Raw genomic sequence first — 115,343 nt, 5'->3', positions numbered from 1 at the left:
CTCTTCTATTGCTCACCAGTGGCGTAGTCAGCGCTCGCGACATTTCCCTCGACGAAGCTGCTACATTGCGCGCCGCAGGCATTATTCAAAGTTCAGAGCGGCTCGATGCCATCGCCTTGGCGATACACCCCGGTGCAACCATCAACGATACCGAGCTTGATGAAAGGTACGGCAAACATATTTACCAGGTTGAGCTTACGGATCCTCGCGATATTGAATGGGACGTGGATATCGATGCGGCAACTGGTAAGGTTCTCAAGAACCATCAGGACCGATAATGAAGTTACGTAAGCGTCGTGGCACTCTTCTATGCCTTGTGTTGGTATGCGTTACTGTGCAGGCGAGAGACCTTGATCAGGATGAAGCGCTGAGCTTGCGCCAGTCAGGCACTATTCTTCCCCTTGAGCAATTGATGGAGATGGCATTGGCTCGACATCCGGGTGCCAGGCTACTCGAGGCAGAACTTGAGGAGAAGCATGGTGTGTACGTTTATGAGTTTGAGATTTTGACCCCGGAGGGTGTCGTTCGAGAGTTGAAGTATGACGCTCGGGACAGTCGATTATTGAAGGATGAGGAAGACTGATGCGCCTGCTATTGGTAGAGGACCATGTCCCGCTGGCGGATGAATTACTTGCCGGTCTTGGCAGGCAGGGCTATGCAGTCGACTGGCTTGCAGACGGGCGTGATGCGGTACACCAAGGCGTTACCGAGCCTTATGACTTGATAATTCTCGATTTGGGCTTGCCGGGCCTTCCTGGATTGCAAGTATTGGAGCAATGGCGCGCCGGGGGCTTGGCAACGCCGGTCCTTGTACTGACCGCGCGAGGTTCGTGGTCCGAGCGCATCGAAGGACTCAAGGCCGGCGCTGATGACTACCTGACCAAGCCTTTTCACCCTGAGGAATTGCAACTGCGCATTCAGGCGCTACTGCGCCGCTCCAAGGGGCTCGCTAACCAGCCACGTCTTGAGTCTGCAGGTTTGCATCTGGATGAGGGGCGTCAATGCGTCACTCAGAATGGTGTTGATATTCAGCTCACCTCCGCAGAATTCAGGCTGTTGCGATATTTCATGCTGCATCCTGAACAAATTCTTTCAAAGAGCCATTTGGCTGAGCACCTATACGACGGAGAAAATGAGCGGGATTCCAACGTCATTGAAGTGCACGTAAATCACCTCAGGCGCAAGCTGGGTAAAACTGTTGTCGAAACCCGGCGCGGTCAGGGTTATCGCTTTGGCGGGGAGCCCGCTGCTTGAGATCTATACAGCGGCGTCTGAGCCTGGGGCTCATCAGCGTCATGGTTCTGGTATGCGTGGTCCTGGCCCAAACCAGCCTGTGGCTGTTTGAGCTGGGTTTACAGCGTTATCTGGAAGCAGGGCTGCGCAACGAAAGTGAAAGCCTGCTGATCGCGCTGGTTCGCGGGCAGAATGGTTTGCAACTGGATGAGCATCGTTTGTCGCCGGCCTACCAGCGGCCTTACTCCGGGCACTACTTCCGCATTGATTTTCCTGAAGGGCATTGGCGCTCCAGATCACTGTGGGATCTGGAAATTCCCGATCCCGGTTCGGGCGGATTACACGCCAGCTATGAGCTGGGCCAGACAGGACAGTCCTTGCTACTGCTAAAGGCGGATTACCGAAAGTTTGGTCAGGACATCTCGATAACGGTTGCGCAGGACTACACCCCCGTCAGAGCAAGTTTTCTTCGCGTTCAACAAATTGGTCTCGGCCTGGGACTCGCGGCTCTTTTACTTATCCTGGCTCTGCAGAGAGTGACGGTGCGTCGTGCGCTGCGACCATTGGACCGTGCCCGGGAACAGCTGGTCCAGCTCCAGCAAGGGAAGCGTTCCCAGCTCGATGAACAAGTGCCGGTAGAGCTGGAGCCTCTTGTTTCGCAGATCAACCATCTGCTGGAGCATACCGAGGACAGCCTGAGGCGCTCGCGTAACGCGCTAGGCAACCTCGGGCACGCGCTGAAAACGCCACTGGCGGTTCTCTTCAGTGCTATCGCCGGCCCCCAGTTTGATGCTCATCCCGCGTTGCGAAATATTCTTCGCGAGCAACTGGAACAGATACAGCAACGTCTGACGCGTGAACTCAATCGCGCGCGGCTGTCGGGTGACGCGTTGCCCGGTGCGCATTTCGACTGCGATGCCGAGTTGACTGGATTGTTTGCCACGTTGCGGATGATCCACGGTGGGCATCTAAATCTTGAGATGCAGGTCCAGCCGGGTTTGTCTCTCCCTTGGGATCGTGAAGATATTCTGGAGCTGCTGGGTAACTTGCTGGATAACGCATGCAAATGGGCAGACAGCGAAGTACTGCTGATTATGAATCGGCAAGAGACCCGGTTCTGTATTGTCGTAGAAGACGATGGGCCCGGTATTCCCGAAGCCAGACGCGAAGAAGTGTTCGGTCGTGGTGCGCGTCTTGATGAGCAAATTACCGGCCACGGATTGGGCCTCGGCATTGTGCGAGATATTGTCCAGGCGTGGGAAGGCAACCTGCAGTTGGAGGCCAGCTACTCAGGTGGGCTTAGAGTATGTATCGACCTGCCTGACCGATCAGTAGGTGAGCAGACTATCAACTAAGCCGCTTTTGTTTACGCATTTCTTATTCGTGCCCGGCTTTAATTGCAAGCGCTCGGGACGCTCGCAACATCCCTTACTCAACTTTTCAGCCAAATTGCCGTTATAGAGCCAAGATCGGAATTCAAAAACAACAATTCGATACCCTGGGGTTCTATGCGCATTAGCCTGAAAGCCAAAGTACTCTCACTGGCGATTCTGCCGGTGCTGATATTCGCGCTTATCATTAGCGTGACCACCGTAATCATGCTGCGCGAGCAGGCCAAACGAGAGGTCAGCGAGACGCGCGAGCGTCTCTTGCAGGAAGCCAAGACCACGCTTAAAGATCAGGTGTCTATTGCCCTGACGACCATCAAGCCGATATACGACGCCGCGGCTCCCGGCGATGATGCGCCTCGCGCCCAAGTCATCAAGCTGCTCTCCAGCATCAGCTTTGGCAAAGACGGCTATTTCTTCGGCTACGATTCCCAGGTTATTCGTCTGTTTCGCTCCACCAATCCCGACGGCGTAGGCAAAAGCTTCAAGGATGCCAAAGACCCGAACGGAGTGATGGTCAATACCGAACTGGTTGCTGTTGCCAAGGCGGGTACTCACTTCCTGCTTTACTCCTCGACGCTGCCGGGCAAGACCGAGTTGGTTCCTAAACTGGGCTACACCGAATACCTGCCCAAATGGGACCTGGCGTTTGGTACAGCGGTGAATATTGACGGTATTGACGCGCAGGTCGCTGCGCTCCAGCAAAGTGTCGAGGCCCGCCTGGAAGAGATGCTGCTCAGCATCATTGGTGTCGCGCTTCTGGTGTTGATATTAATCAGTATCATTGGCGTAGTGCTGGCCGGTACGTTGCTTCGTCCGTTACGTCTGATGAAAGACAACCTTGATGATATTGCCGCCGGTGAAGGTGATTTGACCCGTCGCCTGGCTGTGACCAGTCAGGATGAGTTGGGCGATCTGGCCATATCGTTCAACCGTTTTGTCGACAAGATCCATAGCCTGGTCACCCAGATATCGGGTATGACCGGGCAACTGACCGGCCTGGTCGGCGAAGTCTCAAGTCAGGCGCAACGCTCCGAGCAAGCTATGGAGCGTCAGCGTCACGAGACGGATCAGGTGGCTACCGCCATCAACGAGATGTCCGCCGCTGCTCAGGAAGTGGCGAAGAGTGCTCAAGGTGCTTCGGTCGCTGCACAGAAGACGGACGAAGAGGGCCAGTCGGCCAAGCGCGTCGTTGACGGCAGTATCAAGCAGATCCACGCGCTGGTGGATGACATCCGTAACAGTGGGGCGTCTCTGGATAGCCTGCAGCAGGACGTGTCCTCGATTGTCAGCGTGCTGGGTGTGATTCGCTCCATTGCTGAACAAACCAACCTGTTGGCGCTCAACGCGGCTATCGAAGCTGCGCGTGCAGGAGAGGCCGGTCGTGGGTTTGCGGTAGTGGCCGATGAGGTGCGTGCACTGGCCAGTCGGACCCAACAGAGTACCCAGGAAATTCAGGGCATGATCGACCGCCTGCAAAAAGGTACCCAGACTGCAGTGGATGCCATGCGTCGCTCCAGCGAGGCGGGCGATGGTACTTCTGAACAGGCCAATCAGGCGGGTTCTTCACTGGATGCCATTGGCGAGCTGATCACGACCATCAATACCATGAACGCGCAGATCGCCAGCGCCGCAGAAGAACAAACGGCTGTTGCTGAGGAGATCAACCGCAGCGTGCATCAGATTGCTTCTGCTGTAGATACGGTCGCCGACGAAACCCGCCAGAGCGCACAGACCACCCGGAGCTTGAATGATCTCGGCCAGCGCCTCGGTGCATTGGTTGGGCAGTTCCGGGTTTAACTCATGTGAGGGATTGACCTGTAGGAGCTGCCGAAGGCTGCGAAGCATTTATCCTGATACACCGCGATCGCAGCCTTCGGCAGCTCCTACAGATCAAATGTCTGCCGTCATAAAGCGCAGTGTCATCGACACTGTGCAGTTTCCTGCAACCCTACGGCCAGACGCATTTTCTGCTGTACTTCCCTTTCCAGAGCCTTCATTTGCCTGACAAGCAGAATGATGGCACTCGTCCGTCGATTGGCTGACTAAGGATCAGGTCAAGCGAGTTGCTTGCCTACTGACATGGAAAGGACATGAACGAAACTACGCTGCAATACAAAACCCTGATACTGCTGTTGGTGTTGGTGACCATCGCGTTCATATGGATCCTGCTGCCGTTCTACGGCGCGGTGTTCTGGGCGGTGATTCTCGGCATCATCTTTGCGCCGGTACAGCGTCGCTTGCTGCTGAAATTTGGCTGGCAGCGAAATCTGACGTCGCTTTGCACCTTGATGATCTGTCTGGTGATCGCGATTCTACCGGTCATTGTCATCAGCGCCTTGCTGGTTCAGGAAGGTGCCACGCTCTACAAGAACGTCGAAAGCGGGCAGCTCGATATCGCCAGCTATCTGGCCGAGTTCAAAGGCTTGTTGCCGCATTACGTCCAGGGCTGGCTGGATCGACTGGGCATGGGCGATCTCGATGGTCTGCGCGACAAGATCGCCAAAGGCGCGATGCAGGGCAGTCAGTACCTGGCAACGCAGGCATTCAGCTTTGGTCAGGGCACCTTCGACTTCGTCGTGGGCTTTTTCATCATGTTGTACCTGCTGTTTTTCTTCCTGCGTGACGGCCAGGAACTGGTGCGCAAGATGCGTATCGCAGTGCCTCTGGCTGAACCCCAGAAGCGTCGCCTGCAACTGAAGTTCACTCGTGTCGTGCGTGCCACCGTCAAAGGCAACGTTGTCGTCGCGATCACCCAGGGTGCTCTCGGTGGCTTCATCTTCTGGTGTCTCGACATTCCCAGCGCTCTGCTATGGGCGGTCATCATGGCGTTTCTGTCGCTGCTGCCAGCGGTAGGGGCGGGGATTGTCTGGGCACCAGTCGCGGTTTACTTCCTGTTGAGCGGGATGATCTGGCAGGGCGTAGTGCTAGCGCTGTTCGGCGTGTTCGTGATTGGGCTGGTCGACAACGTGCTGCGACCTATTCTGGTCGGCAAAGATACCAAAATGCCTGACTACCTGATTTTGATCTCGACCCTGGGCGGCATGTCGGTATTCGGCCTGAACGGTTTCGTGATCGGGCCGATGGTTGCTGCGCTGTTCATGTCCACCTGGGGCTTGTTCGTCAGTGCCAAGAAGACGGTACGTTTGCCGGGTTGAGATTCTCCAGGCGAAAAAAAAACCTGCTCAATCGAGCAGGTTTTTTTATGCGTCTCGTCGTGCCTGATCCTTGAGAGATCAGCCCATCAGACCTGCATGCTGGACCAGATCCAGCAGAGGCTGCGGATAGACACCCAGTACGAAAGTCAGAATGGCGATGGCCAACAGCATCACGCCACCAGTACGTTGCGCCCAGTTGAAGGCCGCATCGTGGCGTGGCAGCTTGGAGTCCACCAGGTACAGGGTCACCATCACGCGCAGGTAATAGAACACACCGATAGCGCTACCGATGATCAACGCACCAATCAACCACCACAGCTTCGACTCGACACCGGTCGCGATGATGTAGAACTTGCCGATGAAGCCAGCGGTGAGCGGGATGCCCGCCAAAGACAGCATCATCAGGGTCATCACAGCTGTCAGGTATGGACGACGCCAGAACAGACCGCGGTACTCGAACATCGCATCGGTGTCACGGCCGCTGTACGGCGAAGACATCATGGTAATCACACCGAAGCTGCCCAGGCTGGTCAGTACATAGGTGACCAGATACACGCCGATAGCTTCAACGGCCATGCCTTTGCTCGCCACCAGGGCGATCATCAGGTAGCCGAAGTGCGCGATGGACGAGTAACCCAGCAGACGCTTCAAGTTGTTCTGCATCAGTGCCAGCAGGTTGCCAACGAGGATCGACGCGACGGCGATGACCGCCAGTACGTCATGCAGTACACCGCTGCTGGCAGCCGGGGATATCTGGAACAGCCGCACCAGCACCGCGAACACCGCAACCTTGCTGGCGGTGGCCAGAAAAGCCGCTACCGGGGCAGGGGCGCCCTCGTAGACATCTGGAGTCCACAGGTGGAAAGGCACCAGCGACAGTTTGAACGCCAGACCTACCAGCATCATGCCCAGACCCAGGCTGGCAATCGGGCTCGGCAGACCGCTTGCAGCCAGTGCCTTGCCAATGCCATCGAAGCTGAGCGAGCCTGCTTCAGCATACAGCAGCGCCATACCGAACAGCAGGAACGCCGAACCGGCTGCCGACAGCACCATGTACTTGATACCGGCTTCCAGCGAGCGTTTGTTGAAGAACGCATAGGCAACCAGACCGTAGACCGGCACCGACAGCAGTTCCAGACCGATGAACAGGCCTGCCAGGTGCTGAGCGCTGACCAGTACCAGACCGCCAGCTGCCGCCAGCAGGATCAACAGGTAAAGTTCTTCACGATTGCCGGGGTAGCCCGCTTTGCCATCGCCGAGATAGGCGTGAGCCATGGTTACACACGCCAGAGTCGACGCCAGGATCAGCGCCATGTAAAGGCAAGCGAAGCTGTCGATCTGCAACAGTGGCGTCACTACCAGAGGAGCGACTTTCAATGCCGGGTAGATCGACAGCAGGGCGAGGTTAAGCCCCGCCACGCTGAGCAGGAATGTTTGCGAGTGATTGCGGCGCCATGCGATCGCCAACATCACCACAACGATGGTGAGGCTGGTAATCAGCAGTGGGGCAAGCGCAATAAAGTGTTGAATCGTCAGGTCCATAGCGCTCTTACCGGGCCGAAGCGAGTTGAGTGAAGGCAGTGCCGAGCCATTGCTGCACGCCGTGCATGGTCGCTGCGGACGTATCGAGGAATGGTTGCGGGTAAACCCCGACCAGTACCAACAACACGGCCAGGCCGAGCACCATGATCATTTCTCGTCCATCCATGCCCTTGAGCGGCTCGTCGGATTTGGACGGGCCGAAGTAGGCGCGGTGGATCATGATCAGCGAGTAGACCGAGCCAAACACCAGACCGGACGTAGCGATTGCAGTGATCCAAGGCGCGCTGACAAAGCTGCCCAGCAGGATCAGGAACTCACCTACAAAGTTACCGGTACCCGGCAGACCCAGCGAGGCCGCCGCGAAGAACAGGCTGATCGCTGGCAGGTAGGCGATACGCGACCACAAACCACCCATTTCACGCATGTCACGCGTATGCAGACGCTCGTACAACTGACCGCTGAGAATAAACAGCGCAGCAGCAGAAAGGCCGTGAGCAATCATTTGAATCACGACGCCTTGCAGCGCTTGCTGGCTGCCGGAGTAGATCCCGATCAGCACGAAGCCCATGTGCGAGACGCTGGAGAAGGCGATCAGACGTTTAATGTCGGTCTGCGCGAACGCCAGGAAGGCACCGTAGAAAATACCGATCAGGCCCAGAATCATCGCAATAGGCGCGAACTCGGCAGAGGCGTTCGGGAACAGCGGCAGAGCAAAACGCAGCAGACCGTAAGCAGCGGTTTTCAGCAGAATACCGGCAAGGTCAACCGAGCCCGCTGTTGGCGCCTGGGCGTGAGCATCCGGCAGCCACGAGTGGAATGGCACCACTGGCAGCTTCACCGCAAAGGCAATGAAGAAGCCCAGCATCAGGATGTATTCGGTGCCCGGTGCCAGTTGTGTCTTCAACAGTGTGGCGTAATCGAATGTGATCACTCCGGTCTGATTGAAGTTGACCAGTACCAGACCGAGGATCGCCACCAACATGATCAGACCGCTGGCCTGAGTGAAGATGAAGAACTTGGTCGCGGCATAGATTCGTGTCTTCTTGCCGTCCGCCGAGCTGTGACCCCAGAGCGCGATGAGGAAATACATCGGCACCAGCATCATTTCCCAGAAGAAGAAGAACATGAACAGGTCGATGGCCAGGAACACGCCAATCACGCCACCGAGGATCCACATCAGGTTGAGGTGGAAGAAACCAACGTTACGCTGGATCTCTTTCCACGAACACAACACCGACAGCACACCGAGCAGGCCGGTCAGCAGGATCATCAGCAACGACAGACCATCGAGGGCCAGGTGGACGCTGATGCCGAAGCGGGCGATCCACATGTGCTTGAATTCGATAGCCCAGGTTGGGTCGACGCCGGGCGCTGGTGCGTAACTGTAGTTGCCAGTACTCCACAACCAGAGGCCCAGGGCCAGTTCGAGGGACATGGTCAGCAGCGCGATCCAGCGCGGCAGGGTAGGGCCGAAGCGCTCACCTTGCCAGCACAGCAGGCCACCGATAAAGGGGATCAGGATTAGCCAAGGCAGAATCATGACGGGCTCAATTCCTTTCGCAAATTCGCAAGGTTCATGTCAGACCGCAACCACAACGACGGCGCCGAGTACCAGCACGGCACCTACAGCGATCGAAGCGGCATACCAGCGCAGTTGACCGGTTTCGGTACGGGTCATGCTGCCATGACCTGCCTTGACCAGACGTGGGATCAAACCAATGGTGTGGTCCAGCGGGTCGCTACGCAGCAACTGGCAGATAGCCAGATACGGCTTGACGAACAGCTTGTCGTACACCCAATCGAAGCCCCACGCCGCGAACCACCAGGCCGACAGGAAACGACCCGGTGCACTGTTGGCGATGGAGGTGACGAAGCGGCGCTTGCCGAGGAACAACAAGGCAGCCAGCAGGATACCGGCCAGAGCGATAGCACCCGAGGCGATTTCCAGACTGTGCTTGGCATCGCCACCGGCGTGGCCGACGCTTTGCGGAAGCACACCCGCCAGCGGAGGAGTGATCAGCGCGCCGATGAAGGTCGACAGCACGATCAGCACACTCAATGGCAGCCAGTGGGCGATACCGTGACCTGCGTGGGCTTCAGTCTTGGCTTCACCGTGGAAGGTGATGAAGATCAGGCGGAAGGTGTACAGCGAAGTCATGAACGCGCCGACCAGACCTGCGTACAGCAGACCTTGGTTGCCGCTGGCGAACGCTTCCCAGAGGATTTCGTCCTTGGAGTAGAAGCCCGCCGTCAGCAATGGCAAGGCCGCAAGTGCTGCGCCGCCGACAATGAAGCTGGCATAGGCCAGAGGCAGTTTCTTCCACAGGCCGCCCATCTTGAAGATGTTCTGCTCGTGGTGGCAGGCAACAATCACCGCACCGGATGCAAGGAACAGCAGCGCTTTGAAGAAGGCGTGAGTCATCAAGTGGAAAATCGCGCCTTCCCAGGCACCGACGCCCAGTGCGAGGAACATGTAGCCAATCTGGCTCATGGTCGAGTAGGCGAGGATACGTTTGATGTCGGTTTGCACCAGCGCTGCGAAACCTGCCAGAACCAGTGTCACGCCGCCGACGATACCTACCAGATGCAGAATGTCCGGGGCCAGAGCAAACAGGCCGTGAGTACGGGCAATCAGGTAAACACCTGCGGTTACCATGGTTGCGGCGTGGATCAGTGCCGAAACCGGCGTCGGACCCGCCATCGCATCGGCCAGCCAGGTTTGCAGCGGCAGTTGCGCGGATTTACCGACAGCACCACCGAGCAGCAGCAGCGTAGCCAGCACAATCCAGAAGTCACCGACCTTGAAGTGCTCAGGGGCACGCACCAGCAATTCCTGAACATTCAGCGTACCCAGTTGCTGGAACAGGATGAACAGGCCGATGGCCATGAACACGTCGCCGATACGGGTCACGATAAAGGCTTTGAGTGCGGCGTTACCGTTGTTGCGGTTGCTGTAGTAGAAACCGATCAACAGATAGCTGCACAGGCCCACACCTTCCCAACCGAAGTACAGGAACAACAGGTTATCGCCGAGTACCAGGAACAGCATGCTGGCGATAAACAGGTTGGTGTACGCGAAGAAGCGCGAGTAACCCGCTTCGCCACGCATGTACCAGGAAGCGAACAGGTGGATCAGGAAGCCGACGCCAACCACCACGCCCAGCATCGTTACGGACAGGCCGTCCAGATACAGTGCAAAGTTAGGCTCGAAACCGTCCACGGCCATCCAGCGCCACAACACCTGGGTGTAATGACCCCCTTCAGGCGGTGCAACGTTGAATTGCCAGATGACCCAGGCGGTGACAATGGCCGACAGGCCGATAGAGCCAACGCCGATCAGTGCCGCGAGATTTTCCGAGATACGTCCACGAGAGAACGACAGCAGCAGAAAACCGATCAGGGGAAATACGAAAGTCAGAAAGAGTAGGTTCATCCGCGCATCTCACTGGCAGCGTCGATATCGAGCGTGTGGAAGCGGCGATACAGCTGCATCAGGATCGCCAGGCCAATACTGGCCTCGGCAGCAGCCAGGGTGATCACCAGAATGAACATGACCTGTCCATCCGGCTGAGCCCAGCGGCTACCGGCAACGACGAACGCCAGAGCCGATGCGTTCATCATGATCTCCAGGCTCATCAACACAAAAAGAATGTTACGGCGCACCATCAGACCTACGAGGCCGAGAACGAACAGGACTCCGGCAACTGCCAGGCCGTGCTCCAGAGGGATAGCATTCATTGGCTTGGCTCCTTCGCTTCGTTGCGGCCCAGATGGAATGCCGTCACTGCTGCTGCCAGCAGAAGCATCGAGGCCAGCTCGACGACCAGCAGGTAAGGCCCGAACAGGCTGATGCCGACTGCCTTGGCGTCGACGGTGGTGTGGCCGATAGCGGCGCCTGTCTGGTTGGCGAACAGCACATACAGCAGTTCAGCCAACAGCAGTGCACCGAGAATCACCGGGCCGACCCAGATACCGGGTTTCAGCCAGGTGCGTTCCTGCTGAACCGAGGCAGGGCCAAGGTTGAGCATCATCACCACGAAAACGAACAGGACCATGATCGCGCCAGCGTAAGCGATAACTTCCAGTACTCCGGCGAATGGAGCGCCAAGGCTAAAGAACGTCATCGCCACAGCGATCAGCGAAATGATCAGGTAGAGCAGGGCGTGCACCGGGTTCGTGTTGGTGATCACCCGCAGGGTGGACACTACAGCGATGCCGGATGCGAAATAGAAAGCGAATTCCATCTTTACTTCCTTAAGGCAGCAAGCTCTTGACGTTGATCGGCTCGGCTTCGTTCTGTGCAGAGCCCTTGGGCTTGCCAGCGACGGCCATACCAGCGACGCGATAGAAGTTGTAGTCAGGGTTCTTGCCGGGGCCGGAGATCAACAGATCTTCTTTCTCGTAAACCAGGTCCTGACGCTTGAACTCGGCCATTTCGAAATCCGGTGTCAGCTGGATCGCGGTGGTCGGGCAGGCTTCTTCGCACAGGCCGCAGAAAATGCAACGCGAGAAGTTGATGCGGAAGAACTCTGGATACCAGCGGCCGTCATCGGTTTCGGCTTTCTGCAGCGAGATGCAGCCGACCGGGCAGGCCACGGCGCACAGGTTGCAGGCTACGCAGCGTTCTTCACCATCAGGGTCGCGGGTCAGCACGATACGACCGCGATAGCGCGGCGGCAGGTACACCGCTTCTTCCGGATATTGCAGGGTGTCGCGTTTGCGGAAGCCGTGACCGAATACCATCACCAGGCTTCGCAACTGGGTACCAGTACCCTTAACGATGTCGCCAATATATTTGAACATGGGTCAAATCCTCACTGAACCGAGCCGGCTGGTGTGTTCAACAGCACAACCGCAGCAGTCACCAGCAAATTGATCAGGGTCAGCGGCAGACAGAATTTCCAGCTGAAATCCATGACCTGGTCATAGCGTGGGCGCGGGATGGATGCACGCAGCAGGATGAACAGCATGATGAAGAATGCAGTCTTGATGGCGAACCAGAAGAACGACAGCGAAGGCAGGATATCGAACGGACCGTGCCAGCCACCGAAGAACAGCGTCACCAGCAGCGCCGAGATCAGAATGATGCCGATGTATTCGCCAACGAAGAACATGCCCCACTTCATGCCTGCATATTCAATGTGGTAACCGTCAGCCAATTCCTGCTCCGCTTCCGGCTGGTCGAACGGGTGACGGTGAGTCACGGCGACGCCAGCAATGAAGAAGGTACAGAAGCCGAAGAACTGCGGAATGATGAACCACAGGTTCTGCGCCTGGTATTCAACGATGTCGCGCATGTTGAACGAGCCAACCTGAACCACGATGCCCATCAACGCCAGGCCCATGAACACTTCGTAGGACACGGTTTGTGCCGACGCACGCAGCGCACCGAGCAGGGCGAACTTGTTGTTGCTCGACCAACCGGCGAACAACACCGCGTACACCGAAAGACCGGCCATGGCGAAGAAGAACAGCAGACCGATGTTCAGATCCGCCACGCCCCAGCTTGGGGTGATCGGGATAATCGAGAACGCGATCAGCAAGGCGCTCATGGCAACTACTGGCGCCAGGGTGAAGATCACCTTGTCGGCAAACGGCGGGGTCCAGTCTTCTTTGAAGAACATTTTCAGCATGTCGGCAGCAATCTGGAACATGCCGAACGGGCCAACGCGGTTCGGACCGTAGCGGTCTTGCCACCAGCCCAGCAGACGACGTTCCACAAAGCTCAGCAGTGCGCCGCAGACCACAACGGCCAGCAGCACAACGATTGCCTTGACGACAGCAATGATCGCGTCGATCACATCAGGGGTGAACCAACTCATTGCGCTGCCTCCTGCAGACCGTCAACGGACTTGCCGAAAATCGCGGGCGGGATACCGGCCAGACCGGCAGGCAACGCCACCAGACCTGCGCCCAGTTCTTCGTTGATGCGCAACGGCAGACGCAAGGTCTGACCCGCGACGTTCAAGGAGAGCAGTGCGCCTTCGTTGACACCCAGGCGATCGGCTTCCGATTTGGCCAGGGCAACATAAGGAGCTGGAATGCGTTCTTGAACCGGACCGGCTTTCGAAGAATTCTCTTCGCTGCCGAACAGGTGATAGAACGGCACTACTTGCCAGGTCCCTTGAGCCGGGGAGAAGGCGCGAGGTGCGCTGGTAAACCAGCTCAGGTTATCGCCCTGGGTTTCGATTAGACGGGTACCTGGATCACCGGCACGCAAGTGACCGCCGACTTCGTCCTGGAACTTGTTCCACGCTTGTGGCGAGTTCCAGCCCGGAGACCAGGCGAAAGGCACTTGTTGGCGTGGTTCAACCGAGCCCGAGTAACCTTCCATGGAGAAGGCGAACGCGGTGTCGTTGTCCTGAGAGGTACGCGGTTCATGCACGCTGATGTTGGCGCGCATTGCCGTACGGCCGCTGTAACGCAGTGGTTCGCGAGCCAGCTTCAAGCCTTTGATACGGAACGCAGCCGATGGCGCGGCGTTGACGATGGCTGCCAGTTGCGGGTTGCTTGCAGCGCAGGCAGCCGTCACGTGGTCGAGCAATGTCCAGTCCACCGGCTTGTTCAGCAGGGTCGCGCGCAGGGCGTGCAGCCAGCGCCAGCCTTCGTGAACCAGGATGCTTGCATCCAGATAAGTCGGGTCGAACACCTGGAAGAAGCGCTGAGCACGGCCTTCCTGACTGACCAGAGTACCGTCGCCTTCAGCAAAGCTCGCAGCAGGCAGCACCAAGTGAGCACGGTCACCGGTCGGGGTTTTCTGATGATCAGCCACGATCACGACTTTCGCCGCGCTCAGGGCTGCATCGACCTTGGCGGCGTCAGTGCGGGTGTATAGATCGTTTTCCAGCACCACAATGGCGTCGGCCTTGCCATCGATCACCGCTTGCAGCGCAGCATCGACAGACTCGCCACCCAGCAGGGCCAGGCCCAGGCTGTTGGCTTCCGGCACGATCAGACTGATGGAGCCTTCTTTTTCGCGCAGCTTCAGGGCTTTCGCAATGTTGGCGGCGGCTTCTATCAGCGCTTTGGAACCCAGCGAAGTACCGGCGATGATCAGTGGACGCTTGGCAGCCAGCAGGGCATCGGCAATACGTTGTGCCAATTCCAGCGCCTCAGTCTCAAGGCCTTCAACGGCTGGCGCACTGGCGTCCAGCGCGTGGGCGACCGCGAAGCCGATACGCGCCAGGTCGTCTGGAGCGGCATGCACGCATTCTTCGGCAACGTCATCGAGCTTGGTCTCGGCCAGGCTGGCGATGAACAGCGGGTTCAGCTCGTGCTGACCGATGTTCTTCACTGCCGCGTCGAGCCATGGCTGGACTTTCATGGCTGCGGCCATGTCTTCGGCCTTGCCTTTCACCGCTTGACGCAGGCCCAAAGCCAGACGTGCAGCGGTCTGGGTCAGGTCTTCACCTAGTACGAAAATGGCGTCGTGATCTTCGATGTCACGCAGGGTCGGGATTGGCAGCGGGCTGTTTTTCAACACTTGGGCTACCAGACGGATGCGCTCCAGCTCGGAGGCTTCGATACCCGAATAGAAGTGCTCAGCGCCGACCAGCTCGCGCAACGCGTAGTTGCTTTCCAGGCTGGCGCGTGGCGAACCGATACCGACGATGTTGCGACCGCGCAGCAGATCCGCAGCATTATCCAGCGCCTGATCCAGGCTCAGTTTGCTGCCATCAGCCAGATGCGGCTGACGTGGACGGTCTTCGCGGTTGGTGTAGCCATAACCGAAGCGGCCACGGTCGCACAGGAAATACTGGTTCACCGAACCGTTGTAGCGGTTCTCGATGCGACGGATTTCACCGTAACGCTCGCCCGGGCTGATGTTGCAACCGCTGGAGCAGCCATGGCAGATGCTCGGCGAGAATTGCATGTCCCACTTACGGTTGTAGCGCTCGGAGTGAGTCTTGTCGGTGAACACACCGGTCGGGCAGACCTCGGTGAGGTTGCCGGAGAACTCGCTTTCCAGAACGCCGTCTTCAACGCGACCGAAGTACACGTTGTCGTGGGCGCCGAAAACACCGAGGTCGGTGCCGCCTGCGTAATCTTTATAGAAACGCACGCAACGGTAGCAGGCGATGCAGCGGTTCATCTCGTGAGCGATGAACGGGCCGAGTTCCTGATTCTGGTGAGTCCGTTTGGTGAAGCGATAACGGCGCTCGTTGTGGCCGGTCATCACCGTCATGTCTTGCAGGTGGCAGTGACCGCCTTCCTCACAGACCGGGCAGTCGTGGGGGTGGTTGGTCATCAACCATTCGACGACACTGGCCCGGAAGGCCTTGGATTCTTCATCTTCGATGGAAATCCAAGTGTTATCGGTGGCTGGAGTCATGCAGGACATGACGATACGACCACGGGTGTCGTTCTCGTCCGTGTACTGCTTGACCGCACATTGGCGACAGGCGCCAACGCTGCCGAGGGCGGGGTGCCAGCAGAAATACGGGATGTCGAGGCCTAGCGACAGACATGCCTGTAACAGGTTGTCTGCCCCATCGACTTCGAGCGCTTTGCCGTCTACGTGGATAGTGGCCATGGTTCAAAGGTCTTCGTTGGCCCGGTGTCAGCGGGCGTGGCTAATGGAATCTTGTTATTCGCGCGACTCTAAACAGCCTTCAGGGCGTCATCACGCGATGGGCCGGAGGCATTCCCCCGGCCTTGCAAACGGTTACGCGCCGACGATGATCGGTCTTGCCAGAGGCGGGACGGCTGCGCTGGTGGGCGCGATACCGGCCTCGAACTCCGGGCGGAAATATTTGATCGCACTGCCCAACGGCTCCACGGCACCCGGTGCGTGAGCACAGAAGGTCTTGCCCGGGCCAAGGAAGCCAACGAGTCCCAGCAGGGTTTCGATATCACCCGCCTGGCCGACGCCTTTTTCCAGGGCGCGCAGAATCTTCACGCTCCAGGGCAAACCGTCACGGCAGGGGGTACAGAAACCGCAGGATTCCTGAGCGAAGAACTCTTCCATGTTGCGCAGCAGCGAGACCATGTTGACCTTGTCGTCAACGGCCATGGCCAGCCCGGTACCCATCCGCGTACCGACCTTAGCGATGCCGCCGGCATACATTTGCGCTTCGAGGTGTTCCGGCAACAGGAAGCCGGTACCGGCGCCGCCTGGCTGCCAGCACTTGAGCTTGTAGCCGTCGCGCATGCCGCCTGCGTAGTCTTCGAACAACTCACGGGCCTGCACGCCGAAGGGCAGTTCCCACAGGCCAGGGTTTTTCACCTTGCCAGAGAAACCCATCAGCTTGGTGCCGTGGTCTTCGCTGCCTTCGCGGGCGATGGATTTGTACCAGTCATTACCATTACCAACGATGGCTGGCACGTTGCACAGGGTTTCGACGTTGTTTACGCACGTCGGCTTGCCCCATACGCCTACAGCGGCAGGGAAGGGCGGTTTAGAACGCGGGTTGGCGCGACGGCCTTCCAGGGAGTTGATCAGTGCGGTTTCTTCACCGCAGATGTAACGCCCTGCGCCGGTGTGTACGAACAGTTCGAAATCAAAGCCGGTACCCAGAATGTTCTTGCCCAGCAGACCGGCTGCCTTGGCTTCGGCCACCGCACGGTTAAGGTGCTTGGCCGCCGTGACATACTCGCCGCGCAGGAAGATGTAACCGCGGTAAGCTTTCAGTGCACGAGCACTGATCAGCATGCCTTCCACCAACAGGTGTGGCAGCTGCTCCATCAGCATCCGGTCTTTCCAGGTATTGGGTTCCATTTCATCCGCGTTGCACAGCAGGTAGCGGATGTTCATGGATTCGTCTTTGGGCATCAGGCCCCACTTCACGCCCGTGGGGAAGCCTGCACCGCCGCGGCCTTTAAGGCCGGAATCTTTCACGGACTGGACGATGTCGTCAGGCGATTGCTGGGTGAGCGCCTTGCGCGCCGCCGCATAACCGTCTTTGGCCTGATACTCGTCAAGCCATACCGGCTCGCCGTCATCGCGCAGACGCCAGGTCAGCGGATGGGTTTCAGCCGTGCGCGCAATGCGGTTGGCAGGGCCGAAGGAAGTGATGGTCATGGGTAACCCTCCAGCATCTTGGCCACAGTGCCGGGTTGCACGTCGCCAAAGGTGTCATCGTCGACCATCACGGCCGGGGCTTTGTCGCAGTTGCCCAGGCAGCAGACCGGCAGCAGGGTGAAACGCCCGTCGGCCGTGGTCTGGCCAGGAGCGATGCCCAGCGAATTCTGGATCTCTTCGACAACCGATTCGTGACCGGCGATGAAGCAGACCATGCTGTTGCAGACGCGAATGATGTGACGGCCTACCGGCTGACGGAAGATCTGGCTATAGAACGTCGCCACACCTTCAACATCGCTGGCAGGAATGCCGATCAGTTCGCCGATGGCGTAGATGGCGCCGTCCGGCACCCAGCCGCGTTCTTTCTGAACGATCTTCAGGGCTTCGATGGACGCCGCGCGCGGGTCCTCGTAGTGATGCAGCTCGTGCTCGATGGCCGAGCGCTCTGTTTCGCTCAGGGCGAAACGGTCTGTCTGGATAAGCGTGCTGTTCATGCTCATGCTTAGCGGTCCACGTCGGCCATAACGAAATCGATACTACCCAGGTACGCGATCAAGTCCGCGACCATGCTGCCTTTGATCACCGAAGGGATCTGTTGCAGGTGCGGGAAGCTTGGGGTGCGGATCCGGGTACGGTAGCTCATGGTGCCGCCGTCGCTCGTCAGGTAATAACTGTTGATGCCCTTGGTCGCTTCAATCATCTGGAAGGATTCGTTGGCCGGCATGACCGGGCCCCACGAAACTTGCAGGAAGTGCGTGATCAAGGTCTCGATGTGCTGCAGCGTGCGCTCTTTCGGAGGCGGCGTGGTTAGTGGGTGATCCGCCTTGTACGGGCCTTCCGGCATGTTGCGCATGCACTGGTCGATGATCTTGATGCTCTGGCGCATCTCTTCGACGCGAACCATGCAGCGGTCGTAGGCATCGCCGTTGGCTGCCAGCGGAACTTCAAATTCGAAGTTCTCGTAACCGGAGTAAGGACGCGCTTTACGCAGGTCGAAATCGCAACCGGTGGAACGCAGACCTGCACCGGTGACACCCCATTCCAGGGCTTCCTTGGTGTTGTAGGCAGCGACACCGATGGTCCGACCTTTCAGGATGCTGTTTTGCAGCGCCGCTTTGGTGTACTCGTCAAGACGCTTCGGCAACCAGTCAACGAAGTCCTTGACCAGTTTTTCCCAACCGCGTGGCAGGTCGTGGGCAACGCCACCGATGCGATACCAGGCCGGGTGCAGACGGAAACCGGTGATGGCTTCGATCACGGTGTAAGCGCGCTGACGGTCGGTGAAGGTGAAGAACACCGGGGTCATGGCGCCGACGTCCTGGATGTAAGTACCCAGGAACAGCAGGTGGCTGGTGATCCGGAAGAACTCGGCCATCATGATGCGGATGGTGTCGACCTTCTCCGGCACCTTGATGCCCGCCAGCTTCTCGACCGAGAGCACGTACGGAAGGTTGTTCATCACGCCACCCAGATAATCAATCCGGTCGGTGTACGGAATGAAGCTGTGCCACGACTGACGTTCGGCCATCTTCTCGGCACCACGGTGGTGGTAGCCAATATCCGGAACGCAATCGACGATCTCTTCACCGTCCAGTTGCAGAATGATGCGGAACGCACCGTGGGCCGAAGGGTGGTTGGGACCCAGGTTGAGGAACATGTAGTCTTCGTTGGTCCCGGAGCGCTTCATGCCCCAGTCTTCCGGATTAAAGCGCGCGGCTTCTTCTTCCAGTTGCTGCTTGGCCAGGGTCAGGCTGAATGGATCGAACTCGGTAGCGCGCGCCGGGAAGTCCTTGCGCAGCGGGTGACCTTCCCAGGTCGGCGGCATCATGATGCGGCTCAGGTGCGGGTGACCGCGGAAGTCGATACCGAACATGTCCCAGACTTCACGCTCGTACCAGTTGGCGTTGGGCCAGATGCTGGTCACGGACGGCAGGCTGAGGTCACTTTCGGACAGCGCTACCTTGATCATGACGTCGCTGTTACGTTCAATCGACAGCAAGTGGTAGAACACGCTGAAGTCAGCACCTGGCAAGCCGTGGCGCTTGGTGCGCAGACGCTCGTCCACACCATGCAGGTCGTACAGCATGACGTAAGGTTTAGGCAGCTGACGCAGGAAGGTCAGCACCTCGATCAGGCGCGCACGCTCGACCCAAAGCACCGGCATGCCAGTGCGGGTCGATTGGGCGGTGAACGCCTCGGCGCCAAAACGGTTGTTCAATTCTACGACGACGTCTTGGTCGTCTGCCTTGTAAGGCGGGATGTACAGAGCACTGCCTGTAGTCATGGTTTTTTATCGCTTTCGGTCAACGTAAAGAATGAAGCCAGCTATTCGTTCTTTAAAGAGAACAGTTCTGGATCAGACTTCGTCGGGGCTGCGCAGATTGGTGACTGCAATTCGCTGTTCGCGGCGCTGTTCCTTTTGCGACGGCATTTCGGCGCGATACACGCCTTGATCGCCGACGACCCAGGAAAGAGGGCGACGCTCCTGGCCGATGGATTCCTGCAACAGCATCAAGCCTTGCAGAAACGCTTCGGGGCGGGGCGGGCAGCCGGGCACATAGACATCCACAGGAAGGAACTTGTCCACGCCCTGAACCACGGAATAAATGTCGTACATACCACCGGAGTTGGCGCACGAACCCATGGAGATAACCCATTTAGGTTCGAGCATTTGCTCGTAGAGACGCTGAATGATCGGCGCCATCTTGATGAAGCAAGTACCGGCAATAACCATGAAATCCGCCTGGCGCGGCGATGCCCGGATAACCTCGGCGCCGAAGCGCGCGATGTCGTGGGGCGCCGTGAAGGCGGTTGTCATTTCCACATAGCAGCACGACAAGCCGAAGTTGTATGGCCACAGGGAGTTTTTACGTCCCCAGTTGACCGCACCACTCAGCACGTCTTCCAGCTTGCCCATGTAGATGTTTTTGTGGACTTGATCTTCTAGCGGGTCGGAAACAGTTTCCCGTTTGCCGATTGGATACTCTTCATTAGGAGCATCCGGGTCGATCCTGGTGAGATTGTATTGCATCGCCAAAGCCTCATTGTTTTAGCTTCGCTTGCCGATTACGGCGACCTTCAGGAGCCCAATCCAGCGCTCCAACCCGCCATAGGTAGACAAGACCTGCCAACAGAATTGCTATGAAAACGAGTGCTTCGACGAATCCGGTCCAGCCGCTTTCACGGACGGACACAGACCAGGCAAAGAGATATAGGGCTTCAATGTCGAAGATCACGAAGAGCATCGCGACCAGATAGAATTTTGCCGAAAGGCGAAGGCGGGCACTGCCGGTAGGCAGCATGCCGGATTCAAACGGTTCGTTTTTGCTGCGGCCCCAGGCTTTGCTGCCCAGAAGGCTGGAAACACCGAGCATGAAGGCGCACAGGCCGACTACACCCAAAAGGAAAATGGCGAAGCCCCAGTTGTGGGCAATCAAACCTGTCGATTCGGACATGCTGGCATTCCTTGACAGAGATCAATGGTCTCTGAGCTTGAAAATAGTATATGCAGCGACGATATGTCGCAGCGAAATCAATTTCGGTGATTTTATGTGCAAAAACAGGGCAAGTAAATTTTCTATATCAAATTAATTTGTGCAATTAATCACTTACGGGCCTGGGGTGAGGGCTTGGAGCAGGCGGGGCGGGGGTTGGCGGGGTTTAAGTTAATTGTGTTTCGTTCTAAAAAGTTACGGAAGAAGGACTGTTTTCTAAATGATAATAAGTATCATTTGTTGTTGAGGGTAGTTAGTTGGGGTGTTTTGCGATTTACCTATAGATTTCCGTTAATACCTAAGTCATAGGCGTTCTGCTGTGACTCCATGAGTGTGGGTCTTGCTGTGACCAGAATGACGCCATCGCGAGCAAGCTCACTCCTACAGTTGTAATGCCAGTAACTGTAGGAGTGAGCTTGCTCGCGATGGCAATTTGTCAGGCGAAACAGGCCGCCCAATGCCGGCGGCCTGATGAGGTCGGCGCGGATCTTAATGAAACTGCTCTTCCTCAGTAGATCCCGTCAGCGCCGTTACCGAAGACACGCCACCTTGAATCACGGTCGTCACGTCGTCGAAGTAGCCGGTGCCCACTTCCTGCTGGTGCGCCACAAAGGTGTACCCCTTGGCGGCATCGGCGAATTCCTGCTCCTGCAGCTTCACATACGCAGTCATGTCGTTGCGGGCGTAGTCGTGCGCCAGGTTGAACATGCTGTGCCACATGTTATGGATACCGGCCAGGGTAATGAACTGATGCTTGTAACCTATGGCCGACAGCTCGCGCTGGAATTTGGCGATGGTCGCGTCGTCCAGATTCTTCTTCCAGTTGAAGGACGGTGAGCAATTGTACGAGAGCAACTGATCCGGGTATTCCTTCTTGATTGCCTCGGCAAAACGGCGAGCTTCGTCCAGATCGGGTTTGGCGGTTTCGCACCAGATCAGGTCGGCATAAGGCGCGTAGGCCAGGCCGCGAGCAATGGCTTGATCAAGCCCGGCACGGACCTTGTAGAAACCTTCGTGCGTGCGGGTGCCGGTTACGAACGGTTTGTCATATGGATCGCAGTCAGATGTCAGCAGGTCAGCAGCGTTGGCGTCGGTACGCGCCAGAATGATCGTCGGTACACCGGCAACGTCTGCCGCCAGGCGAGCGGCCACCAGTTTTTGTACGGCTTCCTGGGTGGGCACCAGGACCTTGCCGCCCATGTGACCGCATTTTTTGACCGATGCCAGTTGATCCTCGAAGTGAACGCCAGCGGCGCCTGCTTCGATCATGCTTTTCATCAGTTCGTAGGCGTTGAGTACACCGCCAAAACCGGCCTCGGCGTCCGCTACGATGGGCGCGAAGTAATCGATGTAGCCTTCGTCGCCCGGGCCTTTCCCGGCTTTCCACTGAATCTGGTCGGCACGGCGGAACGAGTTATTGATGCGCTTGACCACGGTCGGCACAGAGTCCACCGGGTACAGCGACTGGTCGGGGTACATCGACTCGGCCGAGTTATTGTCGGCGGCCACCTGCCAGCCAGACAGATAAATCGCCTGAATACCGGCTTTGACCTGTTGCACTGCCTGTCCGCCGGTGAGGGCGCCCATGCAGTTGACGAAGTCTTTGTCAGGACGGAAGGAAGGCTTGGCACCTTGAGTGACCAGATTCCAGAGCTTTTCCGCGCCATTCCTGGCGAACGTGTGTTCAGGTTGAACCGAGCCACGCAGGCGGACGACATCAGCGGCGGAATACGTACGGGTCACATTTTTCCAGCGCGGATTTTCAGCCCAGTCTTTCTCGAGCGCTGCTATTTGTTGTTCGCGTGTCAGTGCCATGAGCGAAACCCCTTTCACATAGGTTTTGTTGGAATGTCCTGCTCCGCCAAAACGCCCCGGATATCGAAGGCACATGGATGGCTGCTCGCTGATCAGATGTCTGGTTATGAGCCTGATTTGCGCGGTGGCGGTGAAAGGAGGTCGTTCGAGGCGGGAAGAGCGAGTTCAAGGCGTAGCTGTGGCGTGCAGTCGGGCACTCAAGGGCCTGTTGCGTCACTTGGCAGCTTTGCCGATGGACCGTAATACGCTTCCGTCCCTCAGGACAACTTCGTTCCAGTCGCAACCTCGTCAAACTGCCTTGTGGGCGATACAGACACGAATCGGCTCGTAGGATTTGAGCGCGACCCGAAGGCTCTTTTCAGGGCCTCTGATTAGCGGGAGCGAGGCAATCATGCCTCGCCATTTTTGACCCGTCAAACGTTTTGTAGTGCTTTTTTGTTGTCACTACATTTTGGCTCTGTCGCGACCAGTCAGTCAGTTAAAGGCCCTTTGGTACCCGATTCTGCTGGAGCCTTTGTTCAGTCGAGGGTTTGCACCATTACGCGCAATGTCATGTCTTCTCGACCCTGAGTCGAATACTGCTGCGTATTGCCTTGGCGGTCGGCAACTGACTGATCGCTCACGCCCGCCAGGGTGATCCATTCGCCGAGGCGGCCGCTGACCTGGCTGTCGGTACTTTGCACTTTGAAGGTGTCGGACCGTTCCTGGCTCACTCGATCCCGATTGGTGCTGATGTTCAGGTGCACGATGTCGCCGGTAACACTGGCTGTGACGTAAAAGCCTTGGGTCACGTTGCGGTATTCGGTGTTGCTCTGGGCGTAGCCATAGTTATCAGTTCGGGTGGTGGTGACCGGCACGCTCTGGCCGACTTGTATCAACGCTGGCGCGCCTTCACTGGCTTGCACCTGTTGTACGCCACCTTCGCGGCTGGCAGTGCCGTAGTTCATGACCCGGCTCTGGTTTACGCCATTGCTGCTGCGTGACGAGCTATCACTGGTGTCGACGCTGATCAGCAGTCGCTTGGGCGCTGTGTCGAGTTGCGAGAGCAGGGCGCGCAGTTCTTCGATCTTGCGCGGCTCGGCATTGACGATCAGCTGGTTGTTGTAAGCGCTGACCGAGCCGTCCGGTCCGAGGAAGGATTTAGCCACTGGCAGCAGGTCCTCACTGGTCCGGTAATTAAGGGGAACCACTTCGGTAGCGGCCATGGCGCCGACACTACATATCAGCAGCAGCGAGGTGAGCAGGGTGCGCAGGAACATAGATCCAATCTCCTGGAACATCTAAAAGAGCTGAGTTTGCCAGTTTGTCGGCCTGCAGACGCGCAAGTTGAATCGTCGAATGCAAAACGCCCTGCCAGCCTGTACCAGCATAGACACGCTGGAGCAGGCGGGCAGGGCGTTTAATCAGGCGTTTCAGCCTGAGTGGCGAGTCATGTTTACGTGAGGCAAGCCTGCCTCAAGAAACTCTTCACTGACCACGGTAAATCCGAAGCGTTCGTAGAACTCGACGGCTTGTACCTGACCGCTGAGTTTCTGTTGCTTGAGATCACGTCGCTCGGCTTCGTTGATGACGGCACTGAGCAGTGCTTCACCGACTTTCATGCCGCGCCAGTCCTTGAGTACTGACAGCCGACCTATTTCACCATCTGGCAGCAGGCGGGCAGTGCCAATTGCAAAATCACCCTCCAGGGCCAGGAAGTGAATGGCGTCGATATCTTCAGCGTCCCATTCCAGCTCTGGCGGCACCGACTGCTCAGCGACAAACACAGCATCGCGTACGCGGCGGATGTCAGCATTGTCTTTGTGCCAGTCGGCGACACGCACGTTGGTTCTATTCATCGGCAAACCCCAGGCTTCCTTGTTTTACCAGCTCACAGAGCAGGTTGCGTCCTTCTTCATCGGCCAACCACTGGCCGAGGTTGTCACTGTGCAGGGCATCAGCAGCGCAGATCATTTTCAGCAGTTCGCGCAGGCTACCCGGCAGCAGACGGCTCTGACCACTGGCAAACAGTAGCAGGTCGTCGTCGACTTCGGACCATGCCAGACGTGCGCTTGGGTTGCGAATGAGAACTGCGCCCTGTTCCAGGCTGCTCAGCAGGTCTTCTTCCTCCAGTTCCGGGCCTGTCACCAGTTCCGGATAGCGTGGCTCGGTCATGAACTGGCCAAACCAGGTCAGCAGCAGGCGCTCGTCGCCCATGTGTTCGGCCAGCAAGGCTTTCAGACGGTCGAGGGCGTCGTGCTGGATCTGATGCGGATCGTTGGCCGGTTGCGCGTCGGCATCGGTATAACGCTCTTCATCAGGGGTGAACTGGCTGAGGAAGTCGGTGAAGTGGGTCAGCACTTCGGCAGCGCTTGGGGCGCGGAAGCCGACCGAGTATGTCAGGCAGTCATCAACGGCGACGCCGCAGTGGGCCAGGCGCGGCGGCAGGTAGAGCATGTCGCCGGGTTCCAGGGTCCACTCTTCGGTCATCTGGAAGTCAGAGAGGATGCGCAGATCGGCGTGTTGCAGCAGCGGGCTGTCGGAGTCGCACATCTGACCGATCTGCCAGTGGCGCTTGCCGTGGCCTTGCAGCAGGAACACGTCGTAATTGTCGAAATGCGGGCCGACACCGCCACCCGGAGCGGCATAGCTCACCATCACGTCATCAATGCGCCAGCTCGGCAGGAAACGGAAGTTTTCCAGCAGCTCGCCGACTTCCGGGACGAACTGGTCAACGGCCTGAACCAGCAGAGTCCAGTCCGTTTCCGGCAGCTTGCTGAACTCGTCTTCCGCGAACGGACCGCGACGAAGTTCCCATGGGCGCTCGCCATTCTCGATGACCAGTCGCGATTCGACTTCTTCTTCCAGGGCCAGGCCAGCCAGCTCGTCCGGGTCGATCGGGCTCTGAAAGTCCGGCAGGGCCTGACGGATCAGCAGTGGCCTTTTCTGCCAGTAGTCACGCAGGAAGACGCGCGCACTGATGCCGCCCAGAAGTTGAAGAGGAATATCAGGATTCATGTGTAACCTATTGAAAAATTGTCTTTTCGGGACTGCAATAAAAACGCCCGGCACTGCCGGGCGTGTGCAATGGTGTTATGCAGCTCAGATGCGCTTGGCTTGCGCCACTGCATTGCCGATGTAGTTGGCCGGGGTGAGTTTGTTCAACTCGGCCTTGGCTTCGGCAGGCATATCCAGAGTATCGATGAAAGTCTGCAGTGCTTCAGGGCTGATGCCCTTGCCGCGTGTCAGTTCTTTCAGCTTCTCGTATGGGTTTTCGATGTTGTAGCGACGCATGACGGTCTGAATCGGCTCAGCCAGAACTTCCCAGCACGCGTCCAGATCAGCGGCGATTTTCTGCTCGTTGAGCTCCAGCTTGCTGATGCCCTTGAGGGTGGCTTCATAAGCGATAACGCTGTGAGCGAAGCCGACGCCCAGGTTGCGCAGCACGGTTGAGTCAGTCAGGTCCCGCTGCCAGCGTGAGATCGGCAGCTTGCTCGCCAGATGCTGGAACAGTGCGTTGGCGATACCCAGGTTGCCTTCGGAGTTTTCGAAGTCAATCGGGTTGACCTTGTGCGGCATGGTCGACGAACCGATTTCGCCAGCAATAGTGCGCTGTTTGAAATAGCCCAGGGAGATGTAGCCCCAGATATCGCGATCGAAATCGATCAGGATGGTGTTGAAGCGTGCGATGGCGTCGAACAGCTCTGCGATGTAGTCGTGCGGCTCGATCTGCGTGGTGTAAGGGTTGAAGCCCAGACCCAGCTCGTCCTCGATGAAGGCGCGAGCATTGGCTTCCCAGTCGATGGACGGGTAGGCCGAGATGTGTGCGTTGTAGTTGCCGACTGCACCGTTGATCTTGCCCAGCAGTGGCACCGCAGCGATCTGGGCGATCTGACGCTCCAGACGATAAACGACGTTCGCCAGTTCTTTACCCAGAGTGGTCGGGGAGGCTGGTTGGCCGTGGGTGCGCGACAACATCGGAACGTCAGCGAAGCGGATGGCCAGTTCGCGGATAGAGTCAGCGATCTTGCGCATCAATGGCAGCATCACGTTATCGCGGCCTTCGCGCAGCATCAGGGCGTGGGACAGGTTGTTGATGTCCTCGCTGGTGCAGGCGAAGTGGATGAACTCACTGACCTTGTCCAGCTCAGGCAGCTTGGCAGCTTGTTCCTTGAGCAGGTACTCCACGGCTTTGACGTCGTGGTTGGTGGTGCGCTCGATTTCCTTTACGCGCTCGGCGTGAGTGATCGAGAAGTCTTCCGCCAGCGTGTTGAGAATGGCGTTGGCTTCGGCTGAAAACGCTGGAACTTCAGTGATTTCAGGGTGTGCGGCCAGACGCTGGAGCCAGCGTACTTCAACCATGACGCGAAAACGGATCAGGCCGTATTCGCTGAAAATTGGGCGCAAGGCCTCGGTTTTACCGGCGTAGCGGCCGTCAACAGGGGAAACCGCAGTGAGCGAAGAAAGCTGCATGGGGTGCTCTCGGACAGTCAGGCAACGAAAAGGGGCGCATATCATACATGAAAACCAGGTCGAACCGGGGCGGCCTGACCAGCGTATGTCACGCGGTGTTTGTCAGCAGTGTCTGCAGATGCGTGGCGAATCAGCCATGCATCAATGGATACAGTTCTTTCAATAACTTGCGACGGCTTACGACCAGTTGCCAGCGATGGCCGCCATTTTGTCGCCACAGGCGAGCAGAACGAATACCGGCCAACAGCAGGGCGCGGATTTTCGAGGCGTTGCTCGGCTGTTGCAGGTTGCGCATGTCGCCATGCACTTGAATGCGTTGGCGCAGGGTGCTCAGGGTGTCCTGATACAGCGCGCCACAGGCTGCGATGACGTTTTCGTGGGCGATGCCGAAGTGTTCAACCTGTGACTGGATTTGCGGCAGGCGATTGCCCACGGTTTCCAGCATGTCGTCGCGTTTGGCCAGTTGTCGTTCCAGACCGAGCATCGACAGAGCGTAGCGCAGCGGCTCGCGCTGTAGCGTCGATGGATCGCGTTCCAAAGCGCTGGCCAGCGCGCGGTAGCCTTCGCGCAGGTTCAAATCGTCGCCACCGTAAACGTCCAGCGTGTCTTTGGGGTCCTGCACCAGCAGGCTGCCGAGCATACAGCCCAGCACTGCTTCGCTGCTCTGGCCGGTCTTGGCGATACGGTCTACCAGTACGGCGGCCTGAAATACGCCAGCCAGTGCGACCAATTGCTCCTGAATCGGGGTCATCAACGCTTGTCCTTGCTGTGCCAGGCTTCGGCGATTTCGATCACGCCGCCGCCCAGGCAGATTTCGCCATCGTAGAACACCACGGACTGGCCGGGAGTGACGGCGCGTTGCGGTTCGTCGAAGGTGGCGCGATAGCCGTCGGCGGTCTGCTCCAGCGTGCAGAGCTGATCGCTTTGGCGATAGCGCACTTTAGCGGTCAGGCGACGCGGTGTGCTCAGGTCGATGGGGTTGACCCAATAGATCTGTGAAGCCACCAGGGCGCGGGAGAACAGCCAGGGATGGTCGTTGCCCTGACCCACGATCAGCTCGTTGTTCTCAAGGTCCTTGACCAGCACGTACCACGGATCATCGCTGGCGTCTTTCAGTCCGCCAATGCCCAGGCCCTGGCGTTGGCCGATGGTGTGGTACATCAAGCCGCTGTGGCGACCGATGACTTCCCCCTCGGTGGTCTTGATCTCGCCGGGCTGAGCGGGCAGATACTGGCGCAGGAAGTCGGTGAAACGACGCTCGCCAATGAAGCAGATTCCCGTGGAATCTTTTTTCTTGGCGGTCGCCAGACCGTGCTTCTCGGCAATAGCTCTTACTTCGGGCTTTTCCAGTTCGCCGACCGGGAACAGTGTCCGGGCGATCTGATCGCCACCGACGGCGTGCAGGAAGTAGCTCTGGTCCTTGTTCGGGTCCAGGCCCTTGAGCAACTCTGTGCGTCCGTCGATATCCCGGCGGCGCACATAGTGACCGGTGGCAATCAGGTCGGCGCCGAGCATCAGGGCGTAGTCGAGGAACGCCTTGAATTTGATTTCGCGGTTGCAGAGGATGTCCGGGTTCGGCGTGCGACCGGCCTTGTATTCGGCCAGAAAGTGCTCGAACACGTTGTCCCAGTATTCAGCGGCGAAGTTCGCGGTATGCAGTTTGATACCAATCTTGTCGCACACGGCCTGGGCGTCGGCCAGGTCTTCACGAGCGGTGCAGTATTCCGTTCCATCGTCTTCTTCCCAGTTCTTCATGAACAGGCCTTCCACCTGATAGCCCTGCTCCATGAGCAGAACGGCAGAAACCGAAGAGTCTACGCCGCCGGACATGCCGACGATGACGCGCTTCTGTGCAGTATCGGAAAGGGTTGAATCAGGCATAGGAATTCAATGGGTAGCTTCGAAAAGGACGCGATTCTAACAGGCCCGGCCGCGCGAGTCTCACGCCTTGTCGCGTAGCAGGTCGAGACTGAAGTGTTCACCGTTGAGGTAATCGTCCACGCAACGCAGTACCAGCTCGCTGCGCCAGCGGTCCTGTTGGGCCACGAGTTCATCACGAGTGAGCCACAGCGGGCCGATAATCCCGTCGTCCAGTTGATAGTCGGCATGGTGACGCAGGGCTTTGGCGGCGAAGCAGATGCGCTGATAGGTCACACCATTGCTCGGTGCTGTGTAGAGATAAATGCCGATGACACTGGTCAGCTCAACATCCCAGCCGGTTTCTTCGAGGGTTTCACGCACGGCGGCGCGTTGCAGGGATTCATCTGGGTCAAGATGCCCGGCAGGTTGGTTGAGTACCGCTTTGCCGCCCTTGAGTTCTTCTACGAAAAGGAATTTGCCTTGATCTTCGACGATCGTGGCGACGGTGACGTGGGCTTGCCAGTTCATAAGGGAAGTGCTCGGTAGGTTGGGCGCGCAATCCCCTGTAGGAGCTGCCGAAGGCTGCGAATGGCGTGGTGTCAGGCACAATGCTATCGCAGCCTTCGGCAGCTCCTACAGAAAACCGCTTCATGCATGAAGTGCAGGTGCACAAACCCCGGCGCAAGGCCGGGGTTTGTGTGCAGCCAAAACCTTAGTTCAGCGAAGCGATCGCTGCGTTCAGGGTTGCGCTTGGGCGCATGACTTTGCTGGTCAGCTCAGGGTTCGGGTAGTAGTAACCGCCGATTTCCGCTGGCTTGCCTTGTACGGCGTTCAGTTCGGCAACGATTTTGGCTTCGTTGTCGGTCAGGGTTTTCGCCAGTGGGGTGAACTGTGCCTTGAGAGCCGCGTCGTCATTCTGGGCAGCCAGAGCCTGAGCCCAGAACAGTGCCAGATAGAAGTGGCTGCCACGGTTGTCGATGTTGCCGACTTTGCGTGATGGCGACTTGTTGCGGTCCAGGAATTCACCGGTAGCCTGATCCAGAGTCTTGGACAGAACCAGCGCTTTCGGGTTGTTGTAGGTGTTACCCAGGTGCTCCAGAGAAGCGGCCAAGGCCAGGAACTCACCCAGAGAATCCCAACGCAGGAAGTTTTCTTCGACCAGTTGCTGGACGTGCTTCGGAGCCGAGCCACCTGCGCCGGTTTCGAACAGGCCGCCGCCGTTCATCAGGGGCACGATGGACAGCATCTTGGCGCTTGTGCCCAGTTCCATGATCGGGAACAGGTCAGTCAGGTAGTCGCGCAGTACGTTACCGGTGACCGAAATGGTGTCCTTGCCAGCGCGAGTGCGCTCCAGAGTGAAGGCCATGGCTTCAACCGGCGACATAACGCGGATGTCCAGGCCTGCAGTGTCGTGATCGCCCAGGTACTTCTGGACTTTTTTGATCATCTCGGCGTCGTGAGCGCGAGCCGGGTCCAGCCAGAACACCGCTGGGGTATCACTGGCGCGAGCACGGTTGACGGCCAGTTTGACCCAGTCCTGGATCGGCGCGTCTTTGGCCTGGCACATGCGCCAGATATCGCCTTCTTCGACGTTCTGTTCCATCAGCACTTTGCCATCGCTGCCGGTCACGCGGACAACGCCTGGGGTAGTGATCTGGAAAGTCTTGTCGTGGGAGCCGTACTCTTCAGCTTTTTGCGCCATCAGGCCAACGTTCGGCACGCTGCCCATGGTGGTCGGATCGAAAGCGCCGTGTTTCTTGCAGTCTTCGATCACAGCTTGATAGATGGTTGCGTAGCAACGATCAGGGATCACTGCCTTGGTGTCCTGCAGTTCGCCAGCAGCGTTCCACATTTTGCCCGAGTCGCGGATCATGGCCGGCATCGATGCGTCGACGATCACGTCGCTTGGCACGTGCAGGTTGGTGATGCCTTTGTCCGAGTTGACCATCGCCAGCGGGGCGCGGACAGCGTAGACAGCCTGGATGTCAGCCTTGATTTCAGCCTGTTTGTCGGCTGGCAGGGCGCTGATACGGTCGTACAGGTCGCCGATGCCGTTGTTCAGGTTGAAGCCGACTTGCTTGAGCGCATCAGCGTGCTTGGTCAGCGCGTCCTTGTAGTACTCGGCAACGATCTGACCGAACATGATCGGGTCGGAGACTTTCATCATGGTGGCTTTCAAGTGGACTGAAAGCAGCACGCCTTGGGCCTTGGCGTCTTCGATGGCGGATGCGATGAAGCTGCGCAGGGCTTTGGTGCTCATGACCGAGGAATCGATGATCTCGCCTTCTTTGACGGCGGTCTTTTCTTTCAGAACGGTGGCTGTGCCGTCTTGAGCGATCAGTTCGATTTTTACGTTATCGGCAGCGCCGATCAGTGCGGCTTTTTCGCTACCGTAGAAATCGCCATTGCTCATGTGGGCAATGTGGGATTTCGAGTCAGCAGCCCAGGCGCCCATTTTGTGCGGGTGCTTGCGAGCGTAATTCTTGACTGACAATGGTGCGCGACGGTCGGAGTTGCCTTCACGCAGAACCGGGTTCACGGCGCTGCCTTTGGTCTTGTCGTAGCGAGCGCGGACGTCTTTTTCCGCGTCAGTGCTCGGCGACTCAGGGTAGTCAGGAATCTTGAAGCCCAGATCTTGCAGCTCTTTGATGGTCGCCTTGAGTTGCGGGACCGAGGCGCTGATGTTCGGCAGCTTGATGATGTTGGCTTCTGGCGTTGTGGCCAGCTTGCCCAGCTCGGCGAGGTGGTCGCCGATTTGCTGATCAGCGCTCAGGGATTCAGGGAAGCTGGAAAGAATGCGGCCCGCCAGAGAGATGTCTCGCGTTTCAACGTCGATATCAGAGGAGGCAGTGAAGGCTTCGATGATAGGAAGAAGCGAGTAGGTGGCGAGTGCTGGAGCTTCGTCGGTGAAGGTGTAGATGATCTTCGAACGGTTGGACATTTCGTATGAACTCTCTGTTTTGCTGAGCATGCACAAAATCTCGATACGCGCAGCGTATGCACTTTGCTCGCAGTCTCTTTAGTGAGCCTGAGTCGAGGTTTATTCGCGATGATGATGGTGGGTGCATCAGTCGAGCGTCAAGCAACGCATACAAGGGCGCAGAGTCTCTTTCCAGACTGGTCGGCCCCTATGACCCATTAGTCACGCCGGGAGTATATCAAACCCATCGCGCTAAGCATTAATGCTAAGCGTTCCAAGTCGTCGAGGGTATTGGCCGTTGGTCGAGGTTTGCAGGCGGGTGGGGTGGATAGCGAAGGGTCGGAATGTCTGGCAAGCAGTTTTGTTACAAACGAAGACGGCCGGTTCAGATGACTGAGCCGGCCGTTTCTTCAAGGTTGGCGCATTGTAGCGGAGCGTTCTGGTCAGGCCGTTACATCCTCGGGCTTGCCCGCAGTAGCCTTGGTAGACTCATTTGGCGAATGTGTGTTGCCTGCGGCCGCGCTGATATTTACAGCATGCAGGCCTTTAGGCCCTTGGATGATTTCAAAGGTCACCTGCTGACCTGCCTTGAGGGTTTTGTAGCCGTCCATTTTGATAGCAGAAAAATGAGCGAACAGGTCCTCGGTTTTCCCATCTTCCAGGATAAAGCCATAACCTTTTGCATTATTGAACCACTTGACCTTACCACTGAGCATAGTCACATCCCTCTGCAAAGGACTCCGTTGGGAGTATCATCCACCTCATCCGCCGGACCGAAAAAAATTTTGGTTGACTGCGCGGACCCTTTTTACCCAATGTGGGTTCTATTGTTTGTAACACCGTTTAGCCGATAGTCAAGGTCACGCGGCGGTCCATTTGAAAACCGGTCAGACTGCGACTCATTATTCAATCCGCCCTCAACGAACCATTCTTTCCATGCATGCAATGAACAAGATTCGACTAACATCAAATCAGGACAGTCCGGATTCCCATGAGGATGACGCGGCTGGCACCGCGGTTCAGGATGCCAAACCGACGTTGCAGGCGCCGCCGATGTACAAGGTGGTTTTATTTAACGATGATTACACACCGATGGATTTCGTTGTCGAAGTGCTCGAGGTGTTCTTCAACCTGAATCGTGAGCTGGCGACCAAGGTCATGCTGGCCGTCCATACAGAGGGACGTGCAGTATGTGGATTGTTTACCCGCGACATCGCCGAGACCAAGGCAATGCAGGTCAACCAATACGCCAGGGAAAGCCAGCATCCGCTACTCTGTGAGATCGAGAAGGACGGTTAAACGCCGACCACTTGGGTATGAGGTGAAGCTATGTTAAACCGTGAGCTCGAAGTCACCCTCAATCTGGCCTTCAAGGAGGCTCGTTCGAAACGTCATGAATTCATGACTGTCGAGCACCTTCTGTTGGCTTTATTGGATAATGAGGCTGCCGCCACTGTTCTGCGTGCCTGCGGCGCAAACCTCGATAAGCTCAAGCATGATTTGCAGGAGTTTATCGACTCCACCACGCCGTTGATCCCTGTTCATGACGAGGATCGCGAGACCCAGCCAACCCTGGGCTTTCAACGTGTCCTGCAGCGTGCTGTGTTCCATGTACAGAGCTCGGGCAAACGTGAAGTTACCGGCGCCAACGTGCTGGTGGCCATTTTCAGTGAGCAGGAAAGCCAGGCAGTGTTTCTGCTCAAACAGCAGAGCGTGGCGCGCATAGATGTCGTCAACTACATCGCTCACGGCATATCTAAAGTGCCTGGGCACGGCGATCACTCTGAAGGTGAGCAAGATATGCAGGACGACGAGGGTGGTGAGTCTTCTGCTTCAGGCAATCCGCTGGACGCTTATGCCAGCAATCTCAACGAACTGGCTCGTCAGGGCCGTATAGACCCGCTGGTCGGGCGCGAGATGGAAGTAGAGCGCGTTGCGCAGATTCTGGCGCGTCGTCGCAAAAACAATCCGTTGCTGGTGGGTGAGGCGGGTGTTGGCAAAACCGCCATCGCTGAAGGCCTCGCCAAGCGTATTGTCGATAGTCAGGTGCCTGATCTGCTGGCCAACAGTGTTGTTTACTCCCTGGATCTCGGGGCGTTGCTGGCGGGCACCAAATACCGCGGTGATTTCGAGAAGCGCTTCAAAGCGTTGCTCAATGAGCTGAAAAAACGCCCTCATGCGATTCTGTTCATCGATGAAATCCACACCATTATCGGTGCCGGTGCTGCGTCTGGCGGTGTCATGGATGCGTCGAATCTGCTCAAGCCGCTGCTGTCTTCGGGTGATATTCGTTGCATCGGCTCGACAACCTTCCAGGAATTCCGCGGCATTTTCGAGAAGGACCGTGCGCTGGCTCGGCGTTTCCAGAAAGTTGATGTGTCAGAGCCGTCGGTTGAAGACACAATCGGCATCCTGCGTGGCCTCAAGGGTCGTTTCGAGGCTCATCACAGCATCGAGTACAGCGATGAGGCTTTACGTGCCGCTGCGGAGCTGGCATCGCGTTATATCAATGACCGGCACATGCCGGACAAGGCCATTGATGTGATAGACGAGGCTGGCGCTTATCAGCGTCTGCAGCCTGTCGAGAAGCGCGTTAAACGCATTGATGTGGCGCAAGTTGAAGACATCGTAGCGAAAATCGCACGGATTCCGCCTAAGCACGTCAACAGTTCCGACAAGGAGCTGCTGCGCAATCTTGAGCGTGACCTGAAACTGACAGTGTTTGGTCAGGATGCGGCGATCGATTCGCTGTCCACTGCGATCAAATTGTCGCGTGCTGGTCTGAAATCGCCTGACAAACCTGTAGGTTCGTTCCTGTTCGCCGGTCCGACCGGGGTCGGTAAAACCGAGGCTGCTCGTCAGTTGGCCAAGGCTTTGGGTATCGAACTGGTCCGTTTCGACATGTCCGAATACATGGAACGCCATACCGTTTCACGTCTGATCGGTGCGCCGCCAGGTTACGTCGGGTTCGATCAGGGCGGTCTGCTGACCGAAGCAATCACCAAACAACCGCATTGCGTATTGTTGCTCGATGAAATCGAGAAGGCGCATCCGGAAGTCTTTAACCTGTTGTTGCAGGTGATGGACCACGGCACGCTGACCGATAACAACGGGCGCAAAGCGGACTTCCGCAATGTGATCGTGATCATGACCACCAATGCCGGTGCTGAAACTGCGGCGCGTGCTTCGATCGGCTTCACTCATCAGGACCACTCGTCTGATGCCATGGAAGTCATCAAGAAGAGCTTCACGCCTGAGTTCCGTAACCGTCTGGACACCATTATCCAGTTTGGTCGCCTCAGTCATGAGGTGATCAAAAGCGTGGTGGACAAGTTCCTCACCGAACTTCAGGCGCAGCTGGAAGACAAGCGTGTACTGCTGGAGGTGACCGACGCTGCCAGAAGTTATCTGGCGGAAGGTGGTTACGACGCTGCGATGGGAGCCCGTCCTATGGCGCGCTTGATTCAAGATAAGATCAAGCGTCCGTTGGCTGAAGAGATCCTGTTCGGCGAGTTGTCCGAACATGGCGGTGTGGTGCACATCGATTTCAGGGATGGTGAAATCACCTTCGATTTCGAAACCACGGCCGAAATGGCGTAAGTCTCAAACGTCATGAAAAGCCCCGCATCTCGCAAGAGGTGCGGGGTTTTTGTTGTGTTGCTAAAGCTGTGCTTATCCTGTGGGAGCGGTGCTTGCCCGCGATAAGGCTGGACGCGGTTCACTTTGGGTCGCGTCCAGCCTTATCGCGGGCAAGCACCGCTCCCACAGGTAATCTATGTCCCTACATAAAAACCAGGCACACAAAAACGCCCGGCAGATGCCGGGCGTTTTTGTTAAGACCTGTTTATCGGGCGCGGTAAGTAATGCGCCCTTTGCTCAAGTCGTAGGGCGTCAGTTCAACACGCACCTTGTCACCGGTAAGAATACGGATGTAGTTCTTGCGCATCTTGCCGGAGATATGCGCGGTTACGACGTGCCCGTTTTCCAACTCCACACGAAACATGGTGTTGGGCAGGGTGTCGACGACAGTGCCTTCCATTTCGAAGCTGTCTTCTTTCGACATGCAGTAAAGCCCTCGGTATCTAATGAGTGGCCCGGTGCAAGTGGCGCCAGGCAAAAGCGGCGTGCATTGTGCCCGAAAAATGCTGCTTAAGCCAAGGTCTTCAATAAAGAGTGATCCATCTCTGGTTTGTCAGCAGCTCTATAGGGCGATATTGGGTCTTGTAATTCATCTTCTGGCAGTTCTTGATCCAGTAGCCCAAGTACACCGCGTGGAGCTGCAAACGGGCTGCTTCGGCGATTTGCCACAAAATGGCGTAACGCCCCAGACTGCGGCGCTCTTCGGTAGGTTCGTAGAAGGTATAAACCGCTGATAATCCGTTGGGTAGCATGTCTGTAACGGCGACCGCCAGCAGGCGTTGGTCCACGCGAAATTCGTAGAATCTGCAGAAGGGAAGGTCGCGAACCAGAAAAGTCGAAAATTGATCGCGGCTGGGGGGAAACATGTCGCCATCGGCATGTCTTTGCTCGATATAGCGCTGATAAAGATCGAAATATTCTTCGGTGAAGCGCGGTTTGGTGCTGCGCACTTCGATGTCTGAGTTGCGTTTGAAAATGCGCTTCTGCTGCCGGTTCGGCACAAACAGGTCGACAGGAATGCGCGCGGGCACGCAAGCACTGCAATTTTGACAGTGAGGTCGATACAGATGGTCGCCGCTACGGCGAAACCCCATATCCGAAAGATCGGCGTAAACCTGTACATCCATCGGCTGGCTGGGGTCCAGAAACAGCGTGGTCGCCTGTTCTTCCGGCAAATAGCTGCATGAGTGGGGTTGAGTGGCATAAAACTTCAGCCGCGCCAGCTCTGTCATGATTGCCCCCGCCGCAAAAAATAAATCGATATCAAGAGTGTATGTCAGCCTGCTGAACTCGCCTAGGCAGCCAGTCGGCGTTATTTGGCTGATCCAGGTGTTGACGCAAATACTCGGAAAACTCTTTGCGGGGAATAGGGCGAGCGCCAAAGCTCTGCAGGTGATTTGTGTGCATCTGGCAGTCGATCAATACAAAACCCCAGGCCTCAAGGCGTTCCACCAGCGTCGCGAAACCTACCTTGGAGGCGTTGTCGGCGTGACTGAACATCGACTCGCCAAAGAAAAGCTGTCCCATGGCCAGTCCGTAAAGACCGCCCACTAATGTGTCGTCGTCCCAGACTTCAACGCTGTGGGCATAGCCCCGTTGGTGCAGTTCCAGATAGGCGGCCTGAATGGAGCCGGTAATCCAGGTGCCGTCAGCATAGGCCCGAGGCCCCGCGCAGGCGCGGATCACTGCTGCGAAATCCTGATCGAAGGTCACCCGGTATCGTTTCTGTCGTATCACTTTGGCGAGGCTGCGCGATACGTGCAGCTCCTCGGGGAAGATAACGGTCCGTGGATCGGGCGACCACCAGAGAATAGGCTGTCCATCCTGAAACCACGGGAAGCAGCCATGGCGGTAAGCTTCAACCAGTCGGTCCGGAGACAGATCGCCTCCGGCAGCGAGCAGGCCGTCGGGCTCGCGCATGGCTTTTTCCAGAGGAGGGAAAATCAGGTTGGATCGGTTAAGCCAGGTCAGCATAGAGGCAGCACTTTGCGGAAGGGGAGGGCGGGCGACGCCGGACTGTTGCAACTCCATGCAGTCGTCGTGGTCATAATCGGTCGTCCGTTACAGGCGAGCGTCCTGCCAGGATATGAAAGATGGTGTTCCATGTTGCAGGCCTGTGTACTGGTGATGCCCTGAAGGCTCTCAAGATTTGATCGTTCGGTTAAAAAGTGCGGCATAAGTCTTTGTCACGAAAGAAAATGCATGCTCAAATTGACCGTTTGCGACGGTGCTTGAAGATGGGCAGCCGCCAAGCCAGACTAGTATTCCATCACTTTGACCCGGCTGACTGTAGCCAAACGTAATCTCCGTCCTGCTACCCGGATCGAAATTACCCGGCTAACAGGCTGTTTACAAGGCAGGACGCTATCGTGGCATCAGGCGTACAAACCCGTACAATGCCCGCTTTGCAGTCTGCGGTCCAAGCTGTATGGCCTGGCAATTGTTTTGCAGATTCAGTCGTTGGTAGTCAATCACCAGATGTTCGCGCTCTAGCGCAGGAATAAAAGCGTTTTGAAGAAATCCACCGCAGTACCCAGCCCCGTTCCGCTCTGGCGGCAGCAATTGCACTACCGGCTCAAGGAAGGTGCGTTGATCGCCTTTGGCGCGCTGTGCCTGTATTTGATGATGGCGTTGCTGACCTATGACCAGAACGATCCAGGCTGGAGTCATACCAGCAGTTCGGTCGAGGTTCAGAATGCTGCTGGCCGTGCTGGCGCCTTCTGCGCCGATATTCTGTTCATGGTGCTGGGCTACTTCGCCTATATTTTTCCGCTGTTGCTGGCAGTCAAGGCCTGGCAGGTCTTTCGTCATCGTCATGAGCCGTGGCAGTGGAGTGGCTGGTTGTTCTCCTGGCGGCTGATCGGTCTGGTGTTTCTGGTACTTGCCGGCGCTGCGCTGGCGCATATCCATTTTCACTTTGCCGCGGGTTTTCCTGGCTCGGCGGGTGGTGTGCTGGGTGAAATTCTCGGAGACATGGCCAAGAAGGCCCTGAATATTCAGGGCAGTACGTTGTTGTTCATTGCCTTGTTCCTGTTTGGCCTTACGGTTTTTACCGATCTGTCGTGGTTCAAGGTCATGGACGTGACCGGCAAGATCACCCTGGATCTTTTCGAACTGTTCTATGACGCGGTCAACAACTGGTGGACAGCGCGTAACGAGCGCAAGCAGATGGTCGCGCAACTGCGTGAGGTGGATGACCGCGTCAACGAGGTGGTTGCGCCCGCTACGTCTGATCGTCGCGAGCAAGCCAAGGCCAAGGAGCGTCTGATCGAGCGTGAGAAGGCGTTAAGCACGCACATGACCGCTCGGGAAACCCACATTCCGGCCGTCATCGCTCCTGCGCCTCCCAAGGCTCCAGAACCAAGCAAGCGCGTGATGAAGGAAAAACAGGCGCCGTTGTTTGTGGACAGCGCCGTGGAAGGCACCTTGCCGCCCATCTCGATCCTTGATCCGGCGGAAAAGAAGCAGCTCAATTACTCGCCCGAGTCTCTGGCGGCAGTTGGTCACTTGCTGGAAATCAAGCTCAAGGAGTTCGGCGTTGAAGTGTCGGTAGACTCGATCCATCCCGGCCCGGTCATTACCCGCTATGAAATTCAGCCAGCAGCAGGGGTCAAGGTCAGCCGTATTGCCAACCTGGCCAAGGACTTGGCGCGTTCGCTTGCGGTAACCAGCGTTCGAGTCGTTGAAGTTATCCCGGGCAAGACCACCGTCGGTATCGAGATCCCCAACGAAGACCGGCAGATCGTGCGTTTCTCCGAAGTGCTGTCGACCCCCGAGTACGACAATGCCAAGTCACCGGTTACGCTGGCGCTGGGGCATGACATCGGCGGTAAGCCGGTGATCACTGACCTGGCGAAAATGCCTCACTTGTTGGTGGCCGGTACGACCGGTTCCGGTAAGTCTGTGGGCGTGAACGCGATGATCCTGTCGATTCTGTTCAAGTCCGGCCCGGAAGACGCCAAACTGATCATGATCGACCCGAAAATGCTTGAGCTGTCGATCTACGAAGGCATTCCACATCTGCTTTGCCCGGTTGTGACCGACATGAAGGACGCCGCCAACGCCTTGCGCTGGAGCGTTGCCGAGATGGAGCGTCGCTACAAACTGATGGCGAAGATGGGCGTGCGTAACCTGTCCGGCTTTAACCAGAAGGTCAAGGAAGCTCAGGACGCAGGCACGCCGCTCGCTGATCCGCTGTACAAGCGCGAAAGTATTCATGACGAAGCGCCGCTGCTGACCAAGCTGCCAACTATCGTGGTAGTCGTGGACGAATTTGCCGACATGATGATGATCGTCGGCAAGAAGGTCGAAGAGCTGATTGCGCGTATTGCCCAGAAGGCTCGTGCGGCGGGTATCCACCTGATTCTCGCGACACAGCGTCCCTCGGTTGACGTGATCACCGGTCTGATCAAGGCGAACATCCCGACACGTATGGCGTTCCAGGTATCGAGCAAGATCGACTCGCGGACCATCATCGACCAGGGTGGTGCCGAGCAATTGCTGGGTCACGGTGACATGCTGTACATGCCTCCTGGTACCAGCTTGCCGATTCGTGTGCATGGCGCGTTTGTTTCCGATGACGAAGTACACCGTGTAGTGGAAGCCTGGAAGTTGCGTGGCACACCGGATTACAACGATGACATTCTTGCGGGTGTCGAAGAGGCCGGCAGTGGCTTCGACGGTGGCAGCGGTGAAGGCGGCGAAGACAGCGAAAGCGATGCTCTCTATGACGAGGCAGTCAAATTCGTACTGGAAAGCCGTCGGGCTTCGATTTCTGCGGTACAGCGCAAGCTCAAGATTGGTTACAACCGCGCCGCCCGAATGATCGAGGCGATGGAAATGGCTGGCGTCGTGACCTCCATGAACACCAACGGCTCGCGTGAAGTGATCGCGCCGGGCCCGATGCGCGACTGATCGCACACGTCCATAAATGACTCGCCAGCATTTGAATGCTGGCGAGACTCCACCGAACTCAATGAGGATTCCCATGCGTCTTATCCGCATGTTGTTGGTAACTGCACTGACTTTCTCCGCGATTCCGGCGCACGCCGACAGTAAAGACGTCGCACGTCTGACTCAGTTGCTGGAGACGTCCAAAACCCTGACTGCGCGTTTTTCCCAGTTGACTCTGGACGGCGGTGGTACTCAGTTGCAGGAAACGTCGGGCGAAATGGCCCTGCAGCGTCCAGGTCTGTTCAACTGGCACACCGATGCACCGCAAGAGCAACTGATGGTCTCCGACGGCAAGAAGGTTTCGCTGTGGGACCCGGACCTGGAGCAGGTCACCATCAAGACCCTCGACCAGCGCCTGACTCAGACCCCAGCATTGCTGTTGTCCGGTGACGTTTCGAAGATCAGCGAAAGCTTTGATATCACGGCCAAGGAAGCGGGCGGCGTGATTGACTTCACCCTCAAGCCTAAAACCAAGGACACCCTTTTCGACAGCTTGCGTCTGTCGTTCCGTAACGGCGTGATCAATGACATGCAGTTGATCGACAGTGTCGGCCAGCGTACCAATATCCTGTTCACCGGGGTGAAAGCCAATGAGGCGATCCCGGCGAGCAAATTCCAGTTCCAGATTCCGAAAGGCGCTGACGTCATTCAGGAATAAGAGGTTTTAACGGTTGTCCATGGATCTGTTTCGAAGTGAACCGATCGCTCAACCCTTGGCCGCACGTCTGCGTGCGACCAATCTGGACGAGTATGTCGGTCAAGAGCATCTGTTGGCTCACGGCAAGCCTCTACGCGAGGCGCTGGAGCAAGGTGCTCTGCATTCGATGATTTTCTGGGGGCCGCCCGGTGTCGGTAAAACCACGCTGGCCCGGTTGCTGGCGAAAGTATCGGATGCGCACTTTGAGACGGTGTCTGCCGTGCTGGCCGGGGTCAAAGAGATTCGTCAGGCAGTAGAGGTTGCCAAGCAGCAAGCCGGGCAATACGGCCGTCGCACTATTTTGTTCGTGGACGAAGTACACCGCTTCAACAAGTCCCAACAGGACGCCTTCCTGCCTTACGTCGAAGATGGCACGCTGATTTTCATTGGCGCGACCACTGAAAATCCTTCGTTTGAGCTCAACAACGCGTTGCTGTCCCGTGCCAGGGTGTATGTCCTCAAGAGCCTTGATGAAGCCGCGCTGCGCAAGCTGGTCAATCGCGCGCTGACCGAAGAGCGTGGTCTGGGCCAACACCAGTTGAGCCTGAGCGATGAAGGATTTGCCATGCTCATGGCCGCTGCCGACGGTGACGGTCGGCGCATGCTGAATCTGCTGGAGAACGCGTCAGACCTGGCTGAAGACGGCTCGGAGATCAGTCTGGAGCTGCTGCAAAGCCTGATGGGCGACAGCCGCCGACGTTTCGATAAGGGCGGCGAAGCGTTTTATGACCAGATTTCTGCGCTGCATAAGTCCATTCGTGGCTCTAACCCGGATGCAGCCTTGTACTGGTTTGCACGAATGATCGATGGCGGTTGCGACCCGTTGTATCTGGCGCGCCGCGTGGTGCGCATGGCCAGTGAAGACATTGGTAATGCCGATCCGCGCGCGTTGCCGTTGTGCATGTCGGCGTGGGATGTTCAGGAACGTCTGGGCAGCCCGGAAGGCGAGTTGGCTGTCGCACAGGCCATTGTTTATCTGGCTTGCGCGCCGAAAAGCAACGCGGTGTACATGGGGTTCAAGGCTGCGATGCGTGAAGCCACCGAGCACGGCTCGCTGGAAGTCCCGCTGCATTTGCGCAATGCGCCGACCAAATTGATGAAGCAGCTGGGCTATGGCGAAGAGTACCGCTACGCCCACGACGAGCCGGATGCCTATGCGGCGGGTGAAGACTACTTCCCTGACGACCTTGAACCGCGTCAATATTACCAGCCAGTGCCCCGTGGCCTGGAGCTGAAAATCGGTGAAAAGCTCAAGCATCTGGCCGCGTTGGACGCTGCCAGTCCTCGTCAGCGGAGAAAGTAGTGCTCAAAACCATTCTTGCGGTGTCGATTGCCGGTATCGCTGGTACATTATTGCGCTTCGCTGCTGGCACTTGGGTCAGCGCGAACTGGCCAAAGCATTTTTACGCGGCAACCCTGGCGGTTAACATCGTCGGTTGCCTGATTATCGGTGTGCTCTACGGGCTTTTTCTGTTGCGCCCGGAAGTACCGATAGAGATTCGTGCCGGCTTGATCGTCGGCTTTGTTGGCGGTCTTACGACCTTTTCATCCTTTTCACTGGATACGTTGCGCCTGCTCGAAAGCGGGCAAATGCCGTTAGCCCTTGGCTATGCCGGTATCAGCGTGTTTGGCGGGCTGCTCGCGACGTGGGTTGGCCTGTCCCTGACCAGACTTTGATAAACGAGAGAACGATATGCTCGATTCCAAACTGTTACGTACCCAACTTCAGGACGTAGCGGATCGCCTGGCTTCCCGTGGCTTTACACTGGACGTTGCCCGCATCGAAGCGCTGGAGGCCCAGCGCAAGACCGTTCAGACCCGCACTGAACAGCTTCAGGCCGAGCGTAATGCCCGTTCCAAATCCATCGGTCAGGCCAAGCAGCGCGGTGAAGACATCGCACCGCTGATGGCCGACATCGATCGCATGGCTGAAGAGCTGAATACCGGCAAGAAAGAGCTGGACGGTATTCAGGCCGAACTGGATTCGATGCTCCTGAGCATGCCGAATATCCCTCACGAATCCGTACCCGTGGGCGCTGACGAAGACGGTAACGTTGAAGTCCGCACCTGGGGCACTCCAGCCTCGTTCGACTTCCAGGTTCAGGACCACGTCGCGCTGGGCGAGAAATACGGCTGGCTGGATTTTGAAACCGCCGCCAAGCTGTCCGGCGCCCGTTTCGCGTTGCTGCGTGGCCCGATCGCACGCCTGCACCGCGCACTCGCGCAGTTCATGATCAATCTGCACATCAACGAGCACGGCTATGAAGAGGCTTACACGCCTTATCTGGTCCAGGCGCCAGCGTTGCAGGGCACCGGTCAGTTGCCGAAGTTTGAAGAAGACCTGTTCAAGATATCCCGCGAAGGCGAGGCGGACTTGTATCTAATTCCGACTGCGGAAGTCTCTCTGACCAACATCGTGTCCGGCGAAATCATCGACGCCAAGCAACTGCCGTTGAAGTTCGTGGCTCACACGCCATGCTTCCGCAGCGAAGCGGGCGCATCGGGTCGGGACACTCGCGGCATGATCCGTCAGCACCAGTTCGACAAGGTCGAGATGGTACAAATCGTCGAGCCTGAAAAATCCATGGAAGCTCTTGAAGGCCTGACAGCTAACGCCGAACGCGTCCTGCAATTGCTCGAGCTGCCTTATCGCGTTCTGGCACTGTGCACTGGTGATATGGGCTTCAGCGCAGTTAAAACCTACGACCTGGAAGTGTGGATTCCGAGTCAGGATAAATTCCGCGAGATTTCGTCTTGCTCCAACTGCGGTGATTTCCAGGCGCGTCGTATGCAGGCTCGCTGGCGCAACCCGGAAACCGGCAAGCCAGAACTGGTTCATACCCTGAACGGTTCGGGTCTGGCGGTGGGGCGTACCCTGGTTGCTGTGCTGGAAAACTACCAGCAAGCCGACGGCTCGATTCGTGTGCCGGAAGTGCTCAAACCTTATATGGGTGGGCTTGAGGTCATCGGTTAAATGGAATTCCTGCCGCTGTTCCATAACCTGCGTGGCAGCCAAGTGCTGGTCGTGGGCGGTGGCGAGATTGCATTGCGCAAATCCCGCCTCATCGCCGAGGCCGGCGCCGTCATTCGGGTGGTCGCTCCAGAGATCGAGCCACAACTGCGCGAGCTGGTTGAGCGCAGTGGCGGACAGTTGATTCTGCGTGGCTACAACGTCAATGATCTGGACGGTTGCGTGCTGATCATTGCCGCCACCGATGACGAGCCGCTCAACGCTCAGGTGTCTCATGACGCCAGACAGCGCTGTGTACCGGTCAATGTGGTGGATGCACCTGCGCTGTGCAGCGTGATTTTCCCGGCCATCGTCGACCGTTCGCCATTGGTCATCGCAGTTTCCAGTGGAGGCGACGCTCCGGTGCTGGCGCGGTTGATTCGCGCCAAGCTGGAAACCTGGATTCCGTCGACTTACGGTCAGTTGGCCGGTCTGGCCGCGCGTTTCCGTAGTCAGGTAAAGAATCTGTTTCCGGACGTCACCCAGCGCCGTGCCTTCTGGGAAGAAGTTTTTCAGGGGCCGATTGCTGACCGGCAACTGGCCGGACAGGGCGCTGAAGCAGAGCGCCTGCTGATCGCCAAGATTGCAGGTGATGCGCCGCATGCTCCCGGTGAGGTTTATCTGGTAGGTGCAGGGCCGGGTGATCCGGACCTGCTGACCTTCCGGGCATTGCGTCTGATGCAACAGGCCGACGTGGTGTTGTACGACCGTCTTGTGGCTCCGGCGATTCTGGATTTGTGCCGGCGTGACGCCGAGCGGGTCTATGTGGGCAAGCGTCGTGCTGATCACGCCGTGCCGCAAGACGAGATTAACAAGCAGCTGGTTGATCTGGCCAAGCAGGGCAAGCGCGTCCTACGGTTGAAGGGCGGTGATCCGTTCATTTTTGGCCGCGGCGGCGAAGAGATCGAGGAACTGGCGGCCCACGGAGTTCCATTTCAGGTCGTACCGGGTATCACGGCAGCCAGCGGTTGCGCAGCCTATGCGGGTATTCCACTGACTCACCGTGACCATGCGCAGTCGGTGCGTTTCATTACCGGGCACTTGAAGAACGGCACCAGTGATTTGCCCTGGAGTGATTTGGTAGCCCCCGCACAGACCCTGGTTTTCTACATGGGGCTGATCGGATTACCAATCATCTGTGAGCAACTGATCAAGCATGGTCGATCCGCTGATACTCCGGCTGCATTGATCCAGCAGGGTACTACCTCCAGTCAGCGGGTGTTTACAGGCACTTTGGCCGATCTGCCACGAATGGTCGCGGAGCATGAAGTCCATGCGCCGACGTTGGTAATCGTGGGCGAAGTGGTCCAGTTACGCGAAAAACTCGCCTGGTTCGAAGGGGCTCAGGCTACGGTCTGATCTGAAGTAGCGCGTTGTGTACGGGCTGACTGCCTCGGTGTCTATCACATCACGCCGTCTCCCGTAATACGGCAGAACTGTAGGAGCGCACGAGCACCGCGAGGCCGCGATAGCGGTTTATTAGAAAGACCGCCATCGTGGCCTCGCGGTGCTCGTGCGCTCCTACAGTGGTTTTGACCCTAGGTGGCGCAACACGCCGCCAAGGTTAAACGCCTGTCTTGCTCCAGATACCACGCCCTGTCAGCCGCTCACGATCATGCGCTCTGCCCAGATCCTGCAGCGGGCCTTTAGGCACCACAGCTGTAGGATTAATGGTGCCGTGGCTCTCGTAGTAGTGATGCTTGATGTGCGTGAAGTCCACCGTTTCGGTGATGCCCGGCCACTGGTACAGCTCCAGCATCCAGTTGCTCAGGTTCGGATAGTCCGAAATCCGCCGCAGGTTGCACTTGAAGTGCCCGTGATAGACAGCGTCGAAGCGCACAACAGTGGTGAACAGGCGCACGTCGGCTTCAGTCAGGTATTCGCCAGTCAGGTAGCGTTTCTCGGCCAACAGCTTTTCCAGAACATCGAGTTCGGCGAAGACATCATCAAAGGCCTCTTCATAAGCGCCTTGAGAGGTTGCAAAGCCCGCGCGGTAGACGCCGTTATTCACAGCCGGATAAATGCGCTCATTCAACTCATTGATCGGCGACTGCAAGGCGTCAGGATACAGATCAAGTCGATTACCGGTCAGATCGTCAAAGGCGCTGTTGAACATGCGGATGATTTCCGCGGATTCGTTGCTGACGATGCGCTGCAGTTTCTTATCCCAGAGCAGAGGCACGGTCACACGACCGGTATAATCTGCCGTGTCAGCCAGATAGCGCTGATAAAGAAATTCATGGTTGTCGAGTGGGTCGCCGGTCGAGCCTTTTTCGGTATCGAAGGTCCAGCCGTGCTCGCGCATCAGCCAACTGACCACGGATACGTCGATCAGGCTTTCCAGCCCTTTGAGCTTGCGATAGATGAGCGTGCGATGGGCCCAGGGGCAGGCCAGTGATACGTACAGATGATAGCGCCCGGCCTCGGCTTTGAAGCCGCCTTCACCTGAAGGTCCTGGTCGACCATCAGCGGTGATCCAGTTGCGACGTTGCGCCTGCTCGCGCTGAAATGCCCCATCTTTGCTGCTTTCGTACCACTGGTCTTGCCAGCGTCCTTCAACGAGAAGGCCCATATCAAACTCCAAAGTGTGTGCTTATGTGCTTTGGAGATGAGTTTAAGCCGATTCGTTCGAACAAATAGCGCAAAGGTTGGGGGGTAATGATCGGTTAGATCGATGTATTCCTGTTCTTCCAGAAAAGCTCAGCTTGGGCGAACGCTTCCGTACGGGGCAATCCCAAGCCGCGTAAAGCCAGCGCCATCGTTGAAATCAACGCCAGTTGCGGATAGCTGTCTTCGATCTCACCTTTCCACAGCGCGACGAGTTGCTGCGGATCCAGGGTTGCCGGTTTCACATGGCGTCGATCCGACAGAGCCGGCCACTCCTCATCCCATGGTTGGCCGGCTGTGGTGCCGTAAAGATGGCTGATGGTGTCTGGATTGATCTCCACTTCACCGCCATCACCCTTGATAACGATGGTGTGATTGCCGAGCAAGCCGCTGGCGTCGCGATGAACGCCCTGGTAGCCAGGGTGAAAAATGCTTTGCAGGCCGCAACGTGCATCCAGTGGATTGAGGATCCGCGCCAGTGAATGAATTGGCGAGCGCAGCCCGAGGGTATTACGCAGGTCAATCATACGCTGCAGTTGTGGAGCCCAGTCGCCCAGCGGGAAGAATGCCAGGTTATGCTGTTGTAACGCTTGGTCCACGGCTTGCCAGTTGCGGCACAGCGGAATGCCCAGCAGACCCAGCAATTGTTCGGTGTAGAGTCGGCCGGCCGTATGCGCGCCGCCGCCGTGCATCAAGATACGTACCCCGTTCTGAGCCAGGCATTTGGCCGCCAGCAAGTACCAAGGCAAATGTCGCTTCTTGCCAGCATAGGTAGGCCAGTCAATATCGACCTGAAGTGGCGGGGCGTTCAGTCGCTCGCGCAACGCTTCAGTGAAGCCCGCCAACTCCTCCGCGCTTTCTTCCTTGTGGCGCAGCAGCATCAGAAACGCACCCAACTGGCTTTCTTCGACCTTTTCGTCGAGGAGCATGCCCATGGCCTCCCGGGCTTCTTCACGGGTCAGATTGCGCGCTCCACGTTTGCCTTTGCCCAGGATACGGACGAACTGGGCAAAGGGATGTTCGGCAGGTGTTTCAAGGACGAGTGGGGCGTAGTCGTTCATATGCAATTAGTCGGCTTGGGCAGGCCCGCCAGCTTGGCGGCGAGTTTGGCGGGAGTGCCGTTGAACAGGCGGTTAAGGTGCATGCTGTTGCCTTTTTCCGGACCGAGCTTCAGGGCTGTGTATTTGATCAGCGGCCGGGTCGCGGGTGACAGCTGGAATTCGGCGTAGAAATCCCTTAGCAACAGCAACACCTCGATGTGTTCGGGGCTCAGCGCAATACCTTCCCGGCCGGATAGCGCGTTCGCAACATCCATCGACCAGTCATCAAGGTTTTGCAGAAAGCCGTCTTTATCCAGAGCGATGATTTGCCCGGCCACGTTCAACTCGTTCATAGCCACGTGTTGACCTTGTCGAAGCGAATCGATAGTTCGACGAAGCCTGGGTAGTCGACGACTGTTGTCCAGTCTGGCGCCGCCATGCTCCGCGCTTGAATATCCTCCTCAAGCACAAACACTTCATTGTCGCTTAGCGCTTGCAGTGCCTGGAGTGGTGCTGTCGAGTCGGTCAGCGCGTAAGTGGCGTCGCCGCACAGCAGCACGCCGTCGGCCGGGCCGAGAAGGCGCAGGCAACTGGTCATGCGGCTGTCGGTGAAGGGAGAATGAGATAAAACGTGCAGGGTCGACATCAGATTGTGATCACGTGGTCGTAGCGGTCAATAAGTGCGGTGATTTCCGCAGATTGCGGCAATTGAATGATTTCCTCATCCACTGCTTCCGGCAGGATGCCGCGCTCGGCAAGGCTGGTGCCACAAGCGTAAATTTCTTCGACGCCGAACATCGACAGCGCCTTGAGGTTGGCGGTCAGGTCTTTCTGTTGCAGAGCCTTGGCGTTCTGCTCCGGCAACAACTGAAAGACACCATCATCCAGAAACAACAGGCCCACGGGCAAATCATAAGCACCACCGGCCAGCACGATATCCAGCGCCTCTCGCGCACCCGGCCCGGACCATGGCGCCTGACGGCTGATAATCAACATTGATTTAGCCACTTCAAGGCCCTCCGAAACAGATCACACGATCAGCGGTTTGCGCCGCGTCGTGTAACTGGCCTAACCCGGATAATTCCCACGGGGCCAGCAGGTTGGCCGCTGGCCGCTGATAGCGCTGAGCTTCTTCATCATTTAGAACCCCGCGGCGCAGGGCGGCGGCGATGCACACTACACCGTCCAGTTGGTGCTGAGTGATGAAGTCTCGCCATTGCGAGGGCAGGTCGTGTTCGTCCTGAGGCGTCACGACATTGGCCGAAGCGCTGTGGACGCCATCCTGATAGAAGAACAGCCGCACAATCTCATGCCCACCCGCCAGCGCTGCCTGAGCAAACAGCAGGGCGCGGCGCGAGGAGGGCGCATGGGCAGCGCTGAAAAGATTGATCGCGAACTTCATGACAGGCCCTGAGCAGAAAAACTTGGCCAATGATAAAGAATTCACGAGCACTAGACAGCAAAAAGCCCGCTAGGCGGGCTTTTTGATGAAGCAGGACAGCTGAATCAGTCGTCGCGGCTCATGATGCCGAAGATCTGCAACAGGCTGACGAACAGGTTGTAGATCGAAACATATAGGCTGATGGTCGCCATGATGTAGTTACGCTCGCCACCCTGAATGATCGCGCTGGTCTGGAACAGAATGCAGGCCGACGAGAACAGGACGAAGCCAGCGCTGATCGCCAACTGCAGACCGCTGATCTGGAAGAAAATGCTTGCCAGTACCGCCGCCAGCAGGACGAAGAAGCCAGCGGTGATGAAACCACCGAGGAAGCTCATGTCCTTGCGGGTGATCAGCACGTAAGCCGACAGACCACCGAACACCAGTGCAGTCATGGCGAATGCCGAGCTGACAACTTCAGCGCCGCCTTGCATGCCCAGGTAACGGTTGAGGATCGGGCCAAGGATGAAACCCATGAAACCGGTCAAGGCGAATGCCGACACCAGACCCCACGCCGAATCGCGCAGTTTGTTGGTGAGGAAAAACAGGCCGTAGAAACCGATCAGTACAACGAAAATGTTCGGGTAGCCAACGCGCATCTGCTGCGCTACAAAAGCCATGACACCGCTGAAAGCAAGGGTCAGAGCCAGAAGACCGTATGTGTTGCGCAGGACGCGGCTAACCTCTAGCTGATCGGCCTGCACGCCGTTATTAACTGCGTAATCCTGTTCGCGCATGGCGAAACTCCTAGTGGTTGAAATGTTGAGTTGCAAAGATCATAACAGACGACCTGAAATCAGCCACCTAGAGAGTTTGACAGCGTGTTTCATTCCGGTATTATGGCGCCCGCAATGCAAACGGAAGTATGGCCGAGTGGTTTAAGGCAGCAGTCTTGAAAACTGCCGACTGTAACAGGTCCTAGAGTTCGAATCTCTATGCTTCCGCCATCTTAGATACGTCAAAGCCCTGATTATTCAGGGCTTTTTCGTTTGTGGCGTTTGAGAAATCCCGATTGGGAAATCACGTTCGGTTCTTCATCTTTGGGATCGTTTCCGCAGCTAATGCGGAAAAGGCTTCATCGAATCGGCTTTACAATCTCCCCTACGGACGATAGACAGCTCAGTAATCCGCTCCTCGCTGCGCCCCGAGAGCCGACTGCCGTCCCCTTAGTAATCAATTTCATTCGTGGTGCAGTGATTCCTTCCGCGAAGAGCGCGTGTCGCCTGGGCTGAAGCAGGATCAGTTTGCGCAGCCAGGCGGGGTGAACCGCAACATTCAGTCCTGAGAGAAAAGTAATAGATATCCTGATACCGCTTACCTGACAGCGGTAGCGGCTGCTGTTTTCGATATCTTCTATCCCATTACCGGGACGCGTAGCTCCCAAGCGGCTGCCAGCGCCTGCTCAAAGGCCAATTGGCAGGGTTTTGGTCTATGAACGTTAGGTAATTGCCGGGTAATTTTTAGATTTATCGAAAGGGAGGTCGAAGTGGTCGATTACCTCGACTACCACTGAAAAGGAGAACCGCCGATGGCTATGCATAACCCACCCCATCGTGATGAAATGCTCCACGACATGTTGCCAGGCCTTCATATCAAAATTGCCGAAATGGCTAGACGTCTGCATTTTTCCAGCGAAATGCTTTCGCGTTTAGTTAACAGGCGATCTCCGATAAGTTCTGATCCAACTGTGCCCCTTTAGCGCGCAGGTATGAGCACCGCCCGGTTTTGGCCAAGGCTCAGCTCAACTATGATCTGTGGTCGGCAGAGCACCGAGAGCATCCAGCCGTGGACTGGCAGGTTGCGGCTTAGGAATTTTTCCCCGAGCTCAGCTCAGCATTATATGAGCGACAGCATAGGTTATTCACCCCACCCACGGACAGATGGGCACTAAGCTTGCTGAGCGATGTAGAGACTTCTGAGTGCGAGTAAGCTAGTGTTTCTCACGGTACTGCTTTGCATTACAAGCAGGATCGGGAATCCTCACGTGTTCAATCGGGATGTGCAATGAGCGAGCCTAGCAATATTTGGGACGACGACATGATGGATCGGAAGGCAAGTAGTGCGTTTCTGACCTCCTACTTGTTAGCAAACGATCATGTGCATGTGCTCAACGTCAACTCGCCTTGGGGGGCAGGGAAGTCATTTTTTTTAAAACGTTGGGCAGAAAGCTTGAGCGAGCATCACGTTTGTGTGTCGTTCAACGCTTGGGAGACTGACTACTCAACTGAGCCACTAGTGGCTCTCGTAACCTGCATTGAACAACAGACTGCAGATCCTCTTCAGCTTGACGCAACTAAAACGGGAAAGTCCTTAATCGCCGCATCCTCAACTCTGATAAAAAAAGCCACGCCGCTAATTTTGAAAGGTCTGGTCCGGAAGGTCAGTGGTGTTGAGTTGGACGAAATATTCGGGGAGGGGGGGGAGGATGCCGCAACCTCCATTGTTGAAAGTCTAATTAAAGAGCAGGCCGAAACCGCAAAAAATGTAGAAGATTTTAAATCTGAAGTTCTGAAAAGGCTTGCCGCTGCCGCTGAAAATCAAAAAAAATCTGCTCCTGCTTTCATTTTTATTGATGAGCTTGATAGATGTAGACCAACCTATGCGATTGAACTTTTGGAAAGGGTGAAACATTTTTTTGAACTTTCTGACTGTCGTTTTATAATTGCATCCGATTCTGAGCAGCTAGCGCATTCTATTAGAGCTGTATATGGAGCAGGATTCTCATCTGAAAAGTATCTCAATCGCTTTTTTGATGCCGAATTCAGGCTGGATAATACCGATATTTTTAAAATTGTATCTTTGAATTTGCCAGTAATTCCCTCTCTGGTGCTTGGTGTCAACGTAACCGGAGACGTTTCGCGCCACCGTTATAATGACACAGGAAAGGAAAGCGCCTACCCAAGAGCTAATACCATAATAAGCAAAACTCCCGGGTTCACAGAAAATGCATTGATCGTCGTTGCGCTAAGTAAATATTTTCGCGTCGAACTTCGTGAGATGATAAATTATTTCAAACAGTTGAAAAGTGCATCTGATTCACTCAAGGGTGAAGTGAATTTCTTCTGGTTGGCTTTTCTCATATTTGCAAAGTCCACAAGGCCGCAATTATACCAAGCTTTGTTTTCAGATGGGAAAAGCGATGACGCGTTTAAGGCGATGGATTTAGAGGCCAATGTCGTGACCCTTAGTTTTACGAGCAGTCTCGCGGAGGTGTCCGATATAGCTCGGTTCTATCTTCGCTTAATTAATTCAGAGAGGGATGAGCTAAATAGGATTTCAAGTTCGCTAAGTGGTTGGCAGGATAGGATCTACTATAGCGTAGTTAACGAATTGCCTAAATTGTATTCTTACAAGAGCGTTGTTGAATTGGCCCACCGTTTGACTTAGTGTTATCGAGGCTTTAGTGTTTTGCCCCGTGTATAAGCCGGTATTCAGGTCAATCCAGTCAGGCGCACACTCCATATTTGAGTGTGGCCTGCATCTTTAATGTCGCTTCAGTTATTGTTTGGAACTTGTTAGGCTTTTCTCTGATTGATCTATCGAAGAAAATTTGCGATTGCACTCAATTACGATGAAGTTGTACGTTGATTTTTTGTCCGGAGTAGCAATAACCGCTTGTTTAAATGGCAGCATGGTCATGACACTACCAGGAGGAGCGGTGAAGCCGCAAATCTCAGGATTTAAATGAAATGAGGTTTCAACTAAAAGGACCTTTAGGATTTTGTTTGTTTCGTCTTTTCTGATCAGTTGGACATATTCTAGAGGGGCTATAATTGTCATTGTAAAGCCTATGATGATGCTAGCTAAAATCAGTATCTCCATTTTTTGAGAGTGAGGATCTTCCCATTTGGCTCCTAGGAAATTTTTTTTAGGTTGTTTATTTTGGGAGAAGGTTTTGTCCAACGCCATGATTTTTATGAACGCAAGTATGCTAATTACGACATAGACAGCTAAGCTGCAGGCTACAGCTATGTACGCCCAGATACCTACTGTGGCGATGAGCGTAATGACTTTTTGCGCGTCAGGGAAATTTGAAGCATTCGTTGAGGTGAAGTCCGCAATGCTTGCGTCAGTCATCGCGCTCGCCATATATCCTATGCATATTGCCAGTGCAATAAGTATCGTCTTGATAATAACGGAATTTTCTTTGTAGGCTGCAATAAGTTTATATTGCTCGTCTACTAGTGCGATTGTCCCGGTCATTATTATAAAGATTGGGCCGATGCTCAAAATGGTTATATCGAATTCGTCGAATAAGAATTTCTTTGCACTCGCCAGGATCACAAAGCATATGTATCCTAGCCAAATAGCGGCACAATAAAGTTCGCAGCTGGATATTGATGCAAAACTGTAGTTAATCCTTATTTTGGGGGCGTATATGATGAGGTATTTTTTTTCTGCATATCTAATCAGCAGGGTTGCGATTACAGGCAGATAGGCTAAAGCAGCTAGGATTTTTACTGGGAGCATGTGCTGAGGTCGGTCCATGATCGAAAAAGCAACATTTTGTCTCATCTACTTTACGTCGTCAGCCTTAGGCAGCCATTACTGGGGAATTTTCCGATCTGCTCATCCACTGCCCACTTTGCATTCGAAATCCGCTATACCAACGTACCAACTTCTTGGCCCTACTTTGATGCCCTGACGTCACTGCCTTCTCCTGACTTGTCTGATCATCCCTGTAATACATTATCGCCCCAGTGTGATGACCGCCTCAGGCAGCATGCTTTCAAGACTCAGGCTCATCGTGTAACCGCTATCCGCGCTCAGGTGGTGCTGTACGTTTAGCCCGAGAAGGTGATGACTGCGCTGGATGAGATTAATGGGCGCTGGGAAGAGGGGCTTCGGGCTTCGTGCTGCGGGTGTGACCGCCGATCCGGATGGGTGATGCGGCGGGAGATGATGAGTAGAAGTCATACTAAACGTATTGATCAATTGCGGATCGTCATCTGTCGATAGTCGCTAAGGACGAATGACTTGTCCGAAGTGAGCATAGCGTTCACAATTTTTTATTTAAGCCGTGCGGAAATGAAATTTAATAAACCAGCTAGCTCTGGTGTGGAGGCTGTACAAACTACCTTCGTCAGATATTGAAGACATTGGGTCTTGTCAAGTCCGATATTTGAGGCTATCTCAAAAAACTCATTGTGTTTGCCCGCTTGCAATCCGTACTCCATTAATTCGTCAACTCTTTCAATATCCAGCCCTAGAGCTATGGAAACTAATTCTGGGTATTCTTTTGCTTGTTGCACAATCCACGCTTCCGGCCAAGTATCACCTGGAAGATAGCTAATTCGGTCGTTGTACCAAGTGTCAAAATCAGCGGGGGGATTCTCCACCATTTTTCTTGCATGCGAGAGATTGTCTACTGCCTTAGGTATCTGGTCAGCATCATATATAGCGATCGTAGGTCTCTCCTCACCCTTAATATTCAAAGCCGCCAGTTGTCTAGCTATTGCAGATGCCGAGCCAATAACAAAAACCTTTATTCGCGACCTTAGCTCGGACGGCAGAAGGGTTTGGATGAGTGTAAGGGCCACTTCGTCCTCTACGAAAATGTCTAGTTCACCATGCTTAATATTACTCATTTTCGAAAATGCGAAATCAGGCGATATTTCTGGAGTAATTTTGGTTTTTCCGCCAACTGACTCTACAAAAAAGCGCGCATCATCAGGCAGGCACTCAAAAATGTCCTTTGAGTGAGTTGTGCATATAACTTGAGTCCCCGTTTCCAAGCAAATTTGCTTCAGTTTCTCTATGAATCTTCGTTGGGCTTTTGAGTGAAGGCCTAGCTCTATCTCGTCAAGCACAAGTAAAGTATTCCCACCACTAGAATAAATCGTTGAAAAAATTTCAAATAACGCATTCTCGCCAGCTCCCATATTGAAGCCGGAGTAGGTTACGCCACCGACTTTTACCATGGGTAAGCTATATTTAGCGTGCTCCAGGTACCGAAACTCATCATAAGTTTTCCCTAGGATTGCACCGACTAATGTTTTGACTTTGTCTTCCCAGCCTTTGAGGGGGACGTCTTTGAAAGATCTTGAATATGACCTTGATTGACTTCGCTCTGCATGCGGAACAATTCGTTCAATTCCAAGAAATATAACTGTTTTTTTAATCCTGCCAGCATAGTCGTTCCAGCGTCCATTCTTTTTCTTGCTTCTGAGTTGCTTCCCTATTCCTTGTCCAGTTGGTAGAGAGTCAGATTTGTTCCAATTGTCGTGCGCAATACTGTACCAAATTGCGATGCCGTGTGGTGAGGCTTCGTTTACGTGCTGCACGAAAAAGTCGGAAAAGGTGTAGTAGCTTACCTTTCTTTTTGGAAGTTTGAATCCGGATTTTGCGTTGTGATAAGCGCAGCTAGAAACCGCTAGGAGTGTCGATTTTCCAGCTCCATTGACACCTGCAAATGCAGTGATGGGGAAGTTTAATTTGACTTCGAACTCGGTAAGCCCTCTTAGTGAGCCTGTAGCTAATCGTATACCCCGGAGTAGTTTCTTCGTGTTGTCATTTCCAAACCATTTTCGCAACTGCTTATCGATTGTACTCTCTCGATACTTCATATGCTTTCCTTCGCCATGTCACGAGCTTTTAAAAAAAACCATAGTGGTGGCTATATGCCATTTCCATAGTGTAGGAAATTTCAGCTTTGTAAACAACAGGAACTCACATGCTTGCGTGTTTATTCATTCTGCTCCGTCGCCTCACCACTATCCTGTGGTCTGAAAACCTTCGATTTTTCTGCACAGACTCATGTGGCTAGGACTGCGTAGGCTGAGCAGAATGGAAGGGTAAAAGAATGCATGCGCACCCAATGAAAAAAATCGTTGCTGCATTGATGATGCTTGCGATCACTCAGTACGCCAAGCTCTTTTGGCGCCATCGAGATTGAGATCCAAGACCCCACACGGGGTGCGATCCTCACTATGAGCTTCTTGGTTTCACTTTCGTTGGTAGTCGGCTTGTCCGAATCATTAAATAGGCTTACGATAAGTTGAGGTGATCAATTTATGACCAAAATTATTAAAGCAGCCTAAAAAACCAAAGCTTCTGTAGCCGAGGCCAAAGCCCTCCGTGTTGTCCGCGGGGGGAACAAGACTGAGAAGAGCTTGCTGGACTTCATTTTTCTTTGGCGAGAAAGTTCCTGAGCCTTCAGGATTGATGGCAGGCGCCAGCAAAGCCAGTGCTTAGCAGCTTATATAATTTCTAAAAATCCCGGTAATACCGGGATTTTTTTTGCGTGTCCTTCCTGCGCATATCGAACCGGTTTCATTATTTTTCCTATAAGTGATTTATCCGCATCCGCTACTGTTCCGTTCCGCATTCGAACAGTTCGCCTTGGACGACCTGAATGCTGATGTCCAGCGCTTTGAAATTAGCTTGCAAGCGACCTTTACCTAGACCTTCACCGCAGATAATCTGGTCGTCGCGAATACCACGTCAATAGCTGCGCATGCCTCCGATGGCTCTATTGAATTGGTAGGCGTTACGCGGGTCGGCATGGGTGATGTATCAAGCTCTTCGGAATTCAGGAGAGCGGGGCAAGTTTAGATACTGTCCTGTCACCGCAGAACACCCGAGAATTTACCTGCTGAGGACTTTATGGAAGACCTGGATATTTCAAATAGTGAGCTTTCCCAGAAAATTGTGGAATTGGTAGAGTCTGGTAATAGATTGGAAATTCAGAACAATCACGCCAACGCACTTGAAAAATATAATGAAGCGTGGGGATTACTACCTGCCCCAGCTACGAAGTGGGATCTTGCCAACTGGATTTCTGGCTGTATCTCGGGCTTGTTTTTCGATTTGGGAAACAATACGGAAGCCAAGCCATGGGCCACTATTGCAATGGAAACCAAACCACCACGAGAGACTAGCAGTTTTATCAATTTTGCAAAAATATGTTATGAGCTTGGCGAAAAAGAGCTTGCGATTGAATATTTTGACAAAGCTTTCAAGTTGGGTAAGAAAAGAGCTTTTCAGGGCTTCGATAATAAGTACCTGAACTTCTATCTCGAGAATATAAAGGTGTAAAGTATGCTGGAACTTGATGACGAACTGTACGAGAAAATATCTGAAATGAGTGAGTTGGGAAACTCGTTTATGGACGATGGTGAATACCCAAGTGCCTTGAATATTTTCGAAGAAGCTCTCAATTTATTGCCCGCTCCTTGCGACACTTGGGAAGCCTACACCTGGCTGAAAGCTGGCATCGCTGACGCGCTTTTTGGCATGAAGGAATATGAGCATGCCATTGAGGCCCTCCATGACGCTATGAATGGCCCTGAAGGTGCGTTCAACCCTTTCATCATGATGCGCTTAGGGCAGTCACTTCATGAACAGGGCAAACCTGAAGGTGTCGATTATTTATGTAAAGCTTATATGCTGGAAGGTGAGGAGATTTTCTCAGAAGAAGATGAGAAATACCTCGGTCTTGTAAAGCATAGTTTGGCAGTTAATAAAAACCAACTTCACTAGCTCAAAATAAAGGCATGTCACTCAAAACAATCAAGCTGTGACAGCCAAAGCTCTCCCCATGGGTATGTGAGTTCTGTCGAAGCCCTTCAAAGACAGAGGTCTATACAATGCCCACAGGTCGCAATTGTGCAGGCCTGCTCAGTGCCTGATATTCATTCCAGCTTGAACGCAATCACGCTGTCGCCCATTGTCGTACCGAGGGCGCCGTGACCGCCAGCAGCAATGACCACATATTGTTTGCCATCACTTCCCATGTAGGTCGACGGAGTCGCCTGGCCGCCCGCTGGTAATTCGGTTTGCCAAAGAGTTTCTCCAGTATTGATGTCGTAGGCGCGGATGAAGCCATCTGCGGTTGCGCCGTGGAACACCAATCCTCCTGCTGTGATCAATGGCCCGCCGTGCGCCACCATGCCCATTGGGAAACCAATCGGGAAGCTTCCAGACAGGAAGCTGGTCTTCAGGTTTTTGGAGGTGCCGATGCGGCGCATCCACTCCGTTTTACCGGTGTTAAGGTCAACTCCAGCCATGCGGCCCCAAGGTGGAGCGATACAGGGGATACCCAGATCAGAGGCAAATTGCTGAATCCTGATCGCATAGTCGCCTTTGAAATTTTCATTCCAGTAGGGCTTACCTTCTTCGGTAAACAGCCGTTTCTCTTCGGTTTCCGGCGTTCGTTTGATCAGCGTGTATTTGTAAGCCAGGCGTACGGGGGCGCCAATCAGGATTTGCCGTTCCGGGTCAACCGCCACCGAGCCCCAGTTAAAGGCGCCGATGTTCCCCGGAAACACCAGCGTTCCGGATTCGGTGCTTGGCGTCCATGGGTTGCCGTCGTACCGAAGCTTCTTGAAGCTGGTACGACAGGACATTTGGTCAAACGGTGTCAGGCCCCACATGGATTTTTCGGTCAGCGGCTCAGGAATGAAGTTGAGCCTTGAGACCGGCTGATTTGTCGCGAAACGCTCACCGGCAACACCGCCGTCAGCCGACGCCTTGGCCTGGTCAACAGGAATGATCGGCTCACCAGTCAATCGGTTGAGAACGAAAATATTACCTACCTTCGTCGGCAGCACCACCGCTGGCTGCTTCTTGTCGTCCTTGCCGAGTTCGATGAGTGAAGGTTGCGAAGGGTTGTCGCGATCCCACAGATCGTTATGAGAGGTCTGGAATTTCCATTTGAATGCGCCAGTTTTCAGGTCCAGAGCAACCAGGGCGTCGCGGAATTTCTCGGTATTGCTGGCAGGATCGCGTCGAATACCGAGTTCATCGGGAGAAGCATTACCAAAGGGTACGTACACCAACCCGTTCTGCAGGTCGGCACTCAGAGTGCCCCAGGCCACGGGTGTGTCTTGTGGGTAGTCTTGACCAGCAGCAATGGGCTGGGTGAATTCAGGCGTGGCAGGATCGAAATTCCAGATCAGTTTGCCGCTGAGGACGTCATAAGCCCTGATCACTCCGGACGGATTACCGGCGTTGTAGCCATTGTCCATTACTGAGCCACCGACGATGATCAGATCACCGGCCACCAGCGGGGCGGCCGTTTGCATGAGTGCGTGAGGGCGGATCTTGCCCATGTTGTCGCTCAGGTTGACCACGCCGTTATTCCCGAATTCGCTACAGGCCTTGCCCGTATCGGCGTCCAGTGCGACCAGCCTCGCATCCGCTGTCGCAGTGAGGATGCGCTTGTCACAGAGCGCTGGAGCGTTCGTAGAGGAGACTGACAGGTCGCCGCTCCAAGTGCCGGAGGACGCAGGAGAGTAATAGCTGACCCCTCGACATGTCTGATGTTGCTGCAGGTATGAACGGTCTTTCTGAGGCTCGTATTTCCACTCCAGCGTTCCCGTCTCGGGATTTAACGCGTGCACCTCATTGTGCGCAGTACAGACATAAACCCGATTGTTTACTTTCAACGGAGTGGCTTCAAACGTGTACTCGCTGGCGTCCTTTGCAGGATCACGCAGGTCGCCAGTGTGGTACTCCCAGGCGACCGTGAGTTTTTTAACATTTCCGGCGTCGATTTGATCAAGTGTCGAGAACCGCTGACCGTCGTTGGTGCCGCCATAAGCAACCCAATCCTCTGCCGCACCACTGGCACCTTTGGCAGAAACCGGGTTAGTGATCTCGCCCTGAACAGGGTAGGGGTCGTAGAACATGATGCCCACAACGATCACGATCATCACCGCCACCGTGCCGCCAAGGAACGGGTGAAAGCTTCGTGACTCTGCTGGTGTATGCGCGACATACAAACGGCGCACGACCCATGGCAATGCCAGCCAGAACCCCATCAACGCGAACAGATCGCCACGTGGAATCCACTGCCATTTGTCGAAGCCCACTTCGTAGATGATCCAGATCAGAATCGCCCACATGAGTAGCGCATAGAACGTGAGTGCCGATTTTTTCCTGAGAAATAACAACACTGCAGTGATCAGCACACCAAGCCCGATCAGGGCATAGGCTGAACTTCCTCCTGCCGCAACCAAAGCGCCGCCCATGTATAAAATGGCGGCAGCCACTACCGCCATGACGATACTTGTTATTTTTAGCACCATGATTCACCTGCCATCGATTCAAGCTCCTAATGACAACCAGACCTGAATACAACGCGAATCGTTCGGTGTGCAGAAAAGCGGGGGCTTAGATAGCTGATGATCCAGGGCAGCGCCGCATTCGATCAGTTCGCCTTGGACTACTGATCCCTGGCAACGTCTGTCCGGATATCTGCCGCTCGGTGCTCGGCAAAAACCGCGAGTGTTTACCGCCATAGGCCAGGACTGAATTCATGCGGGCTTTACCCCTCTCTGTCTGAACCGGGTACTGAGCACGTTACGCGCTTGAAAGTGTACGTTTGCGTCGGGTCTGGGAGAGCGATCACAGCCTTGTCATCATCCAGTAGGGCTACCTTCGAATTTGCGGGTTGATTCACAAGTCCACACTTATCGGGGCTTACATGAAAGGACGAGTAGACCAATAAGACCTTTATTCGCTTATTGGACAGGTCGCGCGATAGTTCGCTGAACGCATTGAGGTAGATAACGAATGTGTACGCGATGCCGACGAGGGCGACCACTGACAGTGTTGACGCTCGCGTGTTGCTGGTTGTTTTGAAGAGGGTGTGGAAACCTATGAACAGGAACACGAACATGGTCACGATCATTCCGATTAGCGACCAGCAATAAATAACCGCCACCAGATTTAAAGTTTTCTGCGCTGCCGGAAATTTATCTGCGTTCACACCTGTTAAATCGGTGATTGAACTGTCTACGAGCGGTGCCGTGAAAATGGCAAAGCATGCAGTGGCGAGGCCCGCACTGATATTCAGTACGCTGGAGAATCGTGCGTACTTGGTCGTTACGTTGTAGTACATGGATATCAGTGCAAGGGTGCATAAACACGTCCATGCCAGCAATAACCATCGATAGTATTTGGGTAGATCGAAACCTAGTTTTATGAAGCACGCAACGTAGACCAGCAACAGAATGTTAAAGGCAGTCAAGGCCGCGAGGTATTCGGAGGCGCCCCAGTCTGTAGGTCTGTAATTGAATGTGAGTGTTGGACGTAAGCTTAATAGCGGTTTGCGTTTGAATGCGTTGCCCAGCACGCAATAAATGACCAGTGTGGCAAGAAACACTATGAGTATGGGTATTATCGGATTAGGCACGAGGCATCTCTTCAGGCCAAACAGCAATGATCTGCTGAAGTTTTTGGCCCATCATGCTAGATTTTTTTCCTTTCTCGATCCACCGTCTGCTCCAGATGTCATCGGCCAGGCCCGCCGTCGTGCCCACCAAAGAGAACCCCAATGCCCTACGAACTGGACAATCGCTTAGTCATCGGCGTCGCCTCCAGCGCCGTTTTTGATCTGCTGGACTCGGACGCGGTGTTTCGCAGCCAGGGTGAAGAGGAGTATCGGAAGTTTCAGGAAAAGAACCTGAACAATCCGCTGCCCAAGGGGATTGCCTTTCCTTTTATCAAGCGTTTGCTGTCGCTGAATGACTTGAGTGAAGACCCGTCTGATCCGCTGGTCGAGGTGGTGCTGTTATCCCGAAATGACCCGGACACGGGCCTGAGGGTGATGAAGACCATTGAGCATTACGGGCTGGGGATGACCCGCGCTATTTTCATGCAGGGTCGGTCGCCGTACGAATACATTCCGGCCTTGAACATTGCGCTGTTTCTGTCGGGTAACAAGGCTGATGTGGAGGCTGCGATCAATGCCGGGCATCCGGCCGGGCAGGTTCTGGATTCACAGTTCGATGACGATGAAGACGACAAGACCCTGCGTATTGCGTTCGACTTTGATGGCGTACTGGCAGGTGATGAGGCTGAGACGGTCATGCAGTCGTCCGGTCTGGTGGAGTTTCATGCACACGAAGTGAAGAACGTGATGGAGCCGCATAACCCTGGCCCGCTGAAAGAGTTCATGGTCCGGATGGCAAAGATCCAGTCCGTTGAAGAGCAATACAAGAAGCTCAATCCAGATTATGAAAACCGGATCAGGGTTTCCATCGTCACAGCCCGAAGCGCACCTTCACACGAGCGTGCGCTGAACACCCTGAAGAGTTGGGGTGTGATGGTCAACGACGCGTTTTTCCTGGGCGGTATCGAGAAGGGCAAGGTGCTTGCCGTACTCAAGCCGCACATCTTCTTTGATGACCAGTCGGGGCATCTGAAGTCCGCGAGTGCGGTGGCGCCGTCGGTTCATATTCCGTTCGGTATTACCAATCAGAAGCCGGTTGAGTTGCCCATAACGGTTGGCGACGTACCTTGATTCGCCATATCTTCAATGTGCGACTCACAACAAGTTAGTTGTCAGCACAGTCACCTCATATACCAACGTATATTTTGACGTCCTTAGTTTCTGTCGATCCGATCAACCTCAGTCCTTATGCTTTACCCAAGTAAAGCAAACTGATTAACGGATCGAAGTGCTTCATGCGTTTGCTCCACCTGACCGGTGGATGCCTGACGTTTGAGACGCACGACAGAGGCTATCCTATGCGTTTCTCCCTGCCTTTATCCCTGAGAAGCCCGGTAACCAATACGGCGCAACCTCGTTCTGCATCCCTGCTCGCCGAGGGCGCGCTGATTGCCGCAATTGGTTTGCTGGCGCTGTTTGTTTTTTACAGTGCCGGGCAAATGAATCAGCCACTCAGTGCCCTTGATTCTGCGCCTGTGTCACTCGATCTGGTGCACCTGCCCGCGTATACCCTGCGCACCACTTTGCGCATGTTTGCCGCGTTGTTCGTGTCGTTCGTGTTTTCGATTGTTATCGCCACACTGGCCGCTAAAAGCCGCAGGGCTGCGATGGTTATTTTACCGGCGCTGGACATTCTTCAATCGGTACCGGTGCTGGGTTTCCTGACGTTTACCGTGGTGTTCTTCATGAGCATTTTTCCGGGGCGGCAGTGGGGGCTGGAATGCGCTGCGGTATTTGCCATTTTCACCAGCCAGGTCTGGAACATGACCTTCAGCTTTTATCAGTCGCTGAGGACCGTGCCTGACGATCTTTACGATGTGAGTCGGCAATTCTCGTTTTCGCCGTGGCAGCGGTTTATCAAGGTCGAACTGCCGTTCGGAATGCCGGGGCTGGTCTGGAACATGATGATGTCCATGTCGGGCGGCTGGTTTTTTGTCGTGGCGTCCGAGTCCATTACGGTCGGAGACAGCACCGTCAATTTGCCGGGTATCGGTTCATGGCTGGCTCTCGCGATTCAGCAGAAGGATATCGCTGCGATCAGTTGGGCTGTGTTGGCCATGGTCGGAGTAATCGTTCTGTACGACGTGTTGTTTTTCCGGCCCATTGTGGCGTGGGCGGACAAGTTTCGATTTGAACAGACCGCTTCCCACAAGCGTCCCCGGTCACGGGTCTACGACCTGCTCAGGTCCTCACGAATTGTCCCTTTGTTGTTTGCGTCGCTGCGCAGCGTGAGCGACTGGATGCCAACAGTGTGTATACCCAAACTGGCGCTCACGGGCTTCACGGTCAATAGCCGGTGGCAGCGTTACATCGATCTGGCGTGGATAGTCCTGATCGTTACGGCGTGCATGACCGGCATTTATCAATTGGCGTGCTTTATCGGCAGCACGTTGGGCGTGGAGGAGGTGATCAATGCGTTTGGTCTGGGGCTCGCCACTTTGGCGCGTGTGGCGGTGCTTATCGTCCTGGCCAGTCTTGTCTGGGTGCCCATCGGTGTCTGGATCGGCCTGAATCCGCGCTGGGCAGAACGTTTGCAACCCGTCGCGCAATTACTGGCAGCGTTCCCGGCAAACATTCTGTTCCCGTTCGCCGTGGTCACCATCGTCGCCTTGAAGCTGAACCCGGATGTATGGCTGTCGCCGCTGATGATCCTGGGTACTCAGTGGTACATCCTTTTTAACGTGATTGCCGGTGCCAGCGCGTTGCCGACCGACTTGCTCGAAGCATCACGGGTGTTCCGCGTGCGGGGTTGGCAATGGTGGCGCAAAGTCGTGCTGCCGGGTGTTCTCCCTTATTACGTGACCGGCGCTTTGACGGCTGCCGGTGGCTCCTGGAACGCCAGCATCGTCGCCGAGGCGGTGTCATGGGGCAGCGATCATCTGTATGCGTCGGGGCTGGGATTGTTCATTGCCCAGGCCACGACGGCGGGTGATTTCCAGCGGGTGGCGCTGGGCATTGTCGTCATGTCCGTATTCGTGGTCGGTTTCAACAGCCTTCTATGGCGTCCGCTGTACCGCTATGCCGAACGTCGGCTTCGAATTGAGTGAGGGTATTCCAATGGAAGTAATCGACAAGCGTTGCCTGGTGGACGTGCAAGGGCTTGGCCATGTTTACGGCACGGCGGGCGGCACCCAACGCGTGGTCCTGGATGATGTCGCCATGCGTCTCAACGACGGCGAGGTCATTGGGCTGCTGGGGCGTTCGGGTTCGGGGAAATCCACGTTGTTGCGCTCCATCGCAGGGCTGGTGTCGCCCACCACTGGGGTGGTGGCCTTTCCGGCGAACGCGCCGGGTGTGTCGACTTCAGTGCGGATGGTGTTCCAGAGCTTCGCCCTTTTCCCGTGGTTAACCGTGCTGCAGAACGTGGAAATCGGCCTTGAGGCATTGAGCGTCGCGGCGCCCGAGCGGCGCCGACGGGCCTTGGCGGCTATCGATATGATCGGCCTCGACGGGTTTGAAAGTGCCTACCCCAAAGAGTTGTCCGGGGGCATGCGCCAACGTGTCGGTCTGGCCCGTGCATTGGTGGTCGACCCCGATATCCTGCTGATGGACGAACCGTTTTCCGCGCTGGACGTGTTGACCGCGGAAACACTGCGCACTGATTTGCTCGACCTCTGGAGCGAAGGCCGGATGCCGATCAAGTCAATTCTGATGGTCACCCATAACATCGAAGAAGCGGTGTTGATGTGTGATCGCATCCTGATTCTTTCCTCCAATCCGGGGAGGATCATGTGCGAAGTCAACGTCGATCTCGCCCAGCCGCGCAACCGTACAGACCCTGCTTTTCAGGCGCTGGTGGAAAGCATTTACGTGCACATGGCAGGCGGTAGCGCCGTGCATGCGCCACGTGAAAGCCTGTTTGCAGGAAATGGCATCGGCATGGTCTTGCCTCTGACTTCCACCAACGCGTTGGCAGGGCTGATCGAGGCGGTAGACAATGCTCCCTATGACGGTCAGGCCGATTTGCGCGAGTTGGCTACGGCATTGCGCTCCACCTCCGAGGATCTTTTTTCGTTGGCGGAAGTGCTGCAACTGATGCGATTTGCCCAAATGCAGGAGGGCGATATCACGCTTCTTCCCGCCGGACTGCGTTATGCCCAGTCAGATGTGGATGAGCGCAAGCAGCTGTTTGCGCAGCACTTGCTGAGGTTCGTGCCGCTGGTCAGCCATATCCGTCGGGTGCTGGATGATCGTCCAGGCCGAACCGCACCCGCGAGACGCTTCCGGGATGAGCTGGAAGACTTCATGTCGCAAAGCGATGCGGCCGTTACGCTGGACTGCGTGACTCAGTGGGGTCGCTATGCTGAGCTTTTCGCCTACGACGATGTGGCTGATCAGTTCAGCTTGGACAACCCTTCCTGAGCGGATTGAGGTTTCCAATGAACAGGTCACGGTGGCCGCTATACACTCTGCGTTTGCAATCCTGATAGTGGTGATGCGCGATGGTGATCCCTTGAGACGAACTCGGTTAACGCTTCGTTTGGTCCTGTTGTTCGCGCTGGCATTGGGTATTGCTGCGATCGACACGGTCACTGATCTTGAAATTGCGGTTGGGGTCTTTCAAGTGATCGTGGTGCTGATCGCCGCCAGGTTCCTGCCGGCGCGGGCGGTGGTGGGCGTGTCCATCGTTTGTATGCTGCTGACGATTCTGAGTTACCGCTTCACGCGTTTTGGCGATACAGAGTCGGGGCTGGTGAATGTCCTGATCAGCCTCGCGGCCATCGCCTGTACGACCTGGCTGGCGTTGCGTTTGTCGGCTGCCATTCGTGCAGTGCATCAGACCCGAGCGCACCTGGAGCATGTCGCGCGGGTCAATGTGCTGGGTGAACTGGCTGCTTCGATTGCCCATGAGTTGAACCAGCCGCTGGCTGCCACGGCCACCAGCGGCAGTGCCTGTCTGCGCTGGATTGCCGCTGATCCTCCCAACTTGCCTAAGGCCCGGCAGGCTGTGGAGCGCATCATCGAAGACTCGCATCGTGCCAGTGACATCATCGCCCGGTTGCGCAGCCTTGCGAGGCATCAGGCACCGACCAAGCAATGGCTGAACGTCGAAGATACGGTCAAGGGCGCGCTCCGGTTGATCGCCGGAGAATTGGCCGAACAAGAAATTGCGCTGCACGTGCAGATTGAAGAAGGCTTGCCTCCGCTGCTGGCTGATGAGGTGCAGATTCAGCAAGTCATCCTCAATCTGGCGATGAATGCGGTCGACGCGATGCGCCAGGTAAGCCCCGAGCGGCGAACGCTGGACTGTCATGTAGAGCTTGAGTCGCCGCAACAGTTACGTTTCTCTATTAGCGATCAAGGCAACGGTCTGTTGCCGCGCGATTGCGAGCGGGTGTTCGATGCCTTCTATACGACCCGGCCTGAAGGCATGGGAATGGGGTTGCCGATCAGCCGTTCTATTATCGAAGCCCATGACGGTCGAATCTGGGCCTCGAACAACTCACCCTTCGGCGCTACCTTTCACTTCACGATGCCTGCGACTGCAAGAGAATCCGATGCCTGAAACAGTTACTGAAAGCACTGCCGACAGGGTTTATATCGTCGATGACGACCGCTCGGTGCGTGAATCCCTGGCAGACCTCATGGCGTCGGTCGGTCTGGCGTGCATGACGTTCGGTTCCGCTCGCGAGTTCATGGATGCCACATTGCCCGATGTGCCCGGCTGTCTGGTACTGGATGTGCGTATGCCGGGCATGAGCGGGCTGGATTTCCAGCGGGAAATGGGCAGTCGGGGAATTACGCTTCCGGTGGTTTTCATCACGGGTCATGGCGATATCCCCATGTCTGTGAAAGCCATGAAGGCGGGCGCTATCGAATTTCTGACCAAGCCGTTCCGTGAGCAGGATCTGCTTGATGCCATCAGTCAGGGTTTGAGTCAGGACAAGCAAACCCGTGAAGCAGCGGCCCGGATCAATCAGTTGAGACAGTGTCACGCCAGCCTGACTGACGGTGAACGAGAGGTCATGGATCTGGTGGTTCAAGGGCTGCTCAACAAGCAAGTAGCCGCCCGATTGGGTGTCAGCGAAATAACCGTGAAAGTAAGGCGTGGCGCGTTGATGCGCAAAATGAACGCAGACTCGCTGGCGACGCTGGTCAAGATGTCGGAGCGTTTGAGGCTTGAGAGTTGATTTATCAAGTATGGCTGCGTTGCCCCTCAAATAGCCCTAAGGCTAAATATCCAGATCAACCCAGACCGCCGCATGATCAGAGCCTGCGTTCTCTTTGCGGGTGAGCTCGGGGTACGTTTCCCAGCGTACGGTTCTGGCGCCCGGCCACATGCCCTTGCGGAAAACCCCGCCAGCACTGACTTTTTTGAACAGTTCCGGGGACAGCAGCAGGTAATCGATTTTGTTGGAGGCGTTGCACGAGCCGTACGTTCCGGGATAGCCGCCGTCGTTGAAGTGCTCGTGGGTAAACGCATCCCTCAGGGGCGTGTCCTGGAGCAGCGGTTTCAATGCGTCGCTGTCTGGCGTGTCGTTGAAGTCGCCTACCACGGCGACGTACTGTTCGCCTTGCTCAATGAGCGAGTTGTAGATTTCTTTCACTCTGTTGGCTTGGGCGAGTCTTTTTTTGGCCGAGTCGGCGAGGCTGCCGTAGCCTTTGCTTTTCAGGTGATTGACGAGTAGCACGAGTCGCGCGCCTGATGGTGTGGCCAGGTAAAACTCCGGGCAATCCCTCGAGAAAATCAGCTGGCCTCGATCATCGCTGTCGTCAACGTGGCTGCGCATGAGACCGATGGGGAATCCTGTCCGGCTTGTAACGCCAACATCGATCCCGCGCTCGTCGTTACCGTCGATCAACATGACATGGCTGAACACATCGCCGCCGAGCCCGCTAAAGATTTCGGCATTGAAGTCACGAAGGGCTGGCCTGCTTTCTGCCTCTACCACCGCCAGCACATCTGCTTGCAGATCAATCATCACCCGGGCGGTGTTTCGCATGGCTTCTTCGTCAACCGGGGCCTGAATCAGCTCAAGCGACCCGGTCCAGTCCGCGCGACCATTGGCGACTATTGTCATGTCCCCGCTGCGGGGCCGCTTGACCAGATTGCCACGGTTTTGCCGAAGCATTACGAATGGGCCACGGTCGGAGCGGCTGAGACCTAGCTCAGCCAGCAATTTGACCATGGCTGTCTTGTCGGCTACGGAATAGGTTTCCTGTCCCAGTAGCGCGTTGAGTTTCGCGAAGCGCTCCAGCGTTGGCTTGCCTTCCGCCCAGCCATCAAGGCTCATCGCCTTGGCGCGATTGAACAGGTTTTCGACGTTGTAGGAGGCGAGTCTCATGGGCATACCTCAGGAATGGAACGATAGCGTTCAGCGTTGCATGGCGCAGTGACAGTGAGGTGAATGCCGCTCGGCACACAAGCGGCCTGTAGGAGTGCACGAGCACCGCGAGGCCGCGATGACGTAGCGCCTGACACACCGTCATCGCGGCCTCGCATTGCTCGTGCGCTCCTACAGTTATGGGGTGAGCTCAGAGCATCGTATCCCGCCCTGAAGTTGCATGGCGCAGTGACAGTGAGATGAATGCCGCTCGGCATACAAGGAGCCTGTAGGAGTGCACGAGCACCGCGAGGCCGCGATGACGTAGCGCCTGACACACCGTCATCGCGGCCTCGCATTGCTCGTGCGCTCCTACAGTTATGTGGTGAGCTCAGCGCGCCGTATCCCGCCCTGAAGTTGCATGGCGCAGTGACAGTGAGATGAATGCCGCTCGACACACAAGGAGCCTGTAGGCGCGCACGAGCACCGCGAGGCCGCGATAGCGTTCTGCCTGACACACCGTCATCGCGGTCTCGCATTGCTCGTGCGCTCCTACAGTTACGGGGTGAGCTCAGCGCATCGTATCCCGCCCTGAAGCTGAACTTCCCGCCGAGCCCTGTGGTCATCATATCGACACAAGCATGGCGCACTGTCGTCGAAGAGCATTCGCCGGATTGGCTTTGGATAAACGTTTTGAAGGAACGCACATGGGTGCAACGGAAGCTGCAACCTCCGGGCATAAAAGCCTGAAAAGACGCGCCACCGTGATCTGCCGTCATCAAGGCGAGATCCTGTTCGTTCGCAAGCGCAACGCCAAATGGAACCTGCCAGGTGGCCGCGTCGAGCAGGGTGAGACGCCGCTGCAGGCTGCCATGCGTGAAATGGCGGAAGAGACCGGATTGACCTTCGATCAGCTTGCCTACGTTTCGGAATACCAGGACGACAAAGCCGTTCATTTCCTCTTCGAGGCTCAGCGCGCAGAGCACCAGAAGCCGCGAGCGTCCAACGAGATTGATGACTGCCGCTGGTTTAAAGCAAAAGAATTGGACAAGCGTAATGTTCGCGGCTCAATCAAAGCCTTGCTCAAACATTGCGTGGCCAACATGGAAAAGAGCTCAGCCCGTCTCGCGAGCTGAGCTCTAAATAGCGTCACTTCAGTGTCGGCGTTCTTGGCGGAATCAGCCGCTTGCTGCCAATCGACTCAAACGCCGACGCAAAACGCAGCAGGTTCGAATCGTCATACGCACGTCCTGCGAACGTCAGCCCTACCGGCATGCCAATGTCGGCCATCACCCCCATGGGTACGGTAACGGTCGGCACGCCCAAGTGGCGAATGGCGAGATTACCGTTGGCCACCCACACGCCATTGCTCCAGGCGATATCGGCTGATTGCAGGTCGACATCGGCATTGGCCGGACCCACATCGGCAACGGTCGGGAACAGCACGGCATCAAGCCCCAGATCTGCCATCCAGTCTTCCAGATCGATGCGACGCGTCTGCTCCAGTCCGCGAAGGCCGTCCGGCAGAGTAGGGATCTCATTCCAGGGCGTGATCCCGCGCTCGGCCATGCGCACATACTCATCCATACCGGCAGCCAGATCGTCTTCACGGTTGGGCAGGGTGCCTGGGTCGTGGGGGAAGATTTTCGCCCCGTCGACGTCGGCCAGACGATTCAGTGCCGGGTCGCCATTGGCGCGCAGGAATTCATCAAAGGCCCAGGCCGACAAATCCCACAGTTCGTGATGCAGGAACTCTTTCGAGACCAGCCCGCGGGTAAACACCGTCGGCGCACCGGGACGATCACCCTCGCAGTTCGACACCAGCGGGAAATCCACTTCAATTACTTCCGCCCCGGCGGCTTCGAGCGCCTTACGCGCCTCTTGCCACAAATCAATGACGGACGGGCGAGTGATGATGCGCTGGCCAGTTGGACCGCCAATGCCAGGTTTTTCTGCGGTGCCTGCCAGCGGATCGGCGTTGATGTACATACGCGGCACACCGAAGCGTTTGCCCGCGAGCGTCTGTGAACCCACTGCAAGTTCGCCATAGGAAGCAGGGCGCACCGAGGCCACACTCGGAAGCGCTACCCACGGCTGCAACCGCCACAGATCGCCTCGTGTGTCGGGATCTTCTGCGACGATCACATCGAGCACTTCAAGCAGGTCTGCCATGGTTCTGGCGTAGGGCACCACAACATCCATGGTCGGGGTCAGCGGCCAGTTGCCACGCACCGATATGACCCCGCGCGATGGGGTGTAGGCGCACAGGCCGTTGTTGGAAGCCGGGCCTCGACCGCTGGACCAGGTTTCCTCTGCCATGCCGAACGCGGCAAAGCTGGCGGCGGTTGCGGTGCCAGCGCCATTCGATGAGCCTGATGCAAACGGGGCAGTCAGGTAGTCCGCGTTGTAGGGGCTCTCGGCGCGACCATAGACCCCGCGCTGCATGCCGCCGTTAGCCATCGGCGGCATATTGGTTTTACCCAGACATATCGCCCCGGCAGCGCGAAGGCGTCCGATGGTAAAGGCGTCGTGCTGAGCAATCAGGTCGACAAATGCAGGGCTTCCCGACGCTGCGGTAAGGCCTTTGACCAGATAACTGTCTTTGGCTGTGTAAGGGATTCCGTCCAGCGGGCCAAGGGTCTGGCCGTTGGCGCGACGCGCGTCAGACGCCTTCGCTTCTGCAAGGGCTTGAGGGTTGCGAACCACCACTGCGTTCAGCGCGGTCGATGTATCCGGGCCATCGTAAGCGTCGATTCGGGCCAGATAAGCCTCGACCAACTCAACGGCTGTGGTCTGGCCCGACTCCAGCGCGGCACGCAGGTCGGCGATGGAAACTTCTGTGACGTTGATCATTGGGTTCTCACTTAATGAGCTCTTTCAGTCATGGCCAGAATAATTTCATAAAGCTCGGACTTCGCCTCGTCTGCGGAAATTTCATCCATTGCGGCGGCATTGGAAAGTGCATCCGCCGCGCCGAGCATGGCGCGTAACTGGGCATTTGAAATCTGACTCGGTTTACTGTGACTTCCCAGCGCTGCTCGACATTTGTCCATGAAGATCAGTTCGTAATCACGTTTGATTTTCTCCAGCTCAGGAGAGCTGCTCAGTGCTGCGATCACGCCAGGGATTTCCCGGCCTTGCAGCAGCACACAATCGACGTAGGAGTCGGCAATGACCCTCGCTCGCGCCTGTACGGTCGCATCGCTGTTGCGCAACGCTTCGTCCAGGCGAGAGGTTTGTCGAACATCGAAATCTGCATAGAGTTTGGCCAACAGCAGTGGGCGAGTGGGGAAGTGGTCATAGACGACAGGTTTGGTAACCCCGGCGATTTGCGCCAGATGCCCCAGCGTCAGGCTTTCTGTGCCTTCCTCGCGAACAATTTGCCATGCCACCTCCATTAACTGGCTGAGGCGACCTTCCCGAGACATGCGTTGGCGCGGCTTTGCGTTTGGAGACTGGCTTGACACGCTTATATACCAAAGGTAACTTAAAATTAATGTACGAAAAGTATATAGCTGTGAACATCCATCAGCAATCATCCAGCGTCGGAGCTTTACCATGCACGCACTCATCGTCGTCAGCCATCACGATTCCAACTCCCTCACTCACGGTATTGCCAGGCGCATCGCAGAAGGCATCAGCGATGCAAGCGAGGCCAACACGGTCGAATTGGTCGACCTGGCTGCTTCGGGGTTCGATCCACGGTTTACCGCTGCTGATATCGCAGTCCATCGAAAAGAAGGGCCGTTTCCGGCGGACGTGGCAGCCGAGCAGGCTCGCATTGATCGCGCAGATGCTTTGATTATCGTGTATCCGGTTTACTGGTGGTCCATGCCTGCGCTACTCAAGGGATGGATAGACCGGGTCTTTTCCAATGGCTGGGCGTTTGACTTCAGCGCTGAAGCGACCCTGATCAAGAAGCTCACAGACCTTGAGGTGCATCTGGTAGGCGTCGGCGGTGCAGATGCTGGAACCTATGAGCGTCACGGCTATGCGTCGGCCATGAAGACGCAGATAAATCACGGCATCTTTGATTACTGCGGGGCCAGGGTGATCACGTCCGAGCTGATGCTCGATTCAGAAACGCAGGAACCTGCTGTTCATCTGAACGCTGCCTACAAGAAAGGCAGCGTCATTTTTCCCTTGTAAGCGCCAGCCGCAACCTGGCGCCGTGATTACTCTTTGACGTCCATGAACTCTTTGGCCCAGGCCACATAGTTCTCAGGCAGGGTGTAGGTGTGGGTCAACTCGGTAGCGCTGAGGTTCGACGTGCTGTGTGTAACCTGGCGCTGGGCGCGCAGTGAGTCGTAAGTCGCCTTGATCGCTGCGAAGTAGGCGCCGTGGCCCTTGACGATGATGCGCACGCCCAGGCTGGCCAGGCGTTGCGAATCGTTGAGCTTCGGATTTCCGTAGGTCACCAGCATCAGTGGCACGCTGAGGTGTTCCGATATCTGCTCAAGGTGTTCGAAGTCATTGATGCCTACGATGCAGATGCCGTCAGCACCGGCTTTTTCGTAGGCCTTGGTACGTTCAATAATGTCTTTGACCGGCAACACGCCAGCATTCGTCCGGGCAATGATCGACAGTTCAGGATCGATGCGTGCTTCCAGAGCGGCTTTGACTTTGCCGATGCCTTCTTCGATGGTAATCAGGTCGGTCGATTTGCGACCAAACTGCGCAGGCAGCAGCGTGTCTTCAATCGTCAATGCCGCTACGCCAGCGCGTTCAAGCTCTTCAACGGTACGCATCACGTTCAGGGCGTTGCCATAACCGTGGTCGGCGTCGGCGATGACAGGCAGCTGTGCAACGCGGCCGATTCGGGTGGCCTGTTCAGCAAACTCACTCAGGGTAATCAGCGCAAAGTCTGGAGCTGCCAATACCTGCAGCGATGCCACTGAACCTCCCAGGATGCCTACCTCAAAACCCAGGTCCGCGGCGATTCGTGCAGACATCGGATCGAAGACAGAGGCGGTTTCAAAGCAGGTTTGTGAAGCAAGCAGCGCGCGAAAATTCTGGCGCAGCGCCAAGTGGGAAATTCTGGGCATGACGTTTCCTGATTCTAGGCATCTTCTATTCGTAGTGGCGCGAGACTACCACGCACAAAAATATAGGGTTATGACGTTTGAGAATGGCCCATGCACAAAGTGCATGATCGCCGTCTGGCAGGGGGTTGTGCTTGAGCTGAAACGATTTTCATTGCGCCTGTCCGCGCAACGGGTTTTTATCAAAATTACAATCAGGGTGCTGCTTCTTGCTATTGATAGCCTGATTGAACGCTATCGCGAGCAAGGTGGAGCGCCACCCTGGTCACTCCTGCAAGTGACTGCATTCCAGTTAGATAATCATGGGTGGCTGATGGCTCCCGCCGCGGCGCTGACACTCCGCCATCGCGCGGCTAATCCAGGACCCTGTGGGAGCAGGGCTTGCCCGCGATACAGACACCGCGGTCTGGCAGATAGATCACCTAAACCTTATCGCGGGCAAGCCCGGCTCCCACAGAATTTACGCTTGCAGGCGAATATAGAATCACCCTCAGAGCCGATCAGACCTGTTGGATCAGAAACACCGCCTCGCAAACACAGTGGCTGAAGTTGCTCGTGTGTCGGCGCAGGCGGCAAATGTGTGATCAGACGCTTAGCGTCGATCCAGCCAGACAGTCTGCGCATTGCAGAATTCGCGCAGGCCGAAGTGCGACAGCTCGCGGCCGAAACCGCTTTTCTTTACGCCACCAAAGCTGACCCGTGGATCGCTGCCACTGTAACCGTTGATGAACACGCCTCCGGTTTCCAGTTCGTCGGCCATTTTGCGAGCCTGATCAACGTTGCGGGTGTAGACAGTGGCGGTAAGGCCAAACTCGCTGTCATTCGCCAATGCCAGGGCATGCTCGGCGTCCCGGGCCGTGATGATCGAGGCAACCGGACCAAATAACTCTTCCTTGAACGAGGTCATCTGGTCGGTAACGTTGGCGAAAACCGTTGGCTCATAGAAGTTGCCGGAGCCTTCTGTTTTTCTCCCGCCGAGCAACAGCGTTGCGCCTTCTTTCAGGGTGGCTTGCACCTGACCATCCAGCTCATCACGCAGATCAAAACGGGCCATCGGGCCGACGTAAGTGTCTGCCAGTAATGGATCGCCGACCGAGAGCTGGCGAGTTGCCTCGACGAACTTGCGGGTGAACTCTTCGACCACACCTTCTTCGACAATCAGCCGTTTGGCCGCTGCGCAGACTTGCCCGCTGTTCTGGAAGCGGCCGATCAATGCGGCCTGTACCGCGTCGTCCAGGTCAGCATCATTGAGCACGATGAATGGGTCGGAGCCGCCCAGTTCCAGTACGCATTTCTTCAGCGCTGCACCCGCCTGGGCGCCAATCGCCATGCCGGCGCGAACGCTGCCGGTCAGGGTGACAGCTGCGATGCGTGGGTCGGCGATCGCTCTGGAAACGCCATCAGGCGTGACGTTGATGACTTCGAAAACACCGTCGATAAAACCTGCGCGCTTGAACGCGTCCAGCAACAGATAAGCACTGCCCATCACGTTTGGCGCGTGTTTGAGAACGTAAGTGTTACCGGCGAGTAGTACTGGAACTGCGCCGCGCAGCACCTGCCAGATCGGGAAGTTCCACGGCATCACTGCCAGGATCGGCCCGAGAGGGCGGTATTCGATTTGCGCTTTGCCGCCTTCAACCAGTGTCGGCTCGGCATCGAGCATGGCCGGGCCGTGCTCGGCGTACCACTCGCAGAGTTGTGCGCATTTTTCGATTTCGCTTCGGGCCTGAGTAATCGGCTTGCCCATTTCCTGAGTGACCATGTTCGCCATATTAGCGGCGTTGTCCCGCAGCGCTTTGGCTAACGCAATCATCAGTTGTGCACGTTCAGTCACCGGCGTTTTACGCCATGTGGCAAATCCGCTGGATGCGCGCTTCAACGCTGAGTCCAGAGCCAGTTCTGATTCAAATGCGTAGTGGCCGATCTGTTCGCCATTGGCGGGGTTGATCGAAATAGCATGGGTAACGCTGGAGATAGTATTCATTGCACCGTCCTGTCGGGTGGGATTGGGTTCAGATTACGGTGGTATTGTTTTTATGAAAACTGAATAATGCTGAGCGTATCTTTCACGAAAGGAGAATGGTGTGGATCTGGTTCAGCTGGAAATGTTCAAGGCGGTGGCCGAGCAGGGCAGCATCAGCGCAGCGGCGCAGCATATTCATCGCGTGCCTTCAAACCTGACCACGCGGATCAAACAGCTGGAACAGGATCTGGGCGTGGACCTGTTTATCCGCGAAAAAAGCCGTCTGCGTCTTTCGCCAGCAGGCTGGAGTTTTCTCGATTACGCCCGGCGCATTCTTGATCTGGTAGGGGAGGCGCGGGCCACGGTTGCCGGTGAAGAACCCCAAGGCTCATTTGCGCTGGGTTCACTTGAGAGCACAGCGGCGGTGCGGATTCCCGAACTCTTGGCGGCCTATAACCAGCAATACTCCAAGGTTGAACTGGATCTTTCCACCGGCCCTTCTGGAACCATGATCGACGCCGTACTGGCCGGTCGGCTGGTCGCGGCTTTTGTCGACGGTCCGGTTTTGCACCCGGCACTTGAAGGTGTACCCGCGTTCGAGGAGGAAATGGTGCTTATTGCGCCGCTCAACCATGCGCCGATTGGTCGAGCGCTGGATGTCAGCGGCGAAAACATTTACGCCTTTCGCTCCAACTGCTCTTACCGGCACCACTTCGAGCAGTGGTTCGCCGACGACTCAGCTGTGCCTGGCAAGATCTTCGAAATGGAGTCGTATCACGGCATGCTGGCATGTGTCAGCGCCGGTGCTGGTCTGGCGCTCATGCCGCGCAGTATGTTGCAGAGCATGCCGGGCTGTACCACCGTCAGCGTCTGGCCGATGGCAGAGGCGTTCCGGTTTTTGCGCACCTGGCTGGTATGGCGCAAAGGCACCGTGTCGAGAAGTTTGACCATGTTTGTGCGCATGCTGGAAGAGCGGGGCGTGGTCCAGCAAAAATGATCAAGCACCTGATCAGTAAAAGCCAACTTGTTGGCGAGACGTCGAATTTACACAGTTACATGTTCGGTCTCGCCAATAAGTTGGCTTTTAACAGGTCTGTTTCAAACTATCGTTCTAAACAATATTCATCATCACGACTTAAAACTTCTGTTTCCTGAAGAAATACGGAGAATACCCTGCATTGCAAACCCTGCCCCTTGGCAGATCCATTGTTCAGGATTTTCTTCATGCGTTTCTCTCTTCTCTGTACTTCCGCAATTGCCGTCTCTCTTCTCGCCGGTTGCGCCTCTGCGCCCAATCAGCCGACCCGTGTCTTGCAGACGGCGAAATCGCCAGAGCAATATACAGATTGCCTGGTGCCCAAGTTGCAAGAGCGTAAGTTCACGCCGACGTTGTCACAAAGTCAGCGCCACTACCGGATTGTCGTCTCCAGCGCTATCGCGGCAGACAATGTAATTGAGGCGTATAAGGCCCCGGCGGGAGGGAAGGTATTCTTGTATGAGCGCCGCCCGTTGGCTTCCAGTTTCACGCCTTCCAGTTTCGAACAGGCAGCGCAGGAGTGCCTGTAACGACCTGACTCAGTGCAGCACGCTGCGCTGACGCGTCGCCCTGTCTGTGACTGATCCTCACGCCTTCATTTTTTTTGACCAGCGGTTGATTTAGTCGCAGCCGCTCAAGCGCAATGGTTTGCGGAGTCAGGAGCGATCAATGTGTTGCTGGGGGGGAGCTTCCCCGGGACGCGCTATCTTCAGACGCATCCCGGTCAAGCCTTCTCCCTCGAATCACACCCAGCTTTCGACCCACATCCACATCGGCATGGTCACCGCCGATACCAGCGTCGACAGGCAAATGGCCGAGCTGGTTTTCTGCACGTCTTCTTGCGTTCGTGAGAAGCCCAATACATTCAACCCGCAAGGCGTCGCTGCCATCAGCATCAAAACCGCACGTGGCGTGCCGCTGATCCCGATAATCATGCAGGTCACCAATACCAGCACGGGCATGATCAGCAGTTTTGCAAAGGTAATACCGACTGCCTCGATACTGGGGCGCAGACGATAACCTGCAAGATTGCCGCCGAGCACGATCAAGGCGCAGGGCAGGGCGGCCTGAGCCAGCCAGGTCGTCAGGTGATCGGCCCACAACGGCATCGTCAGGCCCGAGAGATTAAGCAACACGCCGAGCAACAGGCCGATGATCATCGGGTTGGCCAGGCTGCCGACCAGGGTTTTGGCACTGAAAGGCTCATCACCGGCGAAGCTGTTGTAAAGGCTCTGGAAGCTGAACAGCAACAGGCTGTGCACCGCCAGAATGGTAAACAGCAGGACCAGACCCGGATTGCCGAACAGGCTGGCAACCAGCGCAATGCCCATTAACCCGTTATTGCCAAAGGCAGCGGTCAGACCAAAAGGTGTCGGGTGACCGATGCGCCAATGGGCAACCAGATTGACCCCGGCAAAGATGATCAACGCGGGAATGAAGTAGGCCGCCAGAATCGTTGTGTTCAGGCCCTCATGCAGCGGTGCTTTGGTCATGCCGATGAACAGCACCATGGGCATGAATAGCTTGAACGCCAGTTCGCCAAAGGCTTTGTTGCTCTCCGCGGTCAGCGTGCCGCGACGACGCAGAAAGTAGCCCAGAACAATCAACAGAAAGATCGGCAAGATAGCTTGCGGCACGGCCACGGCAAAAGGCTCCGGCAGAAAATGTGCGGGCATTATTATCGTGGATGGTTGATCTGTCAGTGCTTTTCTCGGAGGTATCCGTGGTTCGGCGTACTGATTGCTGCGCCTCGCTAGCCTGATGTTATGTGGTCTTTGCTGGACGAGCTCTTCACCAGACCTTAGCTCGCCTTGATCTGTGCCTTGGCAATGATTTCCTTGCTGATGTCATACGTCGAGCGAATCACCGCCTCGCTTTGTTCAGTGCTCAGCCGCTGAGGAGCCAGGCCCAGTTTCTGTAGTTCGGCGATGGTTTGCGGTTCGGCCAGTACTTCATCGAATGCGTTGCGCAGTACTTCCAGCACGTGAGGGGGCGTTTTGGCGGGCGCGACGGCGAGGAACGCGCCGGAGAAATTCCACTGCGGATAGGTTTCCTTCAGCGATGGAACGCCCGGCAGATCCGGCGCCTCATCTGTGCCGAAGAACGCCAGGCCGCGCAGTTTTCCCGCCTGCACGAAGCTGTTGGCCAACGGGTCGGACACCAGATCGATATGCCCCGCGGCGGCATCAGACAACGCCTGGGCGCTGCCTTTGTAGGGCACATGCAGCAAATCGATGCCGCTGAGCAATTTGAAATATTCCGTGGAGATATGCCCCGGCGTGCCATTGCCTGAGGTGCCGTAAGTCAACTTGCCCGGATTCTTTTTCGCGTAGGCGATCAGCTCGGCAATGGAGTTGATCGGCAGTTTCGGGTTGACCGCGATCACCGAGCGCGAACCTGCCAGATGGGCAAGCGGCGTGAAGTCTTTGAACGGATCAAATTGGACATCGACCAACTGCGGCGCGATCGCCAGATTCCCCACTGACGCGTTGAACAGGGTATAGCCATCCGCCGGTGCGTGTGCCACGTAGGCTGCCCCGATGGTGCCGGCTGCCCCGGGTTTGTTCTCTACCACGATAGGCTGGCCGAGCTTGTCGCCCAAATGTTTGGCAATGATCCGCGCAATATTGTCGTTGGTGCCGCCCGGTGTGTAGGGCACTACATAAGTGATGGGCTTGGACGGAAAGGCAGGTTCAGCGTGGCTTGTCAGCGGCAGCAAAGCGATCAGCGCCAGTGCGCTGTGACGGATAAAGGGCAACATCGAATACACCTTATAACGCGGTAGCAGAAGTTGATTGCAGCCCGCAGGCAACAAAACATGGACAGCCAAGATAATTTATTTTTATTATTAATCTAGCTAGACATTTGGTTTTGTTATATCGATTTGTTCTATGTTTACAACTTTTTCCAGATCCGGATTTTTCACCGGGTACTCGCCGGGAGCCATCAGAGTGCCAACCCACACATGATGTTTGCCGTTCATTCCATTATCGAGTCATTCCATGAGCAAGCTTGATCGACACATGCGCCTGGGCCTGTTCATACAGGCCGCAGGTCACCATTCAGCGGGCTGGCGCTACCCTGGCGCCCAGGCAGGCAGCGAGAACTTTCCGTTGATCCGCCAACTGACCCTGGCCGCTGAGCGAGCCAAATTCGACATGGTGTTTTTCGGCGACAAGCTGGTCACCACTGGCAAAGAACATCCTTCGATGATCGTGCGTCTGGAGCCGGTGGCATTGCTCGGCGCATTGGCTTCCATTACCGAAAATATCGGTCTGGCAGCGACGGCATCCACTACGTACAGCGAGCCGTACACCATCGCCCGGCAATTCGCTACGCTCGATCACCTGTCTGCCGGGCGGGCTGCCTGGAACGTGGTCACCACCGGTTACGACAGCGCCGCCAACTTCACCCGCGCCACCCATCCGGATCATGCCCAGCGCTACGCGGTCGCCGAAGAGTTCGTTGATGTGGTGCGTGGTTTGTGGGACAGCTGGGAGGACGACGCCTATGTGCGCGATCAGGAGTCCGGCGTCTATCTCGATCCAGGCAAGCTGCATGGGCTTGATCACAAGGGAGAGTACTTCAACATTGCCGGTCCACTTAACGTGACGCGCGGGCCGCAAGGTCACCCGGTACTGATTCAGGCGGGATCTTCCGGGCCAGGCATGGCGCTGGCGGCACGGATTGGTGAGGTGGTATTCACGGCTCAGCAGGGCCTGGCAGAAGCTCAGGAATTCTACCGGGAACTTAAGCAGCAGGTCGTCGCCCAAGGGCGCAAGCCCGAACATTGCCTGGTGATGCCGGGCATCATGCCGATCATTGGCGCGACGGCTGCCGAAGCGCAGGCGCGCTTTGATCAACTGCAAAGCTGGACCGATCAGGAAGCCGCGCTGTTGATGGTTTCAGATCGTCTGGGGCATGACCTGTCCGGGTTCGATCTGGATCAGCCGTTGCCTGACTTGCCGCTGCCGCAAAACATGAAGAGTCGGGCGCAATTACTCCTGGACCTGTCTCACCGCGATGGGCTGACCCTGAGGCAGATTTGCAATCTGGCGGCGGGTGCCCGTGGGCACAAGATCGTCGTTGGCACTCCACAAACTGTGGCCGACGAGCTGATTGCCTGGTTTGAGGGGGAGGCCGCTGACGGTTTCAATCTGATGCCGGCTTACTTTCCTGAAGGCCTGGAACACTTCATCGATGGCGTGCTGCCGATCCTGCGCAAGCACAAGCTGTTCCGCGAGGAATACAGCGGCACGACGTTGCGTGAGCACCTTGGCTTGCCCATTCCGGCTAATCGTAACGGACAGCAGAAATGATTGCGCCGCGCCAGAAAATCGATTTTTGCGTCGGTGTTCTGTACCTGGTGGTCGGCGGCACATGTGCCGTCATCGCCAAAGGGTATTCGCTGGGAACTCCGGCGCAAATGGGCGCGGGCTTTTTCCCCTTCTGGCTGGGGATTGGGCTGGCCTTGCTCGGCCTGGGCGCCATCGTCAGTGCCTGGTCACGGCAACGTGAGCGTCAGGCGCTGGGGACGTGGCCACTGTCCGGCCTTGGCTGGATTTTGCTGGGCATCGCGCTGTTCGCGTTGTTGCTCAAATCTGCCGGGTTGATCCTCGCGACCGTCGTTCTCGTGCTGATCAGCAGCCGTGCCAGTCATGAGTTTCGCTGGCGAGCCAGCTTGATCAGTGCCGTGGCAATCAGTGCGTTCTGCGCCTTGGTCTTTGTCGGCGGGCTGAGTCTGCCCATGCCGCTGTGGCCCTCTTTCTGACTCTGGATTTTTCCGTGGAATTACTTGATCACCTCGCGCTGGGTTTTACCACCGCGCTGACTTTTCAGAATCTGCTGTACGCCTTCATGGGGTGTCTGCTGGGCACACTGGTGGGCGTCTTGCCGGGCCTTGGGCCGGTGGCAACCATTGCCATGCTGTTGCCCGCGACTTACGCGTTGCCGCCTGTGTCGGCGTTGATCATGCTGTCGGGTATCTATTACGGCGCCCAGTATGGCGGCTCGACCACTGCGATTCTGGTCAACCTGCCGGGGGAATCGTCGTCGGTGGTCACGACCCTGGACGGCTATCAGATGGCGCGTCGCGGTCGTGCGGGTATCGCACTGGCAACTGCGGCCATCGGTTCGTTTTTCGCCGGTACGGTGGCGACACTCCTGCTGGCGGCATTCGCCGGACCCTTGACCGACCTGGCCATGGATTTCGGCCCGGCAGATTATTTTTCGCTGATGACCTTCGGCTTGCTTGGGGCGGTGATTCTGGCTTCCGGCTCGGTCTATCACGCGGTGGGCATGATCCTGCTGGGGCTGCTGCTGGGTCTGGTAGGCACTGATGTCAATTCCGGTGTGGCGCGTTTTTCTTTTGGGCAAATCGAATTGCTCGATGGCCTGAATTTCGTCTGCCTGGCGATGGGCTTGTTCGGGGTCGCGGAAATTGTGCGCAATCTGGAAGGCACCGAGGCTCGCGAGACCTTCACCAAAGGGCTCGACCGTTTATGGCCTGACCGCAAAGACTTCAAACGCATGTGGCCGGCCATTTTTCGCGGTACTGCGCTGGGCAGCGCCTTGGGCGTATTGCCGGGTGGTGGAGCGGCGCTGGCGTCGTTTTCGTCTTACACACTGGAAAAGAAGGTTTCACGCAATCCCGAGGAGTTCGGCAAAGGCGCCATCGAAGGTGTGGCCGGACCTGAGTCAGCCAATAACGCCGCAGCGCAGACGTCGTTCATTCCGCTGCTCACCCTGGGCATCCCGTCCAATGCGGTGATGGCGATGATGATTGGTGCGATGGTGATCCATAACATCCAGCCGGGGCCGATGGTCATGAGTCAGAACCCGGATCTGTTCTGGGGGCTGATCGTGTCCATGTGGATCGGTAACCTGATCCTGCTGGTGCTCAACCTGCCGTTGCTGGGCATCTGGGTAAAGCTGCTGAAAGTGCCGTACCGTCTGATGTACCCGGCGATCCTGGTGTTCTGTTCGATCGGGGTTTTTTCGGTGCAGAACTCGCTGTTCGATATCTGGCAAATGGCATTGTTCGGTGTGGTCGGGTACGTGTTTGGCAAGCTGAAACTCGAGCCTGCACCTTTGTTGTTGGGCTTTGTTCTGGGCCCGATGATGGAGGAGAACCTGCGCCGTGCCTTGTTGATTTCCCGGGGTGACTTCGGCGTGTTCGTGACCCGCCCGATCTCGGCGACGTTGTTGTGCGCCAGTGTGGCGTTATTGATTCTGTTACTGATTCCGACGTTCAAGCGCAAGCGGGTCGAGGCGTTTCAGGAAGAGTGAAGGAAGCGTTCTCGTTCGCGGCAGGACCTGATCCGGCCGCGTGTCTGTGTCGTTGCGTGATAAGAACTGACACCGTCTCGTCGCGCGGCAACCCCGAACCTGTAGGAGTGAGCTTGCTCGCGATTCATTTTTCCAGCCGATAAGTTATCGCCTGACCTGACGCTATCGCGAGCAAGCTCACTCCTACAGGACGGAGGGTTTCCCGGAAGAATGATTTTATGCCATGGCCTGATATAAACAACATGTAGTGATAACCAAAAATAATATTAGGTTAGATCGCATTGGCATTTCACAGGCCTGTATTGAACGCTTATGTTCATGCTCAGTCCGGCCGGAAAATCGCCATTGCGCCCAGACGGTGAGCACTACTCAGCGCAAGCAGGCGATTTCTGAAGCTGCCTGTCAGTAATGCTTTTTAGCGAAGCCTTGCGTGCCGTCCCGCGTTCTAGCCACGAGGTTTTCATGACACAGATTGTAATCGCCACACAGCATGACGAAGAGGTCAACGAGCTGCTGCGCCAGCGTTTGCCTGAGTACACATTTGTGCCGGTTGGCACCGGTACGCCGAGCTCGATTCCTGCCGAGGCGACTATTTTGTTGGCGCGACCGGTGTTCTGCGCGGGCAGCGGTGAGAAGCCGCCACGCCCAGAGGGCTGGCCGTTCAACCTGCAATGGATTCACCTGTCTTCGTCGGGGATCGATACCTACCCTGAATGGCTGTTCGAGGTTCCGAAAGTCACGTCAGCCCGAGGCACCTCTGCGGTGGCTGTCGCGGAATTTGCCTTGGCCGCGATTCTTGCCAGCGCCAAACGTTTCCCTGAAGTCTGGATATCCGAAGCCGCGCAGTGGCAGCGGCATTCCTTGCAGCTGGTCAGTGGCAGCGTGTTGGGAATCGTAGGGTTTGGAGCGATAGGCAGTGCCTTGGCGATTCGCGCGCAAGCATTGGGAGTGAGGGTGATTGCCACCAACCATTCCGGCAAGCCGTTCTATGTGCCGGGCGTGGAGCGGGCGAAGAGCGTGCAGGCGCTGTTCGCGGAGTCTGACCATGTGGTCATCGCGGCCCCGGCGACGGAGGAGACACGGCATCTGGTCAACGCAGAGCTGCTGAGTCACGCCAAGCCGGGTTTGCACTTGATCAACATCGCGCGGGGGAGTCTGGTGGATGAGGACGCACTGGTTGCAGCGCTGGATGCAGGGCAGTTGAGCCGTGCAACGCTGGATGTCGCCCAGAAAGAGCCATCGCCCGCCGACCATCCGTTCTACAGCCACCCGAAAATCCGCCTGTCGCCACATGTTTCTCCGGCTACCGGCGACCTGTGGGGCAATGTCGTCGACCAGTTCGTGAGCAACCTGCTGCGCTTCCATAAGGGCGAGCCGCTGGCTGAGCTGGTGGATTTCAAGCGGGGGTATTGAAGGGGCACAACTCCTATCAAACAAAACATAACCCACTGACTAAATGCGGCTTTTTTGTGGGAGCGGTGCTTGCCCGCGATAAGGCTGGACGCGGTTCACTTTGGATTGTGTCCAGCCTTATCGCGGGCAAGCACCGCTCCCACAGGGGCGTATTCCAACTCAGAATCGCTCAGATCCCACTCAAACCGCGATCTGCACCGCGCGCTCACCCAGCGCTTCGCTGACCACTTGCGCAATCACCTGCGCTTCGGTCCGCACCAGCCAGTCCGGGCTGACTTCAGCAAAGATCACTTCGCCGTGCTGACCGATCACCACCACTGCCGGTTGCGGCAATTCCCAGGTGCCGGTGCCGGTGACTTCGCCAATACCGCCGCCACCTTTGCTCAGCGCCGCCTTGCGCGACGCTTCGTCGAAACTGTAGAGAATGCCCAACTGCCGCGCCAGAGTGTTGTCCTTGTCGGTCGCAACCTGAAACCGCAAGTCATGACGCTGTTTGATCTCGATCAGCCGCTCCGGTACTTGCGGACTGACCGCCACCAGCGGCACACCCAGTGCCTGCAATTTGGGGAACAGCTGGCGTTGGTAGTAAGGCAGGGCAATGTTGCACGCCGGGCAGCCCGCAAAACGGAAGAAAATCAGCACTGCGGGGCCGTAAGCCGTGAGTTTTTCACGCGTCAGCGTGCTGCCTTCGACATTGAGCAACTGGAAGTCCGGGATTGGATCGCCGCTCTGCACAAAGCGCGCATGTTGCGCGGCATCCACCAGGGTCTGGCGCTGATTGATATTGACCTGCAAGGCTTCCGGCGCCCAGGTGGTCAGGCGTTCGGCATGCAGGTCTGCCAACAGTTGGTTTAATGATTCACTCATGGTTGATGCTCCTGATGTCAGTTTTTCTACTGAGGAAGGGGTTTGCTTTTATGCATGACAGCGGCTTACTTGAGGCATGCAGGTGTTTCTTGCGCGCACTTCTGTGGGAGCATGGCTTGCCAGCGATAAGTTCACCGCGGTCTGAAGTGAATCGCGTCCAGCCTTATCGCCGGCAAGCCGCGCTCCCACAGGTAGTCACTTGGCTAGAATGTCTGGTTCAGGCGTCAGCCGGACGCCGCACCCGATGCGGAATATCGTCGTCGGCGATCAGCACACGCTCCATGCGTCGCGGATAGTCGCCGTAGTTGTAGACCGGGTAGTGCAGGGTGGAGCGGTTGTCCCAGAAGGCGATGGAGTGCTCGCGCCATTTGAAGCGCACGTGGTGTTCCGGCTTGTTGAATTCCTGAAGCAGGCGCTCGATCAGCCGCTTGCTGCGCTCCGGCTCCCAGCCGATCACCGACGGGTTTTGCGAGAAGTTGATGAACAGGCTGTCTTCGCCGGTTTCCGGGTGTGTGCGCACCAGTGGATGGGCCAGGATCGGGTAGTCGTAGCCCACCGCATCCAGGGATTTTTTGAAGTCATGGACTACAAACAGCGTGTCGATTTCTTCGCGCAGTTGATCCGGCAGCGCCCTATACACCGCACCAGCGTCGGCCCAGACAGTATCGCCGCCAACTTCCGGCAGGTCCACGGCCCTCAGGATCGCGCCGAAAGTGGGCTTCAATAGCCAACTGGTGTCGGTGTGCCAACGCCCGGTGGTTTTGGGGCCGTACAACTCACGTGCATCCTGGGCCTGAATCAAGTGCGCATAGGGTTTGCTGGTGTCGTTCTTTTGCGTAGTGGGGTGTTCGTACAGTTCGCCGAAGGCCTTGGCGAAGGCGATCTGTTGCTCGGTGTTGATGTTCTGGTCGCGGAAGAAAATCACTTTGTGCTCCAGCAACAATGCGCGGATCTCGTCGCGTTGTGCTGCGGTGAGCGGCCGGGTCAGGTCGACTCCGGCAATCTCTGCGCCGATGGTGGGTTCCAGGCGAGTGACTTTCAGGGATCTGACAATCTGCAGCGCAGGTTGCTGATGAGTATCGACTTGGGTCTGCTGTTCGAGAATCGCGGACATGGCGGGTGACACCTCTGTTTTTTGTTAAGGGTTAACCTCCGCCTGGAGAAGGGGTCGGGTAGGGAAGCTGACTTGCTGTTGGATATATAAGCATAATGATTTGCTTAACTATGCGAATTTTTCATGATTAACATAGAACAAAAATGCATGTGCTGATTCCATCTGGCTAACCCTGTGCACATTTCAAGATCATTAAATTTAATAATTAGCTTAGATTAAAATGTGCTTTTTAAATGTTTTCTTGTGCGTTTAGGCTGCTCCGACACGTACCGCATCTGTCGGTCCTGAATATCTACGGAGCAGCCCCATGAGCAATGTCAGTTCCCTGCCTTTTCAATCCCAGCCGACCGGCTCCGGCAGTGTCCGCGAGCGCGTATCGCCAGAAGAATGGGAGGTAAGGGTCAAACTGGCGGCGGCTTACCGTCTGGCGGCACAGAAACGCTGGACTGACCACATTTACACGCACTTTTCGGCGCGCGTGCCGGGTAAGGAGGAGCACTTCCTGATCAACGCCTTCGGCTTGCTGTTTGATGAAATCAGCGCGTCGAATCTGGTCAAGGTCGATCTCGACGGCACCATCGTTGATGACCCGACAGGCCTGGGTATCAACTATGCAGGCTATGTCATCCATAGCGCTATTCACGCCGCCCGCCATGATCTGGTGGCTGTGCTGCACACCCATACCCGCGATGGCATCGCCGTTTCCGCACAAAAAAGTGGCCTGCTGCCGATCTCCCAACATTCGCTGGGCTTCTCGGGTCGTATCGCTTATCACGGCTACGAAGGTGTGGCACTGGACCTCGACGAGCGCGAAAGGCTGGTAGCTGATCTGGGCGACAAGAGTGTGATGATCCTGCGCAATCATGGGTTGTTGACTGGCGGTGTCAGCGTCGAACACGCATTCCAGCAACTGCATCGACTGGAATACGCCTGCAATATTCAGGTGGCCGCTCAATCAGCCGGCAATGACGAGCTGATCTATCCCCCGGCTGAAGTCGTGGCCCGGGTTGAAGAGCAGGCCAAGGTCTTCGCTGATGGTCATGGTCCGGGTGTTGCCCGTCACTGGAATGCCCTGATTCGTGAGCTGGAACGCAGCGATACCTCTTACAAGGAGTGATGCGTTTCTGTAGGAGATCGCGCGCTATCTCTCGGCAAATATTGAACCTGTAGGAGCTGCCGGAGGCTGCGATCGCGGTACGTCAGGATGACTGCTTCGCAGCCTTCGGCAGCTCCTACAGGGTCTGTTTTTCAAAAATCCGCACTTGATGTGATGTTTGATGTAACGCTCCTCTCAGGAAGAAAACCATGTCCGAAAAAGCCCTTGATTCACACACTTCGGAAGGCGGTTTTCTGATCGTCGATAAAGCTCCTTCAACCGCGACTTCTGCACGTCGGGAGCGCTGGAAAGCGCCGGATTTTGCATTGCGTCTGCTGAGCCCCATCGCCTTGCTATTGCTCTGGGAGCTGGCTTCGCAACTCGGTTTGCTGCCCAGCCGGGTAATTGCCGCACCGTCGCAAATCGGTGGCACCTTGTGGGCGATGATCGAGTCCGGTGAATTGGGGACCCACTTATGGGTTTCCCTGCACCGGGCACTGCTGGGACTGGGTATAGGTGTGTTCATCGGCGTAGTAGCCGCGTTGATTACCGGCCTGTCGAAGAAAGGAGAGGTGATCCTCGACTCGCCCATGCAGATGCTGCGCACCATTCCCTCGCTGGCATTGGTGCCGCTGTTCATCCTCTGGTTCGGCATCGGCGAGTTCACCAAGATCGCGCTGATCGTCACCGGAACCACGTTTCCGGTGTACCTCAATCTGTACTCCGGCATTCGCAACATCGACCCCAAGCTGATTGAAGCGGCCAACACTTTGGGCCTGAATCGTCGCCAGTTGATCTGGCACGTGATCCTGCCAGGTTCCTTGCCATCGTTTTTCGTCGGCCTGCGTTACTCCTTGGGGATTTCCTGGCTGGCGCTGGTGTTCGTCGAACAGATCAACACCACTGCAGGTATCGGCTATCTGGCCAGTGATGCCCGAGACTTCATGCGCACCGATGTGATCGTTATCTGCCTGCTGATCTACAGCGTTCTGGGGCTGGTCATCGATGCAATTATCCGCACGCTGGAGCGCTATGCGCTGGCCTGGCGTCCCACTTTCGCGAGGAATTGAACATGGCTGCTCTGGACATTTTGCACTCCCATTCGAACCCCTCGTCGTTAGCAGAACCTGCGCCGGTGCAACTGCGCAATGTGGTCCGTCAGTTCGGTCAGCAAAAGGTGATTGATGAGTTGAATCTGGATATCGCGCCGGGTGAGTTCGTCGCCTTGCTGGGCGCCAGTGGCTCGGGGAAAACCACTTTGCTGCGCGCACTGGCAGGGCTGGACTCTATCGACAGCGGGCAATTACGGGTGCCGTTGGCGCGCGCAGCGGTGTTTCAGGAGCCACGCTTGATGCCGTGGAAAAGCGCCTGGAAAAACGTCGTGCTCGGTCTGGACATTAAAAACCCGCATGGACGTGCCCTTGAGGCATTGAGCGAGGTGGGGCTGGCTCATCGGGTCAATGCATATCCGGCGACCTTGTCAGGCGGGGAAGCGCAGCGTGTCGCCCTGGCCCGAGGGCTGGTGCGTGAACCCAAGTTACTGTTGCTCGATGAACCGTTCGCCGCGCTGGATGCGTTGACCCGGATTCGCATGCATCAGTTGATCATCGAGCTATGGCGCAAACACACCCCGGCGGTGTTGTTGGTGACCCATGATGTGGACGAAGCGATCCTGCTGGCGGACCGGGTTATCGTGCTGGAACAGGGCAAGATTGCCGCTGAGGTGCGTATTGATCTGCCACGCCAACGCAGCACCGGGCAGGCCGGATTTCAGGCGATTCGTACGCGGTTGCTGGGCTTTTTGGGTGTAGAGAGCGCGGCGGTTCATGAGGCTGTTGAGGCCCCTGCGGTGCAGGATAATCTGCGCCGGTTTGCGAATGTCCGGTGAGTCCCCTCAAGGCTACGTTTGTGAAGACATGACCCCTGTGGGAGCGAGGCTTGCCCGCGATAATCTGTAAACCCGATCGCGGGCAAGCCTCGCCCCTACAGAGAATTGAATTTCAGGGTGACACCGTATCCATCAAATCACATGCGCCTGCTGCAACTCGGTTAACGACAGCGCTTTGAGGCTCGCCAATACGGCATCCCGCCGATCCCTCGGATGAGTCAGCTCCACGGCCAGCTCCTGACGAATATTGCTCGGCCGGTTACCCATCACCAGCACCCGATCACTCAGATACAGCGCCTCATCCACGTCATGGGTTACCAGCAACAAGGCGATGGCATGCCGCTGGGCGAGTTGCAGCAGCAAGTCCTGCAGCTTCATGCGGGTAAAGGCGTCCACCGCGCTGAATGGCTCGTCCAGCAGCAGGACTTTGGGGTGCGAGTACAGTCCGCGAGCAATAGCCACGCGTTGCGCCATGCCGCCCGACAGCGATTTGGGCAGCGCGTCGGCAAATCCCGTCAAACCGACTTCTTCGATCAACTGGGTGACCCAGGCCTTGTCGTAATGTTTGTCATCGCTGAAACCGATGTTCTGTTCCACCGTCAGCCAAGGCATCAGGCGCGGCTCCTGAAACACGAAAGCTATTTCATCAGCGGTTCGGTTCAACTCACCTTGATAGTCTTTTTCCAGTCCGGCGACGATCCGTAGCAACGTGCTTTTGCCGCAACCGCTTGGCCCCAGCAGGCTGATGACTTCCCGATCGTGCAGTCGCACATGCACATTGTGCAGCACGGTGGTGCTGCCGAACGACTTGCGCTGGACGTTGATATCCAAAAGGACTTCGCTCATCTCTACTCTCCTGTGCCCTGGCCACTGAACGTGTCGCGCCAGGCCAGAAAGCGTTTTTCCAGACCGGCCAAAATACCGTCACTGATTTTGCCGAGCACAGCCAAGACGATGATGGCTGCCAGCACGATGTCTGGCCGCGAGGTTTCCCGGCCGTCACTGAGCAGATAGCCCAGCCCTTTAGTGGCGGCGATCAATTCAGCTGCCACGAGAAACATCCACGCCAGGCTCATGCCGCTGCGCAGGCCCGTGAAGAGTCCGGGCAGGGCGGCAGGTAAAAGAATGCGGCGCGTCAGCCGACCCCGGCTGAAGCCATACATCTGGCCGGCTTCCACCAGTTTGCGGTCGATATTACGAATCGCTGCCACGCCGTTGAGGTACACCGGAAAGAACGCGCCGATCGCGATCAGGACAATTTTCGAGGTCTCGTCGATGCCCAGCCATAACAGCAGCAGTGGCACCCAGGCCAGACTCGGGATCGAACGCAGGCCCGCGAACGTCGGTTCCAGATAGGCTTCGGCCTCACGGCTCAGGCCGACCCAGGCAGCGAAAATCAATGCGAGGCTGGTGCCGATGGCGAACCCGATCAACACCCGCAACAGGCTGGCGCTGATGTGTTTCCACAACGGCCCGTCAGCGAGATCGCCAAGGGTCAGGGCGATCTCGCTGGGCGCGGGCATCTGATACGACGGCAGCCAGCCGATGCGCACGATGATCTCCAGAAAAACGATGATCAGTAGCGGCAGCACCAGGCCCTTGCCGCGTCGCTTCCATGCAGCGCCGGATGACGGAATGGGCAGCGCGAGAGGCGCTGTCAGGTCTTTGCTTTTGCTGTTCATGGGTTATCTCATCAGGCAGCGCATAGCTATTTGAATCATGGAGATCGTTGTAGGAGTTGGGCTTGCCTTCGATAAGGCTGGACGCGATTCACTTTAGATCGTGTCCAGCCTTATCGCGGGCAAGCCCGGCTCCCACAAGGGGAATGAAGCAGCTCTGGGTTTACTTACTCGCCGTCAAGGTCTTGCTGAAGGCAGGATCGATCAGTTGATCAATAACCTGGTCAACATTGACGCCACGACGCACCAGTTCTTCAGAGACCAGAATCGGCGCTGCGCCCTTGGAGGACGCGACATCTTTAGCGCTCAACTGCGGGGTGCTCAGGTCGGTGCGGGTCAGTTGCAGCTTGGCAACGTCCAGCGGCAAACCGGATTCCTTGGCCAGCAGTTCAGCCAGTTCATCAGGGTGCTTGACCGACCATTCGCGGGCTTTTTCGTAAGCGCTCAGCACGGTTTCGATGGTCTGTGGGTGTTCCTTGGCGAACTTCTCGGTAACGCTCAGCACGCCATAGCTGTTGAAATCCTTGTTGCGGTACAGCAGGCGCGAACCGGCCTGAACTTCGCTGGCGGCCATATGTGGGTCAAGACCGGCCCACGCGTCGACATCACCTTTCTCCAGCGCGGTGCGGCCATCCGGATGCTGCAAGTGCACCAGCTCCACATCGTCCTTTTTCAGACCCGCCTGTTGCAGGGCGCGCAAGGTGAACAGGTACGGGTCAGTACCTTTGGTGGCGGCGATTTTCTTGCCTTTAAGGTCAGCGATGGTTTTGTACGGTGAATCCTTGCGCACCAGCAACGCAGTCCATTCGGCGCGGCTGTAGACATACACCGACTTAATCGGGCTGCCGTTGGCGCGACTGAGCACGGCTGCCAGGCTGGCCGAGGACGCGAAGTCGACGCCGCCGCTGTTCAGGTACTCCAGCGAGCGGTTGCTGCCCTGGCTTAACACCCAGCCCACTTTGCTGTCGGGCAGGGCTTTTTCCAGCCAGCCGAAATGTTTGAGCACCAGGCTCACCGGCGAGTAGTAGGCGTAATCCAGCTTCACTTCCGCTGGTGCTGTTTCTGCCGCAAAGGCCAGCGGGTTCATGCCCAGAGCAAGCACACTGGCGCCGATCAACAACTTCACACGGGTAAAAGAAAACAGGGTTTTAGCGTTCATTTGGAACAGCTCCAGGCAAGGCGATATCAGAAGTTTTTCTTATTCGCAAAAATGGCAGTCGGCTGGTTGCCTACCTGCTTAAAAGGAATATTGCAGGCTCTGTGCCAGATATCCGGGAGTGGAAATACAGGGGCCGGGAAGGGATGGGGAAGAGGTTTACTGTCGACAGGCGAACAGTCTGTTGAGCGACTGTTGCTGGGGCAACAGTTCGCGGTGATGACGGACAATGGTCATTTGTCTGTCATACATTTTATGTAGGAGCGCCCCGGTGTCCATGGCACCGCGCTGTCCCGCAGTAACCACAGAATCTGTAGGAGCGCACGAGCACCGCGAGGCCGCGATAGCGTCCGTCCTGACCCCACCGCCATCGCAGCCTTCGGCAGCTCCTACAGGTCTGGTGGTGTTACGGCTTCCAGATTTCCACATCCTTGGCATCCACAGCCTTGGGCAGCAAGCCCGCAGCAAAGAACGCGTCGGCGATTTTCTGTTGTTCGCCCAGTTGATCAGCTTTCACCGGGCGTACTTCATACGTGCGATGGCTGTTGGCGATTTCTACCGTGGCCGGATCAAGGTTGCCCCACAGCGGGCCGAGCAGCGCAGCGGCTTCTTTCGGGTTGCCTTTGACCCAGTGACCGGCTTTTTGCAATTGCTCGAACACCAGTTTGAGCACTTCTGGATGCGCTTTGGCGTACGGCGTGCTGGTCAGGTAATAACGCTTGTAGCTGGCCAGGCCGGCGCCGTCCGCCAGGGTGCGGGTGGGCAACTGGCGCTGCACGCTGGTCAGGAAGGGTTCCCAGGTCACCCAGGCATCAACCTTGTTGTTTTCGAACGCGGCTCGGCCATCGGCAGGCGTCAGGTAGGCCGGCTGGATGTCCGAGAACTTCAGACCTCCTTTGGCCAGAGCCGCGATCAACAAATAGTGAGTACCGGCAGCTTTGGTCACGGCGACTTTCTTGCCCTTGAGATCCGACAGCTCTTTGATGGGCGAATCCTTGGGCACCACGATGGCCTGAGCAGAGGGCGACGGCGTTTCTTCGGCGAAGTAGGTGAGTCGGGCCTGTGCAGCCTGGGCAAAGATCGGCACGGTATCGGCAACATCCGCGCTGATGTCGACGTTGCCGATGTTCAGCGATTCCAGCAACGGCAGGCCGCTGGGAAATTCATGCCAACTGACGTCAATGTTCGCGTCGTTCAGGGCCTTTTCCAGGGTGCCCTGGGTTTTCAGCACGGTGATCAGGGTCGAGGACTTCTGATAGCCGATGCGTACAGTTTCTCTGGCCTGAGCTGGCAGCATCAGCGTCCATGCGGCAGCAATGGCCAGACCGGCAAGTAGCGGGCGACGCAGGCGAAAACTCAGTAACGTTTTTGACATGGCATTCTCGAAAACAGATGGGTGTTTGCAAACGAAGAAGAGGGCGCAAAAGCGCCCCCGGAAAGCTGGGTCAGTTTGGTCAGGCGACTTTTTCCTGAGCTTCCCGCTCGCGCTTGGCCACCAGTTCGCGGGTCAGCGGGATGAGTTTTTTGCCGTAGTCGATGGCGTCGTCCAGCGGGTCGAAGCCGCGAATCAGGAAGGTGGTGATGCCAAGGTCGTAGTAGTCCAGCAGGGCTTCGGCCACTTGTTCGGGCGTGCCGACCAGCGACGTCGAATTGCCTTGCGCTCCCAGCAGCCCGGCGATGCCTGTCCACAGGCGTTTGTCCAGACGCGACCCCTGTGCAGCGGCAGCCAGCAAGCGACGTGAGCCTTCGTTCGGTGGCTCGCGACGAACGAAACCATTGCTTTCGGCGATGGCTTTGGCACGTTCGAGAATGCTGTCGGCACGGGCCCAGGCTTTCTCTTCGGTTTCCGCCAGGATTGGTCGCAACGACAGACTGAAACGCACTGTCCGGCCATGCTTGGCCGCTTCAGCGCGAACTTCTTTGACGACCGCCCGGACCTGCTCGTAAGTCTCGCCCCACAACGCGTACACATCCGCGTGCTTGCCCGCTACAGCGATGGCGGCAGGCGAGGAGCCGCCGAAATACACCGGGATATGTGGCTGTTGCGGAGACTTCACCAGCGAGTGCGCGCCTTCGAACTGGTAATACTCGCCCTTATGGTCGAACGGTTTTTCGCTGGTCCATTCCTGACGCACGATGCCCAGGTATTCGTCGGTGCGGGCATAGCGCTCGTCTTTACCGATGTGACTGCCGTCGGCACGCAGCTCCTTGTCGTCGCCACCGGTGATGATGTGAATCGCCGTGCGCCCGCCGTTGAACACGTCAAGGGTCGCAAACTGACGCGCCGCCACCGTGGGCGAGATAAAGCCAGGGCGGTGAGCGATGAGGAATTTGAGTTTTGTCGTGACGCTCGATGCGTGAGCTGCAACGAAGGCACTGTCCGGGCTGTTGGAATGGTAAGCCACCAGCGCACGATCAAAACCAGCGTCTTCATGGGCTTTGGCGACTTTCGCCACGTACTCGGGCTGTATGGTCGGGCCGCTGCGCGGGTGGATTTCCGAGCCAGGCTGAGTGGCGATGTAGCCGATGAATTCGATGCTCATGAACAGCTCCTTCTTGTAGTCATACCGTATAAGGGGGGAGGTGTCGGGGATGGATCATTCCGAAACCTGAATCCGTACCTGCAACATATGGCTATAGAAGCGAGCTGTGAAATTCTATTTTGACCTAAGGTTATTATAAAAATATTGCATGTATACACCGCTTCATGATCAGTGTTCAGAATTTTTTATGAGGGGGATCAAATCGCCGTGAAACCTGACGCCTGTCTGCGAAGCAACAGGTGTGGTCCGATTTCCGGAATCGAGCAGACCCCGAGCATGGCCATGTCTCGTGATACCTCATCATGGAGCAGCTTGATCGCATGCTCGACACCGGATTGCCCGGCCACCGATCCGGCGAAGGCAAACGGCCGACCGACAAAGACGAAACGCGCACCCAGCCCCAGCGCCTTGATTACATCGGTACCGCGTCTCACGCCACTGTCGAGCATCACCGGAATGCCCGGGCAGGCTTCTACGATGTCCGGCAAAACGTGCAAAGGCGAGATGGCACCGTCCAGCTGACGACCGCCGTGGTTGGAGACAATGATGCCGTCTGCACCGTACTCAAGGGCCTTGATCGCATCCCCTTTGTGCAAAATGCCCTTGATGATCAGCGTGCCGGGCCACTGCTTACGGATCAGTTTGAAATGTTCCCAGTTCAAATGACCGCGCGGTGCGAAATCCCGAGCCACATTTGACGAAACAATCGGCACGCCGCGATGGGCGTAGTTGTTTTCAAAGTGCGGCATGCCGTGTTTGAGCAGTGTCTTGAAGAATGTGCCGAACAGCCATTTTGGGTGACTGATTCCGTCCCAGGCCAAACGTAAGCCTGGTCGCAATGGAGTGGAAAAACCCGCACGCAGATTGTTTTCGCGATTGGCCGGCGCCGGCACATCAACCGTGATTACCAGGGTTTTGAAACCAGCTTTTTCGACTCGCTGCACCAGGGCGATGATGTTGGCTTCGTCTCCCGGCAGATAGGCTTGAAACCAGGCATGCGGATTGGCTTTGGCCACATCTTCCAGCGGTATCAATGACGAGCCGCTCATGATCATTGGCACATTCGTGGCGGCAGCTGCCTGAGTCAGGATCAGATCGCCACGATAGGCGTATAGCGCGCTGATGCCCATGGGTGCGATGCCGAACGGCGCGGCATAGCGGTGGCCGAACAGTTCTGTCGTCAACGTGCGTCGTGAAATGTCCACCAGCGCACGGGGTACGAAGCCATAGTCTTGAAACGCCGCCCGGTTCCACTTCAGCGAAACGTTGTCTTCAACGGCACCTGCTACATAGCCGAAGATCGGTCGGGGCAGGTGTTTCTGTGCTGCCGCTTCGAAGTCATCCAGACGCAGCAGCTTCTTCATTGCATTGCCTGGGTGGGCTGGCGCGGAGCGTGAGGGGGCTGTGGAGTTTGGCAGGGTCGACATGGTGCTTATTGTCCAGATTACTTGAAAGAGGCAACTCACTCATCTTTGCAAACATCATACGGTTATCCGCAGGTGAACTTATATTACCGATCTGCAGGGATATATCACGCTTGTTAATCAATTAAATGATTTAAGTTTTGGCGTGTATTGCGCAGTCCACGGTTTTACTACTTATAGGCGTTTGGCAGAAGCTTATAACGGGTTGAGTTATAGGCTTATGTGATCTGAGTATTTCGTTTTACAAGGTTGGATGATTAGCGTGCGGGGCCTCTAGGTCGGGGTGTACAGGCTGTTTGTCTGAGGCCGATCCTGAAGTTTCTGGTTAATCAAGGATTGTTAAATGTTCAAGTCAACACTGACGGCCGCTGTGGCGGCGGGCCTGTTCGCACAACAGGCAGCCGCGGCAGGTTTTATTGAAGACAGTAAAGCGACGGTGACAGCCCGCAACTATTATTTCAATGGTGATAATCGGGACGGGACGGCCGAACCTTCAAAACAGGAGGAGTGGGGACAGGGCTTTATTATTGATTACACCTCAGGCTTTACTCAGGGTGTTGTCGGCGTGGGTGTCGATGCGTTGGGGCTGGTCGGCATAAAACTGGATTCGGGTAAAGGCACCGCTTACAACTCTGGCAGTGCTTCAGGTGGCGCAGTGTTCCCGAGTGACAGCGATAATCGTGCGGTCGATCAGTTTGGCAGTCTGGGGTTGACGGGCAAGGTTCGTGTGTCGAAAACCGAATTGCGCCTGGGTACTTTGCAACCCAAGTTGCCAGTCGTGACCTACAACGACGGTCGCCTGCTACCACAGACTTTCGAAGGCGGGCAGATCACCAGCAAGGAATTCACCAATCTGACGTTGATCGGCGGCAAGCTTGAACACGCCAAAGGTCGGAATTCCACCAGTGCAGATTCGCTGTCCATTTCCGGCGCCAATAGCCGCACCGGTCAGCGCAGCAATGCGTTCTATTACGGTGGCGCGGATTACCGGATCAGCAAGGACCTGCTGGCGCAGTATTACTACGGCAATCTGCAAGACTTCTATACCCAGCACTTCTTCGGCCTGACCCACAATTTAGAGTTGCCAGCGGGCAAATTGAAAACCGATCTGCGTTACTTCCTCAGTGATTCGGACGGCAAGAACGCCAGTCAGGAAGGGCGACTGGCGGGTTATCGCGCTTCCGGGCGGCCCGGCACCTCGGGCGAAGTTGATAACCGCACCTGGAGCGCGTTGTTTACTTATAGCCTGGGAGGGCATGCACTCAGTGCGGGTTATCAGCAGGTCAACGGCAACAGTGATTTCCCTTTCCTCAATCAGGGCGACGGCGCGACGGCGTATCTGATTACCAACAAGCAGATCGGCAAATTCCAGCGCGCCGGTGAACAAACCTGGGTCAGTCAATACGGCTACGACTTTGCTGAAATTGGTGTGCCGGGCCTGAAGAGTTCTATTTCATATCTGCGTGGCAGCAACATCAAAGCGGCAGGCGCGGGGCACGAGTGGGAACGTGACCTGAGCGTCAGCTATGTGGTGCCGACCGGTGCGTTCAAAGGTCTGGGCCTTACCTGGCGCAACGCAGCCTTGCGCTCGGGCGTCGACGCTCAGCGCGATCAGGACCAGAACCGCGTCATCGTCAGCTATTCCCTGGCGTTGTTTTAATTCCTTGAGGTGACCTGTCATGTACAAAAAAACCGTTAGTTCATTGTTGATCGGTGCCGCGTTCCTGGCGGGCGTCAGTGTCGCTCACGCCGATGCGACGCTGGACAAGATTCAGCAGCGCCATGTCATCAGCGTCGGGATCATGGTCAGCGGTTTGCCCTTCGGCACTCTGGACCCTGCCACCGGCGAACCGAAGGGCTACAACGTCGAACTGGCCCAAGGCGTCGCCGACGGCCTGGGTGTGAAAGTGGACATGGTCCCGGTGTTGGCGCCCAGCCGTGTGCAGTTCCTGCAGCAGGGCAAGGTCGACATCCTGATCGCCAACATGAACCTCACCCCGGATCGGGCCAAAATGCTTGATTACGTGCCGACTCCTTATGAGGAAATCGCCGCCGCTGCCTTGATGCGCAAGGACGCGGGCATCAAGCGATGGGAAGACTTGCGCGGCAAGCCGGTGTGCGTGTCTCAGGGGAGCAATTTCATCAACTGGCTGCGCGGCACCTATGGCGCTGAAATCAAGGCGTTCCGCAGTCAGTCCGAATCGCTGCTGTCCTTGCGTGGCAATGGCTGCGTGGCGGCGGTGCATGTCAGCCCGACCTTGCAGGCGTTGTTGGCCAACCCGGAGTGGGCCGACTACGAAATCCCGCTGCCGGCAGACCGTGATCCACTGCAATCGGTTATTTGGGTGCGCAAGGGTGAACACGATGTTCAGGGCAAGATCGACGCCATCGTTCGTGAATGGCACCGCAGCGGCTGGCTGATCGAAACCGGCAAACGCAACGGCATGATCCCCTCACAAGGGCTGCTGGCGTTGCATGAGAAGTATCGGGATGCGGTGCCGTTGGGCAAATGAGCACCCGTAGGACCGGCTTTAGCCGGGAGGGCATTGTTCTTGACACAAGATATGCAGCGAATCTCCCGGCCCTCTCCCGGCTAAAGCCGGTCCTACGATGTTTATGCCGCTGCGCCAACGTTGTCAGTCAAAAAGGAAACCCAGCATGCCCATAGGCTTCAGAGTCCTCACCCGCCAGCGTGCGGTGACGGCGGAGCAGGTCGAGCGTTACCGGAATCTGCCGGTGGCCAACATCAGTGATTCCATGCAGCGCATGACGGCGGGTGGTGCAGGGTTAAAACCTTATCATCGCGGCGGGGCGCTGCTCGGGGTTGCACTGACGGTCAAGTGTCGGCCTGGCGACAACCTGATGCTGCATCACGCGCTGAACATCGCCGAGCCCGGCGATGTCATCGTGGTCGATGGCGGTGGGGATCTGACCAACGCATTGATCGGCGAGTTGATGCTCGCCTTCGCTCAGAAAAAGCAATTGGCCGGAGTCGTCATCAACGGTGCTGTGCGTGATACGGCGAGCATCGCCGCCAGCGACTTTCCGGTGTATGCCCGTGGTGTGACTCATCGAGGGCCGTACAAAAATGGTCCGGGCGAAATCAACGTGCCGATTGCCATCGACGGCATGGTGATCGAGCCCGGAGACCTGATCGTTGGCGACCCGGACGGTGTGCTGTGCGTGCCGTTCGATCAGGTCGATGCCGTGTATGAACTGGCCAGTGCCAGACACTTGGCTGAGCAGTCAAAACTGCAAGCCATCGCCGAAGAGCGTAACGACCGCAGCTGGGTGCTGAATGCTTTATTGGCCGCCGGTTGCGACCTCTGATTCAAACCGGCACGTCGCCCAGAATCGTCGCCCGGTGCATGACTCTGCGCTGCGGCCGGTAGTCGTCCACGGCGTAATGCTGGGTGACGCGGTTGTCCCAGAAGGCCACGTCATCGGCCTGCCAGCGCCAACGAATGGTGAACTCCGGCCGGGTCGCGTGGCTGAACAGGAAGGCCAGAAGCGCCGCACTTTCTGTCTCGCTCAGCTCGTTGATACGGGATGTGAAGCCGTCGTTGACGAACAGCGATTTGCGGCCACTGACCTGATGCGTGCGAATCACCGGGTGCGAGATCGGCGGATATTTGCGGCGGGTCTGTTCCCAGCGGGCGATGTCTTCAGGTGTAGTGCCGAAGCGCGCCAAGGGAAACGAGCGGGTGAAATCGTGCGTCGCGGTCAGCCCTTCGAGGAGCGTTTGCAGCGGTAATGAGAGCGCTTCATAAGCGGCGATGCCGCTGGCCCACAACGTGTCGCCACCGTATTCGGGCAAATGTTTCGCACTGAGCACCGCGCCCAGCGCGGGGGTTGGCAGGAACGTCACGTCGGTGTGCCAGATGGCGTTATCGCGTACGTCGGTAACGGCCGTATCGAGGATCAGTACCTCGGGTTGTTCTGGCACATTCGGGTAGATCGGGTGAATGTGCAGATCCCCAAAACTGGCGGCAAACCGCGCTTGTTGTCGGGGTGTCAGTGGCTGATTGCGAAAGAACAGCACCTGATGCTTGAGCAACGCCTGCTCGATGGCATCGCGTTGTTCGTGAGTCAATTCCTGGCTTAAATCAACGCCGCTTATCTGAGCGCCGAGGGCAGGGCTTAGGGGGGAGATCTGGATAGGCATGTTGGTATTTCCAAGTTTTTGCTGGTGCACAAACCCTGTGGGAGCGGTGCTTGGTCTCGGCGGCATTCCGACGATGCATGAGATGCGGATTGAAGGCACACCGCGTTATCGTTTATCGCTGGCAAGCACCGCACAAAGCATCATTGTCGCTATGGGTCTCAATGACTCTGCCCATGCCACGGCACCAGCTTGCGTTGCAGCGCGCGCAAGCCCATTTCCATGGCAAAGGCGATCAGAGCGATGACGAGGATTCCCAACACCACGACATCGGTCACTAGAAACTGTGCTGCGGACTGAACCATGAACCCCAAGCCGCTGGTCGCCGCGATCAGTTCGGCGGCCACCAAGGTAGACCAGCCGACACCCAGCCCGATACGTACCCCGGTGAGGATTTCCGGCAGGGCGCTGGGCAGAATCACGTGGCGAATCAACTGCCAGCGAGTAGCGCCCAAAGATTGCGCGGCGCGCAGTCTGGTCGGGTCAACGGTGCGCACGCCCGTCGCGGTAGCAATCGCGATGGGGGCGAAGATCGCCAGGTAGATCAGCAGCACCTTGGAGAACTCGCCGATGCCGCACCAGATCACGATCAGCGGCAAATAAGCCAGCGGCGGGATAGGGCGGTAGAACTCGATCAGCGGATCGAAGATGCCTCGGGCGATGCGGTTGCGGCCAATGGCGATACCCACCGGAATAGCCGTGAGTACGGCGACCAACAGCGCCAGGCCGATGCGTTGCAAACTCGCCCCCAAGTGCTGCCAGAGCGTGGAATCCATGTAGCCGGTGGTCATCAATAGCCAGGCTTTTTCCAGCACAGCCGAGGGCGGCGGAAGAAACAATGGTTCGATAAACGCCGCAGCCGTCGCTGCCCACCACGCGACCAACAGCACCACCAGCGTCAGCACGCTGATTGCGCGGGTGCTGAGGCTCCAGCGCACAGGCGCGGCGACAGCTTTAACGGCGTCGGTCGTGGTGTTCTGTAATTCGTAACTGCTCATGCGTGTTGCTCCCGGGAAACGCCGCGTTGGGAAAACACGCTGGCCAGTACCTGTTCCCGGGTGTCGATGAACCTTGGGTCAGACTTGATCGCGCGGGCCGACTCTCCAGCGGCATAACGTTGCCCGAAGTCCAGCTGCAGACGTTCGGCTATATGCCCCGGATTCGGTGCCAGCAGAATCAGGTCGGTGGCGAGGAACACGGCTTCTTCGATGTCGTGGGTGATCAGGAACACCGGCTTGGCCGTGCGCTGCCAGACTTGCAGCAGCAGTTCCTGCATCTGTTCGCGAGTGAACGCATCCAGTGCGCCAAACGGCTCATCCATCAGCAGCACACGGGGATCAGCCGCCAGCGCACGCGCCAGGCCAACCCGCTGCTTCTGGCCGCCAGAGAGCTGCCAGATCTGGCGCTGGTCGAAACCGGCGAGGTCCACCAGTGCGAGCATTTCTCTGGCCTTGGCTTCGCGCTGATCACGCGGCACACCGGCCAGTTGCAGGCCGAACGCGACGTTGGTTAATACGTCCTGCCAGGGCAGCAATGCATCGTCCTGAAACACCACGCCGCGCTCGGCACTCGGCCCGTTTACCGGCGTGCCGTCGAGGCTGATGCTGCCGGCACTGGGCGGCACGAAACCGGCAATCAGATTCAGCAGCGAGGTTTTGCCGCTTCCCGACGGACCCAGTGCCACCAGCAATTGCCGGGGGCCGAGGCTGAGGGAAATATCCGCCAGCACCGGTTCGATCGCGCCGGGATACTGTGCGCTGATGCGCTCCAGTTTGAGCAAAGCCATTGTCTGAACTCCGCTTATTGAGTAATGAATTTGTCGCTGACGTAGGGCGCGTAATCAGCCAGTACTGCATCGACCTTGCCTTGCTCCTTGAGGAACGCTGCGGTCTTGGTCACAGCGTCGATGGTCGGTGCGCCGAGCAGGGCGCTTTGGTCTGCGGCCAGCGGGTAGACGTTGCCTTGCAGCAGACCGGGGATGTCCGAGGTTTTCGCGCCGGAGAGCTTCACCAGCTTGTCGACGTTGCTGGACTTGGCCAGCCAGGCGGCCGGGTCCTTGCGATAGTCGGCGTAGGCGTCGAGGGTGACTTTGGCAAAGGATTTGACGATTTCAGGGTGCTTGTCGGCGAAGTCCTTGCGCACGATCCAGGCGTCGAACGTCGGTGCGCCAACCTTGGCCAGTTCTCCGGAAGTGATCAGCACTTTGCCGTTTTCCTTGGCAACACCCAGCGCCGGGTCCCAAACGTAGGTGGCGTCGATGTCACCGCGTTTCCAGGCGGCGGCGATGGCCGGTGGTGCGAGGTTGAGAATGGTGACTTTCGACGGGTCGATATTCCAGTGTTTCAGCGCGGCCAGCAGGCTGTAGTGACCTGTTGAAACGAACGGTACGGCGATTTTTTTGCCGATCAGATCCTGAGGTGAGTTGATCCCCGAACCATTGCGCGCAACCAGCGCCTCGGCGGCGCCAATTTGCGTAGCGATCAGAAAAGTCTCAACCGGCAGCTTGCGGGTCGCAGCAGCGGTGAAAGGACTGGATCCGAGGTAGCCAATCTGCACATCGCCGGACGCAATGGCCGTGATGACGTCGGCGCCGTTTTCGAACTTGCGCCAAGAGATTTTCGAGTCGGTGGCTTTTTCATACACGCTATCAGCCTGGGCGACTTTGGCCGGATCAACGGTGGTCTGATAGGCGACGGTGAAGTCCGCAGCTTGAGCCAGATATGAAGCGCCAGTCAGCGACAGCGCCACCAGAAGGCGAAGAGGGAAGTGCAGTTTCATCATGAAGCTCCGAATCAGGCTGGCCGGGGACTGGCTGAGATTGGAGACTAAATGATCTAAGAAACTCTAAATAAATAACCTTTTTTCATTAGCTTATGAGCGATTTCGCTGAGGGATCGCTCATGGTTCTTCCCTTGAATCAGGGCGTTATTTCCAGACAGCTTCCTGGACATTGATCTTTTTCGGCAGCAGTTTGTTCTGGAAGAACAGATCCGCCGTCGCCTGTTGCGCGGCGATGATGTTGGCGTCCACCGGCAGGATCGGCGACGGTGGCCGGTTGTCCAGGTAGCGGGTAATCACCGGTTCCGGCAGACCCATGGAGCCGGTCAGAATGTCGATACTCTGTTGACGCTCGCTGCGGGTCAGGGCTTCGGCGGCGGTGAGTTCTTCCAGCACGGCGTGAATAAAGTCTGCGTACTGATTGGCGTAGTCGCGACGCGCGCTGTAGATCGGGCCGGACAAACCCAATCCTGTGCCGTCGGCCAGCAGACGGCTGTGGCCTTCGATCAGGGCCAGCGAGGCGTAAGGGTCCCAGATTGCCCAGGCATCGACACTGCCTTGCTCAAAGGCGGCGCGAGCATCGGCGGGGGTGAGGTAGATCGGCTGGATATCCTTGAAGCTCAACCCGGCTTTGTTCAGTGCTCGCAACAAGACGTTGTTGGAACTGGAGCCTTTCTGGAAGGCAACTTTCTTGCCCTTCAGGTCGGCCACGCTTTGCAGCGGACTGTCCTTGCGCACCAGGATGGTTTCTGCGGCGGGCTTGGCGGGTTCGGCACCGACGTAGACGAGGTCAGCACCGGCTGCCTGAGCGAACAGCGGCGGGATATCGCCGGTGGAACCCAGGTCCAGCGCGCCGATGTTCAACGCCTCAAGCATCTGCGGACCGGCGGGAAATTCGATCCACTGGATTTTGGTGTCGGCAAAGCGTTTTTCCAGCAGGCCTTTTTCCTTGGCGATCACCAGGGCGATGGAGCCTTTCTGATAGCCGACGCGCAGGTTTTGCGGGTCGGCCGCCAAGGCAGAGTGGGCCGATGCAAGGCCAAGGAGGCTTGCGAAGAGGAGTGCTATGGTTTTCATTTTTGCTCACTTATCTCTGACTGCAAATAAATCGTCAGGCTAATGAAGATCCCTTGTGGGAGCCGGGCTTGCCCGCGATAAACGATAACGCGGTATGTCTTCAATCCACGTCTCATATATCGCGGGCAAGCCCAGCTCCCACAGGGAGTGCGTTCCACAAGGGAGATTGCATTCCACAGGGAGGTGTATTTATTGAGGTCGGTTACTCCGCCAACGACGGCTTCTCCCACAGGTTGATGCCGCCTTCCTGAGCGAAGCGGTCGATTTCGGTCAGTTCTTCCTGACTGAATTCGAGGTTTTTCAGTGCTTCGACGTTTTCAATGATCTGCTCCGGACGGCTCGCGCCAATCAAGGCTGAGGTCACGCGCGGATCACGCAGGGTCCAGGCCAACGCCATTTGCGCCAGGCTCTGGCCGCGACGTTTGGCGATCTCGTTCAATGCGCGAACGTGAGCAATGTTGGCTTCGGACAGGTGAGAAGCCTGCAACGAACCGCCACCCGGACGATTGACCCGGGCATCCTGCGGTACACCGTTGAGGTATTTGTCGGTCAACAAACCCTGCGCTAACGCAGTGAACACTATCACTCCGGCGCCCAGCTCATCGGTGGTGTCCAGCAGGTCTTTTTCGACCCAGCGATTGAGCAGGTTGTAGGCGGGTTGGTGAATCAATAACGGCACTTTCCACTCTTTCAGCAGCGCGGCGATTTCACGGGTTTTGTTGCCGGAGTAAGAAGAGATACCGATGTACAGCGCCTTGCCCTGCTGCACGGCAGTGGCCAGAGCGCTCGCGGTTTCTTCCAGTGGCGTGTCCGGGTCGAAACGGTGCGAGTAGAAGATGTCGACGTAATCCAGGCCCAGACGCTGCAGACTCTGATCGAGGCTGGCCAGCACGTATTTGCGCGAGCCTCCACCCTGGCCGTAAGGGCCGGGCCACATGTCCCAACCGGCTTTGGTGGAGATGATCAGCTCATCGCGATACTGCTTGAAGTCCTCCTGGAACAGCTTGCCGAAATTAGTCTCGGCGCTGCCGTAAGGTGGGCCATAGTTGTTGGCCAGATCGAAGTGATTGATGCCCAGGTCGAACGCCGTGCGCAGCATCGCACGTTGAGTGTCGAGCGGCGTGCTGTCGCCAAAGTTGTGCCACAGTCCCAGCGATAGCGCGGGCAGTACCAGCCCACTGCGGCCGGTGCGGCGATAGGGGATTTTTTCGTAGCGGTTTTCGGCAGCGGTATAGGTCATTGTGGGTCTCGTGGGGTAGTCGAAGACGGGGTCGTTTGCGCTGGCCAGTGATAAAACTCCAGGCCCAGAGCGCTGCGATTTTTGAAGCCGTTCCAGTAGGTGTGATCAGGTTTTTCGCGTCCGGTTTCGTCTTTCGACCATTTGCCGTCGGCGGCCCTTGGCACCAGAGACAACCAGGGCTGGCGATCGACGCTTTTGAGTTGCTGGTCGAGAAAGGCCAGCACAAAGTGCTGATTGATGTTGTTGATGCGGCTTATGTCCCAGACCGGCTCAGCATAGGCGGAAAAATCATCGGGGTGACTGCTTGCGGCCGCAGGGGGCGGATTGGGCGCGATGTTGTGTCGGGCATTTTCGTAAACCAGCAGGTAGCGGTTAGCATTCTTTGCGCCTTCAGCCAGGCGTCTGACGCCGTCAGCGTAACCTGCGACATCATCCTGATCGCCAGCAATGAACAGGCTCGGAACGCGCAGTCCCGCCAGCCCTTTTTCCTCGAACAGGCTTTGCTGTCCGCCCCATGGCGCGAAGGCGATCAGCGCTTTGATGCGCGGGTCTCGAGCGGCTTCGAAGTCCGGGTTGCCCGCCTGTCTGGCCTGCAAGGCCGTGCCGGGTACAAAGCGTAGTGCTGCCGCTCCAGTGCCGACGCCTGCCGCATTAAGCACGCCATAGCCGCCCATGGAATAGCCGAGCAGCGCGGTGTGGTTGACGTCTATTTTGCCGGCGAGTGGATTGCCACTGCCTGACTTCGCCCACTCCGTGACCTGGTCCAGCACGAACAGAATATCCAGAGGGCGGTTGAGCAGCGTGCTGGCGAAGCCGGCCCGGTCGGCGCGGGTGGATTCAGTGTGATCAATGGCGACGACGATATAGCCGTGGGAGGCGAGAAATTCGGTCAGGTAACTCATCTGCAAGCGTGAGCCCGGATAACCGTGGGACACGATCACCAGCGGGAATGCCTTGTCTGTGCGTGGCAGCGCATCGCGTGCAGCGCGGCCTTCGAACGTGAACGCGGTATTGGGCCGGGCCGGGTTGTTGGCGCCTGCACCCAGCACATCGGTGTAAGTGCTCAGCTCGGCCTGGCCGGTTTTCAACTGAGCCGGATACCAGACTTCCAGACGCAGCGGCCGGTCATAGCGCGGATTGCTGTCCGTGCTGGTAGCCGCGAGGATATTGAGTTGATCGCGATGAATCACGTCAACGGTCCTTACGCCCACCTGATAATCACCGCGTGCGGCCAGTTCAGGCGCATCCGGGCGCGGATCGCCATTGAGCGCGAAGGCGCTGCACGACAGGCCCCATACCAGTAGCAGGCTGGCGACTCTCAAGGGATTGTTGTTCACTCGGAATCTCCGGCAAAGCGATGGCGTGGCCGTTGCAGGCCAAGGTTTTCCCGCAGTGTGTTGCCGCTGTACTCCGTGCGGAACAGCCCGCGGCGCTGTAGTTCAGGTACCACGTAATGGGCAACGTCTTCTAGCCCACCGGGCAGGTGCGGCACCAATACATTAAAGCCATCGGCGGCACGCTCCTCGAACCATGCCTGCAGCTCATCGGCGATTTGCGTAGGGGTACCGATCAGGCTGTAGTGCCCGCGACCCCCGGCAATTCGACGGCCCAATTGGGCAAGGGTCAGGTTTTCATCTCGGGACAGTTGGGTCAGCAGCTTCTGGCGACTTTGTTGGCCACTGTCGGTCAGCGGCAGTGGTGGCAAGGGTTCGTCCAAGGGGTAACCGGACAGATCGAAATTGCCCAACATCCGGCCCAACAAGGCGACGCCGACTGTGGGTTCTACCAGTTCCTGAAACGCTTCGAATTTCTCCTGGGCCAGGGCTTCGCTGTCGCCCACCACCACGAGCACACCGGGCATGATTTTCAGGCTGTCAGGATCGTGGTCGAAGCGTGCCATACGACCCTTGATGTCGGCATAGAACGCCTGGGCATTGGCCAGTGAGGTTTGCGCGGTGAACACCACTTCGGCGGTTTCAGCCGCCATTTCACGGCCGACTTCCGAAGAGCCTGCCTGCACGACCACCGGTTGCCCTTGAGGCGAGCGAGCCACGTTCAGCGGGCCTTTGACCCGGAAGTGTTCCCCGTGGTGATTCAGCACGTGCAGCTTGGCCGGGTCGTAATACTCGCCGCTGGCCTTGTCGCGAACGAAGGCATCGTCTTCCCAGCTGTCCCACAGGCCGGTCACGACTTTATGAAACTCGCGCGCCCGGCTGTAGCGTTCTGCGTGACCGATGTGTTCGTCGCGGCCGAAATTCTGCGCTTCAGCGGCTGCGTCGGAGGTCACCAGATTCCAGCCAGCGCGGCCGCCAGACAGATGATCCAGTGAGGCAAACTTGCGCGCCACGTGATACGGCTCGTTGTAGCTGGTGGTAGCAGTGCAGATCAGACCGATGTGCTCGGTGACTGCGCTGAGCGCTGACATCAGGGTCAGCGGTTCAAAATGATCGGAGCGCGCCATGTGGCTGGCGCTTTCACCGGTTGCAGCGGCCACGCTGTCTGCGACGAACAGGGCATCGAACTTTGCTGCTTCGGCCACTTGCGCCAGATGTTTGTAATGCTTGAAATCCAGTCCGGCGTTGGCCGGTACATCCGGATGACGCCAGGCCGCCACATGGTGCCCGGTGGCCATGAGAAAGGCGCCGAGTTTGAGTTGGCGTGGAGTGTTGCTCATGTGTTGTTCCTTGTTGAATCAGTGGCAGATCCACAGGGTTTGTGTCTAGTGGAGATATTTTTGTAGGTGCTCACGAGCATTGCGAGGCAGCGATGGCGGTCTGTCTGATGCACCGCTATCGCGGCCTCGCGGTGCTCGTGCGCTCCTACAGATTTCCGTTTACTGCGCAACAGGGTGGTGTCAGGGACGCCGGTGTACGTCCCACAGCACATGCATCAAAAATCCTTACGCAACTGCACACCAAAATACCGCTCGTCATCACGCGGTACCGCGCGGGTGATGTAGTTTCCGCCTGTAGCCAGGCCCGGTGAGTAGGATTTGTCCGCCAGGTTTTTGGCCAGTAGCGCTACGCGCCAGCCATTGGTGTAGTCGGCCAGTGCGACGCTGGCGTTCCAGATGCCGTAGGCGCCCTGGACAGTGTCCGGGTTTTGACTGATGTCGTACTGCACTTCGCTCTGCCAGCTGTAATCAGTGCCCAGCTCGACATCCAGACCATTGTCCAGCGGGATGCTGTAGTCAGCCCGCACATAGCTTTTCCAGTCAGGCGAGAAGGGCAGGGTTTTGCCGTCGACGTTGCACGATGCTGCCGCGCCCGCCGGGCAGGCGAAGGTATCGATGCGCGCTTTGGTGTAGGCCACTGCGCCGGAAAACTTCAGATTCTGGGTGGCTTGCAAGGCGAAATCCGCCTCGACACCTTCGGTGGAAACGCTCCCGGCGTTGATCAACCGCGTCACCACGCTACCGGCCACCGTATCGAAGAAGTTCGCTTGATAGTTGTCGTAGTCGCTGTGGAATACCGCAAGGTTGGTGATCAGGCGATTGTTCCAGCTGGTGGCCTTGACGCCCAGTTCCCAGGTGTTGGAAGTCTCTGGTTTGAGCGCATCGGTATCACGCGGCTGCATGTTGAAGAACACGTTGTAAGCCGGTCCTTTGTAGCCGCGTGAATAGGTCAGGTAGGTCATGACGTTATCGGTCAGGTCATATTGCAGACCAAGACGCCCGGACCAGCCATCTTCGTCCACTGAGCCGGAACTGCTGGTGCCCGGATTGATTCCCGGAACCTGGGTTGCGGACGTCGAAACCCGGCGATGGTCATATTCCAGTTCATCGTGAGTCCAGCGCAAACCGGCGATCCCGCGAAACGCCGGAGTGAAGTTCAGCGTGCTTTCGCCAAATACCGAATAACTGTCACTGGTCGTCCCGTAGTCAGCCACACCCACGGCGCTGGCGGTCGGCGTGACCAGCGTGCGGCGATAAGTTTCTTCATCCTTGCCATGCATGTAATACAGGCCGCCGACGTATTCCAGAAACTGGCCTTTTGGCGAGGCCAGACGCAGTTCCTGCGAGTATTGATTGAAGTCCAGATCGCCCTTGTCTTCAGTGCCGGGGAATGCCGCCGTGATATTCGACAGACGATCGCCGTCCTGCCACTGCGTGTTGTTCCAGCCGCGCCAGGCGGTGATCGACGTCAGGGTGTAATCCCCCAGATTCCAGTCCAGTTGCGCGGACAAACCTTTGTTGATGTCTTCAACGTGGCTGCGGTAATCGCTGACGATATCGCGGTTGTCGTTGCTGGCGCGTACCGGCGCGAGGGCTCCCGCAAAGGCCGGGTTCAGCGTTGAGCTGACGACGCCGTTCGGTGCGTCATCGTGGGCCTGCATGTAGTCGGCGATCACGGTCAGTTTGACGTCATCGTTGGGCGTGAATTCGAGTTTGCCGCGCGCGCCCTTGCGGTTGTAACCGTTGACTTCATGGCCGTTGGCTTTGTTGTCGACGTTGCCGTCATAGCTGCCGAACAAGGTCGTGATCGAGCCTTTCAGTGTGTCCGGAATCAGACTGCCGCCGATGCCGAAACGAGTGCGGCTTTCGTTGCCGCTGTAGTACGACTGATCGATGTAACCATGGGGCTCTTCAGTGGGCGCCTTGCTGATCACGTTAAGCACGCCCGCTGAAGCGTTCTTGCCGAACAGCGTGCCTTGCGGGCCGCGCAACACTTCGATGCGCTCCAGATCGAGCAAGTCCAGCGTCGCCTGACCGGGGCGGGCGTAAACCACGCCGTCCACTACTGTCGCGACTGTCGGCTCGACACCCGGCGAGGTGGAGATTGTGCCCACGCCACGGACGAACAACGAGGTGTCTTTGTTCGATGCGCCGGTGCGGAAGTTCAGGCTGGGGATCTGCTGGACGATGCTCGATACGCCGTTGCGGTTATCACGCTCCAGTTGTTCACCTTCGACTACAGAGACTGCCACCGGTACCTTTTGCAGCGACTCTTCGCGACGGGTTGCCGTTACGGTCACTGCCTGCAAGGTCGCCGTCTGACCGTCGGCATTGGTTGTGCTGCTGTCGGCTGCGATGCCTGGCAGTGAAGTCAACGCCAGTGCTGCGGCGATGGCTTGCGCCAGACGCGCCGGTTTGATGATGTCCCCAGAGGTGTGTTGCATGTCGATGCTCGCTTGAAAGATGCCCTGACTGCCGTGACTCTTCGGTCACTGCTCCTGATGTAGGCGTTGGCTGTGTTCCGGCGGCATTCGCTCAAGCGAGTAGCTGACAAGATCATTCCGTTAGCGCTAACATCGCCAGTATCAGCAAGGACGGGATAGATCGTCCAATACTCAAAAATTACTTTTATATTCTTTTTTGTTAGAAGGGCATGAGCCTTGAACGATCAGAAAAGTCCGCCGCGCAAACGTCGTGGGGCAGGGCGTATTACGCTGGATGCGGTGGCCAGACATGTCGGCGTATCGACAATGACGGTTTCGCGTTACTTCAATCAGCCGGATCAAGTGTCTGACGAGCACCGCGAGCGTATCGCGGCTGCGGTGGCTGAGCTGGGGTATGTCCCCAATCTGGTGGCGGGCGGTCTGGCGTCGGCGCGCGGGCGGATTGTCGGCATGGTGGTGCCGAACATCTCCGGGCCGATCTTTGCCAGCACGATTCAAGGTTTCAGTGACACCCTGACGCGGCACGGTTATCAGTTGCTGCTGGCGTCGAGTTACTTCTCGGTCGAGCAGGAGGAAAACGCCGTTCGCGCCTTTCTCGGCTGGTCGCCTGCCGCCTTGGTAGTGACCAGTCATTTTCACAGCGCGGCCACCGAGAAGATGTTGGCGGACACGGATATTCCACTGGTGGAAACCTGGGATTACCAGCCGGATCGTGCGCCGATCCAGATCGGCTTTTCCCACTACGAAGTGGGTGTCACCGCCGCGCGTTACCTGTATGGCAAGGGCTATCGAAGGATCGCTTTCGTGCAGAACAGCGCACCGGGTGACTTCAGTGCCATTGAGCGTCGTGACGGCTGCGCGGCAGCGTTGGTCGAGTTGGGACTGACGCCGATCCTGTTTGCGCCGGACTCTGATCGAGCGCCGTTCGAAGCAGGCAAACAGGCAATGCAGGCGTTGATGAGTGCGGCTGAAAAGCCCGATGCGATCGTGTTTGCCAACGACAACCTGGCGGCGGGCGGACTGCTGGCAGGACAGCGTGCGGGGCTGCGTATTCCGCAGGATTGCGCGGTGCTGGGCTTTGGTGATTACGCGTTTGCCGAGATGCTGTTGCCGAGTTTGAGCACGATCAAACCGCCCGCGCTGGAGATCGGCGTGCTGGCCGCTACCCGGTTGCTGCAAAGCCTGGGAGTGGTCGAGCTGGAAGGAGAGTTGCAGCGCTTGAACCTGCTCAAGTGTGAAGTGATTGAGCGGGAGAGTACGTGATTCCGAGCTGGGGATTTTTCTTGTGGGGGCAGAGCTTGCTCGCGATAAGGCTGGACTCGGTTCACTTTAAATCCCGTCCAGACTTATCGCGGGCAAGCCCAGCTCCCACAGGTCAGCCTTCGCAAATTAAAATCGGGTGTTATGCAATTTTAGAATAACCATCTGAGAAAATATTCTTTTAAGAAATATATCGTCTCGTGGATTATTTAACCCAGGCGTCGTCGCAGAGCCAGCCGCTCTGCCTCGGGCTTTTCATTTGAAGGTTTTGCAGGAGCACACAATGGGCAATGTCCAAAGCGCCAGCGCACTCGATGTGCTGTGGCGTCCGGCACCGGGCGGCGAGCTGCTCGATCTGGGGCGCGTGTATCGCGGTCCCTTGGCGCTGTCGCGTCTGCACAGCACGCCGAAACGGATTTTGAGCCGTCGTGAAGCCGTATTGCTGGGCGTGTTCGCCTTGGTGTTGCACGGCGCGGTCATTTACTGGGTCAACCAGAATCCGCCTGCTCCGTTGCCGGTCGCACCACCCGAAGTTCCACCGATGACGATCGAGTTTTCCCAGCCTGCGCCGCCAGTGCCAGTGTTAGAAACGCCACCGCCGCCCGAGCCCATCGTGCAGCCGGTCGTCGAGGAACCACCACCGCCTGTGGAAGACGAACTCGCGGTCAAACCGCCACCGCCCAAGCCGATTCCAAAGCCCAAGCCGGTTGTAAAACCTGTGCCCAAGCCGGTCGCCAAACCCGTTGAGCAACCGCCAGCACCGCCGGCGCCGCCACAACCGGTTGCAGCACCTGCGCCGCCCGCGCCACCTGCACCAAAACCAGTAACGCCAGCTTCTGCCAATGCCGGTTACCTGAAAAATCCGGCTCCGGAATACCCGGCACTGGCCATGCGTCGCGGTTGGGAAGGTACGGTGTTGTTGCGAGTGCATGTACTGGCCAGCGGCAAGCCGGGTGAGATTCAACTGCAGAAAAGCAGCGGACGCGATCAGCTCGACGACGCGGCCCTGGCAGCGGTTAAACGCTGGAGCTTCGTACCGGCCAAGCAAGGCGACGTCGCCCAGGACGGCTGGGTCAGCGTGCCCATCGATTTCAAGATTCGTTAACCCTTATTCGTTTGAATCTGCGAGCTACCTGAACAAAAGGCGCATCGCTACACAACCTGTCTTGTTCAGAGACATGCCTTATTCAGAGAGAGCCGCGCCATGAACCTACTTGCTTCCCCTTTCGAATCCGTCGAGCACGCCGTCATCTGGCTGCTGGTCCTGTTTTCCGTTGCGACCTGGGGCCTGGCCCTGCTCAAAGGCGTGCAGTTCACCCGCCTGAAGAATCAGGATCGCAAATTCCACAAGCAATTCTGGGCCGCATCGAGCCTTGATTCCGCCGCGCAACTGGCTCAGGAACAACCGGGTGCAGCCGCCCGTGTAGCGCTGGCCGGTTACGCCGCGATTCAGGTGCCGGATGGTGCGCAAGCTGCTGACCTGAGCCAGGCGATCAATCATCAGGACCGCCTGGAACGTGCCCTGCGTCAGCAAATCGTACGTGAGCGCCGTTCCCTGGAAACCGGTCTGGCGGTAGTTGCCAGTATCGGCAGCACCTCGCCGTTTATCGGTCTGTTCGGTACGGTCTGGGGCATCATGTCTGCCTTGAAAGGCATCAGCGCAGCGGGTTCAGCGAGCCTTGAAACCGTTGCCGGGCCTATCGGCGCTGCGCTGGTCGCCACGGGTGTTGGTATCGCGGTCGCGGTACCAGCGGTGCTGGTTTACAACTACTTCCTTCGCCGTTTGAAACTGACTGCCGCTGACCTGGATGACTTTGCCCACGACTTCTATAGCCTGGCGCAGAAGAACTCGTTCCGCGTCCTGTTGCACCCAGTGCTGACCAAGCACGGCGCACCCGCTGTAGGCCACAAAGTGCAGGAGGCGTCCTGAGATGGCTTTCTCCACACAAGACAGCGATGAAGTCCTGAGCGAAATCAACGTCACGCCGCTGGTGGATGTGATGCTGGTGCTGCTGGTGGTGTTTATCGTCACCGCGCCACTGCTGACCAACTCGATTCCGATCAATTTGCCGAAGACTGAATCGGTCGCCCCGGTGGAGCAGAAAGACCCGCTGGTGGTGAGCATCGACGGGCAGGGCAAGCTGTTCATCAACAAGGATGAAATCCAGCCTGACCTGTTGGAAACCAACCTCAAGGCCGCCAAGGAAAAAGCCCCGGATGTACGGGTGCAATTGCAGGCCGATAACGGTGTGAACTATGGGGAAGTGGCGCGAGCCATGGCGTCCATTGAACGGGCAGGAATTACCAAGTTGTCGGTGATTACGGCCAAGTGACTGGCTGAAGCGTTATCTAAAAACTTCGTTGTTTTTACAGGCTGTTCCTTTGGCATGAGGGCAGCCTGTTTTTTTATGCATTTTCGGGATAGCGCTTATCCCTGTGGGTGCCGGGCTTGCACGCCTGCAGGACCGGCTCTGCATGGATTCTGTGGGAGCCGAGCTTGCTCGCGATACATGAGACGCAGCTATAAGACCCACCGCATTATCGTTTATCGTCGAAATGCCGCCCAGGCCAAACCCGGCTCAACAGGGATGTGAACGCCACACCATTGCATTTCACCCCTTCGGCCAACCACCGCCCAGCGCGCGATAAAGTCTGACCCGGTCAATCGCCGCCGCCGTTGCGCTATCCACCAGAGCACTTTGGGTATCCAGCAACGCACGCTGCACATTCAGCACGTTGATGAAGTCCGCCGCACCCTGGGCGTAGCGATCCCGGGCAGTGCTCAGGGCGATATTGTTCTGGCTGACGGCTTCCTGCAACGCAGTGTGTTTTTGCTTCTCTGCGGCATAGTCCGTCATGGCGTTATCAACTTCATGCCAGGCCCCCAGTACCACACGCTGGTAATTGAGTGCCGCTTCCTGCTCCTGCCGTTTGCGCAGTTCCATGGTGCCGGTCAGGCGGCCGCCCTGAAAGATCGGCAGGTACAGGCTTGGGCCATAGGTCCATTGGCGAGAACTCCACGCGCCCACATCCGAGCCGTCCAGCGCTTGCGTGCCGAAGCTCGCACCCAGGCTGACCCGTGGATAAAAGTCCGCTTGTGCCACGCCAATTGCCGCAGTGGCCCGGTGCAGGGCCGCTTCGCTTTGCTGGATATCCGGCCGTCTTTGGGCCAGTTCCGAAGGCAGGCCCAGCGGCACGTCTGGTGCAGGATGAGGAATATTTTTCGGTTCGAGCAGTTCAGCGCTCAATGCGCGAGGCGGTTCGGCGAGCAGGTAACTCAGGGCGTTGATGAGGCGATCCTGTTCGGCACCCAGAGTTGGAATCACCGCTTCGATGGTCGCCACCTGCGCGGCTGCGTTGGACGTGTCGAGGTTGGTGGTCACGCCATTGTCGAAACGGGCCTGAGTCAACTGCCGACTCTGTCTGGCAATCTCCAGGTTCTGCCGTGCAACGCCGAGTTTGGCCTGCACGCCGCGCAGGCGGATG

Annotated in this window: 103 protein-coding genes, 1 tRNA gene and 1 pseudogene (2 of these 105 only partly in view); 43 read left to right on the top strand and 62 right to left on the bottom strand. The window is 56.9% G+C overall.

Features of this window, described 5'->3' with window-relative positions; genetic code table 11:
• The 7 genes and pseudogenes from ABRP31_RS18135 to ABRP31_RS18105 all read left to right on the top strand — a co-directional run.
• On the top strand, positions 1-278 hold the 3' portion of the coding sequence (locus ABRP31_RS18135) for a PepSY domain-containing protein (RefSeq protein ID WP_349973623.1). The gene continues 31 nt to the left of window position 1, outside the view; the window shows 278 of its 309 coding nt (coding positions 32-309); its start codon lies off the left edge, out of view; the stop codon is at positions 276-278.
• Positions 278-583: a PepSY domain-containing protein gene (locus ABRP31_RS18130; RefSeq protein WP_087265273.1), complete on the top strand. Its 306-nt coding sequence runs from the start codon at positions 278-280 to the stop codon at positions 581-583. Before ABRP31_RS18135 ends, ABRP31_RS18130 begins: the two co-directional genes overlap by 1 nt.
• Positions 583-1,254 (top strand): response regulator transcription factor, encoded by a 672-nt coding sequence (locus ABRP31_RS18125; protein ID WP_087265272.1) that lies wholly within the window; start codon positions 583-585, stop codon positions 1,252-1,254. The genes ABRP31_RS18130 and ABRP31_RS18125 overlap by 1 nt, the downstream gene beginning before the upstream one ends.
• Positions 1,251-2,588: a sensor histidine kinase gene (locus ABRP31_RS18120; protein WP_349973624.1), complete on the top strand. Its 1,338-nt coding sequence runs from the start codon at positions 1,251-1,253 to the stop codon at positions 2,586-2,588. The genes ABRP31_RS18125 and ABRP31_RS18120 overlap by 4 nt, the downstream gene beginning before the upstream one ends.
• Positions 2,589-2,741: 153 nt before the next feature.
• A pseudogene (locus ABRP31_RS18115) lies at positions 2,742-3,563 on the top strand (cache domain-containing protein); the annotation flags it as partial.
• 36 nt (positions 3,564-3,599) lie between these two features.
• Positions 3,600-4,421, top strand: a complete 822-nt coding sequence (locus ABRP31_RS18110) for a methyl-accepting chemotaxis protein (protein ID WP_372489449.1) — start codon at positions 3,600-3,602, stop codon at positions 4,419-4,421.
• A gap of 293 nt (positions 4,422-4,714) precedes the next feature.
• A complete protein-coding gene (locus tag ABRP31_RS18105; RefSeq protein WP_087265269.1) occupies positions 4,715-5,779 on the top strand; it encodes an AI-2E family transporter in 1,065 nt (354 codons plus the stop codon).
• Positions 5,780-5,857: 78 nt separating this feature from the next.
• Here the strand turns inward: ABRP31_RS18105 and nuoN are convergent, their stop codons facing one another.
• From nuoN to cspD, 23 genes are all read right to left on the bottom strand, one after another.
• Positions 5,858-7,321, bottom strand: a complete 1,464-nt coding sequence (gene nuoN / locus ABRP31_RS18100; protein ID WP_349973628.1) for an NADH-quinone oxidoreductase subunit NuoN — start codon at positions 7,319-7,321, stop codon at positions 5,858-5,860.
• 7 nt (positions 7,322-7,328) lie between these two features.
• A complete protein-coding gene (gene nuoM / locus ABRP31_RS18095; RefSeq protein WP_349973629.1) occupies positions 7,329-8,861 on the bottom strand; it encodes an NADH-quinone oxidoreductase subunit M in 1,533 nt (510 codons plus the stop codon).
• A 39-nt stretch (positions 8,862-8,900) separates the two neighbouring features.
• On the bottom strand, positions 8,901-10,754 hold the full coding sequence (gene nuoL / locus ABRP31_RS18090) for an NADH-quinone oxidoreductase subunit L (protein WP_087265266.1): 1,854 nt from the start codon (positions 10,752-10,754) through the stop codon (positions 8,901-8,903).
• Entirely contained in the window at positions 10,751-11,059 is a 309-nt protein-coding gene (nuoK, locus tag ABRP31_RS18085) for an NADH-quinone oxidoreductase subunit NuoK (RefSeq protein WP_087265265.1), read from the bottom strand. Before nuoK ends, nuoL begins: the two co-directional genes overlap by 4 nt.
• On the bottom strand, positions 11,056-11,565 hold the full coding sequence (gene nuoJ, locus ABRP31_RS18080) for an NADH-quinone oxidoreductase subunit J (RefSeq protein ID WP_087265264.1): 510 nt from the start codon (positions 11,563-11,565) through the stop codon (positions 11,056-11,058). Before nuoJ ends, nuoK begins: the two co-directional genes overlap by 4 nt.
• 10 nt (positions 11,566-11,575) lie before the next feature.
• Entirely contained in the window at positions 11,576-12,124 is a 549-nt protein-coding gene (gene nuoI, locus ABRP31_RS18075; RefSeq protein WP_017123831.1) for an NADH-quinone oxidoreductase subunit NuoI, read from the bottom strand.
• A gap of 11 nt (positions 12,125-12,135) precedes the next feature.
• Positions 12,136-13,143, bottom strand: coding sequence for an NADH-quinone oxidoreductase subunit NuoH (gene nuoH / locus ABRP31_RS18070; protein ID WP_095097525.1), 1,008 nt, complete (start codon positions 13,141-13,143; stop codon positions 12,136-12,138).
• The gene (gene nuoG, locus ABRP31_RS18065) at positions 13,140-15,854 is read right to left on the bottom strand and encodes an NADH-quinone oxidoreductase subunit NuoG (RefSeq protein WP_349973632.1); all 2,715 of its coding nucleotides are present in this window, start codon (positions 15,852-15,854) and stop codon (positions 13,140-13,142) included. The genes nuoH and nuoG overlap by 4 nt, the downstream gene beginning before the upstream one ends.
• A 132-nt stretch (positions 15,855-15,986) precedes the next feature.
• On the bottom strand, positions 15,987-17,342 hold the full coding sequence (gene nuoF / locus ABRP31_RS18060; RefSeq protein WP_122709149.1) for an NADH-quinone oxidoreductase subunit NuoF: 1,356 nt from the start codon (positions 17,340-17,342) through the stop codon (positions 15,987-15,989).
• Complete coding sequence (nuoE, locus tag ABRP31_RS18055; protein WP_027899395.1) at positions 17,339-17,836, bottom strand: NADH-quinone oxidoreductase subunit NuoE; 498 nt, start codon at positions 17,834-17,836, stop codon at positions 17,339-17,341. Before nuoE ends, nuoF begins: the two co-directional genes overlap by 4 nt.
• Positions 17,837-17,844: 8 nt before the next feature.
• A complete protein-coding gene (nuoC, locus tag ABRP31_RS18050) occupies positions 17,845-19,626 on the bottom strand; it encodes an NADH-quinone oxidoreductase subunit C/D (RefSeq protein ID WP_087265297.1) in 1,782 nt (593 codons plus the stop codon).
• A 72-nt stretch (positions 19,627-19,698) separates the two neighbouring features.
• Positions 19,699-20,373, bottom strand: coding sequence for an NADH-quinone oxidoreductase subunit B family protein (locus ABRP31_RS18045; RefSeq protein WP_087265260.1), 675 nt, complete (start codon positions 20,371-20,373; stop codon positions 19,699-19,701).
• A gap of 10 nt (positions 20,374-20,383) precedes the next feature.
• Positions 20,384-20,797, bottom strand: a complete 414-nt coding sequence (locus ABRP31_RS18040) for an NADH-quinone oxidoreductase subunit A (protein WP_027899398.1) — start codon at positions 20,795-20,797, stop codon at positions 20,384-20,386.
• A 528-nt stretch (positions 20,798-21,325) separates the two neighbouring features.
• Positions 21,326-22,651 carry an isocitrate lyase gene (gene aceA / locus ABRP31_RS18035; RefSeq protein ID WP_349973635.1) on the bottom strand — a complete coding sequence of 442 codons (1,326 nt, stop codon included), beginning with the start codon at positions 22,649-22,651 and terminating at the stop codon, positions 21,326-21,328.
• Positions 22,652-23,169: 518 nt separating this feature from the next.
• Positions 23,170-23,910: a secretin N-terminal domain-containing protein gene (locus tag ABRP31_RS18030; RefSeq protein WP_349973636.1), complete on the bottom strand. Its 741-nt coding sequence runs from the start codon at positions 23,908-23,910 to the stop codon at positions 23,170-23,172.
• Between the two features lie 153 nt (positions 23,911-24,063).
• Complete coding sequence (locus ABRP31_RS18025) at positions 24,064-24,489, bottom strand: GNAT family N-acetyltransferase (RefSeq protein WP_087265258.1); 426 nt, start codon at positions 24,487-24,489, stop codon at positions 24,064-24,066.
• Positions 24,482-25,648, bottom strand: a complete 1,167-nt coding sequence (locus ABRP31_RS18020) for a cupin domain-containing protein (protein ID WP_349973638.1) — start codon at positions 25,646-25,648, stop codon at positions 24,482-24,484. The genes ABRP31_RS18025 and ABRP31_RS18020 overlap by 8 nt, the downstream gene beginning before the upstream one ends.
• Before the next feature lie 84 nt (positions 25,649-25,732).
• The gene (purB, locus tag ABRP31_RS18015; RefSeq protein ID WP_027899403.1) at positions 25,733-27,103 is read right to left on the bottom strand and encodes an adenylosuccinate lyase; all 1,371 of its coding nucleotides are present in this window, start codon (positions 27,101-27,103) and stop codon (positions 25,733-25,735) included.
• 130 nt (positions 27,104-27,233) lie between these two features.
• The gene (gene hflD / locus ABRP31_RS18010) at positions 27,234-27,854 is read right to left on the bottom strand and encodes a high frequency lysogenization protein HflD (RefSeq protein WP_087265256.1); all 621 of its coding nucleotides are present in this window, start codon (positions 27,852-27,854) and stop codon (positions 27,234-27,236) included.
• Entirely contained in the window at positions 27,854-28,984 is a 1,131-nt protein-coding gene (gene mnmA / locus ABRP31_RS18005) for a tRNA 2-thiouridine(34) synthase MnmA (RefSeq protein WP_087265255.1), read from the bottom strand. Before mnmA ends, hflD begins: the two co-directional genes overlap by 1 nt.
• Before the next feature lie 60 nt (positions 28,985-29,044).
• Positions 29,045-29,491 carry an NUDIX hydrolase gene (locus tag ABRP31_RS18000; RefSeq protein ID WP_087265254.1) on the bottom strand — a complete coding sequence of 149 codons (447 nt, stop codon included), beginning with the start codon at positions 29,489-29,491 and terminating at the stop codon, positions 29,045-29,047.
• 184 nt (positions 29,492-29,675) lie between these two features.
• Positions 29,676-31,904, bottom strand: coding sequence for an NADP-dependent isocitrate dehydrogenase (locus ABRP31_RS17995; RefSeq protein WP_087265296.1), 2,229 nt, complete (start codon positions 31,902-31,904; stop codon positions 29,676-29,678).
• Positions 31,905-32,326: 422 nt separating this feature from the next.
• Positions 32,327-32,599: a cold shock domain-containing protein CspD gene (cspD, locus tag ABRP31_RS17990; RefSeq protein ID WP_349973641.1), complete on the bottom strand. Its 273-nt coding sequence runs from the start codon at positions 32,597-32,599 to the stop codon at positions 32,327-32,329.
• A gap of 220 nt (positions 32,600-32,819) precedes the next feature.
• Between cspD and clpS the strand changes: the two genes are divergently transcribed.
• The gene (clpS, locus tag ABRP31_RS17985; RefSeq protein ID WP_087265252.1) at positions 32,820-33,182 is read left to right on the top strand and encodes an ATP-dependent Clp protease adapter ClpS; all 363 of its coding nucleotides are present in this window, start codon (positions 32,820-32,822) and stop codon (positions 33,180-33,182) included.
• A gap of 30 nt (positions 33,183-33,212) precedes the next feature.
• Complete coding sequence (gene clpA / locus ABRP31_RS17980; protein ID WP_087265251.1) at positions 33,213-35,483, top strand: ATP-dependent Clp protease ATP-binding subunit ClpA; 2,271 nt, start codon at positions 33,213-33,215, stop codon at positions 35,481-35,483.
• A gap of 244 nt (positions 35,484-35,727) precedes the next feature.
• On the opposite strand, the gene infA is transcribed toward clpA, so the two are convergent.
• The 3 genes from infA to aat all read right to left on the bottom strand — a co-directional run bounded on the left by infA (position 35,728) and on the right by aat (position 37,496).
• A complete protein-coding gene (gene infA, locus ABRP31_RS17975; protein ID WP_002553999.1) occupies positions 35,728-35,946 on the bottom strand; it encodes a translation initiation factor IF-1 in 219 nt (72 codons plus the stop codon).
• Positions 35,947-36,046: 100 nt separating this feature from the next.
• On the bottom strand, positions 36,047-36,754 hold the full coding sequence (locus ABRP31_RS17970) for an arginyltransferase (RefSeq protein WP_087265250.1): 708 nt from the start codon (positions 36,752-36,754) through the stop codon (positions 36,047-36,049).
• Between the two features lie 31 nt (positions 36,755-36,785).
• Positions 36,786-37,496: a leucyl/phenylalanyl-tRNA--protein transferase gene (gene aat, locus ABRP31_RS17965; protein ID WP_087265249.1), complete on the bottom strand. Its 711-nt coding sequence runs from the start codon at positions 37,494-37,496 to the stop codon at positions 36,786-36,788.
• A gap of 537 nt (positions 37,497-38,033) precedes the next feature.
• On the opposite strand from aat, the gene ftsK reads away from it, so the two are divergent.
• The 6 genes from ftsK to cysG all read left to right on the top strand — a co-directional run bounded on the left by ftsK (position 38,034) and on the right by cysG (position 45,541).
• A complete protein-coding gene (ftsK, locus tag ABRP31_RS17960; RefSeq protein WP_349969571.1) occupies positions 38,034-40,436 on the top strand; it encodes a DNA translocase FtsK in 2,403 nt (800 codons plus the stop codon).
• 73 nt (positions 40,437-40,509) lie between these two features.
• Positions 40,510-41,133, top strand: a complete 624-nt coding sequence (gene lolA / locus ABRP31_RS17955) for an outer membrane lipoprotein chaperone LolA (protein WP_087265247.1) — start codon at positions 40,510-40,512, stop codon at positions 41,131-41,133.
• Positions 41,134-41,152: 19 nt separating this feature from the next.
• Positions 41,153-42,475: a replication-associated recombination protein A gene (locus ABRP31_RS17950; protein ID WP_087265246.1), complete on the top strand. Its 1,323-nt coding sequence runs from the start codon at positions 41,153-41,155 to the stop codon at positions 42,473-42,475.
• Positions 42,475-42,849 (top strand): fluoride efflux transporter CrcB, encoded by a 375-nt coding sequence (gene crcB, locus ABRP31_RS17945; RefSeq protein ID WP_027899218.1) that lies wholly within the window; start codon positions 42,475-42,477, stop codon positions 42,847-42,849. Before ABRP31_RS17950 ends, crcB begins: the two co-directional genes overlap by 1 nt.
• Positions 42,850-42,865: 16 nt before the next feature.
• Positions 42,866-44,146, top strand: a complete 1,281-nt coding sequence (gene serS / locus ABRP31_RS17940; protein ID WP_087265245.1) for a serine--tRNA ligase — start codon at positions 42,866-42,868, stop codon at positions 44,144-44,146.
• Positions 44,147-45,541, top strand: coding sequence for a siroheme synthase CysG (gene cysG, locus ABRP31_RS17935; protein ID WP_349969570.1), 1,395 nt, complete (start codon positions 44,147-44,149; stop codon positions 45,539-45,541).
• Positions 45,542-45,746: 205 nt separating this feature from the next.
• Here cysG and ABRP31_RS17930 read toward each other — a convergent pair whose 3' ends face one another.
• The 7 genes from ABRP31_RS17930 to ABRP31_RS17900 form a co-directional block, all read right to left on the bottom strand.
• Positions 45,747-46,754, bottom strand: a complete 1,008-nt coding sequence (locus ABRP31_RS17930) for a glutathione S-transferase family protein (protein ID WP_349969569.1) — start codon at positions 46,752-46,754, stop codon at positions 45,747-45,749.
• 94 nt (positions 46,755-46,848) lie between these two features.
• Complete coding sequence (locus ABRP31_RS17925; protein ID WP_087265242.1) at positions 46,849-47,850, bottom strand: glycosyl transferase family protein; 1,002 nt, start codon at positions 47,848-47,850, stop codon at positions 46,849-46,851.
• A complete protein-coding gene (locus tag ABRP31_RS17920; RefSeq protein WP_087265241.1) occupies positions 47,847-48,182 on the bottom strand; it encodes a TusE/DsrC/DsvC family sulfur relay protein in 336 nt (111 codons plus the stop codon). The genes ABRP31_RS17925 and ABRP31_RS17920 overlap by 4 nt, the downstream gene beginning before the upstream one ends.
• Positions 48,179-48,475 (bottom strand): sulfurtransferase complex subunit TusB, encoded by a 297-nt coding sequence (gene tusB, locus ABRP31_RS17915; protein ID WP_349969568.1) that lies wholly within the window; start codon positions 48,473-48,475, stop codon positions 48,179-48,181. The genes ABRP31_RS17920 and tusB overlap by 4 nt, the downstream gene beginning before the upstream one ends.
• Complete coding sequence (tusC, locus tag ABRP31_RS17910) at positions 48,475-48,837, bottom strand: sulfurtransferase complex subunit TusC (RefSeq protein ID WP_349969567.1); 363 nt, start codon at positions 48,835-48,837, stop codon at positions 48,475-48,477. The genes tusB and tusC overlap by 1 nt, the downstream gene beginning before the upstream one ends.
• Position 48,838: 1 nt before the next feature.
• Entirely contained in the window at positions 48,839-49,231 is a 393-nt protein-coding gene (gene tusD / locus ABRP31_RS17905) for a sulfurtransferase complex subunit TusD (protein ID WP_087265238.1), read from the bottom strand.
• Between the two features lie 104 nt (positions 49,232-49,335).
• Positions 49,336-50,007 (bottom strand): Bax inhibitor-1/YccA family protein, encoded by a 672-nt coding sequence (locus tag ABRP31_RS17900; RefSeq protein WP_087265237.1) that lies wholly within the window; start codon positions 50,005-50,007, stop codon positions 49,336-49,338.
• 122 nt (positions 50,008-50,129) lie between these two features.
• Between ABRP31_RS17900 and ABRP31_RS17895 the strand changes: the two genes are divergently transcribed.
• Positions 50,130-50,217: transfer RNA gene (locus ABRP31_RS17895), tRNA-Ser, on the top strand.
• Between the two features lie 1,057 nt (positions 50,218-51,274).
• Positions 51,275-52,657 (top strand): P-loop NTPase fold protein, encoded by a 1,383-nt coding sequence (locus tag ABRP31_RS17890; RefSeq protein ID WP_349969566.1) that lies wholly within the window; start codon positions 51,275-51,277, stop codon positions 52,655-52,657.
• A 111-nt stretch (positions 52,658-52,768) separates the two neighbouring features.
• Here the strand turns inward: ABRP31_RS17890 and ABRP31_RS17885 are convergent, their stop codons facing one another.
• On the bottom strand, positions 52,769-53,740 hold the full coding sequence (locus ABRP31_RS17885; protein ID WP_349969564.1) for a hypothetical protein: 972 nt from the start codon (positions 53,738-53,740) through the stop codon (positions 52,769-52,771).
• Between the two features lie 330 nt (positions 53,741-54,070).
• Between ABRP31_RS17885 and ABRP31_RS17880 the strand changes: the two genes are divergently transcribed.
• Complete coding sequence (locus tag ABRP31_RS17880) at positions 54,071-54,229, top strand: DUF4113 domain-containing protein (protein ID WP_349969563.1); 159 nt, start codon at positions 54,071-54,073, stop codon at positions 54,227-54,229.
• Positions 54,230-54,279: 50 nt separating this feature from the next.
• Here the strand turns inward: ABRP31_RS17880 and ABRP31_RS17875 are convergent, their stop codons facing one another.
• Entirely contained in the window at positions 54,280-55,836 is a 1,557-nt protein-coding gene (locus ABRP31_RS17875) for an AAA family ATPase (protein WP_349969562.1), read from the bottom strand.
• 1,039 nt (positions 55,837-56,875) lie between these two features.
• Between ABRP31_RS17875 and ABRP31_RS17870 the strand changes: the two genes are divergently transcribed.
• Complete coding sequence (locus tag ABRP31_RS17870) at positions 56,876-57,307, top strand: hypothetical protein (protein ID WP_349969561.1); 432 nt, start codon at positions 56,876-56,878, stop codon at positions 57,305-57,307.
• Positions 57,308-57,310: 3 nt separating this feature from the next.
• On the top strand, positions 57,311-57,751 hold the full coding sequence (locus tag ABRP31_RS17865; protein WP_349969560.1) for a hypothetical protein: 441 nt from the start codon (positions 57,311-57,313) through the stop codon (positions 57,749-57,751).
• 152 nt (positions 57,752-57,903) lie between these two features.
• On the opposite strand, the gene ABRP31_RS17860 is transcribed toward ABRP31_RS17865, so the two are convergent.
• The gene (locus ABRP31_RS17860; RefSeq protein WP_349969559.1) at positions 57,904-60,300 is read right to left on the bottom strand and encodes a membrane-bound PQQ-dependent dehydrogenase, glucose/quinate/shikimate family; all 2,397 of its coding nucleotides are present in this window, start codon (positions 60,298-60,300) and stop codon (positions 57,904-57,906) included.
• A gap of 239 nt (positions 60,301-60,539) precedes the next feature.
• Positions 60,540-61,115, bottom strand: coding sequence for a hypothetical protein (locus ABRP31_RS17855; protein ID WP_349969557.1), 576 nt, complete (start codon positions 61,113-61,115; stop codon positions 60,540-60,542).
• A 435-nt stretch (positions 61,116-61,550) separates the two neighbouring features.
• Between ABRP31_RS17855 and ABRP31_RS17850 the strand changes: the two genes are divergently transcribed.
• The 5 genes from ABRP31_RS17850 (at position 61,551) to ABRP31_RS17830 (ending at position 67,579) form a co-directional block, all read left to right on the top strand.
• Positions 61,551-62,519 carry a 5'-nucleotidase gene (locus ABRP31_RS17850; protein ID WP_349969556.1) on the top strand — a complete coding sequence of 323 codons (969 nt, stop codon included), beginning with the start codon at positions 61,551-61,553 and terminating at the stop codon, positions 62,517-62,519.
• 368 nt (positions 62,520-62,887) lie between these two features.
• A complete protein-coding gene (locus tag ABRP31_RS17845) occupies positions 62,888-64,495 on the top strand; it encodes an ABC transporter permease subunit (RefSeq protein ID WP_349969592.1) in 1,608 nt (535 codons plus the stop codon).
• 10 nt (positions 64,496-64,505) lie between these two features.
• Positions 64,506-65,810 (top strand): nitrate/sulfonate/bicarbonate ABC transporter ATP-binding protein, encoded by a 1,305-nt coding sequence (locus tag ABRP31_RS17840; RefSeq protein WP_349969555.1) that lies wholly within the window; start codon positions 64,506-64,508, stop codon positions 65,808-65,810.
• 73 nt (positions 65,811-65,883) lie between these two features.
• Complete coding sequence (locus tag ABRP31_RS17835; RefSeq protein WP_349969591.1) at positions 65,884-66,954, top strand: sensor histidine kinase; 1,071 nt, start codon at positions 65,884-65,886, stop codon at positions 66,952-66,954.
• A complete protein-coding gene (locus ABRP31_RS17830) occupies positions 66,947-67,579 on the top strand; it encodes a response regulator transcription factor (RefSeq protein ID WP_349969554.1) in 633 nt (210 codons plus the stop codon). The genes ABRP31_RS17835 and ABRP31_RS17830 overlap by 8 nt, the downstream gene beginning before the upstream one ends.
• 42 nt (positions 67,580-67,621) lie before the next feature.
• Here ABRP31_RS17830 and ABRP31_RS17825 read toward each other — a convergent pair whose 3' ends face one another.
• On the bottom strand, positions 67,622-68,734 hold the full coding sequence (locus ABRP31_RS17825) for an endonuclease/exonuclease/phosphatase family protein (RefSeq protein ID WP_349969553.1): 1,113 nt from the start codon (positions 68,732-68,734) through the stop codon (positions 67,622-67,624).
• A 659-nt stretch (positions 68,735-69,393) separates the two neighbouring features.
• On the opposite strand from ABRP31_RS17825, the gene ABRP31_RS17820 reads away from it, so the two are divergent.
• Positions 69,394-69,849, top strand: a complete 456-nt coding sequence (locus ABRP31_RS17820) for an NUDIX domain-containing protein (RefSeq protein WP_349969552.1) — start codon at positions 69,394-69,396, stop codon at positions 69,847-69,849.
• 13 nt (positions 69,850-69,862) lie between these two features.
• On the opposite strand, the gene ABRP31_RS17815 is transcribed toward ABRP31_RS17820, so the two are convergent.
• The gene (locus tag ABRP31_RS17815) at positions 69,863-71,566 is read right to left on the bottom strand and encodes an amidase (protein WP_349969550.1); all 1,704 of its coding nucleotides are present in this window, start codon (positions 71,564-71,566) and stop codon (positions 69,863-69,865) included.
• An 11-nt stretch (positions 71,567-71,577) separates the two neighbouring features.
• A complete protein-coding gene (locus ABRP31_RS17810) occupies positions 71,578-72,141 on the bottom strand; it encodes a TetR/AcrR family transcriptional regulator (protein ID WP_349969549.1) in 564 nt (187 codons plus the stop codon).
• Positions 72,142-72,271: 130 nt separating this feature from the next.
• Here ABRP31_RS17810 and ABRP31_RS17805 point away from each other — a divergent pair, with 130 nt between their 5' ends.
• Positions 72,272-72,862, top strand: coding sequence for an NAD(P)H-dependent oxidoreductase (locus tag ABRP31_RS17805; protein ID WP_349969548.1), 591 nt, complete (start codon positions 72,272-72,274; stop codon positions 72,860-72,862).
• Between the two features lie 26 nt (positions 72,863-72,888).
• On the opposite strand, the gene ABRP31_RS17800 is transcribed toward ABRP31_RS17805, so the two are convergent.
• Positions 72,889-73,758 (bottom strand): oxaloacetate decarboxylase, encoded by an 870-nt coding sequence (locus tag ABRP31_RS17800; RefSeq protein ID WP_349969547.1) that lies wholly within the window; start codon positions 73,756-73,758, stop codon positions 72,889-72,891.
• Between the two features lie 589 nt (positions 73,759-74,347).
• Positions 74,348-75,739 carry an aldehyde dehydrogenase family protein gene (locus ABRP31_RS17795; protein WP_349969545.1) on the bottom strand — a complete coding sequence of 464 codons (1,392 nt, stop codon included), beginning with the start codon at positions 75,737-75,739 and terminating at the stop codon, positions 74,348-74,350.
• A 100-nt stretch (positions 75,740-75,839) separates the two neighbouring features.
• Here ABRP31_RS17795 and ABRP31_RS17790 point away from each other — a divergent pair, with 100 nt between their 5' ends.
• Positions 75,840-76,715: a LysR family transcriptional regulator gene (locus tag ABRP31_RS17790; RefSeq protein WP_349969544.1), complete on the top strand. Its 876-nt coding sequence runs from the start codon at positions 75,840-75,842 to the stop codon at positions 76,713-76,715.
• Between the two features lie 227 nt (positions 76,716-76,942).
• Positions 76,943-77,284, top strand: coding sequence for a hypothetical protein (locus ABRP31_RS17785; protein WP_349969543.1), 342 nt, complete (start codon positions 76,943-76,945; stop codon positions 77,282-77,284).
• A 213-nt stretch (positions 77,285-77,497) separates the two neighbouring features.
• On the opposite strand, the gene ABRP31_RS17780 is transcribed toward ABRP31_RS17785, so the two are convergent.
• Together ABRP31_RS17780 and ABRP31_RS17775 are read right to left on the bottom strand one after the other, a co-directional pair.
• Entirely contained in the window at positions 77,498-78,397 is a 900-nt protein-coding gene (locus tag ABRP31_RS17780) for an AEC family transporter (RefSeq protein ID WP_349969589.1), read from the bottom strand.
• 158 nt (positions 78,398-78,555) lie between these two features.
• On the bottom strand, positions 78,556-79,515 hold the full coding sequence (locus tag ABRP31_RS17775; RefSeq protein ID WP_349969542.1) for a tripartite tricarboxylate transporter substrate binding protein: 960 nt from the start codon (positions 79,513-79,515) through the stop codon (positions 78,556-78,558).
• 241 nt (positions 79,516-79,756) lie between these two features.
• Between ABRP31_RS17775 and ABRP31_RS17770 the strand changes: the two genes are divergently transcribed.
• From ABRP31_RS17770 to ABRP31_RS17755, 4 genes are all read left to right on the top strand, one after another.
• Complete coding sequence (locus ABRP31_RS17770; RefSeq protein WP_349969541.1) at positions 79,757-81,073, top strand: LLM class flavin-dependent oxidoreductase; 1,317 nt, start codon at positions 79,757-79,759, stop codon at positions 81,071-81,073.
• On the top strand, positions 81,070-81,525 hold the full coding sequence (locus ABRP31_RS17765) for a tripartite tricarboxylate transporter TctB family protein (RefSeq protein WP_349969540.1): 456 nt from the start codon (positions 81,070-81,072) through the stop codon (positions 81,523-81,525). The genes ABRP31_RS17770 and ABRP31_RS17765 overlap by 4 nt, the downstream gene beginning before the upstream one ends.
• 14 nt (positions 81,526-81,539) lie before the next feature.
• Positions 81,540-83,042: a tripartite tricarboxylate transporter permease gene (locus ABRP31_RS17760; protein ID WP_349969539.1), complete on the top strand. Its 1,503-nt coding sequence runs from the start codon at positions 81,540-81,542 to the stop codon at positions 83,040-83,042.
• Between the two features lie 462 nt (positions 83,043-83,504).
• Complete coding sequence (locus tag ABRP31_RS17755) at positions 83,505-84,455, top strand: D-isomer specific 2-hydroxyacid dehydrogenase family protein (protein ID WP_349969538.1); 951 nt, start codon at positions 83,505-83,507, stop codon at positions 84,453-84,455.
• A gap of 180 nt (positions 84,456-84,635) precedes the next feature.
• Here ABRP31_RS17755 and ABRP31_RS17750 read toward each other — a convergent pair whose 3' ends face one another.
• Both ABRP31_RS17750 and ABRP31_RS17745 read right to left on the bottom strand, forming a co-directional pair.
• On the bottom strand, positions 84,636-85,322 hold the full coding sequence (locus tag ABRP31_RS17750) for a peroxiredoxin-like family protein (RefSeq protein WP_349969537.1): 687 nt from the start codon (positions 85,320-85,322) through the stop codon (positions 84,636-84,638).
• 217 nt (positions 85,323-85,539) lie between these two features.
• Positions 85,540-86,436, bottom strand: coding sequence for a TauD/TfdA family dioxygenase (locus tag ABRP31_RS17745; protein ID WP_349969536.1), 897 nt, complete (start codon positions 86,434-86,436; stop codon positions 85,540-85,542).
• Between the two features lie 307 nt (positions 86,437-86,743).
• Here ABRP31_RS17745 and ABRP31_RS17740 point away from each other — a divergent pair, with 307 nt between their 5' ends.
• The 3 genes from ABRP31_RS17740 to ABRP31_RS17730 all read left to right on the top strand — a co-directional run bounded on the left by ABRP31_RS17740 (position 86,744) and on the right by ABRP31_RS17730 (position 89,420).
• Positions 86,744-87,553 carry a class II aldolase/adducin family protein gene (locus ABRP31_RS17740; RefSeq protein WP_349969535.1) on the top strand — a complete coding sequence of 270 codons (810 nt, stop codon included), beginning with the start codon at positions 86,744-86,746 and terminating at the stop codon, positions 87,551-87,553.
• Positions 87,554-87,741: 188 nt separating this feature from the next.
• On the top strand, positions 87,742-88,602 hold the full coding sequence (locus ABRP31_RS17735) for an ABC transporter permease (protein WP_349969534.1): 861 nt from the start codon (positions 87,742-87,744) through the stop codon (positions 88,600-88,602).
• Between the two features lie 2 nt (positions 88,603-88,604).
• Positions 88,605-89,420, top strand: coding sequence for an ABC transporter ATP-binding protein (locus ABRP31_RS17730; protein WP_349969533.1), 816 nt, complete (start codon positions 88,605-88,607; stop codon positions 89,418-89,420).
• 132 nt (positions 89,421-89,552) lie between these two features.
• Here the strand turns inward: ABRP31_RS17730 and ABRP31_RS17725 are convergent, their stop codons facing one another.
• The 6 genes from ABRP31_RS17725 to ABRP31_RS17700 all read right to left on the bottom strand — a co-directional run bounded on the left by ABRP31_RS17725 (position 89,553) and on the right by ABRP31_RS17700 (position 96,162).
• Positions 89,553-90,266 carry an ABC transporter ATP-binding protein gene (locus tag ABRP31_RS17725; RefSeq protein ID WP_349969531.1) on the bottom strand — a complete coding sequence of 238 codons (714 nt, stop codon included), beginning with the start codon at positions 90,264-90,266 and terminating at the stop codon, positions 89,553-89,555.
• A gap of 2 nt (positions 90,267-90,268) precedes the next feature.
• A complete protein-coding gene (locus tag ABRP31_RS17720; RefSeq protein WP_349969530.1) occupies positions 90,269-91,102 on the bottom strand; it encodes an ABC transporter permease in 834 nt (277 codons plus the stop codon).
• 160 nt (positions 91,103-91,262) lie between these two features.
• Positions 91,263-92,258 carry an aliphatic sulfonate ABC transporter substrate-binding protein gene (locus ABRP31_RS17715; protein WP_087265204.1) on the bottom strand — a complete coding sequence of 332 codons (996 nt, stop codon included), beginning with the start codon at positions 92,256-92,258 and terminating at the stop codon, positions 91,263-91,265.
• A 403-nt stretch (positions 92,259-92,661) separates the two neighbouring features.
• A complete protein-coding gene (locus ABRP31_RS17710) occupies positions 92,662-93,630 on the bottom strand; it encodes an aliphatic sulfonate ABC transporter substrate-binding protein (protein ID WP_349969529.1) in 969 nt (322 codons plus the stop codon).
• Positions 93,631-93,709: 79 nt separating this feature from the next.
• Positions 93,710-94,798, bottom strand: a complete 1,089-nt coding sequence (locus tag ABRP31_RS17705; protein WP_349969528.1) for an LLM class flavin-dependent oxidoreductase — start codon at positions 94,796-94,798, stop codon at positions 93,710-93,712.
• 197 nt (positions 94,799-94,995) lie between these two features.
• Positions 94,996-96,162, bottom strand: coding sequence for an alpha-hydroxy acid oxidase (locus tag ABRP31_RS17700; protein ID WP_349969527.1), 1,167 nt, complete (start codon positions 96,160-96,162; stop codon positions 94,996-94,998).
• Between the two features lie 403 nt (positions 96,163-96,565).
• On the opposite strand from ABRP31_RS17700, the gene ABRP31_RS17695 reads away from it, so the two are divergent.
• The 3 genes from ABRP31_RS17695 to ABRP31_RS17685 all read left to right on the top strand — a co-directional run bounded on the left by ABRP31_RS17695 (position 96,566) and on the right by ABRP31_RS17685 (position 99,552).
• A complete protein-coding gene (locus tag ABRP31_RS17695; protein WP_349969526.1) occupies positions 96,566-97,882 on the top strand; it encodes an OprD family porin in 1,317 nt (438 codons plus the stop codon).
• A 19-nt stretch (positions 97,883-97,901) separates the two neighbouring features.
• Positions 97,902-98,735 carry a transporter substrate-binding domain-containing protein gene (locus ABRP31_RS17690; RefSeq protein ID WP_349969525.1) on the top strand — a complete coding sequence of 278 codons (834 nt, stop codon included), beginning with the start codon at positions 97,902-97,904 and terminating at the stop codon, positions 98,733-98,735.
• Positions 98,736-98,880: 145 nt separating this feature from the next.
• Complete coding sequence (locus ABRP31_RS17685; protein WP_349969524.1) at positions 98,881-99,552, top strand: RraA family protein; 672 nt, start codon at positions 98,881-98,883, stop codon at positions 99,550-99,552.
• Between the two features lies 1 nt (position 99,553).
• On the opposite strand, the gene tauD is transcribed toward ABRP31_RS17685, so the two are convergent.
• From tauD to ABRP31_RS17640, 9 genes are all read right to left on the bottom strand, one after another.
• Positions 99,554-100,387 carry a taurine dioxygenase gene (gene tauD, locus ABRP31_RS17680; RefSeq protein WP_349969522.1) on the bottom strand — a complete coding sequence of 278 codons (834 nt, stop codon included), beginning with the start codon at positions 100,385-100,387 and terminating at the stop codon, positions 99,554-99,556.
• Positions 100,388-100,545: 158 nt separating this feature from the next.
• Complete coding sequence (gene tauC, locus ABRP31_RS17675; protein ID WP_349969521.1) at positions 100,546-101,382, bottom strand: taurine ABC transporter permease TauC; 837 nt, start codon at positions 101,380-101,382, stop codon at positions 100,546-100,548.
• Positions 101,379-102,170: a taurine ABC transporter ATP-binding subunit gene (gene tauB, locus ABRP31_RS17670; protein ID WP_349969520.1), complete on the bottom strand. Its 792-nt coding sequence runs from the start codon at positions 102,168-102,170 to the stop codon at positions 101,379-101,381. Before tauB ends, tauC begins: the two co-directional genes overlap by 4 nt.
• 14 nt (positions 102,171-102,184) lie before the next feature.
• The gene (gene tauA / locus ABRP31_RS17665) at positions 102,185-103,162 is read right to left on the bottom strand and encodes a taurine ABC transporter substrate-binding protein (protein WP_349969587.1); all 978 of its coding nucleotides are present in this window, start codon (positions 103,160-103,162) and stop codon (positions 102,185-102,187) included.
• Positions 103,163-103,309: 147 nt separating this feature from the next.
• A complete protein-coding gene (locus ABRP31_RS17660; RefSeq protein ID WP_349969519.1) occupies positions 103,310-104,239 on the bottom strand; it encodes a sulfonate ABC transporter substrate-binding protein in 930 nt (309 codons plus the stop codon).
• Between the two features lie 202 nt (positions 104,240-104,441).
• Complete coding sequence (gene mgrA / locus ABRP31_RS17655) at positions 104,442-105,479, bottom strand: L-glyceraldehyde 3-phosphate reductase (protein ID WP_349969518.1); 1,038 nt, start codon at positions 105,477-105,479, stop codon at positions 104,442-104,444.
• Positions 105,476-106,816 carry a dienelactone hydrolase gene (locus ABRP31_RS17650; RefSeq protein ID WP_349969517.1) on the bottom strand — a complete coding sequence of 447 codons (1,341 nt, stop codon included), beginning with the start codon at positions 106,814-106,816 and terminating at the stop codon, positions 105,476-105,478. The genes mgrA and ABRP31_RS17650 overlap by 4 nt, the downstream gene beginning before the upstream one ends.
• Positions 106,813-108,153 carry an LLM class flavin-dependent oxidoreductase gene (locus ABRP31_RS17645; protein ID WP_349969515.1) on the bottom strand — a complete coding sequence of 447 codons (1,341 nt, stop codon included), beginning with the start codon at positions 108,151-108,153 and terminating at the stop codon, positions 106,813-106,815. Before ABRP31_RS17645 ends, ABRP31_RS17650 begins: the two co-directional genes overlap by 4 nt.
• 215 nt (positions 108,154-108,368) lie before the next feature.
• Positions 108,369-110,597 (bottom strand): TonB-dependent receptor, encoded by a 2,229-nt coding sequence (locus ABRP31_RS17640; RefSeq protein WP_349969514.1) that lies wholly within the window; start codon positions 110,595-110,597, stop codon positions 108,369-108,371.
• A gap of 216 nt (positions 110,598-110,813) precedes the next feature.
• On the opposite strand from ABRP31_RS17640, the gene ABRP31_RS17635 reads away from it, so the two are divergent.
• The 4 genes from ABRP31_RS17635 to ABRP31_RS17620 all read left to right on the top strand — a co-directional run bounded on the left by ABRP31_RS17635 (position 110,814) and on the right by ABRP31_RS17620 (position 114,190).
• Positions 110,814-111,860, top strand: coding sequence for a LacI family DNA-binding transcriptional regulator (locus tag ABRP31_RS17635; protein WP_349969513.1), 1,047 nt, complete (start codon positions 110,814-110,816; stop codon positions 111,858-111,860).
• Positions 111,861-112,140: 280 nt separating this feature from the next.
• Positions 112,141-112,962, top strand: coding sequence for an energy transducer TonB (locus ABRP31_RS17630; protein WP_349969512.1), 822 nt, complete (start codon positions 112,141-112,143; stop codon positions 112,960-112,962).
• A gap of 99 nt (positions 112,963-113,061) precedes the next feature.
• A complete protein-coding gene (locus ABRP31_RS17625; RefSeq protein WP_087265187.1) occupies positions 113,062-113,787 on the top strand; it encodes a MotA/TolQ/ExbB proton channel family protein in 726 nt (241 codons plus the stop codon).
• A 1-nt stretch (position 113,788) separates the two neighbouring features.
• Positions 113,789-114,190, top strand: coding sequence for a biopolymer transporter ExbD (locus ABRP31_RS17620; RefSeq protein ID WP_087265186.1), 402 nt, complete (start codon positions 113,789-113,791; stop codon positions 114,188-114,190).
• A 279-nt stretch (positions 114,191-114,469) separates the two neighbouring features.
• On the opposite strand, the gene ABRP31_RS17615 is transcribed toward ABRP31_RS17620, so the two are convergent.
• Positions 114,470-115,343, bottom strand: the 3' portion of a protein-coding gene (locus ABRP31_RS17615) for an efflux transporter outer membrane subunit (RefSeq protein ID WP_349969511.1). 536 nt of this gene lie beyond the right edge of the window; only the last 874 of its 1,410 coding nucleotides appear in the window; the start codon falls outside the window, past its right edge; the stop codon is at positions 114,470-114,472.

Origin of the sequence: Pseudomonas caspiana, assembly GCF_040224095.2 — a bacterium.
GTDB lineage: Bacteria > Pseudomonadota > Gammaproteobacteria > Pseudomonadales > Pseudomonadaceae > Aquipseudomonas > Aquipseudomonas caspiana.
The sequence above is the reverse complement of the archived record's forward strand: the minus strand, read 5'-3'. Positions and strand labels throughout refer to the sequence as shown.

Excerpts from the sequence above, each read along its gene's own strand:
- ABRP31_RS18130 (WP_087265273.1), top strand. The coding sequence starts at position 278 with ATGAAGTTACGTAAGCGTCGTGGCACTCTTCTATGCCTTGTGTTGGTA.
- ABRP31_RS18125 (WP_087265272.1), top strand. The coding sequence starts at position 583 with ATGCGCCTGCTATTGGTAGAGGACCATGTCCCGCTGGCGGATGAATTA.
- ABRP31_RS18110 (WP_372489449.1), top strand. The coding sequence starts at position 3,600 with ATGACCGGGCAACTGACCGGCCTGGTCGGCGAAGTCTCAAGTCAGGCG.
- ABRP31_RS18105 (WP_087265269.1), top strand. The coding sequence starts at position 4,715 with ATGAACGAAACTACGCTGCAATACAAAACCCTGATACTGCTGTTGGTG.
- nuoN (WP_349973628.1), bottom strand. The coding sequence starts at position 7,321 with ATGGACCTGACGATTCAACACTTTATTGCGCTTGCCCCACTGCTGATT.
- nuoM (WP_349973629.1), bottom strand. The coding sequence starts at position 8,861 with ATGATTCTGCCTTGGCTAATCCTGATCCCCTTTATCGGTGGCCTGCTG.
- nuoL (WP_087265266.1), bottom strand. The coding sequence starts at position 10,754 with ATGAACCTACTCTTTCTGACTTTCGTATTTCCCCTGATCGGTTTTCTG.
- nuoK (WP_087265265.1), bottom strand. The coding sequence starts at position 11,059 with ATGAATGCTATCCCTCTGGAGCACGGCCTGGCAGTTGCCGGAGTCCTG.
- nuoJ (WP_087265264.1), bottom strand. The coding sequence starts at position 11,565 with ATGGAATTCGCTTTCTATTTCGCATCCGGCATCGCTGTAGTGTCCACC.
- nuoI (WP_017123831.1), bottom strand. The coding sequence starts at position 12,124 with ATGTTCAAATATATTGGCGACATCGTTAAGGGTACTGGTACCCAGTTG.
- nuoH (WP_095097525.1), bottom strand. The coding sequence starts at position 13,143 with ATGAGTTGGTTCACCCCTGATGTGATCGACGCGATCATTGCTGTCGTC.
- nuoG (WP_349973632.1), bottom strand. The coding sequence starts at position 15,854 with ATGGCCACTATCCACGTAGACGGCAAAGCGCTCGAAGTCGATGGGGCA.
- nuoF (WP_122709149.1), bottom strand. The coding sequence starts at position 17,342 with ATGACCATCACTTCCTTCGGCCCTGCCAACCGCATTGCGCGCACGGCT.
- nuoE (WP_027899395.1), bottom strand. The coding sequence starts at position 17,836 with ATGAACAGCACGCTTATCCAGACAGACCGTTTCGCCCTGAGCGAAACA.
- nuoC (WP_087265297.1), bottom strand. The coding sequence starts at position 19,626 with ATGACTACAGGCAGTGCTCTGTACATCCCGCCTTACAAGGCAGACGAC.
- ABRP31_RS18045 (WP_087265260.1), bottom strand. The coding sequence starts at position 20,373 with ATGCAATACAATCTCACCAGGATCGACCCGGATGCTCCTAATGAAGAG.
- ABRP31_RS18040 (WP_027899398.1), bottom strand. The coding sequence starts at position 20,797 with ATGTCCGAATCGACAGGTTTGATTGCCCACAACTGGGGCTTCGCCATT.
- aceA (WP_349973635.1), bottom strand. The coding sequence starts at position 22,651 with ATGGCACTGACACGCGAACAACAAATAGCAGCGCTCGAGAAAGACTGG.
- ABRP31_RS18030 (WP_349973636.1), bottom strand. The coding sequence starts at position 23,910 with ATGTTCCTGCGCACCCTGCTCACCTCGCTGCTGCTGATATGTAGTGTC.
- ABRP31_RS18025 (WP_087265258.1), bottom strand. The coding sequence starts at position 24,489 with ATGAATAGAACCAACGTGCGTGTCGCCGACTGGCACAAAGACAATGCT.
- ABRP31_RS18020 (WP_349973638.1), bottom strand. The coding sequence starts at position 25,648 with ATGAATCCTGATATTCCTCTTCAACTTCTGGGCGGCATCAGTGCGCGC.
- purB (WP_027899403.1), bottom strand. The coding sequence starts at position 27,103 with ATGCAGCTTTCTTCGCTCACTGCGGTTTCCCCTGTTGACGGCCGCTAC.
- hflD (WP_087265256.1), bottom strand. The coding sequence starts at position 27,854 with ATGACCCCGATTCAGGAGCAATTGGTCGCACTGGCTGGCGTATTTCAG.
- mnmA (WP_087265255.1), bottom strand. The coding sequence starts at position 28,984 with ATGCCTGATTCAACCCTTTCCGATACTGCACAGAAGCGCGTCATCGTC.
- ABRP31_RS18000 (WP_087265254.1), bottom strand. The coding sequence starts at position 29,491 with ATGAACTGGCAAGCCCACGTCACCGTCGCCACGATCGTCGAAGATCAA.
- ABRP31_RS17995 (WP_087265296.1), bottom strand. The coding sequence starts at position 31,904 with ATGTCCAACCGTTCGAAGATCATCTACACCTTCACCGACGAAGCTCCA.
- cspD (WP_349973641.1), bottom strand. The coding sequence starts at position 32,599 with ATGCTCAGTGGTAAGGTCAAGTGGTTCAATAATGCAAAAGGTTATGGC.
- clpS (WP_087265252.1), top strand. The coding sequence starts at position 32,820 with ATGCATGCAATGAACAAGATTCGACTAACATCAAATCAGGACAGTCCG.
- clpA (WP_087265251.1), top strand. The coding sequence starts at position 33,213 with ATGTTAAACCGTGAGCTCGAAGTCACCCTCAATCTGGCCTTCAAGGAG.
- infA (WP_002553999.1), bottom strand. The coding sequence starts at position 35,946 with ATGTCGAAAGAAGACAGCTTCGAAATGGAAGGCACTGTCGTCGACACC.
- ABRP31_RS17970 (WP_087265250.1), bottom strand. The coding sequence starts at position 36,754 with ATGACAGAGCTGGCGCGGCTGAAGTTTTATGCCACTCAACCCCACTCA.
- aat (WP_087265249.1), bottom strand. The coding sequence starts at position 37,496 with ATGCTGACCTGGCTTAACCGATCCAACCTGATTTTCCCTCCTCTGGAA.
- lolA (WP_087265247.1), top strand. The coding sequence starts at position 40,510 with ATGCGTCTTATCCGCATGTTGTTGGTAACTGCACTGACTTTCTCCGCG.
- ABRP31_RS17950 (WP_087265246.1), top strand. The coding sequence starts at position 41,153 with ATGGATCTGTTTCGAAGTGAACCGATCGCTCAACCCTTGGCCGCACGT.
- serS (WP_087265245.1), top strand. The coding sequence starts at position 42,866 with ATGCTCGATTCCAAACTGTTACGTACCCAACTTCAGGACGTAGCGGAT.
- cysG (WP_349969570.1), top strand. The coding sequence starts at position 44,147 with ATGGAATTCCTGCCGCTGTTCCATAACCTGCGTGGCAGCCAAGTGCTG.
- ABRP31_RS17930 (WP_349969569.1), bottom strand. The coding sequence starts at position 46,754 with ATGGGCCTTCTCGTTGAAGGACGCTGGCAAGACCAGTGGTACGAAAGC.
- ABRP31_RS17925 (WP_087265242.1), bottom strand. The coding sequence starts at position 47,850 with ATGAACGACTACGCCCCACTCGTCCTTGAAACACCTGCCGAACATCCC.
- ABRP31_RS17920 (WP_087265241.1), bottom strand. The coding sequence starts at position 48,182 with ATGAACGAGTTGAACGTGGCCGGGCAAATCATCGCTCTGGATAAAGAC.
- tusB (WP_349969568.1), bottom strand. The coding sequence starts at position 48,475 with ATGTCGACCCTGCACGTTTTATCTCATTCTCCCTTCACCGACAGCCGC.
- tusD (WP_087265238.1), bottom strand. The coding sequence starts at position 49,231 with ATGAAGTTCGCGATCAATCTTTTCAGCGCTGCCCATGCGCCCTCCTCG.
- ABRP31_RS17900 (WP_087265237.1), bottom strand. The coding sequence starts at position 50,007 with ATGCGCGAACAGGATTACGCAGTTAATAACGGCGTGCAGGCCGATCAG.
- ABRP31_RS17890 (WP_349969566.1), top strand. The coding sequence starts at position 51,275 with ATGAGCGAGCCTAGCAATATTTGGGACGACGACATGATGGATCGGAAG.
- ABRP31_RS17885 (WP_349969564.1), bottom strand. The coding sequence starts at position 53,740 with ATGCTCCCAGTAAAAATCCTAGCTGCTTTAGCCTATCTGCCTGTAATC.
- ABRP31_RS17880 (WP_349969563.1), top strand. The coding sequence starts at position 54,071 with ATGACTGCGCTGGATGAGATTAATGGGCGCTGGGAAGAGGGGCTTCGG.
- ABRP31_RS17875 (WP_349969562.1), bottom strand. The coding sequence starts at position 55,836 with ATGAAGTATCGAGAGAGTACAATCGATAAGCAGTTGCGAAAATGGTTT.
- ABRP31_RS17870 (WP_349969561.1), top strand. The coding sequence starts at position 56,876 with ATGGAAGACCTGGATATTTCAAATAGTGAGCTTTCCCAGAAAATTGTG.
- ABRP31_RS17865 (WP_349969560.1), top strand. The coding sequence starts at position 57,311 with ATGCTGGAACTTGATGACGAACTGTACGAGAAAATATCTGAAATGAGT.
- ABRP31_RS17860 (WP_349969559.1), bottom strand. The coding sequence starts at position 60,300 with ATGGTGCTAAAAATAACAAGTATCGTCATGGCGGTAGTGGCTGCCGCC.
- ABRP31_RS17855 (WP_349969557.1), bottom strand. The coding sequence starts at position 61,115 with ATGTACTACAACGTAACGACCAAGTACGCACGATTCTCCAGCGTACTG.
- ABRP31_RS17850 (WP_349969556.1), top strand. The coding sequence starts at position 61,551 with ATGCCCTACGAACTGGACAATCGCTTAGTCATCGGCGTCGCCTCCAGC.
- ABRP31_RS17845 (WP_349969592.1), top strand. The coding sequence starts at position 62,888 with ATGAATCAGCCACTCAGTGCCCTTGATTCTGCGCCTGTGTCACTCGAT.
- ABRP31_RS17840 (WP_349969555.1), top strand. The coding sequence starts at position 64,506 with ATGGAAGTAATCGACAAGCGTTGCCTGGTGGACGTGCAAGGGCTTGGC.
- ABRP31_RS17835 (WP_349969591.1), top strand. The coding sequence starts at position 65,884 with ATGCGCGATGGTGATCCCTTGAGACGAACTCGGTTAACGCTTCGTTTG.
- ABRP31_RS17830 (WP_349969554.1), top strand. The coding sequence starts at position 66,947 with ATGCCTGAAACAGTTACTGAAAGCACTGCCGACAGGGTTTATATCGTC.
- ABRP31_RS17825 (WP_349969553.1), bottom strand. The coding sequence starts at position 68,734 with ATGAGACTCGCCTCCTACAACGTCGAAAACCTGTTCAATCGCGCCAAG.
- ABRP31_RS17815 (WP_349969550.1), bottom strand. The coding sequence starts at position 71,566 with ATGATCAACGTCACAGAAGTTTCCATCGCCGACCTGCGTGCCGCGCTG.
- ABRP31_RS17810 (WP_349969549.1), bottom strand. The coding sequence starts at position 72,141 with ATGTCTCGGGAAGGTCGCCTCAGCCAGTTAATGGAGGTGGCATGGCAA.
- ABRP31_RS17805 (WP_349969548.1), top strand. The coding sequence starts at position 72,272 with ATGCACGCACTCATCGTCGTCAGCCATCACGATTCCAACTCCCTCACT.
- ABRP31_RS17800 (WP_349969547.1), bottom strand. The coding sequence starts at position 73,758 with ATGCCCAGAATTTCCCACTTGGCGCTGCGCCAGAATTTTCGCGCGCTG.
- ABRP31_RS17795 (WP_349969545.1), bottom strand. The coding sequence starts at position 75,739 with ATGAATACTATCTCCAGCGTTACCCATGCTATTTCGATCAACCCCGCC.
- ABRP31_RS17785 (WP_349969543.1), top strand. The coding sequence starts at position 76,943 with ATGCGTTTCTCTCTTCTCTGTACTTCCGCAATTGCCGTCTCTCTTCTC.
- ABRP31_RS17775 (WP_349969542.1), bottom strand. The coding sequence starts at position 79,515 with ATGTTGCCCTTTATCCGTCACAGCGCACTGGCGCTGATCGCTTTGCTG.
- ABRP31_RS17770 (WP_349969541.1), top strand. The coding sequence starts at position 79,757 with ATGAGCAAGCTTGATCGACACATGCGCCTGGGCCTGTTCATACAGGCC.
- ABRP31_RS17765 (WP_349969540.1), top strand. The coding sequence starts at position 81,070 with ATGATTGCGCCGCGCCAGAAAATCGATTTTTGCGTCGGTGTTCTGTAC.
- ABRP31_RS17755 (WP_349969538.1), top strand. The coding sequence starts at position 83,505 with ATGACACAGATTGTAATCGCCACACAGCATGACGAAGAGGTCAACGAG.
- ABRP31_RS17750 (WP_349969537.1), bottom strand. The coding sequence starts at position 85,322 with ATGAGTGAATCATTAAACCAACTGTTGGCAGACCTGCATGCCGAACGC.
- ABRP31_RS17745 (WP_349969536.1), bottom strand. The coding sequence starts at position 86,436 with ATGTCCGCGATTCTCGAACAGCAGACCCAAGTCGATACTCATCAGCAA.
- ABRP31_RS17740 (WP_349969535.1), top strand. The coding sequence starts at position 86,744 with ATGAGCAATGTCAGTTCCCTGCCTTTTCAATCCCAGCCGACCGGCTCC.
- ABRP31_RS17735 (WP_349969534.1), top strand. The coding sequence starts at position 87,742 with ATGTCCGAAAAAGCCCTTGATTCACACACTTCGGAAGGCGGTTTTCTG.
- ABRP31_RS17730 (WP_349969533.1), top strand. The coding sequence starts at position 88,605 with ATGGCTGCTCTGGACATTTTGCACTCCCATTCGAACCCCTCGTCGTTA.
- ABRP31_RS17725 (WP_349969531.1), bottom strand. The coding sequence starts at position 90,266 with ATGAGCGAAGTCCTTTTGGATATCAACGTCCAGCGCAAGTCGTTCGGC.
- ABRP31_RS17720 (WP_349969530.1), bottom strand. The coding sequence starts at position 91,102 with ATGAACAGCAAAAGCAAAGACCTGACAGCGCCTCTCGCGCTGCCCATT.
- ABRP31_RS17715 (WP_087265204.1), bottom strand. The coding sequence starts at position 92,258 with ATGAACGCTAAAACCCTGTTTTCTTTTACCCGTGTGAAGTTGTTGATC.
- ABRP31_RS17710 (WP_349969529.1), bottom strand. The coding sequence starts at position 93,630 with ATGTCAAAAACGTTACTGAGTTTTCGCCTGCGTCGCCCGCTACTTGCC.
- ABRP31_RS17705 (WP_349969528.1), bottom strand. The coding sequence starts at position 94,798 with ATGAGCATCGAATTCATCGGCTACATCGCCACTCAGCCTGGCTCGGAA.
- ABRP31_RS17700 (WP_349969527.1), bottom strand. The coding sequence starts at position 96,162 with ATGAAGAAGCTGCTGCGTCTGGATGACTTCGAAGCGGCAGCACAGAAA.
- ABRP31_RS17695 (WP_349969526.1), top strand. The coding sequence starts at position 96,566 with ATGTTCAAGTCAACACTGACGGCCGCTGTGGCGGCGGGCCTGTTCGCA.
- ABRP31_RS17690 (WP_349969525.1), top strand. The coding sequence starts at position 97,902 with ATGTACAAAAAAACCGTTAGTTCATTGTTGATCGGTGCCGCGTTCCTG.
- ABRP31_RS17685 (WP_349969524.1), top strand. The coding sequence starts at position 98,881 with ATGCCCATAGGCTTCAGAGTCCTCACCCGCCAGCGTGCGGTGACGGCG.
- tauD (WP_349969522.1), bottom strand. The coding sequence starts at position 100,387 with ATGCCTATCCAGATCTCCCCCCTAAGCCCTGCCCTCGGCGCTCAGATA.
- tauC (WP_349969521.1), bottom strand. The coding sequence starts at position 101,382 with ATGAGCAGTTACGAATTACAGAACACCACGACCGACGCCGTTAAAGCT.
- tauB (WP_349969520.1), bottom strand. The coding sequence starts at position 102,170 with ATGGCTTTGCTCAAACTGGAGCGCATCAGCGCACAGTATCCCGGCGCG.
- tauA (WP_349969587.1), bottom strand. The coding sequence starts at position 103,162 with ATGAAACTGCACTTCCCTCTTCGCCTTCTGGTGGCGCTGTCGCTGACT.
- ABRP31_RS17660 (WP_349969519.1), bottom strand. The coding sequence starts at position 104,239 with ATGAAAACCATAGCACTCCTCTTCGCAAGCCTCCTTGGCCTTGCATCG.
- mgrA (WP_349969518.1), bottom strand. The coding sequence starts at position 105,479 with ATGACCTATACCGCTGCCGAAAACCGCTACGAAAAAATCCCCTATCGC.
- ABRP31_RS17645 (WP_349969515.1), bottom strand. The coding sequence starts at position 108,153 with ATGAGCAACACTCCACGCCAACTCAAACTCGGCGCCTTTCTCATGGCC.
- ABRP31_RS17640 (WP_349969514.1), bottom strand. The coding sequence starts at position 110,597 with ATGCAACACACCTCTGGGGACATCATCAAACCGGCGCGTCTGGCGCAA.
- ABRP31_RS17630 (WP_349969512.1), top strand. The coding sequence starts at position 112,141 with ATGGGCAATGTCCAAAGCGCCAGCGCACTCGATGTGCTGTGGCGTCCG.
- ABRP31_RS17625 (WP_087265187.1), top strand. The coding sequence starts at position 113,062 with ATGAACCTACTTGCTTCCCCTTTCGAATCCGTCGAGCACGCCGTCATC.
- ABRP31_RS17620 (WP_087265186.1), top strand. The coding sequence starts at position 113,789 with ATGGCTTTCTCCACACAAGACAGCGATGAAGTCCTGAGCGAAATCAAC.